The 115,343-nt window shown below is 39.2% G+C and carries 109 protein-coding genes and 1 tRNA gene (2 of these 110 running past the window's edge); 49 read left to right on the top strand and 61 right to left on the bottom strand.

The annotated features are described in order from the left end of the window. Positions 1 to 184, bottom strand: partial view of a 50S ribosomal protein L28 gene (rpmB, locus tag I6E80_RS10680; protein WP_004335549.1) — the 5' portion only. The gene continues 53 nt to the left of window position 1, outside the view; only the first 184 of its 237 coding nucleotides appear in the window; the start codon lies at positions 182 to 184; the stop codon falls past the left edge of the window. 274 nt (positions 185 to 458) lie between these two features. After that, the gene (gene radC / locus I6E80_RS10685; RefSeq protein ID WP_024598926.1) at positions 459 to 1,133 is read right to left on the bottom strand and encodes a DNA repair protein RadC; all 675 of its coding nucleotides are present in this window, start codon (positions 1,131 to 1,133) and stop codon (positions 459 to 461) included. A gap of 143 nt (positions 1,134 to 1,276) precedes the next feature. Between radC and coaBC the strand changes: the two genes are divergently transcribed. The 3 genes from coaBC to I6E80_RS10700 all read left to right on the top strand — a co-directional run bounded on the left by coaBC (position 1,277) and on the right by I6E80_RS10700 (position 6,078). Beyond that, a complete protein-coding gene (gene coaBC / locus I6E80_RS10690) occupies positions 1,277 to 2,470 on the top strand; it encodes a bifunctional phosphopantothenoylcysteine decarboxylase/phosphopantothenate--cysteine ligase CoaBC (protein WP_197185523.1) in 1,194 nt (397 codons plus the stop codon). Positions 2,471 to 2,580: 110 nt separating this feature from the next. Further along, positions 2,581 to 3,168 (top strand): nucleoid occlusion factor SlmA, encoded by a 588-nt coding sequence (slmA, locus tag I6E80_RS10695; protein ID WP_004335558.1) that lies wholly within the window; start codon positions 2,581 to 2,583, stop codon positions 3,166 to 3,168. Between the two features lie 141 nt (positions 3,169 to 3,309). Beyond that, positions 3,310 to 6,078, top strand: a complete 2,769-nt coding sequence (locus tag I6E80_RS10700) for a prolyl oligopeptidase family serine peptidase (protein WP_197185524.1) — start codon at positions 3,310 to 3,312, stop codon at positions 6,076 to 6,078. A gap of 253 nt (positions 6,079 to 6,331) precedes the next feature. Here I6E80_RS10700 and I6E80_RS10705 read toward each other — a convergent pair whose 3' ends face one another. The 4 genes from I6E80_RS10705 to I6E80_RS20615 all read right to left on the bottom strand — a co-directional run bounded on the left by I6E80_RS10705 (position 6,332) and on the right by I6E80_RS20615 (position 13,034). Beyond that, a complete protein-coding gene (locus I6E80_RS10705; protein WP_024597710.1) occupies positions 6,332 to 7,489 on the bottom strand; it encodes an ROK family transcriptional regulator in 1,158 nt (385 codons plus the stop codon). Between the two features lie 74 nt (positions 7,490 to 7,563). Beyond that, positions 7,564 to 8,805, bottom strand: a complete 1,242-nt coding sequence (locus I6E80_RS10710) for a glycerate kinase (protein ID WP_197185525.1) — start codon at positions 8,803 to 8,805, stop codon at positions 7,564 to 7,566. Between the two features lie 10 nt (positions 8,806 to 8,815). Then, on the bottom strand, positions 8,816 to 10,396 hold the full coding sequence (locus I6E80_RS10715; RefSeq protein WP_197185526.1) for a sodium:solute symporter: 1,581 nt from the start codon (positions 10,394 to 10,396) through the stop codon (positions 8,816 to 8,818). Positions 10,397 to 10,592: 196 nt separating this feature from the next. Further along, positions 10,593 to 13,034, bottom strand: coding sequence for a TonB-dependent siderophore receptor (locus I6E80_RS20615; protein WP_197185527.1), 2,442 nt, complete (start codon positions 13,032 to 13,034; stop codon positions 10,593 to 10,595). A gap of 196 nt (positions 13,035 to 13,230) precedes the next feature. On the opposite strand from I6E80_RS20615, the gene I6E80_RS10725 reads away from it, so the two are divergent. The 5 genes from I6E80_RS10725 (at position 13,231) to I6E80_RS10745 (ending at position 18,238) form a co-directional block, all read left to right on the top strand. Continuing rightward, a complete protein-coding gene (locus tag I6E80_RS10725; RefSeq protein ID WP_197185528.1) occupies positions 13,231 to 14,532 on the top strand; it encodes a trehalase family glycosidase in 1,302 nt (433 codons plus the stop codon). A 16-nt stretch (positions 14,533 to 14,548) separates the two neighbouring features. Next, positions 14,549 to 15,526 (top strand): carbohydrate kinase, encoded by a 978-nt coding sequence (locus I6E80_RS10730; protein WP_197185529.1) that lies wholly within the window; start codon positions 14,549 to 14,551, stop codon positions 15,524 to 15,526. Beyond that, positions 15,523 to 16,722, top strand: a complete 1,200-nt coding sequence (locus tag I6E80_RS10735) for an AGE family epimerase/isomerase (protein ID WP_197185530.1) — start codon at positions 15,523 to 15,525, stop codon at positions 16,720 to 16,722. The genes I6E80_RS10730 and I6E80_RS10735 overlap by 4 nt, the downstream gene beginning before the upstream one ends. A gap of 109 nt (positions 16,723 to 16,831) precedes the next feature. After that, entirely contained in the window at positions 16,832 to 17,113 is a 282-nt protein-coding gene (locus tag I6E80_RS10740; protein WP_133120271.1) for a hypothetical protein, read from the top strand. Positions 17,114 to 17,158: 45 nt separating this feature from the next. Continuing rightward, on the top strand, positions 17,159 to 18,238 hold the full coding sequence (locus I6E80_RS10745) for a DUF4238 domain-containing protein (protein ID WP_197185531.1): 1,080 nt from the start codon (positions 17,159 to 17,161) through the stop codon (positions 18,236 to 18,238). Positions 18,239 to 18,435: 197 nt separating this feature from the next. Here I6E80_RS10745 and I6E80_RS10750 read toward each other — a convergent pair whose 3' ends face one another. Then, positions 18,436 to 19,620, bottom strand: a complete 1,185-nt coding sequence (locus tag I6E80_RS10750) for an NAD(P)/FAD-dependent oxidoreductase (protein WP_197185532.1) — start codon at positions 19,618 to 19,620, stop codon at positions 18,436 to 18,438. A gap of 329 nt (positions 19,621 to 19,949) precedes the next feature. On the opposite strand from I6E80_RS10750, the gene I6E80_RS10755 reads away from it, so the two are divergent. Further along, positions 19,950 to 22,076 (top strand): S8 family peptidase, encoded by a 2,127-nt coding sequence (locus tag I6E80_RS10755; protein WP_197185533.1) that lies wholly within the window; start codon positions 19,950 to 19,952, stop codon positions 22,074 to 22,076. 105 nt (positions 22,077 to 22,181) lie between these two features. On the opposite strand, the gene I6E80_RS10760 is transcribed toward I6E80_RS10755, so the two are convergent. From I6E80_RS10760 to rplU, 7 genes are all read right to left on the bottom strand, one after another. Next, positions 22,182 to 22,655 carry a peroxiredoxin gene (locus tag I6E80_RS10760; RefSeq protein ID WP_076925047.1) on the bottom strand — a complete coding sequence of 158 codons (474 nt, stop codon included), beginning with the start codon at positions 22,653 to 22,655 and terminating at the stop codon, positions 22,182 to 22,184. Positions 22,656 to 22,843: 188 nt separating this feature from the next. After that, entirely contained in the window at positions 22,844 to 23,728 is an 885-nt protein-coding gene (galU, locus tag I6E80_RS10765) for a UTP--glucose-1-phosphate uridylyltransferase GalU (RefSeq protein ID WP_197185534.1), read from the bottom strand. 294 nt (positions 23,729 to 24,022) lie between these two features. After that, positions 24,023 to 24,400 carry a DUF3718 domain-containing protein gene (locus I6E80_RS10770; RefSeq protein WP_024608314.1) on the bottom strand — a complete coding sequence of 126 codons (378 nt, stop codon included), beginning with the start codon at positions 24,398 to 24,400 and terminating at the stop codon, positions 24,023 to 24,025. Between the two features lie 78 nt (positions 24,401 to 24,478). Further along, on the bottom strand, positions 24,479 to 24,970 hold the full coding sequence (gene folA, locus I6E80_RS10775; RefSeq protein WP_076925045.1) for a type 3 dihydrofolate reductase: 492 nt from the start codon (positions 24,968 to 24,970) through the stop codon (positions 24,479 to 24,481). A gap of 73 nt (positions 24,971 to 25,043) precedes the next feature. After that, entirely contained in the window at positions 25,044 to 26,201 is a 1,158-nt protein-coding gene (cgtA, locus tag I6E80_RS10780) for an Obg family GTPase CgtA (RefSeq protein ID WP_024604542.1), read from the bottom strand. 140 nt (positions 26,202 to 26,341) lie between these two features. After that, positions 26,342 to 26,599 carry a 50S ribosomal protein L27 gene (gene rpmA / locus I6E80_RS10785; protein WP_002957747.1) on the bottom strand — a complete coding sequence of 86 codons (258 nt, stop codon included), beginning with the start codon at positions 26,597 to 26,599 and terminating at the stop codon, positions 26,342 to 26,344. Between the two features lie 16 nt (positions 26,600 to 26,615). Continuing rightward, positions 26,616 to 26,927 carry a 50S ribosomal protein L21 gene (gene rplU / locus I6E80_RS10790; protein ID WP_002957748.1) on the bottom strand — a complete coding sequence of 104 codons (312 nt, stop codon included), beginning with the start codon at positions 26,925 to 26,927 and terminating at the stop codon, positions 26,616 to 26,618. A gap of 422 nt (positions 26,928 to 27,349) precedes the next feature. Here rplU and ispB point away from each other — a divergent pair, with 422 nt between their 5' ends. Further along, positions 27,350 to 28,321, top strand: a complete 972-nt coding sequence (gene ispB, locus I6E80_RS10795) for an octaprenyl diphosphate synthase (protein ID WP_076925044.1) — start codon at positions 27,350 to 27,352, stop codon at positions 28,319 to 28,321. 85 nt (positions 28,322 to 28,406) lie between these two features. On the opposite strand, the gene mdh is transcribed toward ispB, so the two are convergent. After that, complete coding sequence (gene mdh, locus I6E80_RS10800) at positions 28,407 to 29,339, bottom strand: malate dehydrogenase (protein ID WP_007586102.1); 933 nt, start codon at positions 29,337 to 29,339, stop codon at positions 28,407 to 28,409. A 225-nt stretch (positions 29,340 to 29,564) separates the two neighbouring features. Here mdh and argR point away from each other — a divergent pair, with 225 nt between their 5' ends. Beyond that, complete coding sequence (argR, locus tag I6E80_RS10805) at positions 29,565 to 30,032, top strand: transcriptional regulator ArgR (protein WP_002957753.1); 468 nt, start codon at positions 29,565 to 29,567, stop codon at positions 30,030 to 30,032. A 7-nt stretch (positions 30,033 to 30,039) separates the two neighbouring features. On the opposite strand, the gene I6E80_RS10810 is transcribed toward argR, so the two are convergent. Genes I6E80_RS10810 through I6E80_RS10825 form a run of 4 tightly spaced genes read right to left on the bottom strand, consistent with a single transcriptional unit; the run spans position 30,040 to position 34,673 of the window. After that, positions 30,040 to 30,939, bottom strand: coding sequence for a Dyp-type peroxidase (locus I6E80_RS10810; protein ID WP_010553339.1), 900 nt, complete (start codon positions 30,937 to 30,939; stop codon positions 30,040 to 30,042). 48 nt (positions 30,940 to 30,987) lie between these two features. Beyond that, positions 30,988 to 32,037 (bottom strand): ABC transporter ATP-binding protein, encoded by a 1,050-nt coding sequence (locus I6E80_RS10815; RefSeq protein WP_197185535.1) that lies wholly within the window; start codon positions 32,035 to 32,037, stop codon positions 30,988 to 30,990. Then, positions 32,038 to 33,669, bottom strand: a complete 1,632-nt coding sequence (locus tag I6E80_RS10820; RefSeq protein ID WP_197185536.1) for an iron ABC transporter permease — start codon at positions 33,667 to 33,669, stop codon at positions 32,038 to 32,040. Then, positions 33,669 to 34,673 carry a Fe(3+) ABC transporter substrate-binding protein gene (locus tag I6E80_RS10825; RefSeq protein WP_197185537.1) on the bottom strand — a complete coding sequence of 335 codons (1,005 nt, stop codon included), beginning with the start codon at positions 34,671 to 34,673 and terminating at the stop codon, positions 33,669 to 33,671. The genes I6E80_RS10820 and I6E80_RS10825 overlap by 1 nt, the downstream gene beginning before the upstream one ends. Before the next feature lie 937 nt (positions 34,674 to 35,610). On the opposite strand from I6E80_RS10825, the gene I6E80_RS10830 reads away from it, so the two are divergent. Further along, complete coding sequence (locus I6E80_RS10830; protein ID WP_076925039.1) at positions 35,611 to 36,126, top strand: hypothetical protein; 516 nt, start codon at positions 35,611 to 35,613, stop codon at positions 36,124 to 36,126. 12 nt (positions 36,127 to 36,138) lie between these two features. Here the strand turns inward: I6E80_RS10830 and I6E80_RS10835 are convergent, their stop codons facing one another. The 7 genes from I6E80_RS10835 to ampD form a co-directional block, all read right to left on the bottom strand. Further along, positions 36,139 to 36,819, bottom strand: a complete 681-nt coding sequence (locus I6E80_RS10835; protein ID WP_197185538.1) for a tRNA-uridine aminocarboxypropyltransferase — start codon at positions 36,817 to 36,819, stop codon at positions 36,139 to 36,141. A gap of 130 nt (positions 36,820 to 36,949) precedes the next feature. Continuing rightward, positions 36,950 to 38,374, bottom strand: a complete 1,425-nt coding sequence (gene lpdA, locus I6E80_RS10840) for a dihydrolipoyl dehydrogenase (protein WP_076925037.1) — start codon at positions 38,372 to 38,374, stop codon at positions 36,950 to 36,952. A 205-nt stretch (positions 38,375 to 38,579) separates the two neighbouring features. Further along, positions 38,580 to 40,499, bottom strand: coding sequence for a pyruvate dehydrogenase complex dihydrolipoyllysine-residue acetyltransferase (gene aceF, locus I6E80_RS10845; RefSeq protein WP_197185539.1), 1,920 nt, complete (start codon positions 40,497 to 40,499; stop codon positions 38,580 to 38,582). 10 nt (positions 40,500 to 40,509) lie between these two features. Continuing rightward, positions 40,510 to 43,176, bottom strand: a complete 2,667-nt coding sequence (gene aceE, locus I6E80_RS10850) for a pyruvate dehydrogenase (acetyl-transferring), homodimeric type (protein WP_024600130.1) — start codon at positions 43,174 to 43,176, stop codon at positions 40,510 to 40,512. A gap of 90 nt (positions 43,177 to 43,266) precedes the next feature. Beyond that, entirely contained in the window at positions 43,267 to 44,016 is a 750-nt protein-coding gene (gene pdhR, locus I6E80_RS10855; protein WP_008170672.1) for a pyruvate dehydrogenase complex transcriptional repressor PdhR, read from the bottom strand. Positions 44,017 to 44,368: 352 nt separating this feature from the next. Then, positions 44,369 to 45,220, bottom strand: coding sequence for a beta-lactamase regulator AmpE (ampE, locus tag I6E80_RS10860; protein ID WP_197185540.1), 852 nt, complete (start codon positions 45,218 to 45,220; stop codon positions 44,369 to 44,371). Positions 45,221 to 45,233: 13 nt separating this feature from the next. Then, positions 45,234 to 45,788, bottom strand: a complete 555-nt coding sequence (ampD, locus tag I6E80_RS10865; RefSeq protein ID WP_197185541.1) for a 1,6-anhydro-N-acetylmuramyl-L-alanine amidase AmpD — start codon at positions 45,786 to 45,788, stop codon at positions 45,234 to 45,236. Positions 45,789 to 46,115: 327 nt separating this feature from the next. On the opposite strand from ampD, the gene nadC reads away from it, so the two are divergent. The 8 genes from nadC (at position 46,116) to yacG (ending at position 54,812) form a co-directional block, all read left to right on the top strand. Then, a complete protein-coding gene (nadC, locus tag I6E80_RS10870; protein ID WP_197185542.1) occupies positions 46,116 to 46,967 on the top strand; it encodes a carboxylating nicotinate-nucleotide diphosphorylase in 852 nt (283 codons plus the stop codon). A 483-nt stretch (positions 46,968 to 47,450) separates the two neighbouring features. Beyond that, a complete protein-coding gene (locus I6E80_RS20575) occupies positions 47,451 to 47,888 on the top strand; it encodes a pilin (protein ID WP_269435583.1) in 438 nt (145 codons plus the stop codon). 45 nt (positions 47,889 to 47,933) lie between these two features. After that, the gene (locus I6E80_RS10880; RefSeq protein ID WP_197185543.1) at positions 47,934 to 49,859 is read left to right on the top strand and encodes a sulfatase-like hydrolase/transferase; all 1,926 of its coding nucleotides are present in this window, start codon (positions 47,934 to 47,936) and stop codon (positions 49,857 to 49,859) included. Continuing rightward, positions 49,859 to 51,088 (top strand): type II secretion system F family protein, encoded by a 1,230-nt coding sequence (locus I6E80_RS10885; RefSeq protein ID WP_197185544.1) that lies wholly within the window; start codon positions 49,859 to 49,861, stop codon positions 51,086 to 51,088. Before I6E80_RS10880 ends, I6E80_RS10885 begins: the two co-directional genes overlap by 1 nt. A gap of 39 nt (positions 51,089 to 51,127) precedes the next feature. After that, entirely contained in the window at positions 51,128 to 52,021 is an 894-nt protein-coding gene (locus I6E80_RS10890) for an A24 family peptidase (RefSeq protein ID WP_197185545.1), read from the top strand. Between the two features lies 1 nt (position 52,022). Further along, positions 52,023 to 52,664, top strand: a complete 642-nt coding sequence (coaE, locus tag I6E80_RS10895) for a dephospho-CoA kinase (RefSeq protein WP_197185546.1) — start codon at positions 52,023 to 52,025, stop codon at positions 52,662 to 52,664. Between the two features lie 126 nt (positions 52,665 to 52,790). Further along, a complete protein-coding gene (gene pilB, locus I6E80_RS10900) occupies positions 52,791 to 54,467 on the top strand; it encodes a type IV-A pilus assembly ATPase PilB (RefSeq protein WP_076925029.1) in 1,677 nt (558 codons plus the stop codon). Positions 54,468 to 54,581: 114 nt separating this feature from the next. Next, on the top strand, positions 54,582 to 54,812 hold the full coding sequence (gene yacG / locus I6E80_RS10905) for a DNA gyrase inhibitor YacG (protein ID WP_076925028.1): 231 nt from the start codon (positions 54,582 to 54,584) through the stop codon (positions 54,810 to 54,812). 74 nt (positions 54,813 to 54,886) lie between these two features. On the opposite strand, the gene I6E80_RS10910 is transcribed toward yacG, so the two are convergent. Next, positions 54,887 to 55,375, bottom strand: a complete 489-nt coding sequence (locus I6E80_RS10910) for a Spy/CpxP family protein refolding chaperone (protein WP_076925027.1) — start codon at positions 55,373 to 55,375, stop codon at positions 54,887 to 54,889. A gap of 177 nt (positions 55,376 to 55,552) precedes the next feature. Here I6E80_RS10910 and I6E80_RS10915 point away from each other — a divergent pair, with 177 nt between their 5' ends. From I6E80_RS10915 to I6E80_RS10925, 3 genes are read left to right on the top strand one after another with little or no spacing between them, the layout of a single operon-like run. Beyond that, positions 55,553 to 56,242 (top strand): response regulator, encoded by a 690-nt coding sequence (locus I6E80_RS10915; RefSeq protein WP_024600142.1) that lies wholly within the window; start codon positions 55,553 to 55,555, stop codon positions 56,240 to 56,242. Then, a complete protein-coding gene (locus tag I6E80_RS10920; protein ID WP_197185547.1) occupies positions 56,220 to 57,635 on the top strand; it encodes an ATP-binding protein in 1,416 nt (471 codons plus the stop codon). Before I6E80_RS10915 ends, I6E80_RS10920 begins: the two co-directional genes overlap by 23 nt. A 3-nt stretch (positions 57,636 to 57,638) precedes the next feature. Continuing rightward, positions 57,639 to 58,586 (top strand): alpha/beta fold hydrolase, encoded by a 948-nt coding sequence (locus I6E80_RS10925; protein WP_197185548.1) that lies wholly within the window; start codon positions 57,639 to 57,641, stop codon positions 58,584 to 58,586. Here I6E80_RS10925 and I6E80_RS10930 read toward each other — a convergent pair. Beyond that, positions 58,546 to 59,412: a cation diffusion facilitator family transporter gene (locus I6E80_RS10930; RefSeq protein WP_197185603.1), complete on the bottom strand. Its 867-nt coding sequence runs from the start codon at positions 59,410 to 59,412 to the stop codon at positions 58,546 to 58,548. The two genes, I6E80_RS10925 and I6E80_RS10930, sit on opposite strands and share 41 nt — an antisense overlap. Before the next feature lie 159 nt (positions 59,413 to 59,571). On the opposite strand from I6E80_RS10930, the gene trmL reads away from it, so the two are divergent. Next, positions 59,572 to 60,036, top strand: coding sequence for a tRNA (uridine(34)/cytosine(34)/5-carboxymethylaminomethyluridine(34)-2'-O)-methyltransferase TrmL (trmL, locus tag I6E80_RS10935; protein ID WP_024600144.1), 465 nt, complete (start codon positions 59,572 to 59,574; stop codon positions 60,034 to 60,036). Positions 60,037 to 60,104: 68 nt separating this feature from the next. Here trmL and gpsA read toward each other — a convergent pair whose 3' ends face one another. From gpsA to I6E80_RS10955, 4 genes are read right to left on the bottom strand one after another with little or no spacing between them, the layout of a single operon-like run. Continuing rightward, positions 60,105 to 61,112, bottom strand: a complete 1,008-nt coding sequence (gpsA, locus tag I6E80_RS10940) for an NAD(P)H-dependent glycerol-3-phosphate dehydrogenase (RefSeq protein ID WP_024600145.1) — start codon at positions 61,110 to 61,112, stop codon at positions 60,105 to 60,107. Positions 61,113 to 61,115: 3 nt separating this feature from the next. Then, positions 61,116 to 61,601 carry a protein-export chaperone SecB gene (gene secB, locus I6E80_RS10945; protein ID WP_024600146.1) on the bottom strand — a complete coding sequence of 162 codons (486 nt, stop codon included), beginning with the start codon at positions 61,599 to 61,601 and terminating at the stop codon, positions 61,116 to 61,118. Between the two features lie 34 nt (positions 61,602 to 61,635). Then, on the bottom strand, positions 61,636 to 61,893 hold the full coding sequence (gene grxC, locus I6E80_RS10950; RefSeq protein WP_024600147.1) for a glutaredoxin 3: 258 nt from the start codon (positions 61,891 to 61,893) through the stop codon (positions 61,636 to 61,638). Positions 61,894 to 61,924: 31 nt separating this feature from the next. Beyond that, on the bottom strand, positions 61,925 to 62,356 hold the full coding sequence (locus I6E80_RS10955) for a rhodanese-like domain-containing protein (protein WP_002957784.1): 432 nt from the start codon (positions 62,354 to 62,356) through the stop codon (positions 61,925 to 61,927). A gap of 547 nt (positions 62,357 to 62,903) precedes the next feature. Here I6E80_RS10955 and gpmM point away from each other — a divergent pair. From gpmM to I6E80_RS10975, 4 genes are read left to right on the top strand one after another with little or no spacing between them, the layout of a single operon-like run. Next, positions 62,904 to 64,448, top strand: a complete 1,545-nt coding sequence (gpmM, locus tag I6E80_RS10960; RefSeq protein WP_197185549.1) for a 2,3-bisphosphoglycerate-independent phosphoglycerate mutase — start codon at positions 62,904 to 62,906, stop codon at positions 64,446 to 64,448. Positions 64,449 to 64,451: 3 nt separating this feature from the next. Next, entirely contained in the window at positions 64,452 to 65,591 is a 1,140-nt protein-coding gene (locus I6E80_RS10965) for a murein hydrolase activator EnvC (protein WP_024600149.1), read from the top strand. Positions 65,592 to 65,625: 34 nt separating this feature from the next. Then, the gene (locus I6E80_RS10970; RefSeq protein WP_197185550.1) at positions 65,626 to 66,891 is read left to right on the top strand and encodes a S41 family peptidase; all 1,266 of its coding nucleotides are present in this window, start codon (positions 65,626 to 65,628) and stop codon (positions 66,889 to 66,891) included. Between the two features lie 50 nt (positions 66,892 to 66,941). Beyond that, positions 66,942 to 67,703 carry a divergent polysaccharide deacetylase family protein gene (locus tag I6E80_RS10975; protein WP_170072341.1) on the top strand — a complete coding sequence of 254 codons (762 nt, stop codon included), beginning with the start codon at positions 66,942 to 66,944 and terminating at the stop codon, positions 67,701 to 67,703. Positions 67,704 to 67,865: 162 nt separating this feature from the next. Here I6E80_RS10975 and rpoH read toward each other — a convergent pair whose 3' ends face one another. From rpoH to ftsY, 4 genes are all read right to left on the bottom strand, one after another. Further along, the gene (gene rpoH / locus I6E80_RS10980) at positions 67,866 to 68,729 is read right to left on the bottom strand and encodes an RNA polymerase sigma factor RpoH (protein WP_024600152.1); all 864 of its coding nucleotides are present in this window, start codon (positions 68,727 to 68,729) and stop codon (positions 67,866 to 67,868) included. A gap of 296 nt (positions 68,730 to 69,025) precedes the next feature. Next, positions 69,026 to 70,012 (bottom strand): permease-like cell division protein FtsX, encoded by a 987-nt coding sequence (gene ftsX, locus I6E80_RS10985; RefSeq protein ID WP_197185551.1) that lies wholly within the window; start codon positions 70,010 to 70,012, stop codon positions 69,026 to 69,028. Next, positions 70,009 to 70,686, bottom strand: coding sequence for a cell division ATP-binding protein FtsE (gene ftsE, locus I6E80_RS10990; protein ID WP_007582842.1), 678 nt, complete (start codon positions 70,684 to 70,686; stop codon positions 70,009 to 70,011). The genes ftsX and ftsE overlap by 4 nt, the downstream gene beginning before the upstream one ends. 87 nt (positions 70,687 to 70,773) lie before the next feature. After that, on the bottom strand, positions 70,774 to 72,963 hold the full coding sequence (gene ftsY / locus I6E80_RS10995) for a signal recognition particle-docking protein FtsY (RefSeq protein ID WP_076915779.1): 2,190 nt from the start codon (positions 72,961 to 72,963) through the stop codon (positions 70,774 to 70,776). A 207-nt stretch (positions 72,964 to 73,170) separates the two neighbouring features. Between ftsY and rsmD the strand changes: the two genes are divergently transcribed. The 14 genes from rsmD (at position 73,171) to I6E80_RS11065 (ending at position 89,140) form a co-directional block, all read left to right on the top strand. Further along, on the top strand, positions 73,171 to 73,776 hold the full coding sequence (gene rsmD, locus I6E80_RS11000; protein WP_024600154.1) for a 16S rRNA (guanine(966)-N(2))-methyltransferase RsmD: 606 nt from the start codon (positions 73,171 to 73,173) through the stop codon (positions 73,774 to 73,776). 145 nt (positions 73,777 to 73,921) lie between these two features. Continuing rightward, positions 73,922 to 74,137, top strand: a complete 216-nt coding sequence (gene rpsU, locus I6E80_RS11005) for a 30S ribosomal protein S21 (protein WP_002957797.1) — start codon at positions 73,922 to 73,924, stop codon at positions 74,135 to 74,137. A gap of 19 nt (positions 74,138 to 74,156) precedes the next feature. Continuing rightward, a complete protein-coding gene (locus tag I6E80_RS11010) occupies positions 74,157 to 74,603 on the top strand; it encodes a GatB/YqeY domain-containing protein (RefSeq protein WP_007586535.1) in 447 nt (148 codons plus the stop codon). Positions 74,604 to 74,847: 244 nt separating this feature from the next. Then, positions 74,848 to 76,599 carry a DNA primase gene (gene dnaG, locus I6E80_RS11015; protein WP_197185552.1) on the top strand — a complete coding sequence of 584 codons (1,752 nt, stop codon included), beginning with the start codon at positions 74,848 to 74,850 and terminating at the stop codon, positions 76,597 to 76,599. A 390-nt stretch (positions 76,600 to 76,989) separates the two neighbouring features. Next, positions 76,990 to 78,837 (top strand): RNA polymerase sigma factor RpoD, encoded by a 1,848-nt coding sequence (gene rpoD / locus I6E80_RS11020; RefSeq protein ID WP_007586533.1) that lies wholly within the window; start codon positions 76,990 to 76,992, stop codon positions 78,835 to 78,837. A 67-nt stretch (positions 78,838 to 78,904) separates the two neighbouring features. Then, complete coding sequence (gene prmA, locus I6E80_RS11025; RefSeq protein WP_024600157.1) at positions 78,905 to 79,786, top strand: 50S ribosomal protein L11 methyltransferase; 882 nt, start codon at positions 78,905 to 78,907, stop codon at positions 79,784 to 79,786. A gap of 282 nt (positions 79,787 to 80,068) precedes the next feature. Continuing rightward, entirely contained in the window at positions 80,069 to 81,040 is a 972-nt protein-coding gene (gene dusB / locus I6E80_RS11030; protein WP_010553368.1) for a tRNA dihydrouridine synthase DusB, read from the top strand. 19 nt (positions 81,041 to 81,059) lie between these two features. After that, positions 81,060 to 81,350: a DNA-binding transcriptional regulator Fis gene (gene fis, locus I6E80_RS11035; RefSeq protein ID WP_002957804.1), complete on the top strand. Its 291-nt coding sequence runs from the start codon at positions 81,060 to 81,062 to the stop codon at positions 81,348 to 81,350. 191 nt (positions 81,351 to 81,541) lie between these two features. Continuing rightward, on the top strand, positions 81,542 to 83,128 hold the full coding sequence (purH, locus tag I6E80_RS11040; protein WP_076925017.1) for a bifunctional phosphoribosylaminoimidazolecarboxamide formyltransferase/IMP cyclohydrolase: 1,587 nt from the start codon (positions 81,542 to 81,544) through the stop codon (positions 83,126 to 83,128). Positions 83,129 to 83,234: 106 nt separating this feature from the next. After that, positions 83,235 to 84,056, top strand: a complete 822-nt coding sequence (locus tag I6E80_RS11045) for a class I SAM-dependent methyltransferase (protein WP_197185553.1) — start codon at positions 83,235 to 83,237, stop codon at positions 84,054 to 84,056. 15 nt (positions 84,057 to 84,071) lie between these two features. Then, a complete protein-coding gene (gene purD / locus I6E80_RS11050) occupies positions 84,072 to 85,355 on the top strand; it encodes a phosphoribosylamine--glycine ligase (protein WP_170072328.1) in 1,284 nt (427 codons plus the stop codon). A gap of 112 nt (positions 85,356 to 85,467) precedes the next feature. Continuing rightward, the gene (locus I6E80_RS11055; protein WP_170072326.1) at positions 85,468 to 88,008 is read left to right on the top strand and encodes an EAL domain-containing protein; all 2,541 of its coding nucleotides are present in this window, start codon (positions 85,468 to 85,470) and stop codon (positions 88,006 to 88,008) included. 22 nt (positions 88,009 to 88,030) lie between these two features. Beyond that, entirely contained in the window at positions 88,031 to 88,840 is an 810-nt protein-coding gene (locus tag I6E80_RS11060) for a DUF2797 domain-containing protein (protein WP_197185554.1), read from the top strand. A gap of 6 nt (positions 88,841 to 88,846) precedes the next feature. Beyond that, entirely contained in the window at positions 88,847 to 89,140 is a 294-nt protein-coding gene (locus I6E80_RS11065) for a hypothetical protein (protein ID WP_197185555.1), read from the top strand. 13 nt (positions 89,141 to 89,153) lie between these two features. Here the strand turns inward: I6E80_RS11065 and I6E80_RS11070 are convergent, their stop codons facing one another. From I6E80_RS11070 to I6E80_RS11095, 6 genes are all read right to left on the bottom strand, one after another. Continuing rightward, on the bottom strand, positions 89,154 to 90,071 hold the full coding sequence (locus I6E80_RS11070; RefSeq protein WP_197185556.1) for a histone deacetylase family protein: 918 nt from the start codon (positions 90,069 to 90,071) through the stop codon (positions 89,154 to 89,156). A 103-nt stretch (positions 90,072 to 90,174) separates the two neighbouring features. Next, positions 90,175 to 91,716 carry a serine hydrolase gene (locus I6E80_RS11075; protein WP_197185557.1) on the bottom strand — a complete coding sequence of 514 codons (1,542 nt, stop codon included), beginning with the start codon at positions 91,714 to 91,716 and terminating at the stop codon, positions 90,175 to 90,177. Positions 91,717 to 91,723: 7 nt separating this feature from the next. Next, positions 91,724 to 92,227 (bottom strand): gamma-glutamylcyclotransferase family protein, encoded by a 504-nt coding sequence (locus tag I6E80_RS11080; RefSeq protein ID WP_121953767.1) that lies wholly within the window; start codon positions 92,225 to 92,227, stop codon positions 91,724 to 91,726. A 26-nt stretch (positions 92,228 to 92,253) separates the two neighbouring features. Next, positions 92,254 to 92,880, bottom strand: coding sequence for a LysE family translocator (locus I6E80_RS11085; RefSeq protein ID WP_197185558.1), 627 nt, complete (start codon positions 92,878 to 92,880; stop codon positions 92,254 to 92,256). 11 nt (positions 92,881 to 92,891) lie between these two features. Beyond that, complete coding sequence (locus I6E80_RS11090; RefSeq protein WP_170072317.1) at positions 92,892 to 93,665, bottom strand: hypothetical protein; 774 nt, start codon at positions 93,663 to 93,665, stop codon at positions 92,892 to 92,894. Between the two features lie 35 nt (positions 93,666 to 93,700). Further along, on the bottom strand, positions 93,701 to 94,186 hold the full coding sequence (locus I6E80_RS11095) for a CreA family protein (RefSeq protein WP_076925008.1): 486 nt from the start codon (positions 94,184 to 94,186) through the stop codon (positions 93,701 to 93,703). A 207-nt stretch (positions 94,187 to 94,393) separates the two neighbouring features. Here I6E80_RS11095 and I6E80_RS11100 point away from each other — a divergent pair, with 207 nt between their 5' ends. Together I6E80_RS11100 and I6E80_RS11105 are read left to right on the top strand one after the other, a co-directional pair. Further along, on the top strand, positions 94,394 to 94,723 hold the full coding sequence (locus tag I6E80_RS11100) for a 5-carboxymethyl-2-hydroxymuconate Delta-isomerase (RefSeq protein ID WP_024590599.1): 330 nt from the start codon (positions 94,394 to 94,396) through the stop codon (positions 94,721 to 94,723). 529 nt (positions 94,724 to 95,252) lie between these two features. Continuing rightward, a complete protein-coding gene (locus tag I6E80_RS11105; protein ID WP_197185559.1) occupies positions 95,253 to 96,569 on the top strand; it encodes a tyrosine-type recombinase/integrase in 1,317 nt (438 codons plus the stop codon). 62 nt (positions 96,570 to 96,631) lie between these two features. Here the strand turns inward: I6E80_RS11105 and I6E80_RS11110 are convergent, their stop codons facing one another. From I6E80_RS11110 to I6E80_RS11135, 6 genes are all read right to left on the bottom strand, one after another. After that, positions 96,632 to 96,799 carry a hypothetical protein gene (locus tag I6E80_RS11110; protein WP_008136936.1) on the bottom strand — a complete coding sequence of 56 codons (168 nt, stop codon included), beginning with the start codon at positions 96,797 to 96,799 and terminating at the stop codon, positions 96,632 to 96,634. Positions 96,800 to 96,807: 8 nt separating this feature from the next. Further along, positions 96,808 to 97,533, bottom strand: coding sequence for a zeta toxin family protein (locus I6E80_RS11115; RefSeq protein ID WP_197185560.1), 726 nt, complete (start codon positions 97,531 to 97,533; stop codon positions 96,808 to 96,810). A gap of 387 nt (positions 97,534 to 97,920) precedes the next feature. Further along, positions 97,921 to 98,796, bottom strand: coding sequence for a replication protein RepA (locus tag I6E80_RS11120; protein WP_197185561.1), 876 nt, complete (start codon positions 98,794 to 98,796; stop codon positions 97,921 to 97,923). Continuing rightward, positions 98,793 to 99,020 (bottom strand): AlpA family transcriptional regulator, encoded by a 228-nt coding sequence (locus I6E80_RS11125; protein ID WP_008138913.1) that lies wholly within the window; start codon positions 99,018 to 99,020, stop codon positions 98,793 to 98,795. The genes I6E80_RS11120 and I6E80_RS11125 overlap by 4 nt, the downstream gene beginning before the upstream one ends. Positions 99,021 to 99,278: 258 nt before the next feature. Further along, entirely contained in the window at positions 99,279 to 99,647 is a 369-nt protein-coding gene (locus tag I6E80_RS11130) for a hypothetical protein (protein WP_197185562.1), read from the bottom strand. A gap of 8 nt (positions 99,648 to 99,655) precedes the next feature. After that, entirely contained in the window at positions 99,656 to 99,847 is a 192-nt protein-coding gene (locus I6E80_RS11135; RefSeq protein ID WP_008138910.1) for a hypothetical protein, read from the bottom strand. An 88-nt stretch (positions 99,848 to 99,935) separates the two neighbouring features. On the opposite strand from I6E80_RS11135, the gene I6E80_RS11140 reads away from it, so the two are divergent. From I6E80_RS11140 to I6E80_RS11150, 3 genes are all read left to right on the top strand, one after another. Next, on the top strand, positions 99,936 to 100,202 hold the full coding sequence (locus I6E80_RS11140; protein WP_101162788.1) for a helix-turn-helix domain-containing protein: 267 nt from the start codon (positions 99,936 to 99,938) through the stop codon (positions 100,200 to 100,202). 461 nt (positions 100,203 to 100,663) lie between these two features. After that, positions 100,664 to 100,885 carry a hypothetical protein gene (locus I6E80_RS11145; protein WP_197185563.1) on the top strand — a complete coding sequence of 74 codons (222 nt, stop codon included), beginning with the start codon at positions 100,664 to 100,666 and terminating at the stop codon, positions 100,883 to 100,885. Next, entirely contained in the window at positions 100,878 to 101,759 is an 882-nt protein-coding gene (locus I6E80_RS11150) for a site-specific integrase (RefSeq protein ID WP_197185564.1), read from the top strand. Before I6E80_RS11145 ends, I6E80_RS11150 begins: the two co-directional genes overlap by 8 nt. 51 nt (positions 101,760 to 101,810) lie before the next feature. Here I6E80_RS11150 and I6E80_RS11155 read toward each other — a convergent pair whose 3' ends face one another. The 7 genes from I6E80_RS11155 to I6E80_RS11185 form a co-directional block, all read right to left on the bottom strand. After that, positions 101,811 to 103,388: a non-canonical purine NTP pyrophosphatase gene (locus tag I6E80_RS11155; RefSeq protein ID WP_197185565.1), complete on the bottom strand. Its 1,578-nt coding sequence runs from the start codon at positions 103,386 to 103,388 to the stop codon at positions 101,811 to 101,813. Further along, positions 103,381 to 104,346, bottom strand: coding sequence for a beta-ribofuranosylaminobenzene 5'-phosphate synthase family protein (locus tag I6E80_RS11160; protein WP_197185566.1), 966 nt, complete (start codon positions 104,344 to 104,346; stop codon positions 103,381 to 103,383). Before I6E80_RS11160 ends, I6E80_RS11155 begins: the two co-directional genes overlap by 8 nt. Further along, complete coding sequence (locus I6E80_RS11165; protein ID WP_197185567.1) at positions 104,327 to 105,031, bottom strand: hypothetical protein; 705 nt, start codon at positions 105,029 to 105,031, stop codon at positions 104,327 to 104,329. The genes I6E80_RS11160 and I6E80_RS11165 overlap by 20 nt, the downstream gene beginning before the upstream one ends. 134 nt (positions 105,032 to 105,165) lie before the next feature. Next, positions 105,166 to 105,242 (bottom strand) — tRNA-Ile (locus tag I6E80_RS11170). Positions 105,243 to 105,489: 247 nt separating this feature from the next. Continuing rightward, positions 105,490 to 105,996 carry a hypothetical protein gene (locus tag I6E80_RS11175; protein WP_197185568.1) on the bottom strand — a complete coding sequence of 169 codons (507 nt, stop codon included), beginning with the start codon at positions 105,994 to 105,996 and terminating at the stop codon, positions 105,490 to 105,492. Positions 105,997 to 106,375: 379 nt separating this feature from the next. Beyond that, positions 106,376 to 106,534, bottom strand: a complete 159-nt coding sequence (locus tag I6E80_RS11180; protein WP_002957822.1) for a YqaE/Pmp3 family membrane protein — start codon at positions 106,532 to 106,534, stop codon at positions 106,376 to 106,378. A gap of 72 nt (positions 106,535 to 106,606) precedes the next feature. Beyond that, positions 106,607 to 107,173, bottom strand: coding sequence for a BON domain-containing protein (locus tag I6E80_RS11185; RefSeq protein ID WP_197185569.1), 567 nt, complete (start codon positions 107,171 to 107,173; stop codon positions 106,607 to 106,609). A gap of 328 nt (positions 107,174 to 107,501) precedes the next feature. On the opposite strand from I6E80_RS11185, the gene I6E80_RS11190 reads away from it, so the two are divergent. Beyond that, the gene (locus I6E80_RS11190) at positions 107,502 to 108,164 is read left to right on the top strand and encodes a LiaF domain-containing protein (RefSeq protein ID WP_076924056.1); all 663 of its coding nucleotides are present in this window, start codon (positions 107,502 to 107,504) and stop codon (positions 108,162 to 108,164) included. A gap of 38 nt (positions 108,165 to 108,202) precedes the next feature. Here I6E80_RS11190 and I6E80_RS11195 read toward each other — a convergent pair whose 3' ends face one another. Next, on the bottom strand, positions 108,203 to 108,619 hold the full coding sequence (locus tag I6E80_RS11195) for a VOC family protein (RefSeq protein ID WP_197185570.1): 417 nt from the start codon (positions 108,617 to 108,619) through the stop codon (positions 108,203 to 108,205). Positions 108,620 to 108,895: 276 nt separating this feature from the next. On the opposite strand from I6E80_RS11195, the gene suhB reads away from it, so the two are divergent. Continuing rightward, positions 108,896 to 109,699, top strand: coding sequence for an inositol-1-monophosphatase (gene suhB, locus I6E80_RS11200; RefSeq protein WP_007375998.1), 804 nt, complete (start codon positions 108,896 to 108,898; stop codon positions 109,697 to 109,699). Positions 109,700 to 109,752: 53 nt separating this feature from the next. Here the strand turns inward: suhB and I6E80_RS11205 are convergent, their stop codons facing one another. From I6E80_RS11205 to yajC, 5 genes are all read right to left on the bottom strand, one after another. Continuing rightward, the gene (locus I6E80_RS11205; RefSeq protein ID WP_076924055.1) at positions 109,753 to 110,562 is read right to left on the bottom strand and encodes an ABC transporter substrate-binding protein; all 810 of its coding nucleotides are present in this window, start codon (positions 110,560 to 110,562) and stop codon (positions 109,753 to 109,755) included. 18 nt (positions 110,563 to 110,580) lie between these two features. Then, on the bottom strand, positions 110,581 to 112,368 hold the full coding sequence (locus I6E80_RS11210) for a bifunctional diguanylate cyclase/phosphodiesterase (RefSeq protein WP_197185571.1): 1,788 nt from the start codon (positions 112,366 to 112,368) through the stop codon (positions 110,581 to 110,583). Between the two features lie 128 nt (positions 112,369 to 112,496). Continuing rightward, positions 112,497 to 113,444 carry a protein translocase subunit SecF gene (secF, locus tag I6E80_RS11215; RefSeq protein ID WP_024600186.1) on the bottom strand — a complete coding sequence of 316 codons (948 nt, stop codon included), beginning with the start codon at positions 113,442 to 113,444 and terminating at the stop codon, positions 112,497 to 112,499. Positions 113,445 to 113,453: 9 nt separating this feature from the next. Next, entirely contained in the window at positions 113,454 to 115,313 is a 1,860-nt protein-coding gene (gene secD / locus I6E80_RS11220; protein WP_010554381.1) for a protein translocase subunit SecD, read from the bottom strand. Positions 115,314 to 115,332: 19 nt separating this feature from the next. Then, on the bottom strand, positions 115,333 to 115,343 hold the 3' portion of the coding sequence (gene yajC / locus I6E80_RS11225) for a preprotein translocase subunit YajC (RefSeq protein ID WP_002957830.1). The gene runs 325 nt beyond the window's last position; the window shows 11 of its 336 coding nt (coding positions 326-336); the start codon falls outside the window, past its right edge; the stop codon is at positions 115,333 to 115,335.

Raw genomic sequence — 115,343 nt, forward strand, 5'->3', positions numbered from 1 at the left:
TTTTATCGATAATACGCATACCTTTAGTAGTAGTGCGTAATGTTACAAAACGTTTTTCACTTTCAACCCAAAAACGGTGTGTTTGTAGGTTAGGTAGGAAACGACGTCTAGTCGCGTTTCTCGCGTGTGAACGGTGATTACCAACCGCAGGACGCTTACCTGTAACTTGACATACTTTAGACATGTCTATATATCTCCAATAACTTCGCTCGAGCTTAATTTAATCTAAGGCCGTGTATTTCCGCCCTAGAGATAAATCGAAGGGCGCTCTTTATACAGCTTTTACAGGCAAAGATCAAACACTGATCTATCCAATCAGCTCATATATGTAAATTTGATAGCGGCTAATTATAAAGATCGAATGCCCTTAGGGAAAGTAAAAACTGCATTTAAATTAAACTAATTTGCCAAAACACGTTAAACAGCTCATTTTTAACACACTTCTGTATCTAACAAAGCTAAATCAGGCCTCGCTCGGCAAACGAAACACACGTTTCTCCACCAACAATGATGTGATCGAGCACACTTATGTCGACCAATTGCAGTGCTTGCTGCAATTTATTAGTAATAAGTTTGTCTGCTTGGCTCGGTTCTGCAATACCACTTGGGTGATTATGCGCAAAAATAACAGCTGCTGCATTATTTTTAAGGGCAGCCTTTACCACTTCACGCGGATAAACACTGGCAGAATTAATTGTGCCATAAAAAAGTATTTCGTCTTTTACTAATCTATTTTGACTATCTAGGTATAACACCATAAATACTTCTTGCTGCAAGCCTCGCATTTGAATGGTCAGGTAATCGTAAACTGAGTTTGGCGAATTAAACACCGCATCTCGTTGGCAACGCTCCTGCATATAGCGTTGGCTTAGCTCTAATACAGCTTGTAGTTGTACATATTTAGCAGTTCCTAACCCCTTTTGAGAGCAAAACTCCTCAATACTGGCATTAAACAAATTATGCAGTGTTTTATTCTCGTTTAATAAATGCTGAGCCAACTCAATTACATTCATTCCTGGCAACCCTGTTCGTAAAAATATAGCAAGAAGCTCTGCGTCACTGAGCGCTTTAGCCCCTTTCGCGATGAGCTTTTCACGAGGTCGAAGTGAGTTTGGTAGTGAAGTAAGTTGCATTATTCATCCTTGAGAGGCGAAAGTGTCTTATAAATGTAATGCAAATTTAAAATTTAGCCTGTTATTTCGAATTAAAAAACTTCGCTGTACGGGTAAAGATTTGTTATTTTAAGCGCAATATTTAATAAGACTGATGAACAACCATGACTAACTTAACAAACAAAAAAATTGTACTAGGTATTACCGGCGGCATTGCAGCTTATAAATGTGCAGAGCTCGTTAGGCGATTAAAAGACGCTGGTTGTGAAGTAAAAGTAGTTATGACTGAATCAGCTAAGCACTTTATTACCCCTTTAACTATGCAAGCCGTTAGTGGCGAAACTGTCTCAGACTCGTTACTTGACCCTTCTGCTGAAGCTTCAATGGGACATATTGAATTTGCAAAATGGGCTGACTTAATTTTAGTCGCCCCAGCTACCTGTAATATTATTGCTAAAATGGCAGCCGGCATTGCTGACGACCTACTAACAACGTTACTGCTAGCAACGCCTGCAAAAGTCGCAGTTGCACCTGCCATGAACCAGCAAATGTATGCACACTCAGCGACACAAGCCAATTTGGCCACATTAAAAGCACGCAACGTACTTATTTGGGGCCCAGGTAAAGGTGAGCAAGCATGTGGCGATGTAGGCGCTGGACGTATGCTAGAGCCACATGACCTAGTTGCGCTATGTACAGCAAAAGAGCAACCGCAATTACTTGCAGGAAAGACAATTACAATAACAGCAGGCCCAACGCGTGAGCCTCTCGATCCGGTACGTTTTATATCAAATCACAGTTCAGGAAAAATGGGTTATGCACTGGCAGAGGCCGCTTTGCAACTCGGTGCTACGGTTAATTTAATTTCGGGTCCTGTTACGATTAAAGCGCCTCTTGGCGTAAATTTAATAAATATTGAAAGCGCTGAGCAGTTACTAAATGAATCATTAATTTATGCACCACAGTCAGATGCATTTATTGGCTGCGCCGCTGTAGCAGATTATCGAGCAGCAGAAATTGCGACTCAAAAAATGAAAAAGCAAGGCGACGAACTCACTCTTACTTTAACTAAAAACCCTGACGTAATTGCAGCTATTGCCAACCTTAAACAAAACCGTCCTTATACTGTGGGGTTTGCCGCCGAAACTCAAAATGTAGAAAGCTATGCGAAAGGTAAACTAAAAAATAAAAATCTAGATATGATTTGTGCTAATGACGTATCAAAAAGTGGCTTAGGGTTTAATTCCGATCATAATGCTTTAACACTATACTGGCATAACGAACAACTTGAATTACCAACAACAAGTAAAATAGAAATAGCTCGCAAGGTGATCGAACAGCTGGCCAAACATCTATAAAAGGCTGGAAACAAACTGAATAAAACATTAACATACGCCATTCATTTGAACAAAAAATGACTAGGGTTCTTAACTGCGCCACTAAGAATAACTAATAAAAAGGAATGTTCATGCCTGCGACAAAAAGAAGTAATCGCAAAGAGCAAATACTGCAAGCACTCGCACAAATGTTAGAAACTAATTTAGGCCAACGCATCACTACAGCAAAACTAGCTGCTGAGGTGGGTGTGTCTGAAGCCGCGCTATACCGTCACTTTCCGAGCAAAGCGCGTATGTTTGAGGGCTTAATTGAGTTTATTGAAGATACCCTTTTATCTCGTATAAATATTATTATTGAAAACGAAAAAGAAAGCCAAACGCGCATTTATAACATTCTATTATTACTTCTAACCTTTGCTGAAAAAAACCCAGGTATTACTCGTATTTTAACGGGTGATGCTCTGCAAGGTGAGCAAGAACGTTTGCGAGAACGTGTACAAACCTTGTTTGAAAAACTAGAAACTCAGTTTAAACAAGTACTTCGTGAGCGTAAATTACGTGAAGGTAAAAACTTTCAAAGTGATGAGCTTACACTTGCAAACTTTTTACTCGCCTACGTTGAAGGCAAAATGAATCAGTTTGTACGTAGCGACTTTAAAGCAAAACCAAGTGTTCAATTTGAAAAACAGTGGCTTGAGCTACAAAAAATTTGGCTGTAATTTTTTGCTAAATTAATAAATTGAATACTAAAAAACGACCTACGGGTCGTTTTGTCGTATGTAGCTGCCATTTATCTGATCCGCTCGAATTATGAACCAAACTCGTTACAATGAAACAATGTCATAATACGAGAATCAATAATGAAAACAAAACTCACCTTATTAAGCACGGCACTCATTGCCAGCTTAACTAGCACCGGCATACACGCCAAAGAATCGCTACAATTTAAAGACGTATTTAGTTTTAAATCAGCTAAAAGCACACAACTATCTGACAATGGTCAAGTACTCACTTTTAGTGCAACGCCGTATCGTGGAAATGCAACTGGTCAAGTTTACTCACTACAAAGCAATACACTCATCGCAGAAGTAGAGCGCGGCATTAAGCCTCATATTAACAAAGCCGCTAACTGGGTCGCTTTTACACAAGTACCTACCTTACTTGAAAAAGAAACAACTAAGAAAAAAGACACCCTTAAAAATAACTTGGTACTCGTAAACACACAATCAGGTGCCCAACAAAGCTTTGCTGATGTAAAAGATTACACATTATCTGATGACGGTATGTGGCTAGCTTATCGTTTAAATAAAAAAGACGATGACGTAAAAGTAGAAGATAAAACTGATAGCACTAAAAACGAAGAAGATAACGCTATCACGCCCGATAAAAAAGATAAGAGCTATGCGCTTGTTATCGTAAATTTATCTGATAAACGCACCCATACAATAGAAAACGTATTTAGCTACGCTATTAACTCAGCTAACAGCCAACTATTAGTGAGCCAAAGTTACAGCGATGGTAATAACAACCAAATAGCGTTAATTGAGCTAAGTGACTTTAATAGCAGTGTATTAATTGATGAACCAGGCGTAATCGCAAATAAAATAGCGTGGCACCCAACTGACAATATTGCAGCGTTTACATTGGGTAACTATGTAAATGATGACACGCGCCGTCGTAGCTACACTTTACAGCTATATAAAAACGAGAAGCTTGTAACTATAGATTCACCGAATAAAGCATGGACGTTAGGGAAAACAGCCACCCTTGAATGGTCAGAAAATGGCGAGCGTTTATATTTTGAAAACCATCCAAAGCTTGCTGCTAAAGTTAAGGCTAAAGAATATACTGATGAAGCCTCATTGTACGACTTTGATACCATACGTGAACATAAAGGTTTAGATGTATGGCACAACAACGATGCGCAAATAAAACCGCGTGAAGAGCAGCAATGGAACGAAGTTAATAAAAATCGCCATTACAGTGCGGTGTATCACGTTAACTCGCAAAAAGTGGTACAGCTAAGTACCACTAATATGCCTGAGGTTGCACTAAACCCTCAGCGAGATGTATCTTTACTTGGTTCATCTAACATCCCTTACCTAGAAAAAATAATGTACGGCGGTTTTTTTGCTGATTACTTTGCAATAAATATAAACACCGGTAAACAAACTCCAATTATTAGTAACTACCCGTTTAGACCGAGCCTTGCCCCTAATGGTGAGTTTGCGGCTTATTTTAGCGATAGCCAAATACAGCTAAAAGATTTAAAAAATAATAAAGTAACACCGCTTACAAAAGCGATTCAGGCAACCTTTGCTGATGATAAACACGACTACCCATCTACTCAACCGGGTTATGGTTTTGCTGGTTGGATGACCGACAGCAGCCAAGTGCTTGCTTATAGTAAATACGATATTTGGGCATTTGACGTAAAAACGCAGCAAGCAAAACGCTTAACTAATGGTAAGCAAAGCAATACGCAGTACCGTGTTATTAAGCTTGATAAAACCCAAGTGGGCTTTAAAAAAGGCGATACATTACTTGTCTCTGCTATTAACTTGCAAACTAAACAAAGCGAAGTTGCAAAGCTCGACTTAACCACTAACACAATAACTAACGTGCTTAGCGGTAATAAACGCTTTGATGTAGTTAAAAAAGCCAAAAAGGCTGACAAGTACTTGTTCACCTCGCAAACTTATAGCCAATTTCCTGATTACTACCAAACAGATTTTAGCTTTAGCGCACCAAAAAAAGTGACCACGCTAAACCCACAAATTAGTAATTTTGCATGGGGAGAAAAGCCAGAACTAATAAGCTATAAAGGCTTTGACGGCGAAGATTTACAAGGCGTACTAATAAAACCAGCGGGCTATAAAAAAGGCGATAAAGTACCTGTAGTTGTGTATTTTTATCGTTATATGAGTCAACGCATGTTTGATTTTCCAAAAATGGAATTAAACCATCGCCCTAATTTCCCTATGTTTACCTCAAACGGCTATGCGGTATTTTTACCTGATATTCGCTTTGAAATAGGTCACCCTGGTAAATCCTCAACGCAAACCATGATAAACGCTACCCAAAAATTAATAGATTTAGGCATAGCTGACCCAGATAAAATAGGCTTACAAGGTCACTCTTGGGCAGGTTATCAAAGTGCGTTTATGATAACCCAAACAGATATGTTTAAAGCGGTTGTATCGGGCGCGCCAGTATCAAACATGACAAGTGCTTACAGTGGCATACGTTTAAAATCGGGTCTTGCTCGTCAGTTTCAATACGAAACAGGGCAAAGCCGTATTGGCAAAAACTTATTTGAAGCACCAGAGCTTTACATAGAAAACTCACCAGTATTTTTTGCAGACAAAGTTAATACGCCTATCTTAATAATGTCTGGCGACAAAGATGATGCAGTACCTTGGCATGAAAGCGTACAGTATTATTTAGCGCTACGCCGTGCAGGAAAAGACGCTACATTTTTACAATACGAAGGTGAACCACACCACTTGAAAAAGTTTCCTAATCAGGTCGATTTTTCAGTGCGTATGATGCAGTACTTTGATCATTACTTAAAAGGCAAACCAGCTGCAAAGTGGATGACACAAGGCGAGGCATTTCTAAAGGAATGATACTAATGTAATTGGTATAAACAACACTAAAAAAGCCGATATTGCATAAACAATATCGGCTTTTTTATTTTAAAGTTTCTATTACTTATACCAATTCGCTTAATTAAGTGAGCTATTTTGAGGCTGGAAAAACGTGTTGATAGCTAGGCAAAAAACTCGCTATTTAGTTGTTCTAAATGAGATTTTTTTAACGCAGGTAGCGACACGTTTAGCCCCGCAAAATGATTAAGTATTATTGCGGATTGGTATTAAGCTACAAACACAACTCTCTAAATGGCAATGTGGCTGCGCCAATTGATACCGGAAAATTATCAATATTAGAAACCACCAGCTTTGGCATAGGGCGTTTAGCGCCACGTCTAAATTGTGCATAAACCTCAGTTCGTGCAATAACTTTTTCAGCCAACTCTTTTGGAATATGGCCACCAATAATAATCGCTTCAGCATCTAATAATGCAGAGCAACAGGTTGCCACTAAATCAAATGAGTCTTGAACTTTAAACAGCCACTCTTCAACGCCAGGCCAATCGGGGTCAAAGTTGTCATGCAGGTCGTAAATAGAAGTAACCGCTACGCCATTTTTTTTCAAAATACGTTTTAGTAATTCAAGATTAGGGTGCGCATATAATTTAGGCGGTAGCATGTCGCCAAGCTCACCTGCGTTTCCGTATGTACCGCGCAGTACGTCGCCATTATTTACAATACCGCCACCAAATGCGGCCGATACAAACATATAAACAAAGTTTTTGTACTCACGACCAATACCTGCAACGCCCTCGCCTGCAGCTGCGCCTGTAGCATCGTTAACAACCCAAGTAGGGAGCTGAAAATGCTGCGACACAATATCGATAATATCAACCTGCGACCACTCTTCTAGCATATGGTGGGTATTCATTTTCCCATCCATTGAGCTAAAAAAGCCAGAGATACCCACGCCCATTCCTAGTACTTTTTCACTTGGAATGTCACGCTCAGCGCTTATTTCTTCCACCAGCTTTTGTGCACACTTAAGCACATTATTAATGCTCATATCCGACATTAGCTGCATATGGGTGTACACAACCTTTCCCGTAAAATCCATTACAGCAATCGAAATGGCATCAAGCAAAATAGCTAAGCCAAAGGTAAATCCGTAATCGGGGTTAAGGGCAATGCCAAACCCCGGCTTACCTTTTTTATTCGGAATAAGCGTATCGCTTTGTACAATTACACCGTGCTGGGTTAACGACTTAAGTAAACGCGACACAGTTTGCTGTGGAATACGAGTTGCGCTCACAATATGACTTTGAGTTACGCACTTTTCCCAAAACACCACTTTTATAATATCGCGCTCAATATCTTGAAAAAGCTTTTCGCCTTTTCCAAGCTCAAAACCAGAGCGTAATAAGTTACTGTTGTTTAACGAAAACATAGGTATTAACCCTAACAAAATTGGAGCACAAGATTACGTGAAACCATTATAAAGAACAAGTGGGCAAACTGCGCCTACTCAATCACTATCACTCTAAAATCATTCACATTTGTGTTAGTTGGCCCAGTAATAATTAAATCATCAATTGCTTTAAAAAACTGATGGCTATTATGTCCTTCTAATTGCGCTTGAAGGCTCTCTCCTGCGCTTTGTGCCCGTGTAACCGTTGTGCTATTTATGTAAGCACCCGCTACATCTTTACTACCATCTACACCATCGGTATCACAAGCAAGTGCGTAAATACCCGCTTCGCCATTAAGCGCCTCAGCCAACGCCATTAAGTATTCTTGATTGGGCCCGCCATCGCCATAAACATCAGCAACGGTTACTGTAAGCTCGCCGCCTGAGAACAACATAACGCGCTTGCCTTGGCCTTTTTGCTCAAGAGCGATAGCCGCATGTTGCTTTGCAACTTCTTTAGCCTCGCCTTGAATATCATACCCTAGTACCTGAGTTTCCCAGCCTTCATGCTGTGCAACACTTATAGCGCTATCAATAGCATGCTGCGCGTTTGCAACAATAAAGTGCTCACCTATGGTATCGGCAGCTCGTTCTTGCTCAGGTTTTAATAAATGTGCTTCAACCTCTGCAATTACCGGCCAATTGTACTTTTGTAAAATAGCCAGTGCATCAGCTTTAGTACTGCCATCGCTAATAGTAGGACCAGACGCTATATCACTTGGTTTATCCCCTACTACATCTGAAATAATAAGCGTAACGTAATCCGACTTAGCAGCCTGCGCTAGCTTACCGCCTTTAACAAGTGACAACTGCTTACGTACTACATTTATTTCATCAACGCTTGCACCACTTCTAAGTAAAAACTGATTAAGCTTTTGCTTTTGTGAAAAAGGCACATCGTCAACAGGAAGGCACATCAACGACGAACCGCCCCCCGAAATAATAAACAAAATAGGAATATCAGCCGGATTATTTTTTACAAGCTCCAATAACTCTTTGCCAGCAGCTAAGCTGTTATCGTCTGGTGTTGGGTGGTTCGCACTAAGCACTTTAATTCGCCCAGTATCGCCGCTACTTTCGTAGCCATAACGCGTTACCACTGCGCCAAAGCATTTATCACCATAAAAGCGATTAACTTCGGCGGCCATTTCAGCGGCGGCTTTACCCGCCCCTACTACACACAATCCTTTGCTTGCATCTATGTTTTCTAAATACTTACTCATGCAAGCGCTGGGTTTACAGGCATTTACCGCAGTGGTAAATAAATCAATTAAAAACGATTTTTTAGAATCCATTAGTCACAGCTCACGAAAAAATTGAAGGAATAGCTAAACAAATTAATATCATCACAATAAACATGCTAAGTAGCATAACGATATCTTTGCCAGTTAAAATTGAGTTTGATATTGTCTCGGCATTTTGTACTTTTGTGACTTCGTTCACTTCTCGTGGAATTAAACGACTCGTGACATAAATAATCACAGCGGCGCTGACAAAGCCTATAAAATTCCACCAAAACCAGAAAATATCAGGCGCAAATACCGACACCAACAAGTTAATTAATACACCACTAATTAAGCCAATATTGGCATGTAGTGCAGCACTGCGTTTACTTAGTACAGCAACTAAAAATACCGCCAGTATTGGGCCATAAAATAACGAGCCGACTTTGTTAATAGCTTCAATAATAGTTGGGGCTATGTCACCGGCAAAAAGTGATAACACTAAGGTAATTGCGCCCCATGCTAAGCCTAAGTATTTAGCCAGTTTTAAATACGTTGGTTGGTCTAACTCTTTATTAGAAATACGGCTGTAGTCTTCAATACTTACGGCCGAAAGTGAATTAATTGCAGAGCTAAGTGACGACATCGCTGCCGACAAAATAGCGACAACTAACAAACCAATTAAGCCGTGCGGCAAGTAATCTAAAATAAATATAGGCATCATCCAATCAGGGTTATCGGCTGGAATTTTTGCTAAGAATTCAGGGTTACTCATTGCCAGTGTGCCAACAATTAAACCCGACACACAATATAAAATAGTAATAGGAAAGCGCACTACACCATTTGCTAAAATCATGTAGCGTAGATTTTTAGGATTCTTTGCACTGAGCGCACGTTGCGCTTGCGTTTGGTCACACCCGTAGTAAGAGGCGTAAAGTACCACACCACCAAAAATCATCGGTAAAAAGCCAAAGCCATCACCGCTAAAACCAAATGAATCAAACTTAATCGCTTCTAATCGGCTCGAATCAACATTGGCAATAAAGGTATCAACGCCACCTAAGTGATAAAGCCCAAATCCGATACAAGCAATAGTACCTAGTACAATGATGATCATTTGAATCGCATCACCGTACACTACCGCTTTCATCCCACCTTGTAGTGAATATAAAACGGTTATAACACCCGTTAGTACAATGGCCTGCCATGCTTCTATTCCCATGGTGCCTTGTAGAATAAGCGATACCGCGTAAATCATAATGCCGGTGGCAAACGCACGGCTAAATTGAAACACCACACTAATAAGTACACGGGTCGAGCGCCCAAAGCGCATTTCTAAATAATCGTAAATACTGACAATGCCGCTCTTATAAAGCTTGGGTAAAATAGTCGCTAAAATTAAAATCATCGCCAGCGGAACACCCAGCTCATACGAGAGCCATTGCATACCACCACCTTCACGTAAACCAACAAATGCAGGAGCCGAAATAAAGCTAATAGCCGAAAGTTGAGTGGCCATTACCGACAAAGCTAAAGGCTTCCAACCTAAGCTTTTACCCCCTAAAAAGTAATCATTTTTATTGGTTTGTTCGCGTAGCATAAATCCCATTACCAGTAAGGCACCAAGATAAAGAGCAACTATTGAAAAATCTAATATATTCATAATTAATTCGCGTATTCACAATATGAAAACACTGCGCCTTTTCAAAATTAAAATACTAAACGGCTACCTGCCCTTACCTTTTTAATAAACGAGCCTAGTCAAAAAGGTAAACCTGTAACTAACTTAGCTGAAAAATGCATCACAATGCAAAAAGCCTATTAACCCAAAAGTGAGTTAATAGGCATAAAGCATTTATTTAAAAGTCGTATTTAACTCTTAAAGTAACGCGTCGTGGGAGAATCGGGCGACCTACAAAGTATGGATTATCTGCCGTTTGGCTATTACCTAAACGTGGCGAACCTTCAGTAACACCGTCAGAATCAAACAGGTTAAATACCCCAACGCTTAAGCGTACTGTTTGCTCTGGTGCAACTTGCCAGTTATAACCTGCATCAAATCTAAATAAGTGGAATGAATCGAGCTCTACCGAGTTTGCATCGTTAGCAAAGTTTTTACCTGTAAAGTTATGATAAATAGAAGCATCCCAGTCATCTGTGGTATAGCTTATAGATGTATTGAATAGTATTTTTGGTTTACGACGTAACTCGTTACCAATAATAGAGGGGTCTGAATCAAATTCTGTAAATTCGTGATCGGTATAGGTCATGTTGGCATCAACAGCCCACTCATCGGTAATATCGTAACGACCTGTAAGCTCAACACCCGTTGCTTTAGTTGACTGCATTACTGGCAGCTCTAGTACGCCACCGTTACCATCGTTTACAAAGTCTACGCTGCGTCTATCTTTTAAGTCTGTTCTAAATAAAGCAACACTACCGCTAAAGTCGTTATCAAAAAACTTAACACCTAATTCGCCCTGCTCTACAATTTCAGCCTCGTAACTAGCTGGTTCGCCTAAATCATTAAACTGAATCCCCCTAATTTCAGGGAAGAAAAACCCGCGAGATGCATTAGCATATACATTTAAATTATCTGTTAAGCGATATAACGCCGCCCCTGATACAGCAAATTCAGACGTGTCGACTTCGCCGTAAGTCATTACACCACTGCCCGTAGTGTTTACTTGTAAGTTAGATGCAAGTGATGGGTCGTTATTTATTTGTACAACTTGGCTGCCTTCGCGGCTAATTTTGCCTTCAATTTCTTCGTAGCGAACACCAAAGTCAAAAATCCAATCGTCACTTTCCATTTGATCCGCTACGTACAATGCTCGGCGGGTAGCGCTAATGGTTTGGTTAGTATAAGAAATACCAGGGCCACTAATACCATTTTGTGTGTACTGAACCTCGTCGCCATTAACATCGGTATACGTTAAGTCGATTAAGCGAGGGTTGTTATTAAACTCACCTAAGTAAGTTGTAATAACGTTGTCATCGTCGGCTTCACTGTGAGAGAAAAATGTACCGACTGTAATATCATGGCTAAAATCACCTACAAAAATACTTTTGATGATATTAAATTCTGCAGAAAAGTCTTCAGCCGGGCGGTCGCGGTCTAAAATTCGGTTAGCAAATAGTAAGTCATCACTTGCAAGTGCTACACCTGAATTAACATAAGAAAACTCAGCACCGCTTGCATCACCTAGCCCCCGGTTAGCTAAAAAATCGTCTTGGCTTTCAGGTACATTAATAATACCGTCGCCGTCTAAAAATAGATTAAATTCGTGTTGGTACTTAGCGTATTTACTGCGCATATTAATGGCAAAATCGTTAGCGAGTTCTTTTTCAAACACCACTGAAATAGAGCCACCTTTAGTAACGACACCATCGCTGATTGGCGATTCGTAACGACCATTTGCTGTATCGTATGTTAAGTTAGATACTTGCGCCGTTTGCAGTGACTCAACTTCACGACCATCGTTACCAATTAAGCGCTCGCGGCTGTCGCCATCAAGTGGAATAGGTAAGTAAAACTGCGCTTGGTCGTCAATGTACTGTCCGTAAACAGTAAATGAGCCAGAGCCATCATCAAATTCTTTACGAATATTACCACGCCACTGTGTACCTTTAGTCTCAAGGCCTGTATCTAAAGGACCCTCGTCGTAGCGGTAAAAACCAGAAAGCGCGTAATATAAGCCATCTTCGTTAAGTGGACCGCTCGTTGCAAAATCTAAGCGAGTACGTCCTTGGTCAGAAAGCTCCATTTGTACGGTACTTTGCGGATCGTCACTGCCCGTTTTAGAAATATAGCTAATAATGCCGGCCACAGAACCTTGACCAAATAAATTAGATACCCCACCACGCACAAACTCTACGCGCTCAATACCCAAATCATTACGGTAATACACATCAAACGCTGATGAGTTCAAACCAAAAACACTCAAACTAGGTGAACCATCATAAGACAGCGGCGTAAACTGAAACTGACCCGATGAAGGTAGTCCTCTAACTTGTAGGTTAGTAGCGACTTCACCGCCACCGCCCTCTACTTTAATACCCGGAATATAGCGAAGCACATCCGCTTGGCTACTTGAAGACAGCTTTACCAGCTCGTCTTCGCTAATAGATGTTACTGATTGAGGAGTGTCTGAAATAACACGCCCTTTACTGGTACCAGAGACGATAATACGCTCAACGTTGTTAGCTTTTTTTGCTGTATCTGGTGCAGCTTCTTCTGCTGCATAAGCGCCCTGTGCAAGGCATAAAGATACAATAGAGGCGATCGTTGTTTTATTCACGGGTATTCTCCAATTGTGCTAGTTGTCTGTGTGTATTTACTTAGAGTGTGGCTAAGCAAAGCCGAAATAATCAAGTAAACATGTTAGTTTTTTGTTACTTCGAACAGGATTTAAGCACAGAAAAAAAACATTTACAACCCATAATGAGTGCTTTAATATTATCCAAATCAGAAATAACACACAAAGAGCACCCAATATGACTACTATAAACAGCGGTAAAATTGACTCAGCAACGGCTTCATCGCTTGCAGACCTTGCTACTAAAACACTTATAGCAAACGACTTAGGTGGCTATACAGTACCAACACATGGCCTATACCCGTTTCAGTGGAACTGGGATTCAGCCATTACAGCGCTAGGCTGGATGAAATCAGACGAAAGCCGCGCATGGCAAGAAATTGATGTGTTATTTTCAGGCCAATGGGATGATGGCATGGTGCCGCACATCTTGTTTCATAAAGATTCTGATACTTATTTTCCTGGCCCTGACGTATGGGGTTCGGATAAAAAAATTAAAAGTACGTCTATTTCACAGCCGCCAGTAGTCGCCACCATAATGAAAGAAATGCTTGCCAGCGCTAAAGATAAAGCACTTGCAGAACAAAAAGTTAAAGCGTTATTTTCACAAGTAGTTGATTATCATTTATGGTGGTACAACGACCGAGATCCTGAAAAAACAGGCTTAGTAGTAACCTACCACCCGTGGGAGTCGGGCATGGATAACAGCCCATCATGGGATGACGCTCTTCATGCTGTGCCGTGTGTGGATTGGGAATATACGCGCCGTGATACAAGTCATGTAGATTCTTCTCAGCGTCCACATAAAAGTGAATACGATCGCTTTTTATACCTTGTAGACTTTTTTAAACGTAACAACTTTGACAGCAAAGTAATTTACGAAACCTGCCCATACAAAATGAATGACCTAGGTATTATTGCTATTTTACACCGTGCAACCAAAGATTTACTCAAAATGGGTGAACAACTTGGCTTAAACGATGCTCGCACTGATTACTTAGCACAGCGTTTACAAATAACAGAGCAAGCCATAAACACTTTATGGTGTGAACAAAGCCAGTACTTTTATTGCAGAGATGTACTAACTAACAGCTTAGCTAAAGTTAAAACATCAGCTGCGCTATTAACTGTATATGCAGGTTTAACAAGCGATGAGCAAACTAAAATAATTAATACAGCCACTGAAGATTTTATTGAGTCGAGTCAATTTAGTGTGGCATCTACTCACCCTAAAGAAGAAAAATACGAGCCACAACGCTACTGGCGTGGTCCTATTTGGCTACACATAAACTGGATGATAGCCACAGGCCTTAAAGAAGCAGGTTTTGTAACAACGGCTGAAAAAATTCAAGATGACACTCGCAACCTCGTTGTTAAGTCAGGCTACTACGAATACTTTAACCCAGAAACAGGCGCAGGCTGCGGTGGTAAAGATTTCTCGTGGACAGCGGCAATAGCACTGCATTGGCTACTTGACTAACAACTAAGGCAACATCATGAAACACACAATATGCTTTGGTGAAGTACTGGTTGATTTACTTTCAAATAAATTGAGCCAAAACAGCAACGAACACGAAGCGTTTACAAAGTTTGCAGGCGGTGCGCCTGCAAACGTAAGCGTTGCCATTGCAAAGCTAGGCGGTAATGCCTACTTTGCAGGAATGCTAAGCACTGATAGCTTTGGCGACTTTTTACATAACGCATTAAAAGAGCAAGGTGTAAAAACCGACTTTATGCGTTTTACCAACCAAGCAAAAACAGCTCTCGCGTTTGTATCACTTGATAACGACGGCGATCGCACATTTGAGTTTTACCGTGATAACACCGCCGATCTGCACTTTAGTAATAATGACTTTAGTCGCGAATGGTTTGAGCAATGCGATATTTTTCATATTTGCTCAAACACATTAACCGACAAAAACATCAGAAACACCACCGCTTACGGTGTTAAATTTGCAAAACAAAATAACTCAATTGTGAGCTTTGATATTAACTTGCGCCTCAATTTATGGCCAAGTGATGCCAACCCTCGCGAGCATATTTTACCGTTATTAAAAGACTGCTCAATTATTAAAGCCTCAAAAGAAGAGCTTGAATACTTAGCGGGTGAGCAATCGAGCGATGAGTTTATTGCCCAAACACTGAGTAACGGCTGTGAGCTATTTGTAGTTACCGATGCAGGCAACCCTATGCATTGGTATACAAAAAATGCCAAGCAAACGCTTCACCCTAAGAAGGTTACTATGGTTGATGCCACCGCTGCAGGAGATGCGTTTGTAGGTGGACTGCTGTATCAACTAGGCTTACAAAACCTGACACCCAGCTCTTTTAGTGAGCTTTGCAACACGCCCGAAACACTAAATACTATTTTTGAATTTGCTTCATTATGTGGTGCTCATGCCGCATCTTATAAAGGAGCGTTTACCTCCTTACCTAACGAAAAATCGCTTAACGATTTTAGGAGCGCACTATGAAAAGTACACCTGATAACTTTAAAAGCCGCGAATTTTTAACGCAACATATTGCCGATACGCTAGCGTTTTATGAGCCAAATATTGACGACGAACACGGCGGTTTTTACCAAAACTTTTCTGATAATGGTGAGGTATTTGATAAACACACTCGCCACTTAGTAAGCTCTACTCGTTTTGTATTTAACTATGCACGCGCGTATCAAACCTTTAATGACGAAAAGTACCTAAACCGTGTTAAATCAGGGATTGAGTTTATTCGTAAGCATCACCTTGTTGAGCAAACAGGCGGCTACAACTGGTTATTAAAAGTTGAAAACGGTCAAGCTACCGTGCTTGATAACACCAATCATTGCTATGGCTTTGCATTTGTTATTTTAGCGTACAGCTGGGCATATCGCGCAGGTGTTACTGAAGCGCGCGAATACCTAAATGATACATTTCAAACAATGGAAACACATTTTTGGGATGCAAAAGCCGGATTATATAAAGATCAGCACAACAGCGACTTCACAAAATGTGATTCATACCGCGGCCAAAATGCCAATATGCATACGTGTGAAGCACTTATTGCCGCCTATGAAGCCACAAATGATGAAATATTTTTAAACCGTGCGCTCACACTTGCCGACAATATGGTTAACCGCCAAGCTAGTTTAATGGGCGGATTAATCTGGGAGCATTACGATATAAATTGGCAGGTCGATTTAGAGTACAACAAAGACGATCCTAAAAATTTATTTCGTCCGTGGGGCTTTCAACCTGGCCATCAAACAGAGTGGTCAAAACTGCTTATGTTTTTAAATAAGCATAAGCCACAAAAATGGCTTATTGAACGCGCTCAAGCCTTATTTGATAACTCAATAAATGTAGCATGGGATAAAAAGCACGGCGGTATTTGCTACGGTTTTGCCCCAGATAAAACAATTTGCGATGACGATAAATACTTTTGGGTTCAAGCCGAAACTCTGTGTTGTGCAGCGTATCTTTATCAAGCAACAGGGGATAAAAAATATCAGCAATGGTATGACAAAATTTGGCAGTATTCGTGGCAGCATTTAGTTGATCATAAATACGGAGCCTGGTTTAGAATTTTAACCGCTGACAATAAAAAAATAGACACGATGAAAAGCCCAATAGGTAAAACTGATTACCATACAATGGGTGCCTGTTTTGATGTGCTCGAACTATTAAAGTAACTATGTAGTCATAACTTTTACAGTGTTGTGTAGACCTTTTAACCGCCAGTTTGGCGGTTTTTTTCTTAATGGGTGGCCAAAATCACTGTACCACTTGTATCTTGAGGTTTTGGATGCAATCTCATCAGAGAAACAAACTCAGGCTAAAAAAACTGGTAAGGCTCGTAAACGCTCTGTTAGCACTGACTTGGAGAGAATTAAAGAAGATAAATCAAAAGAAAAAAGGCTAAAAGATAAATACCGACATGAGTTAGATGTTGCTAATCAAAGGCTAGATGAAGCATATGCAGAGCAAACAATGCTGTTAACTGCGATGATGAATTTTCTAGATATAGAAGATAGAATTAGATTATTACGAGAATCAAAACCTAAGATCGTTAGCATTAAATAGCTAGAGGTTATTAATAATTGCCGCTACATTGTAGGGAAAATATAAATGAAAAAGATAACAAGGAAGCAGCACTTCGTACCCAGGTGTTTACTTAAAAACTTTAGCTATAACGATGGTGCTATTAATATATTCGATTCAACTAGGAATAAGTTACGGCCATCTAATGTTGGAGCTGAACTATTCGAGAATAACTTCTATGATAAAGACAACACGATCGAAAATTTTTTGCGTGATTATATTGAAGGGCCAGGCGCTCAGGCTTTAAAAATAATTACAAGGGAAGTTGATGGACAATTGGATTTTGAAGGGCGAGTAGACCTTCTTCGGTTTATTTTAGTTCAATTAAGCCGTACACCAAATGCATATTCTTCCTCGCTAAATAATATTGACAATTATTTTAATGAATTAATAAATCAATTAGGTCAATTAAATGGTTTTGATAAAGAAGCTCTAGACGGTATAAAAGTTTCTTTTGATAACCCAAAATATTTTCTTCAACTGCAAACACTGGAAGCTGCGCTCAAAGTGCCTCTTCTCTTAGATTTAGAGTGGCACATACTAATTAATGAAACAGCCACTGAGTTTGTGATATCAGATCATCCTGTGGTTCATTACAACTGGTATCTTCGTAACTTACACTCAATAGATATCAGTGGTTTGTCTAAATGTGGATTGCAAGTTTTCTTACCAATATCAAGCACTATTACCTTATGTTTATATGATAGTAAGATCTATAAAATGGGAGCTAAAAATAGTTCCTGTACCATAATTGAAAACTTACCAGATATACATCTGCTAAATGAACTTCAATTTAGGAGTCGAGGCTCATTTATTGTTTTTAGGTCTACAGATGACTCAAACTATGTTAAAAAAATGAGCGATAAGCTTCCAGCGAATAGCATTTATAGTAATACAGTAAAAGCCATAGCTCCCACAATTATTGGAAGGGAAGCTAAAAGTAAAATCACCCTCTGGCGTAAATCTTATATTTTTGATAGATGGTTGTCATTTTGCAAAGTTAAAAACAAGAAAAAAAGTCAGGATATAACCTGTTATGATCGAATACCTGAAGAATTAGCTAAACATGAACAATTCATTAAAGAAATGAGGTCAAAAAAAGAATAAAAATATGACTTATTTGCTTGTTTTTCAATCGCTATTTTATTGCTTTTATGACTTAAATTATGACTTTATTTTTAAGGAATAAAATACATTAAATTCAAGTGGTTAACTTTTAATCATATTTTAAATAATATTTTTTACCAAGGTTAAGGGGTGAAGCGATCACCCCAAGGTTACAAACTTTATTGTCTCTACACAACCTAAGCATACTGCCCACAAGCAAATCCACAGCTCCACGCATATTGGAAGTTGTAGCCTCCAAGCCACCCTGTTACGTCAGTTACTTCGCCTATAAAGTATAGGCCTTTAGCTTTTTTAGCTTCAAAGGTTTTTGAGCTCAACTCGTCGGTATCTACACCGCCCAATGTTACTTCTGCTGTTCTATAACCCTCTGTGCCATTGGGTTTAATTTGCCACGCATGAATATAATTTACTAACTCATCTATTTGAGCATGGGTAAGCTGATTAACATTACAATCTGGTATCGCTTTGCTTTCGTGCAGTATTTCTATAAAGCGTTTAGGTAAAATAGTTGCAAGGCTATTTTTTAAGGACTTTTGGGCTTGCGTTTCTCGCCAATCAGCAAGTTGCTGCCTTAAATCAATTTCAGGTAATAAGTTTATAGTTACAGCCTGCCCTGCTCGCCAAAATGAGCTTATTTGCAATATTGCTGGGCCCGATAACCCTCGGTGAGTAAAGAGGATATTTTCTTTAAATACAGTGCCGTCTTCGCTTGAAACTTCACAAGGAATACTAATTCCCGAGAGCCCTTCAAAACGCTCTTTATCGTGCTGATGCAAAGTAAACGGTACAAGTGCAGCCATAGTTGGTAATACACTTAGTCCAAACTGCTCTGCAATTTTATAACCTATTGGTGTTGCACCTAGTTTTGGCATGGTTAAGCCACCTGATGCAATGACTAACGACTCACAGCTTAATGTTTCTTGCTCTGTGGTAACGCTATAGCCGATTTCGGTTTTTGATACGCTGATCACTTCGTTGCGTAGCTTTATATTTACCCCGGCCCACTCACATTCGGTCAGTAAAATATCAACAATGTCTTGTGCATTGTTATCGCAAAAAAGCTGACCTAGTGTTTTATGGTGATACGCCAAGCCATGCCTGTCCACCAGCTCAATAAAGTCATGCTGTGTATAACGACTTAAGCATGATTTAACAAAATGAGAGTTTGTGCATAAGTAGTTATCCGGGGTTGCATTTTCATTTGTAAAATTGCAACGCCCACCACCACTTATTAAAATTTTACGACCTGGTTTTTTCCCCATATCAAGTACTGTAACGCTTCGGCCACGGTATCCAGCTTGCGCTGCACACATTAATCCTGCTGCTCCCGCACCTATTACAATTACATCTACTTGGGTCATTTATTTATCTCATTAAAAAATTTGCTCGATTATAGCAAAATTTAATAGCTAACAGCGCAGCATTTGAATTATTAGTAATAACACAACAAAAACGCATCAGTAATAAGAGAGGAATAATTACCCGCACAAAAAAAACAACCCTTTATACTTATTTTCAATTTATATGACAAATACTAAACAACGAGTAAACCGCTAAAAACCTGAGTTATAACTAAATGAAAGAGGTACATACTAAATTGATATTTTAACCTAATTAACAGATCGTTTACTTTTGTTCCCGCATCGTGATCTTAAATCACGAAATAATAAATAAAAATCTAGGGATAATTATGACAACAAGTAAAACTTTTAAAAGATGCGCAATTGCAATTACAGTTAGTACGCTTTTTGCAGCAACATCTGGCATGGCTCAATCGGTTTCAAGTTCAATGGCTGAAACATCAGCTAAGCTACAAAGCCAAGGCGGCTTTGAAACTCAGTTTATTATTAAATATAAAAATAATAACGAAATGGCGAGCCTCTCAACTGCTGACGCAAGCCCATCTAGCATGAAAAAGCGCGCACAGAGCTTTGTTAAAAACTTCGCTTCTAAAAAAGGCAAAGTAAAAGCAAAATATATTCGTGCAATGGCACTTAATAACCACCACGTAATGCGTGCTGATAAAAAATTAAGTACAGCAGAAGCGCAAGAGTTTATGCAAGAAATGGTTGATTCTGGCAATGTTGAATACATTGAAGTGGATCAAATGTTAAAGCCGTTTTCAACTCCTAACGACCCTCGCTTTGATGACCAATGGCATTACTACGAGCAAGCCGGTGGTTTAAATTTACCGACCGCTTGGGATACCGCAACGGGTAGCGGTGTAGTTGTAGCTGTACTAGATACGGGTTACCGCCCACATGCCGATTTAAATGCTAACATTTTACCGGGTTACGATATGATCTCTAACCTATCGGTAGCAAACGATGGCGGTGGTCGCGATAGCGATGCACGTGATCCGGGTGATGCTGTTGCAGCAAACGAGTGTGGTACTAACGGTGCACAAAATTCTAGCTGGCATGGTACACATGTAGCCGGCACTGTTGCTGCGGTAACCAATAACGGCGAAGGTGTAGCCGGTGTTGCTTACGACGCAAAAGTTGTTCCGGTACGAGTACTGGGTAAATGTGGTGGTTTAACATCAGACATTGCTGATGGCATTATTTGGGCTTCTGGTGGAAGTGTGTCTGGCATTCCGGCAAACTCAAACCCTGCAGATGTAATTAATATGAGTTTAGGTGGCAGCGGTTCATGTAGCTCTACAACTCAAAATGCAATTAATACCGCGCGTAGTAACGGCACTGTTGTAGTTATTGCTGCAGGTAACGATAACGATAACTCGGCAAACTACAACCCAGGTAACTGTAATGGTGTAGTAAACGTAGCATCAGTAGGCCGTAATGGCGGCCGAGCTTATTACTCAAACTACGGTAGCAATATTGATGTTGCAGCACCAGGCGGCGCGCAAAGCTTTGCAAACGACTCAGAAGGTGTTTTATCAACTTACAATTCAGGTTCGTCTACACCTTCAAGCGACAGTTACGGTTATTCGCAAGGTACATCAATGGCTGCGCCTCACGTAGCAGGTGTTGCGGCACTTATTAAGCAAGCAAAGCCAGATGCAACGCCTGATGAAATAGAAAGTATTTTAAAGTCGACAACCCGTTCGTTCCCTGCGACATGTACTAGCTGTGGTACGGGTATTGTTGATGCAGCCGCAGCTGTTGCAGCAGCAAGTGGCGGCACTACCCCGCCTACAGGTGGCGATAGCGAGCTTATTAATGGTGAAGCTAAAACAGGTTTAAGTGGGGCTGCGAACGCACAAGCATTTTACACGATGACAGTGCCAAGCGGTGCTACTAACGTAACATTCACTATGAGTGGTGGTACTGGTGATGCTGATTTATACGTACGTGCGGGCAGCAAACCTACAACAACTACCTATGACTGTCGCCCTTATAAAGGCGGTAATAGCGAAGAGTGTTCTATTGATAACCCTACAGCAGGAACTTACCACGTAATGCTTAACGGCTACTCTGCGTATTCAGCTGTGAGCTTGGTGGGTAATATTACTGGTGGTTCATCATCTGGTGGCGGTTCAGGTACTCCACAAGCTGGCGGCGGCACTATAAGCGATGTGACAGCCAATACTGGTCAGTGGAAACATTACACGTTAGATGTACCTGCAGGAATGAGTACGTTTACAGTAACAACGTCAGGTGGAAGTGGCGATGCAGACTTATTTGTAAAATATGGCAGCCAACCAACAACCACTACGTACGATTGTCGCCCTTATAAAAATGGCAACGCAGAAACATGTACATTTACCAATCCACAAGCAGGTACTTGGCACTTAAGCGTGAATGCTTATAGCACTTTCTCTGGTTTAACACTTAGCGGGCAGTACCAGCCGTAATTTAAAGTTTAAACCGTAAATAAAAAAACCGATGTTGTTTCCAACATCGGTTTTTAAATAGTAAGTAGCTGATTAATTAAAGCTAAAACCTACACTTTATTACTGTTATAACTTCTCTAGTACTGATTCTGCACGGCTTACAACAAACTCTTTGTCTTGCTCTACAAATAAACCAGTTACGACTGCATTTTCAATAATCATAGCGTAACGCGTTGAGCGTACACCACCAAAACTAGCGGTATCCTTATCAAGCCCTAACGATTTAGTGAAACTTCCATCGCCATCAGCAAGCATTGCTATTTCTTGCGCGTTTTGCGAGTCGCCCCATGCTTTCATAACAAATGCGTCATTAACAGATACACAGTAAATAGCATCAACACCTTTTGCTTTAATTTTATCAGCAAGAGTAATAAATTCAGGTAAATGTGCATTTGAACACGTTGGTGTAAATGCACCTGGCACTGCAAATAACACGACTTTTTTACCTTCAAATAACTCTTTATTTGTAAGAGATTGCATTCCGTCGTCAGTTAATTGCGTTAACGTAACCGATGGTAATTCTTGGCCTTGCTCAATCATGGTGGTTCCTTTAAAAGATCAATACAGAATAAGTAACAATCATACTACGTAACCTATTACAGTGTAGGTAAAGTGTAACTAACTTAGTAACTCAGGGTAGTCTAGCAAAGGTTTATAGACTGAGTTCACTACATTTTATGAAAACTATTTTAGCTTCTATAGTTTTCATAAAATTTATTGCTCTGTAGTTAAGGTAAATTCAAATCGTTTATAAAGCGAGAAAAGTCATTACCTAACTTTTTATCCCGTATGCTGTACTCTACAATTGCTTTTAAATAACCCAACTTATCTCCGCAATCGTGAGAGCGACCACTCATATGAAATGCTTCAACGGTTTCTTGCGCCATTAATGCGTCAATAGAGTCTGTAAGTTGTATTTCACCGCCAGCACCTACAGTCGTTTTTGCGAGTAGAGGCCAAATATTCTTACTCAGTACATATCGCCCTACAACAGCAAGGTTTGAAGGTGCTAAGTCTGCATCAGGTTTCTCAACCATCGCTTTAATTGCAGCACTTTTACCTGGCATTAACTCAACACCGTTTATATCAGCAATACCATATTTACTAACGTCTTCTTTAGCTACTGGCTCAAGCATTATTTGACTTGCTTGAGTTTCTTTAAAGCGTTTAATCATGGCCGCTAAGTTTTCAGTTTCTTGATCGGCAGTATAAGCATCAAGTATCACATCTGGCAGGAGCACTACAAAGTTGTCGTCACCTACTATTGGCTTAGCACACAAAATAGCATGCCCTAGCCCTTTAGCTTCACCTTGGCGAACACTCATAATAGTTACGTCAGGCGGACAAATAGAGCGAATCTCATCTAATAAAGCACGTTTAACACGCTTTTCAAGAGTAGCTTCTAGCTCATAACTTGTATCAAAATGGTTTTCGATTGCGTTTTTAGAGCTATGCGTCACTAATACAATATCTTTAATACCAGCAGACACACATTCGCTGACAATATATTGGATAAGTGGTTTATCGACTATAGGGAGCATTTCTTTTGGAATAGCTTTTGTCATAGGGAGCATTCTTGTCCCTAAGCCAGCCACTGGAATTACAGCTTTCATATCTATCCTTAGTGATTAAGTTTGTAAATAAACTAGCAGATACAAAATAGATACCAGCTGAATAAAGTTACCTCTTTTGAAGAAGTAAATTTGAAGCTGCTTTTAAAGTGAAGACTCTACACTTTGGGAATATAAAATAGATAGGTAAATAGTGAACTTATTAATAATTTTGTTAGGAAGTGAGATTAGATTAGCTAAGAGAAATAAGTCTAGGTTTGTTATTAATAATAAACCTAGACCAATCAATTTTTCAACAATACTTATTGGAAGTAGAGCTGTAAAATCTATTTATGATTAAAGACCAGCGCGATCTTTAATTACTGCAATAAGTGGTGAGCTGGCAAAGTTGCCTTCAGCCCAAGCAATGTCGGCACCATCTGTTAAAGCACTTTTTGATAAGTTTTTAACTATATACTCACCTGTATCTACTGCATTACTCGCAACGGCATGACGTAGTAAGTTATTACCATTACATTGTACTGCATCGTAGATATTACGAATTTTTACGCGAGAGCTTTTAAGCTTACTACGTAATCGGTTTTTATCATCAGCAGCAATGTACTCACAAATAGATACCGCTAATTGATCTTCAGCATTTGCTGGTGCTGTATACGACAACGAACTTACAGCGACAACAGCAGTAAGTGCAACTAGCTTTGGTAATTTAAACATGACAAACCCTTTATAATACTTTGTTCTTACATAGACTATCGAATATTATATCAATCTATCAAAAATTACGCAATAATGTTAATGTTCTTTATATAAAGTTACGAATTTATAACTAGATTTGTTCTTATCATCTGGAAGGTTTTCTTGCTCTTCTTTTATATTCCAATTTGCGATTTTGTTGTAATCAGGAAACTGCGTATCGCCATTAACATCTAAATCAATAAAAGTTAAATACAAGCGATCTGCTTTCGGTAAAAATTGCTCATAAATATTACCACCACCAATAATCATCACTTCTTCTACATCACAAACTAGATTTAATGCATCCTCTGGGGTGGTTACAGTTTCAATACCCTCTGCAGAATATTCGCTGTTTCGAGTAATAATAATATTACGACGCCCAGGTAAAGGACGGCCTATTGACTCAAAAGTTTTACGACCCATGATCACAGGTTTACCCGTAGTTACTTTTTTAAAATGCTGAAGATCTGCTGGTAAATGCCATGGCATTTTATTATCTAGGCCAATTACACGGTTATTTGCCATTGCTGCAATCATTGAAATTATCATAATAAACACCTAGTACTTTATTCTTAAACAAAGAAAAAGGAGCATAAGCTCCTTTTTAATAAATTCTATTTAATTAACGCTCGTAGACTACTTCTACGTCGTAATCATCTTCATCCCAGTCGTCCCAATCATCATCATTGCCCTTACCTTTAGTGGCTTTTTCATGATAGGTATCCCACTTGAATTCAACTTCTTCATCTTCAACTTGTACAAACTTCTCTTTAGGCATGCTATCGAGAAGCGTCATTATGTTGTGGATTAAAGGTTGAGTATTAAGTTTATTAATTGCTGAGATGTGATAAATATTTTCAGTTTCGCCCAGTTCTTCTGCAATCGCTTCGCATAGCGCTTTTGCTTCGTCTTCTGGTAATAAATCTATTTTATTAAACACTAACCAGCGTGGCTTTTCAGCTAATTTAGGGCTGTATTGGTGTAGCTCGTTAATAATCGAGAATGCATTATCAACAGGGTTTGAACCATCTACCGGCATTACATCAATAATGTGTAATAACACACGACAACGCTCTAAATGCTTCAAGAAGCGAATACCAAGGCCTGCACCATCAGATGCACCTTCAATTAGACCTGGAATATCGGCTATAACAAACGATTTATTTGCTTCAGGACGTACCACACCTAAATTAGGAATAAGCGTCGTGAATGGGTAATCAGCTACTTTTGGTCTCGCTGCAGATACACTGCGGATAAACGTAGATTTACCTGCATTTGGTAATCCGAGTAAGCCTACATCAGCTAATAATAGTAACTCTAATTTTAAGTTACGTACTTCACCAGGTGTGCCCAATGTTTTTTGACGAGGTGCACGGTTAGTACTTGATTTAAAACGTGCATTCCCCAAGCCGTGGAAACCACCTTTTGCAACCAAAATTCGTTGACCATGTTGAGTTAAGTCGCCAAGTCCCTCTTGGGTATCAACATCCATGATGCGTGTGCCTACAGGCACCATAACAAATAAGTCGTCGGCTTTTCGGCCTGTACAGTTACGGCTACGACCGTTAGTGCCACGTTCAGCCCTATGGAAACGCTCAAACTGATAATCAATTAGGGTATTTAAGTTTTCATCAGCTTGTAGATAAACACTACCACCGTCTCCACCGTCACCGCCGTCTGGTCCACCATCTGGAACATATTTTTCACGACGGAAAGACACGATGCCGCTGCCACCGTCTCCAGCTTCTGCGCGAATTTCTACTTCATCTACAAACTTCATGATTACTCACTTTAGGGATTGGCTTGTTTAATAACTCTATTATATACCCAAGCCAACACAAATGCAGGCTTGGGTATATATTTTGACTGACTACAAAACAAAAAACCCCGCAAAGGCGGGGTTTTTAACTACCTTACTGATTACTCAGTTACGATAGTTACGTATTTACGGTTTAAAGGACCTTTTTGTTCAAACTGAACTTTACCATCTGCTTTTGCGAAGATAGTGTGGTCTTTACCGATACCTACGTTAGTACCAGGGTGGAAACGAGTTCCACGCTGACGAACAATGATGCTACCCGCTAGAACTGATTCGCCACCAAAACGCTTAACACCTAGGCGTTTGCTTTCTGAATCGCGACCGTTACGAGTACTACCAGCTGCTTTTTTATGTGCCATTTCTAAGTACCTCTAATTAAGCGCTAATGCTAGTGATTTTAACTTCAGTGAACCATTGACGATGGCCCATTTGCTTACGAGAATGCTTACGGCGTCTAAATTTAACAACCTTAATCTTCTCACCGCGACCATGTGAAACAACCTCAGCTGTTATCTTGCCACCGTTTACGAACGGTACACCGATCTCGATTTTCTCACCATCAGCAACTAAAAGTACTGAATCAAATTCTACTGCCGCACCAGTTTCAACGTCTAATTTTTCAAGACGAATCGTTTGACCTTCAGTCACACGATGCTGTTTACCACCACTTTGGAAAACCGCGTACATAATTAACTCCGTCTGTGCACCCTCAAATCGGCGCAACTAAAATATTCTTCGATAGGGCGCGAAGTTTACGCTAACGCGAAATAACTAGCAAGCCTATTTTGTAATTAAAATGAATAAAAAGTAGCTGCTTTGAGAGCAATTCAATATTTACCCCATTTTATATTAATTAGCCCTTTTGCCAAGCGCTTTTTAACTCTTAGTCGAAATAAATTAATGTACTCAAATATGACCCTCACAGCTTAATATCTAAGCACACCACAAACTGTATATTGATTATCAATTAATCAGTTATCTTGGCCAATTCAGTCTAAATTAAGTACTTTAATAGTGTTTTTTCAATCAATCGTCACAAAATATCGAGCTAGTGCATTTTTTGTTGTACAATCTGCGCCGTTCACACATAAAAATTGGCTCGGAGATCAATGGATATAAAAGCTATCCAGGCGTTAATCGAAAGCGATATGAATGACGTCAATCAACTTATACATGCGCAAATGCGCTCAGATGTGGCGTTAGTTAATCAGCTTGGTTTATATATAGTTAGCAGTGGCGGCAAACGCGTTCGTCCAATGCTGGCGATTTTAGCAGCCAAAGCGCTCGGTTATCAGGGTAAAGATCACATAACACTTGCAACAATTGTTGAGTTTATTCATACAGCAACGCTATTGCATGATGATGTTGTAGATGAATCAAACTTACGACGTGGCACGCCTACAGCAAATGCTGAATTTGGTAATGCTGCTAGCGTATTGGTTGGTGACTTTATTTACACTCGTTCATTTCAGCTTATGGTTGGCCTTGGCAAAATGCAGGTTATGCAAGTACTTGCCGATGCAACAAACATTATTGCTGAAGGTGAAGTATTGCAGTTAATGAACTGCAACGACCCAGACACTACCGAAGCCAGTTATATGCAGGTTATTTACTCTAAAACAGCTAAGTTGTTTGAAGCAGCGACAGGGCTTGCTGCCATTATTACTGAGCAAGACCAAGCGACACTTGATGCACTAAACCTGTACGGTATGCATTTAGGTACTGCATTTCAGTTAGTGGATGACGTACTTGATTACAATGCAGATGCTGAGCAGTTGGGTAAAAACATTGGTGATGATTTAGCTGAAGGCAAACCAACCCTTCCGCTTATTTATGCCATGCAACATGGTAGCGAGCAGCAAACACAGCTTATTCGTGATGCAATAGAGCACAGTAATGGTATGGAGCATTTAGAAGAAATTTTATCGGCACTAAAGCAAACTAATGCGCTTGAATTTACAATGCAAAAAGCAGAACTTGAAGCTGACAAAGCTATTGCGTGTTTAGACTTTTTAGCTGAGTCTGACTATAAGCAAGCACTTATAAGCCTTGCACGTATTGCGGTTGACCGCGACCACTAGTTTTAACTAGTTACACAGTGTGAAATTAATTCTGAGCAATAAAAAAGCCTGCAAATGCAGGCTTTTTTGTTGCTTAAATTGGCTATTACGCCATGAAATCAACACCTTCTTTGATGTCTTTTTTCAGTGTTTCAAGCATGTCATTTTTTGCTTTTGTTTCAAATGCGCTTAGTTCGCCGTAAGAAAGAATTTCTTCTACGCCGTTTTTACCTAAACGTACTGGATGAGCAAAGTACTCTGCATCGCCATTTTCAACAGCAACATAAGCGTAATCTACCACTTCTTCACCCTGTAGGCCTTTAACTAAAGACATACAAAAACGAGCAGCAGCTGCGCCCATAGATAGCGTAGCTGAACCGCCACCGGCTTTAGCATTTACAACTTCAGTACCCGCATTTTGGATACGTGGAGTAAGTGCAGCAACTTCTTCATCAGTGAAAGAAACACCTTCAACTTGAGAAAGTAGAGGAAGAATAGTTGTGCCTGAGTGACCGCCAATTACTGGTACTTTAACAGTTGCTACGTCTACGCCTTTAAGTTCAGCAACAAATGCTTCTGAACGAATAACGTCAAGCGTAGTAATACCGAATACGCGTTTAGCGTCGTAAGTACCTGCTTTTTTGAATACTTCAGCAACAATTGGAACTGTGCCATTTACTGGGTTAGTAATAATACCTACTAACGCTTTAGGACAGCTAGCAACAATGCCTTCTGCTAAAGTTTTGATGATGCCAGCATTTACATTAAATAAATCAGCACGATCCATACCTGGTTTACGTGGCATACCCGCTGGGATAAGAACGATATCAGAGCCTTCAAGCGCTTTGTTTAATTCGTCTGCGCCAAAGCCTGCTACTTTAACATCTGTTGGGATGTGAGAAAGGTCAACCGCAACACCTGGTACTACTGGTGCAACATCATAAAGTGATAATTCAGAGCCAGCTGGTAAGCCTGTTTTTAATAATAAAGATAACGCTTGGCCGATACCGCCTGCAGCACCTAATACAGCAACTTTCATTGGAATTCTCCGTAATTTGAGGTAGGAAACATTTGTGGCTCTTAAGATAATGAAATTAGCGACTAAAAACAAATTTATCCTGTCTATTTCAAGTATATTTTCGACCATAGTCGTAAACTTTTGTGATTTAACGCATCAAACTGGCAAGTTAACTAAACAACTGCTGCATAATTATTCATTTTTGTGTAGAATTTGCAGCATAAATAACAAAAACGAATAAAGACTATGCAACCACAAGATAAACAAGAAGCACTGGTAAAAGCATTTAAATCACTATTAAAAGAAGAAAATTTTGGCTCTCAAGGCGAAATAGTTGATGCGTTAAAAGATCAAGGCTTTGACAATATAAGCCAAAGTAAAGTATCACGCATGTTAAGTAAATTTGGCGCTGTACGCACACGTAATGCCAAGCAAGAAATGGTTTACTGCTTACCTGCTGAAATGGGTGTACCTACGGCTAAAAGCCCATTACGCCAATTAGTAATCGACATTATGCACAACGAAATGATGATCATCATTCGTACCAGCCCAGGTGCTGCTCAGCTTATTGCGCGTTTGTTAGATTCATTAGGTAAAGCAGATGGCGTACTAGGAACAATTGCAGGCGACGATACTATTTTTATCGCTCCTGCTAAAATATCTGAAATAGATGTAACACTTGAACGTGTTCGCATTTTATTTGATACGGTTTAATAGCAAACTAAATTTGTTTTAAAAACCCGACTGAAGGCGCAAAGAAAGCAGAACCCATATCGGCTTGAGTAAAATCAAGCCAGTGGTCGTAACAATCCCCTTCCCCTAAACGACTATTAAGTACTTTTTCAAATGCGGTACCCGTACAAGCGCATGTAATTGATAACATTCCCTGCTCATACACATCGCCATAAGGCATGCTCTGATTTAATAGTAGCGGTTGTCCGTCTTCGTCTTTTAGCTCACTTCGCGAAGCATGGCTGGTTTCAATTGCGGGGGTAATTAGTGTGTTATCAAGGCGCGTACGCCCCATTATTTGTTCTTGCTCGCTCAATGATAAGTGCTGCCACATCGTTAAGTCATGCTTATAACGCTGTACATGAATATAACTTCCCTGATCTTCAAAATTACCAGGGTTACTAATTAAAGCCGTAGCGCGCTTTTTTCTTCCATGAGCTGTATCGCCACCATAAATAAAACCATTAAAATCACGACCATCTAAAAAGCGAAAATTACGAATTTGCTCCACCAGCTCAACATCGGGGGCAAATAATTTTAAAATTTGCAGCGCAAATAAATGGTTAACGTCTTCACGGTCAGAGCGAATTTGCACAAATAAATCGCACGGTTGTACGCTCATTTGATGATCGCTATGGTTTATATTAGGAAAGCTCTGTAATTCGCTTGGGATGTATTCAGGGAGGATATGCGGCCAATATTGCGCACCGATAGCAACCATACAAGAGAGCATTGATTCTGAAAATTGATCGCTAAACTCTTCTTCAATGGCGCTTACTTGTTTTAACTTTGCGCGAAGTGATTCATCTTGACCATCAAACACATTAAAAAATAAGTGCAAACCGTGTAAGTTTGCTTCAGCACAAATCCCTGATTGCGCTTGCGCCATTGTTATTCCTTAGTTTTACAGATAAAAACACAGCGAATAACAAATTAATTACGATTCGAAAAAATTCACCGTGTGAGGTTTTATTTTTATTATAACCTGCTCATTATTTTCAAATGACTGGCCATATTGTGCAGCAACTTCAATTTCTTGTTCATCAATAACAACCGAATAAACATACGCCGAACCAATAAAGCGACGACTTATGATTGTAGCTCGCTTGCTGAATTTGTCACTTTGGTTATCTGCCACTAATTCTATTTGATGGGGGCGTACATATATGAGCCCGACGCTTACGTTATGTTTACTCTCAACATAAGATTCGACTAAACCAAATGGTGTTTTATATTCAGTTGCTGTTAATGCTTCTGCACTCAAGTATATGCCTTGACCCAGAAACTCTGCAACCTCCTTTGAACATGGAGCTGCAAAAAGCTGCTCAGGCGTGCCTTGTTGCTCAATTTTGCCGCGATGCATAATGGCCAGTGTATCTGAAAAGGCAAATGCCTCTTCTTTTGAATGTGTAACAAATACAGCAGATACTTGAGTTGCCTTAATAATTCGACGTATATCAGCAATTAATTCAAAGCGTACTTGTGTGTCGATATTTGAAAAGGGCTCATCAAGTAGCAATAAACTAGGCTTATAAGCTAATGCACGAGCAATAGCTACACGCTGCTGTTGACCACCCGATAACTGATGCGGGAACCTGTCGGCACAGCCAATTAAATGTACCAGCTTAAGCATTTCATCAACGCGTTGCTGCTTTTGAGCTTTACTCATTTTACTAAGCCCAAATGCGATATTATTTGCCACCGTTAAATGCGGAAACAGCGCATAATCTTGAAACATCATGCCGATGTTACGGTGCTCAGGCGAGACAAACGATTGATCATCACTCACTAATTTACCGTCTATAAAAATAGACCCTTGCTTAGCTTCAATTAAACCTGCAATCGCTTTTAACGTGGTCGTTTTGCCACACCCACTCGCTCCAAGTAGACAAACAATTTCATCTTTACCCACCGTTAAATCTAAATCGTGAATAACCTTTGTGCCGTTATAGTGATAGCTCACGCCTTGTAAAATTAAACTACTCATTTAACTACGCTGCTCCATAGAACGATTAATAAAATACAAAGGAATAAACCCAACAATAACAATAAATAAAGCCGATATTGAAGCAAGCTCTAATTGCTCGTCACTTACATACTGAAATACATGAGTAGCTAAGCTTTCAAAATTAAACGGTCTGAGCAATAGCGCAGCCGGCAGTTCTTTCATGCACTCAATAAATACCAATAACGCAGCAGTAAGCAATCCTCTTCGCAGTAAAGGTAAGTGCACTAAACGCAGCGTTTGCCCTTGGCTTTTACCCATTGATTGGCTTGCCATATCAAGTGATGGGCTAATACGTAAAAAACTCGACTCAATTGCTCCGTGTGCAATGGCGTAAAACCTAACAATGTAAGCAATAATAATAGTAAGAATGCTACCTGTAAGCAGTAAGCCAATATCTAAATTATACGGCTCGAGCGCTGTGTTAATGGTGTTCTCTAATAATGTAAGGGGTAACAAAACCGCAATAGCGAGTACCGTGCCAGGCAACGCATAGCCTGTGCTTGCTAAACGCCCAGGAACAAGCGGATACGTTTGCTTTGCCACACGCTGATAAAAAACAACAAAAATACTCAACGTAATCGTTATTAGGCTCACAACCCCTGCCACTTTTAAACTTTGCCAAGCGTAACTAAAAAACTCTACATTCCATGCTTTATCAAAGTAGGTAATGGCATAATTTATAAGTACTGCAATAGGAATTACAAACGCGATAAGTAAAATAAAACTGCAAAAGGCCGTTGCTAGCCAAGCTGACTTTCCTTTTAATACATAGAGAGATTCACTATTTACGCTTGATTGGCGCTCAAATACCGCTTGGTTACGACGGCTAAAGCGCTCTGCCATTAATGCTAAAAATAACAGTAGTAACATCACACCCGATATTTTAGCGGCCGCTGTAAGTGAGTAATAACCAAACCACGTATCGTATACGGCGGTTGTTAATGTACTTACGGCAAAATAACTCACTGTTGCAAAGTCAGCCATGGTTTCCATACTAATAAGCGCAAGAGCCGCCACAATAGCCCCACGAGAGAGCACTAAACTTACTTTAAAAAAGCTTTGCCAAGGAGATAACCCCATTAACTGGCTAGCTTGCACTAATTTGAATGACTGCTCGCGAAGGGCCGTTTTAAAAATTAAAAATAAATACGGGTAAAGCACCAAGGCAATCATAACGATAGCGCCGGGTAATGTACGTATATCAAAAAACCAATAGTCATTAGGCGATTGCCAGCCAAACCAGTCTCTCAGTGCTATTTGTACAGGGCCCGCATAATCTAATAAATCAGTATATACATAAGCAATAATATAGGTGGGCATAGCAAGGGGCAGCATAAGTGCCCATTCAAACTGTTTTTTACCCGGAAAACTACAGTAAGCCGTTAGCCACCCAAGTGGCAAAGCTATGGCGCAGCTAAGGACGCAAACACCTAAAACAAGCAATACGGTATTGTTTATGTAATCCCAAAGCACGGTATCCCACAGGTGAGAAAACACCTCAGAGCTACCTTGTAGAGATTCAAAAAGAAGAAAAAACAACGGAGCCGATAGAATTAAGCCTGTCGACCACGCAAAGAGCTGCCATTTAGACAGCTTAAATTTATTAGTCATTAAAGATCGAACTTCACCTCATCAATTAGCTTAAGCGCTAACGGACGATATTTACTAATCTCATCAAGTGGCAAGCTGTCTTCTTGAAAACTACCCCAAGACGCAACCAAACTTGATAATTCAACACCCGACTTAACTGGATACTCCATATTTAACGAGGCATACATGTTTTGTGCTTTGCTGTCGGTCATATACTCGATGAGCTTTAATGCATTTTCAGGGTTTTTAGCATATTTGGTAATAACCGCACCCGAAACATTTATGTGTGAGCCACGATTAGTTTGATTCGGAAAGTTAATATTTACGGCCTCAGCCCAACCTTTTTGCTCTTTATCTTCTAGCATTTTGCCAAGATAGTAACTATTGCCTAATGCTAAGTTACATAAACCTTCTTTAACGGCTTTAACTTGAGCACGATCGTTACCTTGAGGTTTGCGTGCTAAATTAGCCTTAACACCTTCAAGCCACTCTTTGGTTTGCGCTTCACCGTGGTGTGCAATCATAGAAGCCACTAAACCTAAATTATATGGATGTTTGCCAGATCGCGTACAAATTTGTCCTTTGTATTTAGGATCTGCTAAATCTTCATAAGTGAGTTCAGGTAACGCACCAACTCGCTCTTTTGATGAATAGACATTACGCACTCGCTTAGTAAGCGCGACCCATTGGCCATCACCGTCACGAAAAGCTACAGGCACGTTACTATTTACACTGTCACTTTTTATAGTTTGTGTTAATTTTAAATCTTCTAATTGAATAAGCGCACTAAAATTAGAGGTTAATACTAAATCGGCTTTACTGTGTTTACCTTCACGTTTAACACGCTCAATTAACCCTTTTTTAGCAAAAACAACATTGGTTTTTATTCCCGTTTGTTTTGTAAAATCTTCTAAAATTGGCTGAATCAAAAACGGCTGACGAAAAGAATAGATATTAACAACGTCACTTGCAAAGGCTGGTGCCGATGCTGCTAATCCCAAAACAAGTGTAAATACTGTCTTCATTATTTCACCTAAATAATTGTTATTATCATCGAATTCTACCGCGCTCATTCAAAAAGTGCACACTTTAAATAAATGTAAATATGTAAATAACGCCCAAAAAGGAAATGCCGTGTAAGAGATGTCTCACGGATGTGACAGCTAATGAGTAAAAATCAAGATAAAAACATACAAAAACACACTTAACCACCTGTATTAAAAGAGCTTTTACATTATTACTATTGCATAAATACTAATTAAATGTAGTTTTATCCCTATTTTGGTTGCTCTATTGCACTATAATTTATGCATCAACCAAGCAATGATGCTTATTGAGTAAAAGGAAATGGATTGCTTACTCAACCAACCAATGATTAGGTTACCAGGACAACACGGATTTTAGGACAGGCTCAGGATGAGTATCACAACGCAATGTTGTAAAAAGGATAGCGTCAGGAAGATGCGAAAAGGATAACAACGCGGCTAAGTTGTTTAACAGGATGTTGAAGGAATAAATGGACAGGCCTTCAAGGCAACACAATGGATTGGTTAAAATAGGGATACACTAGGAAGTGTAATTTAGGATTTGGTAATAGTATTTACCCTACAGGATGTTCAGGAATTTAAGGATACAGGCCCGGATGGTCTACATTACATAGAACTAAAAAGTAATATAGTAATAAACATGGATTAGTGAAAATTGGAGTTGATTAAGTTCAATTGCAGGATGCAGAAAATTAGAAGATTCCGCAAGCGCGCCTAGAAATAGAGCGCGCTTTTCTTTGCCTAAAATTTAGGTTTAGTAAAGTTCCAAGCAACTATCACTAATTTTTACTGGGTAATACCGCATTCCAGCCATTCAATATTAATACCACCAAATACTTCATTAATATTTTAAATTTCGCTAAGTTATTTATTAATTGCGCCGATAACTAAATAACGCATAAATTAAAAATACTCAATGGATATGAATTTTAAAACACCTCAAAGCAATACCTTTTTATATAAAGTATCAGACACAAGTACAGCAAAACCAATTGGTATTTTTACTGCCCAAACTCCCAGCGTAAATCCATATAAAGCTTTATTTAACCCCAAAGGTTATAACTTTTTTAATATGCCAATGAGTGAGTTTAAAAACATACTTAACGTAATTATCCAGTTAGAAAGCGATATTTCTATTAGTAAATGGGGGGAAGGTGCTCGTCCTGATGAATTTAGTTATCAGCTTAATAGAATATCGAACGCTATAGCAACTACTCAATTTAATGGCAGAATAGACATTAGTGGTTACTTTTTAAAACGAGTTGAGGAAGCAAAGGATATGATTGGTGAAGACTGCATCTCATTTATTCAGGTGCACAACAATATAAGCCAACTATATAACACTGTTTTACAATTAACATCTGAAGAAGGCTTTAGAGCAATTCAAAATAAAGCACTAACTCACTTAAAAGAGCAGCAAGCTTTCGCTTAGCTGCATAAAAAATTAGTCTTCTAATGGCCTGCCTTTATTACGTTTACCCAATAAATACGCATCACGAAACTTAATAAAGTGCTGCTCCAACTTTATTGAGGCATCCATTTCGCCCGCAAGTGCTAGCACCATAATACCTACTTCAGCTGTACCTAGCTGGTGCGCGTGAGGCGCAACACGTAAGCGGTAATCAGAGAGCTTATCAGCAGTAACAGAAAGCACAGGTAAATTATCTAGGTAGGGGCTTTTGCGAATCATTTTTTTAGCTTCACGCCATGTACCATCTAAAAATATAAATAGTAACTTTTTACCTTCTTCAATATTCACTTCGGTAATGGCTCTGCCCTCTTCTACGTCTTCAGCAGGGAATACTACCATTGGTTGATATTGAGGATCGTTTATTAAAGCTAAAAAATCAGGATCTGGGTCTGTTCTGTCCCATCTAAATGCGTAGTTATTTGGGACTATTTCAGCAATTAAACGCCCAGTATTAGAAGGCTTAAAGCTTTCATTATGGTACATCAGTAAACATACAGCAGCGTTGCACTGAGCGTGCTCAACACCTTTACAAATACAGTAATGCTTGGCTATTAAGCATTGCTCACAGCGATCTAATTTACCGCCTCGCGCGTTAAATTCACGACGAGATTCACTTATTTGCTGAGCGCGTAATGCTAAAACTGCGTTTTTCACTGTATTTACCTTCAATTAATTAGGCGCGCATTGTAACGGCTTATGGCAATTTAATCTTATATTTAATGAAAAGCAGGCATAAAAAAACCCAGCCAAAGCTGGGTTTTCAAGCAAATGTTAAAAAGTTAAATTACTTCTTTTTAACTGCTTTTTTGTTTGGTAAGTCAGTGATTGAACCTTCAAAAATTTCAGCAGCTAGGCCAATTGATTCGTTCAATGTAGGGTGAGCATGAATAGTAAGCGCTAAGTCTTCACCATCTGCACCCATTTCAATACCTAAACCGATTTCGCCAAGCATTTCGCCCGCGTTAATACCGATCATAGCACCACCGATTATACGGCCACTTTCTTTATCAAAGATAAGTTTTGTAGAACCTTCAGTACGAGCAGATGCGATAGCACGGCCAGATGCTGCCCACGGGAATACCGCAGTTTCAATTTTTAAGCCTTGCTCTTTTGCTTCTTTCTCAGTAACACCTACCCAAGCGATTTCAGGGTCAGTGTACGCTATTGAAGGAATACATTTAGGGTCAAAGAAATGCTTCTGACCAGAAATAACTTCTGCAGCAACATGACCTTCATGAACCGCTTTATGCGCAAGCATAGGCTGGCCAACTAAGTCACCGATTGCAAAAATATGGCTTACGTTAGTACGTAATTGCTTATCAACATTAATAAAGCCACGCTCATCAACGTTTACGCCCGCTTTATCAGCATCAAGTAGGTTACCGTTTGGTGTACGGCCCACAGCAACAAGTACTTTATCGTAACGTACTGGTTCTGCTGGTGCGTTTTTACCTTCAAATGTTACGTATAAGCCATCTTTTTTAGCTTCAACGCCAACAACTTTAGTTGAAAGCATTACGTTGAATTTTTTGCTTACGTATTTTTGATAAATTTTGATAATGTCTTTATCAGCTGCTGGAACTAATTGGTCAGCAAATTCTACAACGTCAATTGCAGAACCAAGAGCACGATAAACCGTACCCATTTCAAGACCGATAATACCACCACCTAGTACAAGTAGTTTTTCTGGTACGTCTTTAAGCTCTAGCGCGCCAGTTGAATCAATTACACGGTCATCTTCTGGGATGAAAGGTAAGTTAACTGGTTTAGAACCTGCTGCAATAATCGCGTTATCAAACGTGATAGTTGTAGCGTCTTTCTCGCCTTCAACTACTAAAGTATTGCTGCCAGTAAATTTGCCGTAACCATACACAACTTTTACTTTACGCATTTTAGCCATTCCGTCTAGTCCGCCAGTTAACTGGCCAACGACAGAATCTTTCCAAGAACGTACTTGGTCAAGATCGATCTTTGGTGCGCCAAAAGTAACACCGTGAGATGACATTTCAGCTGCGTCATCAATCACTTTAGCTACGTGTAAAAGTGCTTTTGAAGGGATACAACCAACATTAAGACATACGCCGCCTAATGTTCCACGAGATTCTACTAATGTAACTTCTAAGCCCAAGTCAGCAGCACGGAAAGCCGCAGAATAACCACCAGGACCACCGCCTAGTATAACAACTTGAGTTTTTAATTCGTTGCTCATGCTTTTACCTTAATTGTTTGAACGGGACACTGCCCTAAAATTTAACTGCCGTGTTTCTGCAAGGCAGAAATTCAGAGCAGCGCATAAAGTGATGCAATATGTACAAAGATTGTATCATTGCAAATGCTAAAAATCCCAGCTAAAAACAACTGGCTGGGATTTGATTCAATTTATTTAATTACGTACACCAATTTCATTAAATTGGTTACATCACTAACTGACGAATATCGCTCATGTAGCTCGCTAACGTCACAGTAAAGCGTGCAGCTAATGCTCCGTCAATTACCCTATGATCGTATGACATAGAAAGCGGAACCATTAACTTCGGTTCAAATTCTTTACCATTCCATTTAGGTTTCATTTCAGATTTAGACACACCTAAAATAGCCACTTCTGGTGCATTAACAATCGGCGTAAATGCCGTACCGCCAATACCGCCAAGGCTAGAAATAGTAAAACAACCACCTTGCATATCAGACGATGTAAGCTTGCCGTCACGTGCTTTAACAGATACTTCCATTAATTCGCGTGATAGTTCAATAATGCCTTTTTTATCAACATCTTTAAACACTGGTACAACTAAACCGTTTGGCGTATCAACTGCAACACCAATGTTAATGTACTTTTTAAGGATTAAGCTTTCGCCGTCTGCAGAAAGCGATGAGTTGAATTTTGGAAATTCAGCAAGTGCTTTTGCAGCTGCTTTCATTACAAACACAAGTGGCGTAATTTTAACACCCAGCTTTTTCTTCTCGCTAAGCACATTTTGCTCTTTACGGAATACTTCAAGGCTTGTGATATCAGCTTCATCAAACTGCGTAACATGCGGGATTTGTACCCAGTTACGGTGTAAATTTTTGCCTGATAGCTTTTGAATACGAGACAGCTTTTGCTCTTCAATTTCGCCAAATTTAGCAAAATCAACTTTAGGCCATGGAATAAGACCAAGCTCACTACCACCAGCACTACTACCTGCTGATAATTGACCAGACTCAACTTGCTTAACTAGGTTTTTAACATAGTTTTGCACGTCTTCTTTAACTATACGGGCTTTACGACCAGTGCCTTTAACGTTAGCTAGGTTAATACCAAACTCACGCGCTAAACGGCGAACAACAGGTGATGCATGAGCATACGCGCTGTTTTCTGTGAAGCTTTCATTACTTGCTTTTACAGGTGCTACTTGAGCCGGTGCCGACTCAGTTTTAGCCGCGGCTGCAGGTGCTGATTTTTCAGCTGGTGCTGATGCTGCTGCCGGCGCGCTGCCTGCAACTTCAAATACAAAAATTAATGAGCCTGTCGATACTTTATCGCCAGCAGCTACTTTAATTTCTTTAACTGTACCTGCAAATGGAGCTGGTACTTCCATTGCCGCTTTGTCGCCTTCAACGTTTAAGATTGATTGATCTTCTTCAACCGTATCGCCAACTGCAACCATAATTTCAGTTACTTCAACTTCATCACCACCAATATCTGGCACATTAACTTCTTTAGTGCTTGGTGCTGAACTTGCTGTTGAACTCTCAGCTGGCGCTTCTACAGGAGCAGACTCTTTAGCCGGTGCTGCAGATTCACTTCCTGCTACTTCAAAAACAAACACTAATGAGCCAGTTTTAACTGTATCGCCAGCGGCTACTTTAATTTCTTTAACTGTACCGGCAAATGGAGCAGGTACTTCCATTGCAGCTTTGTCGCCTTCAACGTTTAAGATAGATTGCTCTTCTTCAACGGTGTCGCCAACAGCAACCATGATTTCAGTTACTTCAACTTCATCATCGCCAATATCTGGTACGGTTACTTCTTTAGTTGAAGAACCTGTAGAAGCAGCAGGTGCTGCCTCTTCAGATTTAGCTGGAGCAGCGGCTGATGTATCTTCTTCATCAGTGCTTTCACTCTCGCCTTCAAACAAAAATACTAAAGAGCCTGTTGTAACGGTGTCGCCAACGTTTACTTTAATCTCTTTCACTGTACCCGCTTGCGAAGCAGGTATTTCCATTGATGCTTTGTCGCCTTCAACATTTAATAATGATTGGTCAACATCTACTTTGTCGCCAACGCTTACTAATATTTCGGTTACTTCTACTTCATCGTCACCAATATCTGGTACTTTAATTTCAATACTCATTGCAAACCTCTTATGCGTACAGTGGGTTAAGTTTGTTAGTGTCGATGTTGAACTTTTTAAGTGCTTCAACAACTACTGACTTCTCAACTTCACCGCGTTTAGCAAGTTCAGATAACGTAGCAACAACAACATAGCCCGCGTTAACTTCAAAGTGACGACGTAGGTTTTCACGGCTATCAGAACGGCCGTAACCATCTGTGCCTAACACTTTGTAGTTGCTGCTTGGAATGAATGAACGCGCTTGTTCTGCGTAGTTTTTCATGTAATCCGTTGCTGCAACAGTCACAGAGTCGTTTAACACGCTTGTGATGAATGCTGTTTTTTGCTCGCCTTCAGGGTTAAGCATGTTGAAACGTTCAACATCTTGACCTTCACGCGTTAATTCGTTGAAAGACGTTACAGAGAACACGTCAGACGCAATGCCATACTCTTCACTTAGAATCGCAGCTGCTTTACGTACTTCAGTCATAATAGTACCTGAGCTTAATAGCTGTACGTTGGCTTTTTTACCTTCGTAACTTTCAAGCTTGTAAATACCTTTACGAATACCTTCTTCAGCGCCTTCTGGCATAGCTGGCTGATGGTAGTTCTCGTTCATAAGCGTTAGGTAGTAGTAAATATTTTCTTGGTCATCACCGTACATACGACGAATACCGTCTTGTACAATAACCGCTACTTCAAACGCGTAAGTTGGGTCATATGAAATACAGTTAGGAACGGTATTAGCAAGAATATGACTGTGACCATCTTCGTGTTGTAAGCCTTCACCATTTAGTGTTGTACGACCCGCTGTAGCACCTAATAAGAAACCACGTGCTTGTTGATCGCCCGCCATCCATGCCATGTCACCAACGCGTTGGAAACCAAACATAGAGTAGTAAATGTAGAATGGGATCATTGGTAAATCGTTAGTGCTGTATGAAGTTGCAGCAGCAACCCATGACGACATTGCACCTAACTCATTAATACCTTCTTGGAGCACTTGCCCTGATACAGTTTCTTTATAGTAAGAAACAATATCACGATCCTGTGGCGTATAGTTTTGGCCATGCGGATTGTAAATACCGATTTGACGGAATAAACCTTCCATACCAAATGTACGCGCTTCATCGGCAATAATTGGTACGATGTTTTTACCAATGCCTTTATCTTTTAATAAGATATTAAGTGCACGAACAAAGCCCATAGTGGTAGAAATATCACGTTTTTGCTCTTCAAGTAGCGGCTTAAATGCTTCTACTTCTGGCAACGCTAATTTTTCACTAAAACGTGGTATACGCTTAGGTGTATAACCTTTAAGTTCATCACGGCGTGCATGTAGGTATTTATACTCAGGAGAACCTTCTTCAAGCTCTAGGTAAGGAAGTTCTTTTAACTGTTCTTCAGATACTAAATCGTCAAGACCAAGGCGTGAACGTAAATGTGCAACATGCGACATGTCCATTTTTTTCACTTGGTGCGCAATGTTTTTACCTTCAGCTGCTTCACCCATGCCGTAACCTTTTACAGTTTTAGCAAGAATTACAGTTGGACGGCCTTTAGTGTCTTCTGCTTTTTTAAATGCAGCAAATAATTTTGATGACTCATGACCACCACGCTTAAGCGCGAAAATTTCATCATCTGTCATGTCAGCAACAAGTGCTGCTGTTTCTGGGTAACGACCAAAGAAGTTTTCACGTACGTACGCGCCATCTTTAGCTTTATATGTTTGGTAATCGCCATCAACAGTTTCGTTCATTAACTGTAGTAATTTACCCGTTGTATCTTTAGCTAGAAGAATATCCCAGCCGCTGCCCCACACTAGTTTAATTACGTTCCAGCCAGCGCCTTTAAACAAGCCTTCTAGCTCTTGAATAATTTTACCGTTACCCATAACTGGGCCGTCTAAACGCTGTAAGTTACAGTTAACTAAGTAACACAGGTTATCTAGTTTTTCACGTGCAGCAAAAGAAATAGCACCGCGTGATTCTGGCTCATCCATTTCACCATCACCTAAAAACGCGTATACACGTTGGTTTTTAGTGTCTTTTAAGCCACGACCATCTAAGTATTTTAAGAAGCGAGCTTGGTAAATTGATGAAATAGGACCTAAGCCCATTGATACCGTAGGGAACTGCCAAAATTCAGGCATTAACTTAGGATGTGGGTACGATGGTAAGCCTTCACCATCAACTTCTTGGCGGAAGTTATCTAGCTGTGCAGCCGATAAACGACCTTCAACAAACGCACGTGCATAAATACCAGGAGAAATATGACCTTGGTAATAAACTAAGTCACCACCGTCTACATCATTTGGCGCTTTAAAGAAGTGGTTAAAACACACTTCATAAAATGCAGCAGATGATTGGTAAGACGCCATATGGCCGCCTAAGTCGAGATCTTTTTTAGATGCACGTAGAACGATCATAATCGCGTTCCAACGTATAATTGAACGAATACGACGCTCAAGATTTACATCACCCGGGTAAGCAGGTTCTTGATCTACAGGAATAGTATTAACGTAGTTCGTGGTAATACCCGTTGGCATATCAACGCCATCTAAACGGGCTTGCTCTAATACTTGCTCAAGTAAAAACTGAGCTCGTTCAACACCTTCTTCGCGCACAACTGATTCAAGAGCTTGTAACCACTCTTGTGTTTCTAGCGCGTCTACGTCAATTTTATTGACTTCAGACATATGGAGGTTTCCTTATGTTTAAAATACGAATATTGTTAATTTAATATCACAGCTACTTAATTTGTGTGTTCAAAGTAGTTATGTACTAACTTAATTTTGTTTAGTGCGTCTTAAACTACGTTCAATTCGCGAATGTTCTTTGCCTGCTTCAAGTAGTGCTTCTTCAATAAACGCTAAGTGCGCATTACTTGCTAAACGGGCTTGTTCTGGATTACCGTCAATAACGGCATCCATTAATAAACGCCTGTGCTCGGCTAACTGACTGCTAATATCTGACTTTTTTAATAAAACAGTTAAATTTTGCAATACATTTTGCTCAAGCAGCGCTTTCATGCCTCTTACTAAATGCAGTAAAACCACATTATGCGAGGCTTCTGCCACGCTAAAGTGAAATGCATTAATTGCTTTTGCTTTTTGCTGTAAATCATCATTAACGAGGGCAATTTTATCAAAGCTTTCTTTCACTTTACTAAAATCGTTGCTGGTTCCGCGCAGTGCCGCGTAGTAAGCAGCAATCCCTTCTAATGCATGACGAAATTCAAGTAAATCAAACTGCGACTCAGGGTGTTTACTAATCAAATCAAAAAGTGGATCAGTAAGCCCTTCTTCGAGCTGATTTTTTACAAACGTGCCGCCACCTTGGCGACGCGTAACTAAACCTTTCGCTTCTAATTTTTGAATTGCCTCACGCAGTGACGGGCGAGACACTTCAAATTGCTTTGCTAGTTCACGCTCTGGTGGCAACTTTTCACCTGGTGCTAACGAGCCTTCAAGAATCATATTCTCGAGTTGCTGTAAAATAACATCAGATAACTTTGCTGCTTTGATCTTTAAAGACATGAATCAACGTCCGCGTTGTATAAATACCAAGAGCCCATAAAGCGGGGCTTTGAGTAGTATGATTTACCCAAAAGGTAAATTGGTCATACCAAAAATTTTCAATACGGTATCAAAAACCTTATTAGCTGTCAATTTACAGGTAATTTGAGCAATTAAAGTAGCGTAACGCATTTTGAACGAAGATTAAACAATGCGCAATTTACAAAAATTGTTATAACGTTAATAGGATGAAAACAATTGGTCTGACCAGAAGGAATTAGAATATTAGCTCTATTTTATTGTGTTCAAAAATTGCAGGAAGAGATTAAAGCACCTTACCTTGCATAAGGTACTTTATTAAAAAGGTATTAACCTAAGACAGTCCACCAAATAATGTAAGTAGCGCTATAAGTACTAAGTAAAATAATACATTGCGCTTAACAAGCTTAATCATACAAGTGGCTTCGTAGGTACAGCCGTAATAACGCTTTTCAACTTGCTCTGCAGCAAGTGCAGTACATGTTACTACTTCGCGATTTGGGGATTTAAAGTTAAGCACGTAACGTAGCCAACAACTGGTGCCTTTATTAAAGTTACCTATTACTAAATAACCAAAGCTGGTGATGCGTGCAGGCAACCAGTCAAGCCAGAACAGTAATTTATGTATAAGCTTAAAACGCTTAGCAAATATTACTTTATGATCTTCTCGTACTAAATCAGCTAAAGTGCGTACCAGTGCATATAAAACTGCGCCTGGCGCACCTAAAACAACAAACCAAAAAATCACCGCACAGTAAAATCTAAAGTTTACCCATGCCAATGTTTGCCCAAAGGTTTCGCCACCATCTTGATCATCAGTACGCTTTTGACCTATTTGCAACGCATATAGAGATGCAGCAGTACCATCATCTCGCGTTAACGCATTTAAGTACGACTTATATAAAGCACGCTGCTTAGCACAACCAAAGCAAACCAAAAGCACCGCGATATTAATGCCCAACTGCCACAAAACAAAATCTGACAAACAATAAATTAGTGCCACCGCAATCACTGGAAGTAAAAGCCAAATTAAAAAGCCCGGTGCTGAGCTAAATAAGCCCTTATCACCAAGTAATTTATTAGAGCGATTTAAATAACCATTTGCGTAATAACTTATCTGCCAGTAGTTAGACCGAGCGCCTAAGCGCTCTAGTATTAATGCAATTATTATAGAAACTAAAATCATGGGAATAACTCTCTTAACTTAGCTGTTCAAGCATATTAAAAAACAATGGCCAATTAAAGCTACTACCAGGATCGGTTTTACGCCCTGGAGCAATATCGCAATGTCCAACAATACGCGAAGGGGTAATTTTTGGATAGCGTTGCATTATAGATTTACCAATAATAGTTAATGTTTTGTACTGTTCTAAAGAATATGGTGCGATGTCGGTACCTTCAAGTTCAATACCAATACTAAAGTTATTACACGCAGGCGCGTCCTCAAACTCAGATTGGCCTGCATGCCAAGCACGCCTTTCAAAGGGCACATATTGTATAGCCTCACCGGTGCGCTTTATAAAACAATGGGCCGATACACGTAAATTCTTTAAGTCACTAAAACTTGAATGAGCATTACAGTCAATGCTACCCATAAATAAGTCATCAACGAAAGGTGTACCAAACTGCCCTGCTGGCAATGATATATTGTGAATCACCAATAAAGAAATATCAGCCTCATCAGGGCGCTCATCAAAATGCGAACAAGGCCGCTGCGCTACCGTACTTAAAACACCGTTTAAATCTATTTTCATGATACGTTTATTATATAAATATCAAGAGATACATAGTACTGATGCTAAAGGATTTATTAGAAAAATGATAGTAACAAGCGAGGTATAAAACCTCACATACAAATAATTCAAACCCACCCGTAGGTACGAATTTACGTCCGCCAATGTAACGTAACTTTCGAAATTAAAAGCGAGGTATAAAACCTCACCTACAGATAATACAAACCCACACGTAGATACTAATTTACTATACGCGCTTATCTTTATATTGGTGAAAAGGCAATCGCTTCTCTTTCTTTTATAAACATAGTAAAATTTGCTTAATTTATTAACGCTTATGAGCATCCTATGTCTATTTCGCACTCCCTCATTACTCAACTAGTCACTCTTGCACTTGACGAAGATTTAAATTATCAAACCGCGCAAGAAGGCGATATTACCGCGCAGCTTATCCCTCAGAGCGAGCAAGCCAACGCAAAAGTAATCACTCGCGAAGACTGCATTTTTTGCGGAAAAGACATCATCCTTGAAGTATTCAAACAGGTAGACCCAAGCGTTAAGGTTAATGTACTTATTAATGATGGCGACGCAGTTAAAGCAAACAGCATATTATTTACCGCTATTGGTTCAGCTCGTTCAATATTAACTGCCGAACGTACTGCACTTAACTTTGTACAAACGTTATCAGGCACTGCAACTACTACAGCGCGTTACGTAAAAGAGCTAAGCGGCACAACTACGCAACTACTCGACACACGCAAAACCATACCTGGTTTGCGAGCACTTCAAAAATACGCGGTAAAATGTGGTGGGGGTGCAAACCATCGCATTGGCTTATTTGATGCTTTTTTAATTAAAGAAAATCATATAGCGGCTTGTGGCACAATAAACAAAGCCGTAGCTCAAGCTAAACAAAATCACCCAAACAAACCTGTCGAAGTAGAAGTAGAATCACTCCCAGAACTTAAACAAGCAATTGAAGCTGGCGCCGACATAATTATGCTCGACAATTTTAGCGTAGAGCAAATTAAGCAAGCAGTAATTTTAACCAACAAACGCGCCAAACTAGAGGTTTCAGGCAATATGACCCTAGAAACGCTCAAAACTTATTCACAAGCGGGCGTTGATTTTATATCAAGCGGGGCGTTAACAAAAAACTTACAATCAATCGATTTATCGATGCGTTTTGAACAATTTTAAAGCAATAACTGCCAATTAATACCGCTAATCGATTGACAAGTTAAGTAAAAAAGCATTAAATAACCCGAAAGGCTTACTTTGTAACATTTTGTTAAATAAAATCGCTTTTTTATAAGAAGATACGTGCTAAACACTAAAATAAAATGGTAGACTAATTCTGTTGTACTATTTTATTTAAAAAGGTAGTCATAAATAACTAGTGCCTTCAGTTTTTAAAGACATAATTAAAAACTAAAGCAACTAAACTATTTACTTTATGCCTATACTATTTGTTGCTACAACATGTAGTGCTCTTAGTAAACTTTTATAGTTAGTACTAAACATAATGAATTCACATACGGCTTTTGTGTTTCATACTCTAAAGCTAAAGTGTAATAAAATTAATTTTAAGTAAAACTGTAAAGTAAATCAGTTAAATTAAGTGAGGCATTTTGCCACTTAAGTGATTTAAGTTACAAAAATCTATCCTTTAGGAGAGGAAACATGAAAACAATGACTCAAAAACAACAGGGTTTCACCCTAATTGAATTAATGATTGTAGTAGCAATCATCGGTATTCTTGCTGCAGTAGCATTACCTGCATACCAAGACTACACAAAGCGAGCTCACGTGAGTGAAGGTATAACTTTAGCAGCATCAGCAAAAGCTGCAGTTACTGAATACTATGTATCACAGGCTGCTTGGCCTACAAACAATACAACTGCTGGCCTACCTGATGCAACTGCAATCACTGGTAACGCAGTTAAAAGCGTAGCTGTAGGAAATGCTAATGGTCATATTACCGTTACTTACAATGACAAGGTTACTGAAGATGCTACTATAATTTTCGAGCCATCTATTGCTTCTGGCGGTGGTTCAATAACTTGGACATGTAATACTGGTACTGTAGACGGTAAATTTAAACCAGCTAATTGCCGTTAATATAATTATCAAGCGTAGCTTTAAGCTACGCTTGAAATACATCCTATGCTTATTAATCTACTAATTTCCTTCTTATTTTTCTTTTTTACGTTATTTAATTGGTATATTCATTTAGGTTCACAAAACCTAGGAATTAAATCTGTAGAAAAAAAGCTTTCTAATGCACTATCTAATGGCCCTTTTTTATATGAGGTGTTTACATTCGCTTTTGGGGTCTTAATTTCTATAATTTTTATGAGTTTAATCGCGAATGTTGTATCAGGTAATTTAAGAAAAATATCGAAAGATAGGTTATCTATTTTATTTTGTTTAATTTTAACATGGCTATTTTTACCAACAGCTATACTAAGTTTATCCAGTTACTTATATCCTGATTTATTCTTCAGCCATACGAGTTTGGCAGATAAAACTCTGTTAACAATTGTGGTATTGTTTTTTTCCATATTACTATTGTCATCTTTCTTTATTTCTAAAAACATAAAAATAACTTTATTTATATTTTTAATTTTACTTCTCCCAGATATTAATTTCTTTAACGTAACGAGTGTTCAAAAGACTAATAAACCAAACATATTTATTATCGGTATCGACTCTTTAAATCAAGATGAAATAAATATAGAACAAACACCTTTCTTACAAGACTTCTTAGATGAATCCAACTTCCTACCAAATACTTATACACATGTTGCAAGAACATTTCCTTCGTGGGTAGGTATTTTAACTGGCGACTACCCATTAACAAATAAGGCTCGTTTAAATCTAACTAATTTCAATCAAATAGATTTAACTAAAACATTACCTTATTATTTAAAAAATGTTGGTTATACTAATTATTATATTCAAGATGAAAGACGTTTTAATAATATTGATGAAAGGTTTTTTTTCGATAAAGTAATAGGCCCTCCAGCCACGGCTGCAGAGTTCATCTTATCTAAATTTGTAGACCTGCCTCTACTTGCTCTAACATCAAGACTGAATTTTTTTAACTACTTTATGCCGCACTTACAAAATAATAGAGCGGTATGGGTTACTTACGATCCAAAAAGGTTTAACGAAGAAATAGACTTGAGCTTACCACCTTCTAATAATCCAGTATTTGCTGCTAGCCACTTCACTTTACCTCACTGGCCTTACAAAACAAATAATAAAGCTAATCACTTAAAAAATAGCTATCAAAAATATCTAGAATCAATAAGAATGGTTGATGACCAAGTTTCTAAATATATATCCAATTTAAAAAATAAAGGGTTGCTAGAACACGCTTTAATTTTTATAGTTTCAGACCATGGTGAAAGTTTTTCTAGGAATATAGATACACCTAGCCACGATGGATATTCAGAAATAATAAATTTAACTGGGCATGGGACATCAATAGTTTCAGGCTCTCAATATAAAACCTTACTCGCCTTTAAATATTTAAAAGACCATAACCTTTATGACTTGGGACCAGTTAATACTAATCTCAATTATGCATTGTCCGACATTACGCCAACAATTATTGATATCTTAAAGTTAGATGTAGGAAAAGAGTTTGATGGAAAAAGCATCTTTAAAGTTAAAGGTCAAAGAATAATACCATTAGAAAGCTCCTTACAACCAATGTTCAATAGCAAAGGAACAGTTGATGTAAATGGAACTATTGAACAAAATTCTAATTTATTTAAAATAGATACTTTAGGAAAGGTAATTATTAAGAAAAGCCTATATCAAGAAGCAGTAAACTCGAAACAAAGAGGAATTATTTTTGATAAATGGCAATTATCTATTTATCCCGAACATGCTAATCAGATTTATATCACTGACTTAGAAAGAAATATTTTATATAAAGACATTGACTTTCCAAACGCAAAGTTAAAGGAAGAATTATTAGATAAACTGTGTACCCTTTATCTTGATGAAGTGATTATTGCACAGATAGAACCATGTAGTAATTTAGGCTATGTGTATAATCAATCCATAAAGGCACTATAATGGCTAAGCAAGCGAATAAAAAAAGTTTAGATACTTTCCAGTGGATCGGGGTTAGTGCTAGAGGAAAACGTCTTGAAGGGGAGCTCGCAGGGAATAGCATTGCATTAGTAAAAGCACAGCTTCGAAAGCAAGGCATTACGCCTTCAAAAGTAAAGCGTAAAGCAAAACCGTTATTTGGTATTCAAAATGTTCAAAAGATAACTCCAAAAGATATTGCTCTCGTTACTCGCCAAATAGCAACTATGTTGATGGCTGGTGTACCTCTTATTCAATCAATCGAAATGATTGGCTCAGGCTCTACTAACAAAAGTGTTGCCAAATTAATGATGACCATTGGTGATGAAGTAAAAGCGGGGCAACCACTATCTACAGCACTTAGAAAACACCCACGTTACTTTGATGATTTATACTGCGATTTAGTTGCATCGGGCGAGCAATCCGGTGCGCTTGATAAAATATTTGACCGTGTCGCTATTTATAAAGAAAAATCTGAAGCATTAAAATCAAAAATTAAAAAGGCGATGTTCTACCCTATAGCTGTTTTAGTTGTAGCTGTCATTGTTACCTCCATATTACTTATTTTTGTTGTTCCGCAGTTCCAAGATATATTTAATGGCTTTGGCGCTGAGCTCCCTGCTTTTACCTTATTCGTAATTGGTATATCTGAGTTTATGCAGGAATATTGGTGGGTGGCATTAATCACTGTAGTTGCTAGCGGTTGGGCTTTTAAAGAAGCACAGCTCAGGAGCCTAAAGCTTAGGGATGCAACTGACAGAGCTGTATTAAAAATGCCTGTTGTAGGTATGATTCTAAATAAAGCGGCTGTTGCTCGCTATGCACGAACTCTTTCGACTACGTTTGCTGCAGGTGTGCCGCTGGTTGATGCACTTGATTCTGCAGCAGGAGCCTCTGGTAACGCTGTTTATCGTTACGCAATTTTAGATATAAAACTCGAGGTTAGCTCTGGTAATCAGATGAACTGGGCAATGCGTAACTCAAAAATATTCCCTGATATGGTAATACAAATGGTCGCGATTGGTGAGGAGTCTGGCTCACTAGACGGCATGCTTGAAAAGGTAGCTAACATTTACGAGCAAGAAGTGGATGATGCTGTAGATGCCTTATCCAGCTTACTAGAGCCACTAATAATGGCTGTTTTAGGTGTGCTAGTAGGTGGTTTAATTATTGCTATGTACTTACCTATTTTCGAATTAGGCTCTGTTGTTTAATTTTTATTTAAATGCACTAATTAATTATTTGGTCGTTGTATGCAAAGTATTGTAGAAGTAATGCAAAGCCAGCTGTGGTTTTATTTAACCACCGTTGGCTTAATTAGTTTATGTATTGGTAGTTTTCTAAATGTGGTTATTTACCGCTTACCGCTGATGATGCAACGTGAGTGGCAAAGCGAATGCAGACTACTGTTGGAAGATGAACTTACAGCTAATAAATCTAAACAAGCCAATATCAATAAGCCTTTTAACTTAGTAAAACCCAACTCTACCTGCCCTAAATGCAAAACTGCCATTAAGCCTTGGCAGAATATTCCTATTATTAGTTGGTTAATACTTAAAGGTAAATGTGCAAGTTGCAGTAATCCTATTTCGGCCCGATACCCTGCTGTAGAGCTAATTACTGCCCTATTAAGTTTAATTGTTGCCTACAGCTTTGGTACGACCGAGCAAGCCCTTTTATATATTTTTGTTACGTGGATTTTAGTTGCACTAACCTTTATTGATATTGACCACATGCTGCTGCCAGATCAACTTACACTTCCGCTAGTATGGCTTGCACTTATTGCCTCTGTAATGGGCTACACAATTACACCAACCGATGCCATTATTGGCGCGGCTTGTGGCTATTTAAGCTTGTGGAGCGTGTTTTGGTTATTTAAGTTACTAACCGGTAAAGAAGGCATGGGCTATGGCGATTTTAAATTGCTTGCTGTATTTGGTGCGTTACTTGGCTGGCAGTCATTGCTTACTATTATTCTGCTTTCGAGCGTAGTAGGTGCCATTATAGGTATTGCATTATTGAGCATACAAGGTAAAGACAAAGCAACGCCTATCCCTTTTGGGCCTTATTTAGCGATAGCTGGCTGGATCACTATGCTTTGGGGCAACCAAATTCAAGGCGCTTATTTTAATTTAATAGGTTATTAAAATGAGTGGGCAAATTACTAAAGTAAACAGCTGGGTATTAGGTTTAACAGGCGGTATTGGCTGTGGTAAAACAGCCGTAAGCAATATGTTTGAAGAGCTTGGCATTACAATTGTTGATGCCGATATAATTGCGCGTGAAGTAGTACTCCCAAATAGCAAAGGGCTAAAAGCGATTACCCAACACTTTGGTGAGGATATTTTATTGCCTGATGGCACATTAAATAGATCAGAGCTGCGTGCAAAAATATTTACTAACAACAATGAAAAAGAATGGCTTAATGCGTTACTGCACCCTCTTATACGGATAAAAATACTTAAAGATTTAAATAATGCAACTAGCCCTTATGTTGTTTTAGTAGCGCCTTTATTGTTTGAAAACAACCTTGATAAATATTGCGACCATACCTTACTTATTGATGTACCAACCTCAGTACAGATAGCGCGTACAGCAAAACGCGACAGCACAAGTATTAAGCAAGTTGAAAGTATTATTGCCTCGCAAATGTCACGTGCCGATAAACAGCAAAAAGCGGATGATATTTTAAATAACGACCGTAGTTTAAACCTAGTGCATATAGAACTTGTTGATCTTCATAAAAAGTACCTACAATATGCATTACACAACAAAACTAACTCACATTAACGCTGTCCTAACTCACACAAACTCGTATTTTAGTTAGTAAAATCACAACAAAGAATGAAAGGTGATGTAATCACCTTCTTTTTTCTGATAAATTGCTAACTATTGAAGGAATAAAACAGGTGCGCAATGAATATTAACTCACCGTTATTGAGAAAATTTATAACCCTTGGCCGCATTGATGCCGACACGGTTAAAAACAAACAAAATGAATTTGCCTCAACAGCTGAGCTTATTTCTAAATGTGGAAAAATCGATAGTAAAGATTTAGCTGAACAATGTATTGATTTGTTTCGCGTACCTTATTTTGATTTAAAAGATTTTGATCCCACAAGAATCCCAGCAGATCTCGTAAAAGAAAAACTCATACGTAAACATCACATTTTGCCGCTTGTTCAAAAAGATCGAAAAGTTTATATAGCAGCATCAGACCCAACAGATTACGGCGCATTCGAAAACTTTGAGTTTAGTACCGGTCTTTCATGCGAAATTGTTGTTGTTGATTATATTCAACTCGATAACAAAATTGAGCAGTTACTAGATGCCACTGGTAGCTTAAATCTAACTGATGACGAGTTTCAGGAATTTGCTGATTTAGATTCAGAAAGCCAAAGAGATACAGCACCACAAGATGACGATAAAGATGATGCGCCTATCATCGTTTACATCAACAAAATTTTAATGGATGCCATTAAAAAAGGCGCCTCTGATTTACACTTTGAACCGTATGAGCACAAGTACCGTATTCGTTTTCGTATTGACGGCATTTTGCATGAAGTGGCAAGCCCACCTAATACATTAGCAACCAAGCTTTCTGCGCGTATTAAGGTTATGTCGCGACTCGATATTGCCGAAAAACGCAAACCACAAGATGGTCGTATAAAACTAAAAATTACTGAACGCAAAAGTATCGACTTTCGTGTAAGTACCATGCCTACCTTGTGGGGTGAAAAAATAGTAATGCGTATCCTTGATTCATCAAGCGCTATGTTAGGCATTGATGTATTAGGCTATGAGCCTGAGCAGAAAAAGCTCTACATGGATGCACTTGCTCAGCCTCAAGGGATGATATTGGTAACAGGGCCAACGGGTTCTGGTAAAACAGTATCGCTATACACAGGTTTAAATATATTAAATCAGCCAGAGCGCAATATTAGTACTGCGGAAGATCCGGTTGAGATTAACCTTGAAGGTGTAAACCAAGTACAAATTAATATTAAAGCCGATATGACTTTTGCCAACGCATTGCGTGCATTTTTACGTCAAGATCCTGATGTAGTTATGGTAGGTGAAATACGTGACCTAGAAACCGCAGAAATATCAATAAAAGCGGCGCAAACAGGTCACTTGGTTTTATCAACATTGCATACAAACTCAGCACCAGAAACAATCACCCGTTTATTAAATATGGGTGTGCCGGCTTATAACGTAGCAAGTTCGATTAGCTTAATAATAGCCCAACGTTTAGCACGTCGTTTGTGCCCCAAGTGTAAAACGCCGGAACAACTTCCGAGTGAAGAACTGACTCGCCAGGGGTTTAGTTCCGAGCAAATTGAAGAAATGACATTATATACACCTAAAGGGTGTGATAGCTGTACCGATGGTTATAAAGGCCGAGTGGGTATTTACGAAGTAATGCAAATTACCCCTGAAATTGCCCAAATTATTATGCGCGGTGGTAACTCGCTTGAAATAGCAGACGTATCACTTAAAGCCGGTTTTAATAATTTACGTTTATCAGGTTTACGCAAAGCAGCCGATGGTCTTACATCCCTTGCTGAAATTAATCGCGTGACTAATTTTTAAAGGTCCATAGTAAAAGTGACAAGGTTCTGAACACTAAACTCAGAGCCTTACTTATACCTAGAGACTCATATCTAAGTAATGTAAAATGCAGAAAAAGATTGTAAAGAGTAAATTATGCCTACTGTTGTAAACTGCCCGACCTGCAAAACTAAAGTTGAATGGTCAGAGCAAAGCCCATTTCGCCCTTTTTGCTCCAAGCGCTGTCAGCTAATTGATTTGGGTGAATGGTCGTTTGAAAATAATAAAATTTCTGCGCCAATCACCTCAGCAGAAGAGTTTAGCCAAGACATGATTGAAGATATTGAAGCTATGCTGGCTAAAAATGAAGATGACTTTTTTAAATAAACGCTGAACTTTTCATTTAAAAGCACAAAAGCCAGCGCGATGCTGGCTTTTTAGTGTTCAATATAATTGAACGATTAGTCTTTTTGCTTACGATGCTTTTTATTCATACGCTTTTGCATTTTAGCAAACTTCTCTTTTTGCTCAGCGTTAAGAACTTGCATTACTTGGTGCTGCGTTTTTAGTTTAATTAAACCAAATTGCTCACCTTTTTCGCGGCGTTCGTTTAACAGCTCTTTAGCTGCATTTTCGTCAAATGTTGCCGCCGAAAGTAATGCATCCATTTTTGCTTTGTGCGCTTCACGCATTGCTTTACGGGCTTCTTTATCGTCGCCGCGTAATGCTTTCATTTGTGTTTTTTGTGCTTCAAAAATAGCTTTTAGCTTAGTTTGCTGTTCATCTGTTAGGCTTAATTTTTCAACGCCGCGATCAGAAAGTAAAAAACGAGCTTGAGAATGGCCTTGCTTATGCCCGTCGCCTTTAGCTAATACGCTACCAGCGCCAAGAGTTGCTGTTGCTAAGCCACAAATAAGTACTAATTTTGATAGTGTGTTTACTTTAGTCATAATCATTACCTTAATATTGAATTGGTTGGTTGAGCGATTGTGGCTGCTAAGCCAGTGAGTTAACTATACCTAACTCAACGCAAAGTAACGCAAAGCAGTGTAAAGGTTGTGTAAAGATTCACCTTTGCACTATTTAGCGGGTAAAATAACGCTATAAACAACTCTAAGGGTTTGTAAATGAAACTATTAATGATTGATGACGATACGGGCCTTTGTGAGCTATTAAGTGAATATTTAACTGCTCAAGGCTTTGAAATACAAAGCGTACACGACGGTGAGCAGGGCCTTAAACTAGCACAAGCAAACGACTACGCACTTATACTGCTTGATGTAATGCTACCAACGCTTGATGGCTTTGAAGTGCTTAAACAACTTAGGCAAACAAAGCTCACCCCTGTAATAATGCTTACTGCAAAAGGTGAAGACTTTGACCGTATTTTTGGTTTAGAGCTAGGCGCTGACGATTATATTCCAAAGCCTTTTAATCATCGTGAATTACTAGCCCGCGTAAAAGCGATAACACGCCGTATAGAGCACATTAATAGCTTAAATGCAGCTACAACGAGTAAGTTACTCGTTAATGGTATTACTGTTAACCTTGCAGCGCGAGAGGCCTCAATAGACAGCTCTACACTAACCCTTACCGGTACAGAGTACGAAATACTCACGCTATTGTGTAAAAATGCAGGCGAAGTTGTTAGTAAAGAGCAAATTAGCGAAGAAGTGCTAGGCAGGCGTTTAGCTTCTTTTGATCGCTCTATCGATATGCATGTAAGTAATATCCGTAAAAAAATTGCGGAGCATATTCCAGGCGAGCGAATTAAAACAATGCGAGGTACAGGTTATGTCTTTATCCAAGGCGAATAAAAGCACTTACTTTGCTTGGTTAAAGCACCCTGGGCACTACCTATTTTTTAAAATATTTATTTGGTTTTGGTTAACTATAATCGGCACCGTAGCAGCGCTCATATTTTTAAGTAATATTACCGCTATTAATGCGGTATCTAACGAGCCACTTTATGGGCCGATGAAAAAAAACCTGATATATACCGCTAAAAGCATTGAGCGTTCTGCTGTTAAACATAAGCGCACCCTAAGCGAAGTATTAGTTCACCCTCGCCTATCAAAGCGTAAACTTTTATATTTAAGCGCAGCACAATCCGATGACTCACTTAGTAATAAAGAAGTGCCAGAGAGCATCGACTTAAGTTTATTAAACTTTACTCAAAACATGTCACCGCAAATTATTTTCACTGAAAAATACCAAGCCTTCGGCCCTGTTAATATAAAAGTGCCTGAAGGAAGTTTTTATCTTTATGAAATAGATATTAACCATCAACCGCCGCTAATAATGCGCTTTAAGCTAATGCCTAACTGGATGAAAATAGTCATCGCAATTGTTGCATCTCTCATTTTAAGTTTTGTATTTAGCCGTAATTTAATAGCCCCTATAAATAGCCTTAAAAAAGCAGCTATTAAATTATCTGCGGGTAACTTAAGTGCAAGGGCCGATATTTCTGTAAACCGTAAAGATGAGCTAGGAATACTAGGGCGAGATTTTAACAGCATGGCTAATCAGTTAGAGCTTTTAATTAGCTCACAAAAACGCTTGTTAGCCGACATATCACATGAGTTACGATCGCCCCTTACACGTTTAAAAATGGCTACCGGACTTGCACAAATGCAAGCTAACGATGCTAGCCAATCGTATTTATTACGCATAGAAAAAGAAGCAAACCAGCTCGATAAAATGATTGCAGACGTGCTGCAAGTTTCTCGCTTAGAAGCAAAAAGCCAAGCGCTTTCACTGCAAAAACAATCATTACAAATAATTGTAGATCACGTTATTAACGATGCGCAGTTTGAAGCAAAACAAAATAATAAGCAGCTAAATATAGTGGGCGCTGTAGACGTAAATATTAATTGCGACGAAAGCCTTATTGCCAGCGCACTTGAAAACCTATTACGCAACGCTATTAAATACGCAAATAATACTATTAGCATTACTCTAAAGCATGCTGATGCCATTTATATAGAAATATGTGATGATGGCTCTGGTGTGCCAAATGAGCAACTGGGCAAGCTTTGCGAGCCCTTTTTTAGGCAATCAGATGCGCGCGACCGCGTAAGTGGTGGCACGGGTTTAGGTCTAGCGATTGCTAAAAATGCTATTACTGCGCATGGCGGCAGTTTAGTATTATCAAATAAAGAACAAGGTGGCTTGTGTGCTAATATAACCTTGCCATTAATAAAAGAGTAAAGCATGTTTTATAGTAGTGAGCGTGAGCTTAAAAGTAATCAAATAACAATTAATAACTTTTATAAAAACACGCTAATTAAAGCTTATTTAGATACGCCTAACGGGCAATTATTTTATGCTTATGCCATACCTGATAAAGCTAAAACTGCCATTGTAATAAGCTCGGGACGCCTTGAAGGGTTAGATAAATATAAAGAGCTGTTATGGGAGCTTTATAATAATAATTTTGCCATATTCATAGTCGACCACCAAGGACAAGGCCGCTCTTATCGCCATCTACTAAATAAGCATAAAGGCCATGTTAATGAATTTAAAGATTACAGTGCCGATCTAAACTTATTTAATACACAAATTGTCGATACTTATTGGCCGGGCAAAAAAATATTAGTGAGTCATTCAATGGGCGGCGCTATTGCTTTTGATTACCTTGCGCATTTTGAACACAATTTTAGTGGCGCGTTTTTATCAGCGCCTATGCTTGATATTTACACAAAAAACACACCAAAACCTTTAGCTAAATTGATAGCAAGTACCGCGACCCTTTTGGGTCAAAAAGACAACTACGCACTAGGGCAAACCGATTACATACCCGATGAGTTTGCTACAAATGTATTAACCAGCAGTCCAGTGCGTTACGAGCTATTTAGGCAAACATATCAAGAAGAGCCATTACTACAGCTCGGCGGTGTTACTTACGGCTGGCTAAATGCGACGTTTGTATTTATAACTTCGGTTGATAACTTGAGCGTGACTATTCCACTTTATATTGCCAGTGCGCAAAACGACGAAGTGGTTGATAACAATGCCCAATACAAATTAGCAAACAGACATGCAAATACAGTACTTAAAAGCTTTGAAGGCGCTAAACACGAGCTGTTTTTTGAACGTGATGAAATACGCCAGCCATTGCTTAAGAGCTTGTATCAGTTTTGTGAGTCGGTGACGGCTTAACAAGTACCGACAAAGGGTCGAGGTGGATCAGTATATCTACCTCAGACTCAAAGCGCTCGCTAAGCATTGATTCTACTTCATCAGCCACATTGTGCGCGCGAATCAAACTTAAATGATCATCAAGCTCTAAGTGCATTTGGATAAACTTAACTTTTCCGCCTTGGCGCGTACGAATATCATGCACGCCATGCACATCAGCATGGGCTCTGGCTATATCAAATATGCTTTGCTTTTCATCGTCCGGCAGCTCTTTATCCATTAGATGATCGGCACTATCGCGAGCAATATCCCAGCTGTTATAAAGTAAGTAACCGGCAACACCTATCGCAAAAACAGGATCGGCATACAACACACCATAATAAGCTAACAAAATAGCTAATAGCACAGCGGCATTTAATATTAAATCACCTTTGTAATGTACTGAGTCGGCTTTTATAGCAATTGAATCGGTATACTTAACCACCTTGTTTTGTACAAATACAATGACGAGCGTACACGCAATAGCAAAAATACTTACCCACACACCTAATAAAGAATGGCTTAACTGTATAGGGTTAAATAATCGCTCAATACCATGAAAAGCAAGTAGGCAACCTGAGCCCGCAATAAACGCGGCTTGCCCAAGTCCAGCAAGTGCTTCAGCTTTACCGTGCCCAAACCTATGGTCATCATCTGCTGGGCGCAGTGCGTAGCCTAACACCAAAAAACTCATGGCGGTGGCTGTTATATCCATTAACGAATCAGTTAACGAGCCAAGCATTGAGGCCGAACCCGAAGCAAGCCACGCCCAAGTTTTTGCGCCAATCATTAAACTAACCATTACCATGGTAACAATGCTGGAAGTTTTAACCCAAAATTCGTAGCTACGGTTATGCACGTTTTAATCCGATAATTAGGAGTACTCAATAGTGTGAGTATATCATTTTTTTGAAGGGTTTCGTGTATACTGAAAATCGTTAAACTACAGATTATTTAAAGGTTCACTATGCTGGATATTGTTTTATACCAACCTGAAATACCGCCAAACACTGGTAATATTATTCGCCTATGTGCCAATACCGGCTATGCACTACATTTAATTGAGCCGTTAGGTTTTGAATGGGACGACAAACGAGTAAAGCGTGCGGGCCTTGATTACCACGAATTTAGCCATGTTCAACGCCATGCTTCTTTTGAAGATTATCTTGAGAAGTGCAAGCCTAAAAAAGTATATGCATGTACAACCAAAGGTAGCCAATTCCATCATGAAGCTAACTACGAAGCCGGCGACTGCTTAGTATTTGGACCTGAAACCCGCGGCTTACCTGATGATATGATCCAAGCATTACCAAAAGAGCAGCGTGTGCGTATTCCTATGCAAGCCAATAGCCGCAGCATGAACTTATCAAACGCAGTAGCCGTGTTTGTTTACGAGTCGTGGCGCCAGTTGGGTTTTCCTAACGCGCAATAAACACCTTGTACCAAACAACAAAAAACCGACGTAACGTCGGTTTTTTAGTTTTATAAACGCTTATAAAGTTATTCAGAACGTTGCTCTCGACCTAACAGCGCCATTGCAGCTTCTTTCATATCTTTATTTTCATAAAGCACTTTATAAATTTGCTCGGTAATCGGCATTTCTACACCGCTACGTTGTGCTAATAAATACACTTCTTTGGTATTTCTAAAGCCTTCAACTACTTGACCAATTGACTCAATAGCAGCATCGACGCTTTCGCCTTTACCCAGCGCTAAACCAAATCGACGATTACGTGATTGGTTATCTGTACACGTTAGTATTAAATCGCCAAGGCCTGCCATTCCCATAAAGGTTTCTGGCTTAGCACCAAGAGCGCAACCTAAACGAGTAAGCTCTGCAAGGCCTCGGGTTATAAGCGCGGTACGCGCATTAGCGCCAAAACCAACACCGTCCGAAATACCGGCACCAATGGCAATTACATTCTTAACCGCACCACCGAGCTGTATACCAATAAAATCATCATTGTTATACACACGGAATGAGCGACCACAATGAAGTAAATCAGCGAGTTGCTGAGCAAATTCAGGTGACGTAGAAGACACAGAAATAGCTGTAGGTGAACCCATCGCCATTTCTTTTGCAAACGTAGGACCCGACAGTACCGCAAGTGGAATATCATCACCTAATTCTTGCAAAGCAACTTCTTGTAATAAACGGCCTGTATTAGGCTCAAGGCCTTTTGTGGCCCAAGCAACTTTAGCGCCTTCTTGCAGTGCAGGTTTTATCTGGGCAAGTGTGTCGCCAAAAGCATGACTTGGCACAACAACAAGTACAATAGCGCTGCTAGCAACGGCATGTTGTAAGTTAGCGTCAAGAGTCAGAGTGTCTGGGAAAGGAGCATCAGGTAAGTAACGTTGATTTTTCCGCTCAGCTGCAAGCGTGGCAACGTCGTCGCTATTTCGTCCCCAAAGTGTCACGTTGTGACCATTTCGGGCTAAACAAATAGCAAGGGCGGTGCCGTAAGACCCCGCCCCTAATACAGTAACAGCTGTAGTTGCTGTACTCATAGGTTATGCGTCTGCTGTAACCTGGTCAGCTTGCGCAGTACGTTGTTGCATGTATTGTGCAAACAATGCGTCAAAATTAACTGGCGCAAGGTTAAGCTGTGGGAAAGTACCACGGTTAACAAGGTTTGAAACAGCTTCGCGTGCATATGGGAACAACACGTTAGGACAAAATGCACCAAGCATATGTGCAAGCTGCACTTCTTCAACTTCAGCAATAGTAAAAATACCCGCTTGTTGAATTTCACATAAGAACGCAGTTTCTTCACCAATAGACGCAGTTACAGTTAGCGCTAAAACAACTTCAAATACACCTTCGTCCAGCTTGTTTGAACGTGTATCTAGGTCCAGCTTAACTTCTGGCGTCCACTCTTTTTGAAAAATGGCCGGAGAATTTGGCGTTTCAAACGATACATCTTTAGTGTAAATACGTTGAATAGTAAATTGTGCGCCGTCTTGTGCAGCGGCTGCGTTTTGATTTTCTTCGTTCATTGTTATTCCTAACTTGTTCGTTATTATAATTAAATTAAGCGTTTAACTTAGCGTCAAGTTTACCTTGCGCTTCAATAGCCATCATGTCGTCGCAGCCACCGATATGTTCATCATTAATAAAAATTTGCGGTACTGTGCTTGCGCCACCGGCTTTAGCAATCATTTCAGCGCGTAGTTCAGGCTGTACACCAATATCATAATTAGTGTATTCAACGCCTTTGCTATTTAAAAGCGAAAGAGCACGCTGACAAAATGGACAATACGCCTTGGTGTATAAAACAACATTACTCATAATAAATCCTCTATCGGCCTAGCTAAACTGATTAGCGACCTGTTGTAGTTGGTAAGCTGGCAGATTGCCACGCACCCATGCCACCTGCTAATAAGTAAACTCGTTCAAAACCAGCTTTACTCATAGCGGCTGCAGTACCTTGGGCAGTCATACCTGTAGTACATACAACTATAATGGGTTTAGTCTTGTACTTTTCAAGGCTTGAAAAGTCAGATTTTTTCGCATTCTCTGGGCTCAAATGCTCAGCACCAGAAATACGCCCTGCATTAAACTCTTTTTGCGCACGTATATCGATTACTTGACCGTCATCACGGTTAATAAGTAACGTAAGCTGCTGAGGATTTATTTGACGAACAGCTGAAAGCTTACTCTTTATCCAGCCACTAACAATAAGGAAAACAATACCAACCCAAGCAAGGCTTAAAATGGGATGATTTGTAATAAATTCAATATATTGATCCATTCTACTTCCACTATGAAATTATGTTTTAAACCTAGGGCATGTTGGCCTTTGTGGATTGAAATTTGTTCAATCTAGGGGCGATTAAATCGCGGCGCGAGATTTGTAACCTAGTGGGCTAAGTAAAAACCGAGCAACAAAGAGGTAATAGTCCCTAGAAAGAACCCAACGGGCAGCGTATGTTTGGTATTTATGCTACGTTATCGCCTATTTATGGGGAGTAACCACACTTCATAGGCTCTGCCTTGCCTAAAAACCAAACATACTGCTGCAAATTCAACCACCAAAGTGCAACACGCCCTAATATTTTAAGGATTTTGTACTTTAGCCACGCAAGTATACCCAAACCAACCTGAAATGCGAGTTTAGGAGCACTTAGAGGCGTTTAAAAATGATAAAGCCCCCCCCATATATAGTAGTAAGTGAAAAAATTTAATATCTTGTTTTCAATGCTGATCCTAGCTTAAAAACACGGTATGCTAAAACCACGCTAATAAACCTTTTTAGGTGCACAGTATTCATCAACAGATACTAATTTTCAGGAGCTATTATGACAGAGCATAAAAAACCACTGGTATTAATGATTTTAGACGGTTGGGGGCACCGCGAAGATACGCAAAGTAACGCCATTCTTGCAGCTAACACACCGGTATTAGACAATTTATGGGCCACTCGCCCACACACATTAATATCAGCTTCGGGTTTAGATGTAGGTCTTCCTGATGGTCAAATGGGTAACTCAGAAGTTGGCCATGTAAATTTAGGTGCTGGTCGCATTGTTTATCAAGATTTCACCCGTATCACAAAAGCTATTAACGATGGCGAATTTGATTCAACACCAGCCTTAGTTGAAAATATAGATAAAGCCGTAAAAGCAGGTAAAGCAGTCCACATAATGGGTCTTTTAAGCCCAGGTGGCGTACATAGCCATGAAGACCATATAGTTGCTAGCATAAAACTTGCTGCAAAACGTGGCGCTAAAGAAGTTTACTTTCACGGCTTTTTAGATGGCCGCGATACACCTCCACGTAGTGCTAAAGCGTCAATCGAACGTATTGAAAAGTTATTTAGCGAACTTAAATGTGGTCGTTTAGCGTCACTTGTTGGCCGTTACTACGCAATGGACAGAGACAATCGTTGGAACCGCGTAGAAAAAGCTTACAACGTAATTGCATTAGCTGAAGGTGACTTTAATTTTGATAACGGCGTAGAGGCACTTAACGCAGCTTACGAGCGAGACGAAAACGACGAGTTTGTTGCCGCTACAACTATTACACCAGCAGGCGCCGCTCCTGCTTCAATAAACGATGGCGACACGCTAATTTTTGCCAACTTTAGAGCAGACAGAGCCCGCGAAATTACTCGCGCTTTTGTTGAGCCTGATTTTGATGGATTCCCAAGAAAAAGATCCCCAAATCTTACCGCATTTGTGATGATGACAGAATACGCAGCTGATATAGATGCACCTATTGCCTTTGGTTCAACACCGTTAGTAAACGTACTTGGTGAGTGGTTTGAAAAAAATAACAAAACACAGCTTCGCATTTCAGAAACCGAAAAGTACGCACACGTTACATTTTTCTTTAGTGGTGGACGTGAAAGTGAATTTGAAGGCGAAACACGCGAGCTAATTCCTTCGCCGCAGGTAGCAACCTACGACCTACAGCCTGAAATGAACTCAGAAATGCTAACCGACAAGCTAGTAGCAGCAATTAAAAGCGGTAAATACGATGCTATTATTTGTAACTACCCTAATGGCGATATGGTTGGTCACTCAGGTGTATTTGAAGCTGCTGTTAAAGCTTGTGAAGCTGTAGATAGCTGTATCGGACGTGTTGTTGATGCACTTGAAGAGTTTGGTGGTGAAGCACTAATAACAGCTGATCATGGTAATGCTGAGCAAATGGCTGATCTTAAAACAGGCCAAGCGCATACAGCTCACACTAGTGAACCTGTACATTTTATTTATGTTGGTCGCGATGCAGAGCCTATGCAAGGTAAGGCATTAAGCGATGTAGCCCCTACAATGCTTCACTTAATGGGCATGGAGCAACCAAGCGAAATGACTGGTACGCCTATCATGATGTTGAAATAACACATGAATAGACGTATTAACCGGTTAATTAAGTGCGGTTTAATACTAACTTCATTAGTGACTGCATCTGCAGTTGCTAATGAAGATCGTACTAAAAAAGACTTATCAGAAGTTCAAAATGCACTTGAGCAAAGCCAGGCTGAATATAACGCGCAAAGAAAAAAAATAGCGTCACTACAAAAAAACCTCAAAAGCCATGAACTCGATATAGCTAAAAATGCTAAAGCACTTAACATGGCTGAGCAATCAGTAAAAGAAACTAAAACACAGCAAAAAGAGTTACAAAATAAAGCCGATGAGCTCGATAAAAAGCATGCACAATTTCAGAAAGTTTTAGCCGCGCAGCTCAAAAGCGCCTATATGGCCGGTGGCGACGACTATTCTAAAATGCTGTTAAACCAAGAAGACACTGCTAAATTTGAGCGCACACTTAGTTATTACAACTACTTAAATAAAGCTCGTATTGAACAAATCGAAGATCTAAAAGACCTTCAACAGCAAATAGTACAAAACCAAAAAGAGCTTGTTAAAACACAAGAAAAACTAGAACTTTTATTTGATGAGCAAAAAAGACGCCAAACCGCTTTAGTTAATGCACAAAGTGAACGCCAAGCAAATCTTAAAAACTTACAAGCTCAGCTCAACAGCACTAAAAGCTCAATAAATTATTTAAAAGAAAACCAACAAACTTTGGTAGCAACGATAGAAGAGCTCGAAAAAGAAAAAACACAAAAAATTGAATTACTGGGCCTAAATAAAAATAAAGGTAAATTAGACTGGCCGAGCAAAGGCAAGTTAGAGCACACTTTTGGCCAACGTAAACATGGTGGTATTGATTGGAAAGGCGTATTAATTGGTGCAAAAGAAGGCACTAATATTAATAGCGTACATAATGGTCAAGTTGTATTTGCCGATTGGCTAAAAGGCTATGGTTGGGTAATTGTTGTAGATCATGGTGAGGGCTTTATGAGCCTATATGGCCACGCTCAAACATTGCTAAGAGATGTAGGCGACATGGTACGCGAAGGCGAAACACTTGCTTTAGTTGGCCAAAGCGGCGGACAAGCTAGTTCTGGTCTATACTTTGAAATACGCCACAAAGGACGCGCAGTAAATCCTATCAAATGGTGCAAACGCATTTAATTAAATTAATCGCTGCACCGCTCTGGAGCAGCTGATGACAACTAAAAAAACTGTAGTAACTACCATTGTTCAAAAAAATACAGGCTTTTATATAAGTCTGTATTTACTCGTATTACTAACCTTAATTGCCTTTACTAGTGACACACTAGCAAGCTCGATTAAAGATCTTAAAAGACAACAAATAGACGAAATACTCTTTAACATTCATGCCTACTACGTTGAAGATCTCACCTTACAAAATAGCCACCACATTAAATATAATAACCAGCAATTTGAGCGTTTATATTCAAAGCTCGACTCTTACTCTAAGTACTTAAATGAGCACGAACTAACCTCATTATTTGATAACACAAATGGCCGCTACACAGGTATTGGTATTGAGGTTAAAAATATCGACGAGAATATGACTATTGTTAATGTGGTTAATAACTCTCCCGCAAAAGCGGCGGGGATTTTACCAGACGATATTATTGTAAGTGTAAACAACCACGCAGTCCAAAATCGTACAATCGATGAAGTAGCAACACTAATAAGAGACAGTAAATTTTCAAATATAGACCTAATTATAAATCGTGATAACAATAAAAGCCCTATCACGTTTCATGTTGCACGCCGCCAAATAAACCTCGAAAGCGTAACAAGCGAACTTCTAGATTTTGGAACTGGTTATATAGCTATCAATAATTTTTCTAACCACACATTGCATGAGGTTGCTCTGCAAGTTGCTGCCCTGCAAAGCCACTTTGGCTATCCACTTAAAGGCTTAGTGATTGATTTACGCGATAACCCTGGGGGTACATTACAAAGCGCTGTGGCAGTATCAGACCTATTTTTACAAAGTGGCACTATAGTGACAACTAAAGGACGTTTTTACGATGCCAACCAAGCATTTTATGCAAAGCGTGGAGACATTCTAAAAAATGCCCCCATTGTTGTGCTTATAAACGAAAATTCAGCCTCTGCAGCCGAAATACTTGCAGCAGCACTCAAAGATAATAAACGAGCAACTGTTGTAGGCAGTCAATCTTTTGGGAAGGGTTCTGTACAATCGCTCATTCCGCTAGGTGATGGCAACACTGCATTAAAGCTCACCACAGCCAAATATTTTACGCCATTAGGTAAATCGATTGATGGAATAGGAATAACCCCAGATGTGGCTGTTAATCAAACAAACCTTTCACAAAGTAATAAAGCCGTTATAATAAAAAATGAACACACTAACATTAGCGCGCAATTACTTACTGGTAACTTAGCAGATTTACAATTAGTTAAAGCAAAACAATTACTCAGCATGCAATAGCTTGTACAAGCTGTATAAACAAAGCTAAAAAGATAATAAAAACTATAAACGTGAAAATAATAAAATGGCTAATATTAGCTATTTGTTTTAGCTCAGCAACAATTAGCGCCAAACAAATAGCGATAGTGATAGACGATATAGGCTATCATCAACGGGACTTAGAGTTCCTTTCCTTACCAGGGCAATTGTCGTATTCAATTTTGCCTCATACCCCTTATTCGCAAATTTTTGCAACGCTTGCCAGTCAATCAAATAAAGAGTTATTACTCCATGTGCCTATGCAGGCACTTAACGGTAAAGAACTCGGACCTGGCGCGCTTACTTTAAATATGAATAAAGAGCAGCTTCAGCAAACTCTTGGAACAGCTCTCGCTAGTTTACCGCAAGTAAAGGGCGTTAATAACCACATGGGGTCAGCGCTTACACAAAAAAGCCAAGCTATGAAGTGGACAATGGAAGTGCTTAAAAAGCGCCATTTATATTTTTTAGATAGCCGTACAACCGACTTAAGCCAAGCACAAAATGCTGCTAACTTTTTAGGTGTTGCTAATATTAGCCGCCAAGTGTTCTTAGACAATATAACTACATCAGAACAACTCCAGCTGAGGCTTGAAGAATTAAAACAACTCGCCACAACCCAGAGTTTTGCGATTGCAATTGCACACCCCTACCCTGAAACCATTGATTTCTTACGTGAAGCGTTGCCACAGTTAACAGAGCAAGGCTTTGAACTCGTGCCGGTTTCGCAGCTCGTTGAGCGTAAATACATTCAGTTGGCGCAGGCTGAGGGAAAAGAGATTAGTGCTAGGTAATATAGCTTTCATACAAGAATTACAAACTAACCGTTCAATATGCATATTGCTTGAAAAGATATTTTATCGTTGGGTTTCGCTTCGCTCAAACCAACCTACGCGAAAGCAAAAAGCCCCGCATTTTCACGCAGGGCTTTTTAAATTTTGCAGCTTGAACTGTGTTTAGCTCATAGCGCTTTGTAATTTTTTCATCGCTGTTTTTTCAAGCTGGCGAACACGTTCAGCAGATACACTGTACTTTTGTGCAAGCTCTTGAAGAGTCGCTTTATCATCCGACAACCAACGTGCGCTAACAATATCTTGTGAACGCTCGTCTAGTGTTTTAAGTGCACTAAATAAACGAGTATGCGCTTGCTCTTTCCACTGTTGTTGTTCAACGTCGTCAGCTAAGTCAGCTGCACCATCTGTTAAATACTGTACTGGAGAGTAAGTGCTAGTTGGTGCGTCGTCGTTATCATCGCCAGTTAGGTCAAAGCCCATGTCTTGGCCGCTCATGCGCGATTCCATTTCACGTACTTCTTTTTCACTCACACCTAGCTCGCTAGCAACGGTGCTTACCTCAGCTTGATTAAACCAACCTAAACGCTTTTTGTTTTTACGAAGATTGAAAAACAATTTACGTTGCGCTTTAGTGGTTGCAACTTTAACTATGCGCCAGTTTTTAAGCACAAACTCGTGAATCTCGGCTTTAATCCAATGCACTGCAAACGATACTAAACGTACACCCACTGTAGGATCGAAACGTTTAACCGCTTTCATCAGGCCTATATTACCTTCTTGAATAAGGTCAGCTTGTGGCAAGCCGTATCCCGAGTAGCTTTTAGCAATATGTGCTACAAAGCGTAAATGCGACATAATGAGTTGCTTGGCAGCACTAAGATCGCCTTCATCCTGAAGCCTTTTAGCAAGTTCTTGCTCTTGTTCAACTTTAAGCATAGGGATAGTGCTTACCGCTTGAAGGTAACCGTCCATGCTTGCGCTTTGTTGTCCGACTGTAAGTGCCATTGCGTATAAATCTTTACTCATTTTTCACCTCGGTGATAAACATTTGAAACTATCTTAGCACTCTTTCTTTAAGAGTGCTAACCCCAATTTAAAACTTTTTAAAAGTATAAATCAAGCAGTTTTTTAGTATGGGTTTAGTCTACTACAAGCGACTGAATAAGTGATGAATTGAGGGATTGCAGCGGGTTAACCTCGCTGTATCACCTTATTTACAACTCATTACTTTATGGGAGAATAGTACACAAATATGACAGTTTTAATAACAGGAGGTACAACCCAGTCCGATACCATACGCACATCGAACTGAGTTGGTTCACTTATACTTTATCGGGTTCTATTTCTTTAATATATCGATTTACAGAAAGGTAAGAGCCTACAAATCCTAAACTTGTTGCAAGTAACACTAAAAAGCCAAGCTCATTAAGCGATAATCCAATTAACGAAAAGCTTGTTTGGTATACCCCTGCTACACTGCTCACAGCGCTTGAAAGCCACCACATCATTAGTCCTACGCATATAAAGGCAAACAAACCACCTATTACACCATACCAAATGCCCGTCCATAAAAATGGGGCATGTATAAAGGTGTTAGTTGCGCCAACTAGCTTCATGACTTGTATTTCTTCTTTTTTATCCATGATCGACAAACGAATAGTGTTACCAATAATAAGCGTCACTGAGGTAAGCAGTAATAATGCGATGGTTATTACGCTTTCTTTCAGTAAATCTAGTAATGCATTTAAACGCTCTAACCACGCTATATCGAGCTTACCAAAATCAACTTCACGTTCACTTTCTAATTTAGTTAACAGTACTTTAGCAGCATTTGGGTGTCTGTGACGTTTTGTTGGCGTAACCAGTACCACATCTGGTAATGGGTTCTTATCTAAATATTCTAAGGCCTGTCCAAATCCAGATACGTCTTTAAACTCAGTAAGTGCTTTTTGTTTTGAAATAAACTCAACACTTTCAACCTCTGGATATAACGCTAAGCGCTTTACTAATGTTTGCGTTTCTTGCTCGTTCATACTTTCTTTTACAAACAACGATATTTCACTCGCTTCCTCAAAACCACTACTTACTTGCTGTACGTTTTTAACGACAAGATAAAGTGTTGCAGGTAACGTTAGGCTCAAACCTAGTACAGCAATAGTCATCATAGACGCAAGCGGCGTACGCCACATTTCACCTAAGCTATGAACACCTTGGCGAAAAATATTAATAATGAAAAAATAACCGCCAGCGAATACTGATTTTTTTTGCTTGTCGTTACTATTTTGACGACTTTTAAAAAGTAAACTCATAGTGCTCCCTCAGCGAGCGGATCTTGAAGCATACGACCATCTTTTAAGGTTAGACTGCGGTACTTCATACGTGCAACCAAACCTAAGTCATGCGTAGCTATAAGAACAGTGGTGCCGTGTTTATTGAAGTCTTCAAACAGCTTTAGTATTTCCATTGAAAGCTCAGGATCAAGGTTACCTGTAGGTTCATCGGCTAACAAAATTGGCGGGGAGTTCACTATTGCTCTGGCAATACCAACACGTTGCTGCTCGCCTCCAGAGAGCATCGACGGATGACATTTTATTTTGTCTATCAGGCCTACTTTATCAAGCGCACCATGAACACGTTTAGCTATTTGCTTATGGTGAGTACCCTCAATAATAAGAGGCAGCGCCACGTTATCAAAAATAGTATAGCGCTCTAGTAAACGGTGGTTTTGAAAAATAATACCAATATCACGGCGAGCATAAGGAATTTGACGCGAGTTTACTTTATTTAAATCAACACCGTTGATAAATACACTGCCTGCCGATGGACGTTCCATTAAGCTAATTAACTTAAGCAACGTACTTTTACCCGCACCACTGTGACCGGTTAAAAAGGCAAGTTCACCCGGTTTAACATGAAAATTAACTTTTTCGAGGGCGCGGTGCCCTCCAGGATAAGTCTTACTTACTTGCTGAAAATTTATCATCTTTTTATTATGCCAATTCAATTAATTTACTAATAAAATTGGTATTCCTCGCAATTAAAAAGGGAGCAAGCTCCCTTTTTTGGTAAATTAAACGTCGTCCTCATCTTGGCTAAATAACGCATCAATAAAGTCATCGCTTTTAAAAGCGCGTAAATCATCAATACCTTCACCAACACCAATGTAACGAATTGGAATATTAAACTTATCTGCAACCGCAAAAATAACACCACCTTTTGCAGTTCCATCTAGTTTTGAAAGCGTAATACCAGTTAGACCAACGCATTGATTAAATAAGTTCACTTGGCTAATTGCATTTTGACCTGTACCAGCATCAATGGTTAGCATGACTTCGTGCGGCGCATCGGGATCAATCTTTTTCATTACGCGAGCTATTTTTTCAAGCTCTTGCATTAAGTTATCTTTATTTTGCAGGCGCCCTGCTGTATCAGCAATTAACACATCTATATTACGGGCTTTTGCAGCTTGGAATGCATCAAAGACAACCGACGCACTATCTGCACCTGTATGTTGGGCAATAACAGGAATGCTGTTACGTTCGCCCCAAACCTGAAGTTGCTCAACTGCAGCCGCTCTAAACGTATCACCAGCGGCCAGCATAACCGACTTACCTTCGTTTTGAAATTGCTTAGCCATCTTACCTATAGTCGTTGTTTTACCAACGCCATTTACACCCACCATTAAAATAACAAACGGCTTTTTATCTTCGGTAATTACTAAAGGCTGTTCAGCTGTTTTTAGCATCGCAGCCATTTCTTGTTTCATTAACTCATAAAGCGCATCACCATCTTTTAACTGCTTACGGTTCGCAGCATCAGTCAGGCTATCAATCAACTTCATGGTAGTGTCAACGCCTAAATCGGCGGTGAGCAGCTGCGTTTCAAGATCTTCAAATAATTCGTCATCTATTTTTTTACCACTAAAAATAGACGCAAAACCAGAACCTATATTAACGCGAGTTTTTAACAAGCCCTTTTTAAGACGAGAGAAAAACCCTTCTTTTTTCGGCTTTTCTGCTTTTTTAGCTTCTTCAATTGCAAGTTCTGCTGTAATACGTTCTTGTTCTAAACGCTCATTTTCTGCTTCTTCTGCAGTAATACGCTCTTGCTCTAAGCGTTCGTTTTCTGCTTGTTCAGCAGCAATACGCTCTTGCTCTAAACGTTCATTCTCTGCTTTTTCCGCAGCCAATCGCTCTTGCTCTAAACGCTCATTCTCTGCTTTTTCCGCAGCCAATCGCTCTTGCTCTAAACGCTCATTCTCTGCTTTTTCTAAAGCAATGCGCTCTTGCTCTAAACGTTCATTTTCTGCTTTTTCAGCAGCAATTCGTTCTTGTTCTAAACGTTCATTTTCTGCTTTTTCTAAAGCAATGCGCTCTTGCTCTAAACGCTCATTCTCTGCTTTTTCTAAAGCAATGCGCTCTTGCTCTAAACGCTCGTTTTCTGCTTTTTCTAAAGCAATGCGCTCTTGCTCTAAACGTTCATTTTCTGCTTTTTCAGCAGTAATGCGTTCTTGTTCCAAACGTTCATTTTCAACTTTTTCAGCAGCAATGCGCTCTTGCTCTAAACGCATTTGCGCTTCTTGTTCTGCTAAACGTTTTGCTTGTTCTTGTCTTTGTGCTTCAGCATCCGCTTGTTCTTTTGCTAGTAACTCAGCATTCGCTTGCTCTATTGCAAGCTTTTCAGCCTTTACAGCTTCATCCTTTTTTTCAAGGCGTATTTGCTCTAGTCGCTCAGCCTCTACTTTTTCTGCAGCCAATCGCTCTTGCTCTAACAGCATCTGCGTTTCTTGATCGGCTAAACGTTGTGCATGTTCTTGTCTTTGCGCTTCTGCATCAGCTTGTTGTTTTGCAAGTAATTCAGCATTGGCCTGCTCAATTGCAACCTTTTCTGCGTTTTCAGCACGCTCTTGCTCTAAACGTTTTGCTTCAATTTGTTCAGAAGCAATACGCTCCTGCTCTAAGCGCTCTGTTTCGGCCTCTGCTTTTAAACGTTCAGCTTGCTCCTGTGCTAGCTTTTCTTGCTCTAGACGTTTCGCTTCAATTTGTTCAGCAGCAATACGCTCCTGCTCTAAGCGCTCTGTTTCGGCTTCTGCTTGTAAACGTTCAGTTTCAGCCTGCTGTGCAAGCTTTTCTTGCTCTAGCTTCTGCGCTTCTTCTTGCGCTAATGCTTGTTGTTTATCAGCGGCTGCTTTTTGCTCTGCTTCTTTTTTATCTGACTTGCCAAAACCGAGCCACGACATGAATTTACTTTTTTTTGTCATACTTGCTAATAACCACTTATAAAAATCTGATAAACTAAAATTTGAAATAGCTTGGCAATGCCCAGCAATAGTTGCTAATAAATACAACCATTCAAAACGTAAGTGTTCAATAGTAACACTTTTAATACGGTTGAAAAATGAAGCTACGCGTAATCACGCATAATATTATCTGAGCTAGATACCATATACCATTTTTTAGTGAGCTAAATGAGAAAAAAAACAACGCAAAATAAAGCTACTAACAAGCCCAGTGATGGCTTTATTAGAGTGATTAGTGGCCAATTTCGAGGCCGAAAACTCCCTGTTAAAAATGTAGAAGGCTTAAGACCTACTACCGATCGAATTAAAGAAACTGTATTTAATTGGCTAATGCAAGATACGCGTGACACAAATGTACTTGATTGTTTTGCAGGTTCTGGTGGGTTAGGATTTGAAGCGCTATCTCGATTTGCCAAAAACGCCACATTTATCGAGCTCGACTCGTCAGCTGCCAAGCAATTAGAACTAAACATTAGCACTTTAAAGCTCGACAACGCATACGTTAAACATACTAATTCACTCTCCTTTTTAGAGCAAAAAAACACAAACGAAGCGTTTAATCTTGTATTTGTTGACCCACCATTTCGTAAAGATTTAGCGCAAACGACCTGTGATTTATTAGAAAAAAACCAATGGTTAAGCGATGATGCATTAATTTATGTTGAAGTCGAAACAGAGTTAACCACCTTTAACAACCCAAGCAACTGGTTGTTAATTAAAGAAAAAAAGGCAGGCCAAGTGTTTTGCAAACTCTACCAGCGCCAAGTAAATTAATACTGTTTTACATGATGCGTTTCTGTTAATATTGTCCTTTACATGTGGTGTTGCTTCGGATTACAATACCGCACCATTTTTGAACCACTTGATCAATGTTTGATCAACTTGAGCAACGCTCATAATTTAGGTAGGTGAATTTTTAATGCCAGTAATTAAAGTAAGAGAGAACGAACCGTTTGACGTAGCACTTCGTCGCTTCAAGCGTTCATGTGAAAAAGCAGGAATCCTTTCAGAAGTTCGTCGTCGCGAGCACTATGAAAAACCAACAGCTGAGCGTAAGCGTAAAAAAGCTGCTGCAGTAAAACGTCACATGAAAAAACTTTCTCGTGATAACGCACGTCGCGTTAAATTATACTAATATATTAGGTCTTGTATAAATGAGCCTTTTAATAACGCTAAAAGATGCGCAAAAAGATGCGATGAGAGCTAAAGACAAACAACGTCTTAACCCTATTCGTATGGTACTTGCTGCAATCAAGCAACGTGAAATTGACGAGCGCATAGAACTAGACGACGCAGGTATTACCTCCGTTATAGTGAAGCTTGTTAAACAACGTCGTGACTCTTACACTCAGTACAAAGATGCTGGGCGTGATGATTTAGCTGATATTGAAGCCAATGAAATAGTAGCACTTGAAACTTTCTTACCTCAAAAATTGAGTGAAGAAGAAATCATTGCTCTCATTGATGCGGCTATTGCTGATACTAACGCAGCAGGTATGCAAGACATGGGTAAAGTAATGGGTATAATCAAAAGCAAAGCCGAAGGTCGTGCCGATATGGGCAAAATCTCTGGTTTAATTAAGCAACGATTAACTGCCTAATACTCCCACATACATTAAAGTATGATTGAAGTGAACCGAGCCTTGCGCTCGGTTTCTTTGTTTTTAACTTTAATAAAAAGTACACCTATTAGGTTACTTTAAAATGAAATTTTTTATAGCTTCCCTATTTATTTTGCTATCATTTTGGTAAGTTAAAGCACGCTATATTTTGCATCAAGCAAGTATAAAAAAGTAAATTTCATATTCGTTATTCTTCTTATTATTTCAGGACTGTATTTTACTAATGGCTGGAAAGATCCCACGTAACTTTATAGACGATTTACTTGCCAGAACCGATATTGTCGACCTGATAGACTCAAAAGTAGGTCTAAAAAAAGCAGGTAAGGATTATCAAGCTTGCTGCCCATTTCATAACGAAAAATCGCCCTCATTTACCGTATCGCAAGACAAACAGTTTTATCATTGCTTTGGTTGTGGTGCTAATGGTAATGCAATTTCGTTTGTAATGGAGTATGAAAAGCTTGAGTTTGTAGATGCTATTGAAGAAATAGCAAGCATGCTTAACTTAGAAGTACCTCGAGAACAAGGCACAAACTCAGCACCAGAACGTACTGCTGCACAAAAGCGCTCTGATTACGATTTAATGCTTCATACTGCGCGCTTTTATCAACACCAATTAAAACACCACAGTAATTCTGCTGCCGTTATTGAATATGTAAAAGGCCGTGGTTTAAGTGGTGAAACAGTTAAAAAGTTCATGATTGGCTACGCTCCCAGCGAGTGGGATGGATTATGCCTTCAACTTGGCCGTAATAAAGAACAAAAAGAGCAGTTGGTTGAATTAAAACTAGCTTCAGAAAAAACACCAGGCAGACAATTTGATTTTTTCCGCGACCGATTAATGTTTCCTATTCGCGATAAACGCGGACGCGTTATTGCATTTGGTGGGCGTGTAATGCAAGCTGACCAAGGGCCCAAATATTTAAACTCGCCAGAGACCCGAATTTTTCATAAAGGCTTTGAGCTTTATGGGCTTTATGAAGCAAAGCAAGCCCATAAAAAACTTGAGCATGTAATGGTTGTTGAAGGTTATATGGATGTTGTTGCCCTAGCCGAACAAGGAATTGAATACGCTGTAGCATCTTTGGGCACAGCAACAACAAGCGAGCACATGCATACTCTGTTTAGAACAACAGATAAAGTAATCTGTTGTTACGATGGTGACAGAGCTGGCCGTGATGCAGCCTGGAGAGCGCTTGAAAACGCACTTCCTTATTTAAATGATGGTAAAGCACTGCAATTTGCGTTTTTACCTGATGGCGAAGACCCTGACTCTCTTGTACAAAAAGTGGGGAAGGAGCAATTCGAATTACGCCTAAGCCAAGCGGATGACTTTACTAAAGTATTGTTTAATAAATTAAGCCAAGAAGTAGATTTAACACTCGACTCAGGGAAAGCTAAATTACTCAGTGCAGCACTTCCATTAATTGAAAAAATCCCAAGTGAATTTTATCAAGAAAACATTCTTGAACAATTAGGGCGTTTAATCGGAAGAACACGTGAGCAATTAAATAACCGTTTAAAAACGCCAAAGCAACAGCATTCTATTGAACGTAAATTTAAAATAACACCGATGCGACAAGCGATAGGTATTTTAATTCAACATCCTAATTTAGCTAAAAATGTGCCGTACTTACCTGAACTCGCACAAATGAATATTGCTGGTATAGGGCTGTTGTTACGTTTACAAGAACAAGCTTTAGAGAAAGAAAATGTTACCACTGCACAATTGCTCGAATTTTTTAGAGGAACTGAAGATTATGAGCCATTAATCAAGCTTGCAACGTGGCAACACGACATAAATGAAGAACGTTTAGAAACGGTTTTTAAAAATACTTTCAAGTTTATTGAAGATCAGTGTTTAAATTATCGACTCGAGACCCTATTAATAAAGGACAAGACTCAAGGCCTTAGTAGCGATGAAAGACTTGAGTGTCATTTGTTAATGACAGCGTTAAAAGCGACTAACAGTTAGGGTCTGTTTATCTTTCGAGGTTAAGTTTACAGCAGTGTGTTTGGTATTTAGACAAGACAGAGCCTATGTAGTGTGGTTATTCCACATAAATAGGCGATAACGCAGCATAAATGCCAAACACGCGCTGCCCTTTGGGTTCGACCCAAGGGAGGTTTACTCGTTGTTGCTCGGTTTTTACTTAGCCCACTAGGTTACAAACCTCGCGCCGCGATTAAACCACCCTTGGATAGAATAAACTTTAATCCTGAAAGACCAACAGACCCTAGTCAAAATTGATTTAAACTGTTATACTGTGCTATTCACTGCGTCACATTATTCTAGTTGGCTTTAATGCAAACTACATGATGGCGCCTGTTGTATCAACTTATCAGAGTGGAAGAAAAAATCTCTATGGATCCAACTCCTCAGTCACAATTAAAACTTCTGATTCAAAAAGGTAAAGAGCAAGGCTACTTAACTTTTGCAGAAGTAAATGATCACCTTCCACAAGACATTATAGACTCAGATCAAGTAGAAGATATCATAAGCATGATTAATGATATGGGTATTAAGGTTAGCGAAAATGCGCCTGATGCTGATGAATTAATGATGCAAGAAACAACGACAGACGAAGACGCAGCTGAAGCTGCCGCTGCAGCCCTTGCGACTGTAGAAAAAGAAATCGGCCGTACAACGGATCCGGTTCGCATGTACATGCGTGAAATGGGTACTGTTGAACTTCTTACACGTGAAGGCGAAATTGTAATCGCTAAACGTATCGAAGAAGGCATTAACCAAGTACAGATTTCTGTTGCAGAGTACCCTGAAGCAATCACTTACCTGCTAGAGCAGTGGGATAAGTTTGAAGCTGAAGAAATGCGTTTAAGCGATATCATCGTTGGATTTATCGATCCTAATGAAGATACAGCGCCAATTTCAGCAACTAACATCGGTTCAGAATTAAGTGCTAAGCAACTTGATGACGATAAAGATGACAAAGATGATGCTGATAGCGATGACGAAGATGAAGAAGAAGTAGACACAGGGCCAGATCCTGAAGAAGCGCGCATTCATTTTGAAAATTTACGTGATTTATACAATAAAGCACGTGATACGTTTGAAGCTAAAGGTCGTTCGCATCCTGAATCACAAGCCGCCATTTTTGAAATTGGTGAGCTTTTCAGAACCTTTAAATTAATACCTAAACAGTTTGACCGCATGGTAAATAACATGCGTGAAATGATGGATCGTGTTCGCGTTCAAGAACGTCTAATCATGAAACAAGCTGTACAAATTGCTAAATTACCGAAGAAAACATTCGTTAAGCATTTTGCTAACAACGAAACTGACGCTTCATGGGTAGATTTAGAAATTTCAGGTAACGAAAAGTATTCAGCTAAACTTGAAGAAGTTAAGCCAGAAATCATTCGTAGCATTAATAAATTATCTGTTATTGAACAAACAACAGGTTTAAGCATTGAGCGTATTAAAGACATTAACCGTCGAATGAGCATTGGTGAAGCGAAAGCACGCCGTGCGAAAAAAGAAATGGTTGAAGCTAACTTACGTCTTGTAATCTCAATTGCTAAAAAATACACAAACCGTGGCTTACAATTCTTGGATTTAATTCAAGAAGGTAACATTGGTCTGATGAAAGCGGTTGATAAATTTGAATATCGCCGTGGTTATAAGTTCTCTACTTATGCTACATGGTGGATACGTCAAGCAATCACTCGCTCTATTGCTGACCAAGCAAGAACAATCCGTATTCCAGTACATATGATTGAAACGATTAATAAACTTAACCGTATTTCTCGTCAAATGTTACAAGAAATGGGTCGTGAGCCAAATCCAGAAGAATTAGCAGAACGCATGATGATGCCTGAGGATAAAATCCGTAAGGTACTTAAGATTGCTAAAGAGCCAATTTCAATGGAAACACCAATCGGTGATGATGAAGATTCTCACTTAGGTGACTTTATCGAAGATACAACTATTGATTCGCCAATTGATTCGGCAACAATGGAGTCTCTTCGTGGCGCAACTAACGATGTACTTGCAGGCCTAACAGCCCGAGAAGCTAAAGTACTGCGTATGCGTTTTGGTATTGATATGAATACCGACCACACCTTAGAAGAAGTAGGTAAACAGTTTGACGTAACACGTGAACGTATTCGTCAAATAGAAGCGAAAGCGCTGCGTAAATTACGCCACCCTTCTCGCTCAGATTTACTGAAAAGCTTTTTAGACGCTAAATAATTTAGCGCTACTGTATAAACTAAAAAGGCCGCTATAGCGGCCTTTTTTCTATTTGAAGGAAATAATCATGGCTTGGATCCAAATTCGTATTAACGCCAATGCTGCAACAGCAGATGCAGTAAGTGACCTATTAATGGAAGCGGGTAGTGCTTCAGTAACCTTTATTGACGCAAAAGACACCCCTATTTACGAACCCAAAATTGGCACCGTTGTATTCTGGGCTGATACAACAGTAATTGGCTTGTTTGAAGCTAATCACGATATGAATGCAGTTGTTGCGTTATTGAAACGCCATGATGAGCTAAAAGACAATTTAGTATACAAAATAGAGCAACTTGAGGATAAGGACTGGGAACGTGAATGGATGGATAACTTCCACCCGATTCAATTTGGTGAAAGACTATGGATTTGCCCAAGCTGGCGCGATATTCCAGACCCTACTGCGGTAAATGTACTACTTGACCCTGGCCTTGCTTTTGGCACCGGCACACATGCAACAACGGCCTTATGTCTTAAGTGGTTAGAAAGCCAAGACCTAACAGGTAAAACGGTTGTTGATTTTGGTTGTGGCTCAGGCATTTTAGGTATCGCAGCTATAAAACTAGGCGCTGAGCGCATGATTGGGATTGATATTGACCCTCAAGCACTCGAAGCAAGCTTAGATAACGCTAACCGAAATGGTGTTGCAGACAAACTTGAAGTGTACCTGCCAGAAAACCAACCTGAATTTACTGCCGATATAGTAGTTGCTAATATTTTAGCCCAGCCACTTCGCGAATTGCACAGTGTAATTTTAGGCTTATTAAAGCCAGGTGGTAAAATTGCCATGTCGGGCATTTTAGAAGAGCAAGCGCAATCAGTTGCTGACATTTATGCACCGTTTATTGAACTAGATGACATTGCCGTTGAAGGTGATTGGACTCGAGTTAGTGGCACTAAAAAAGCGTAATAAACTGCACAATCAAATTTAGAGCATTAACTCAAAACATCTACGTAAAGCCTGTATTTAACAGGCTTTACTATTTTTTTACATATCAAAATATTTTCTGATTATTGTATAAAAAATAAAGACTGTACGAATTTCAAACAAATAAACCCAATTGTCATATGGTTATCAAATGTCAATACGAAAAGGGCAAAAAAAAGTTACTTTTGTTCAATTTATAGCCTTTGATTTTTGCTAAAAAAACCGTAAACTTAGCGCCCCTTGAAAAGAGGCCTATTGAATATAGTGCGTATCGGTAAATACCAACTTGAGAATAATGTAATTGTCGCGCCAATGGCTGGCATTACAGACAGACCATTTAGACAACTTTGCCGTCGTTTAGGCGCAGGGCTAGCTGTTTCTGAAATGCTATCGTCTAATCCTAAGGTTTGGAAAACGGAAAAGTCGATGAATCGTATGGATCACAGCGGTGAATCGGGTATACGCGCGGTGCAAATTGCAGGAGCAGATCCTGAGCTTATGGCGCAGGCCGCACAATTCAATGTTGCTAACGGTGCACAGATCATAGATATCAATATGGGGTGCCCAGCAAAAAAAGTGAACAAGAAACTCGCAGGCTCTGCCTTATTACAGTTTCCTGAACTTGTGGAAGAGATTATTGATGCAGTCGTTAATGCTGTTGATATACCTGTGACACTTAAAATCCGTACAGGATGGGATCCGGATAACCGTAATGGTGTAGAGATTGCGAGAATAGCTGAACGTTATGGCATTGCATCACTTGCTGTACATGGGCGTACGCGCGCATGTATGTACAAAGGTGATGCTGAGTACGCCACGATTAGGGATATAAAACGTTCAGTGTCGATTCCTGTTGTTGCCAATGGTGATATTACATCACCAGAAAAAGCAAAACAGGTTTTAGACTATACGGGTGCAGATGCCATTATGATTGGCCGAGCCGCCCAAGGTCGCCCTTGGATATTTAGGGAGATAGACCACTATTTGCGAACTGGGGAACATTTACAGCCGCCTGCTATTGCAGAGGTGCGCAGTATTTTAATGGAGCATTTAACAAACCTCCATCTGTTTTACGGTGAGCCAATGGGAGCGCGAATTGCTCGCAAACATGTATCTTGGTATTTGCAAACCCATGACAGTGATGGTCAGTTTAGGCGAGTATTTAATGCGCTCGACAACCCACAGGCACAGGTCGTCGCATTAGAGCAATACTTTAAAACACTAGCAGCTAACTAAGAAAGAAAGAGACTTAATAATGTTCGAACAAAACGTGACTTCTCCATTTATCACTAACCCTCATGTTCAGTCACACGAGAAACCGCAGCCATTGCGTGATGCAGTAAAAAAAGCTGTTCACCACTATTTAAAGCAGCTTAACGGTCAAGATGTGCAAGACGTTTACGACCTTGTTCTTTCAGAGCTAGAAGCGCCATTACTTGAAGAAGTGATGACATATACACGTGGTAACCAAACTCGTGCAGCTATTTTACTAGGTATCAACCGTGGTACTTTACGTAAAAAGCTTAAAAAATACGGCATGAACTAATATGCTGGCTGTGATTTACCACAGCTAATTATTAAAAAAGCACCCTAGGGTGCTTTTTTTATGCCCGTAATTTAATAGCCGAGTTGCAAAATGCTCACCCTCATTAACGCTTTATAAGTCGTTTTTTGAGTTGTAATCAGTTAAAATGCCCGCTTCTAAGCTAGCTCATTAACTGAGGAAATCAAACTACAATGGATACTCATCGTCCCATTCGTCGCGCACTATTAAGTGTGTCTGATAAAACCGGTATTGTTGAATTTGCCCGCGCACTAGAAGCGCAAGACGTTGATATATTATCAACTGGCGGCACATGTAAACTACTTGCTGATAATGGCATAAAAGTGACTGAAGTATCAGATCACACAGGCCACCCTGAAATCATGGATGGTCGTGTAAAAACACTTCACCCAAAAATTCACGGCGGCATATTAGCCCGTCGCGGACAAGATGAAAGCGTAATGGCAGATAACAACATTTCTGCTATCGACATAGTTGTAGTTAACTTATACCCCTTTGCGAATACAGTCGCTCAAGAAAACTGCAGCCTTGAAGATGCCATTGAAAATATTGATATTGGCGGCCCTACAATGGTTCGTGCAGCCGCTAAAAACCACAAAGACGTAACAATCGTGGTAAACGCGAGCGATTACGACCGTGTTATTAGCGAAATGCAAAACAACAATGGTTCAACAACGTACAAAACACGTTTTGATTTAGCGATTGCCGCTTACGAGCATACTGCACAATACGATGGCATGATTGCTAACTACTTCGGTAAAATGGTTCCTGATTACACCGAGGAAGCTGCTGTAGAGACTAAATTCCCACGTACTATCAATATGCAGTTCACTAAAAAGCAAGATATGCGCTACGGTGAAAACTCACATCAAGATGCAGCTTTTTATGTTGAAAGTGACATTGCTGAAGCATCAGTTGCAACAGCAACTCAATTGCAAGGTAAGGCCCTTTCGTTTAACAACATTGCAGATACTGATGCAGCACTTGAATGTGTTAAAGAATTTGACGTACCTGCGTGCGTAATTGTAAAGCACGCTAACCCGTGTGGTGTTTCAATTGGGGACAACATCCTCGAAGCATACGAGCGCGCTTTTAAAACAGACCCTACATCAGCATTTGGTGGCATTATTGCCTTTAACCGAGAGCTAGATGCAGCAACTGCACAAGCAATTGTTGACCGTCAGTTTGTTGAAGTAATTATTGCACCTAGTATTTCGGGCGACGCTGCAAAAATTGTTGAAGCTAAAAAGAACGTTCGTTTATTAGAATGTGGACAGTGGACAGGTAAAGCCGCTGGCCAAGATATTAAACGCGTTAATGGCGGTATTTTAGTTCAAGACCGCGATTTAGGCATGGTAACGCAAGGCGACTTAAAAGTTGTTTCTAAACGTCAACCTACAGAGCAAGAACTTAAAGATTTACTATTTTGCTGGAAAGTAGCTAAGTTTGTTAAATCAAACGCGATTGTTTATGCCCGTGACGGTATGACCATTGGTGTAGGCGCAGGCCAAATGAGCCGCGTATACTCAGCTAAAATTGCAGGCATAAAAGCAGCAGATGAAAACCTTGAAGTTAAAGGTTCAGTTATGGCGTCTGATGCGTTCTTCCCATTCCGTGATGGAATTGACGCTGCAGCAGCCGCTGGCATTACTGCGGTAATTCAGCCTGGTGGCTCAATGCGTGATGAAGAAGTGATTGCAGCTGCTGATGAAGCTGGCATGGCAATGGTGCTTACTGGTATGCGCCATTTCCGCCACTAATCACACAAAGGGTTAAACGTTGGTTTAACCCTTTTTGTTTGCTATAAATTCACGTATTCTGATTATTCAATAACCTATTTAAAATTATAATGTGAAGGAACAAACAATGAAATTTGCGCTAAAATCGCTACTTGTAGCCACACTAACGATGACATCGACTATGGCGCTTAGCCATAACTACGAATCGAGCCTAGAGCATGCACTTCAATCAAGCGAACGTAGCGCTAAAAACAGCGTTCGTGACGAATATCGTCACCCGGCTCAAACACTGGCATTTTTTGGCTTTAAACCAACTATGACAGTTGTTGAAATTGCGCCAGGCGGTGGTTGGTATAGTGAAATTTTAGCGCCAGCACTAAAAGAGCAAGGCACTTATTATGCCGCGCATTTTCCTGCTGATTCATCAGTTGGCTACTACCAACGCTCTCTTGCAGGCTTTGAACAAAAAGTAGCTGAAGATAAGCGCTTTAGTAGCGTTAAAATTACTGAGTTTGCACCTGTAACACATTTAGATATTGCGCCAGCTGGCAGTGCCGATATGGTTTTAACATTCCGTAATGTGCATAACTGGTACATGGGTAAAGATAAAAGCGGTGCATTAAGTGCATTCCAAGCTTTTTACAAAGCCCTTAAACCAGGTGGTACATTAGGTTTAGTTGAACATCGTTTAGCTGAAGAACGTGCTGACGAAGATCAAAAAACATCAGGTTATATGAAGCAGAGCTACGTAGTAGACCTTGCTAAACAAGCTGGGTTTGAATTAGTGGCAAGCAGTGAAATAAATGCAAATCCAAAAGATACAGCCGATCACCCTAAAGGTGTATGGACGCTACCACCAAGCTTAAGACTCGGCGAACAAGATGCTGACAAATACAAAGCCATTGGTGAAAGCGACCGCATGACGCTGAAATTTAAGAAACCGCTTTAAATAGGAATTTTCGCCATGAATGTTTTAGTCATTGGCAGCGGCGGCCGCGAACACGCACTTGCGTTTAAAGCCGCTCAAAACACCAAAGTAAATACTGTATTTGTAGCCCCTGGTAATGCGGGTACTGCACTTGAACCAAAACTTGAAAACGTAGCAATAAACGTTGACGACTTAGAGGGTTTACTTAGTTTTGCACAGCAAAATAAGGTAGAGCTTACTATTGTAGGTCCAGAAATACCGTTAGTACTGGGTGTTGTTGATAAGTTTCGTGAACATAACATGGCTATTTTTGGCCCAACGGCAGGCGCAGCCCAGCTTGAAGGCTCTAAATCGTTTACTAAAGATTTTTTAGCACGCCACAATATTCCATCAGGCGATTATCAAACGTTTGAACAGATTGACCCAGCCCTTGCTTATTTAAAAGAAAAAGGCGCGCCAATTGTTGTAAAAGCAGATGGTTTAGCTGCAGGTAAAGGCGTAATTGTAGCAATGACGGAAGCCGATGCCGAAGATGCTATTCGCGATATGCTTGCGGGTAATGCTTTTGGCGATGCGGGAAGTCGTGTTGTTATCGAAGAGTTTTTAGACGGTGAAGAAGCGTCTTTCATTGTAATGGTTGATGGCAAAAACGTATTACCATTTGCTACCAGTCAGGACCATAAACGCGCTTACAATGGCGATGCCGGTCCTAATACGGGTGGCATGGGTGCATACTCACCTGCGCCAGTTGTTACTGATGAAATCCACCAGCGCATTATGAACGAAGTGATCACCCCTACGGTAGAAGGCATGGCAAGCGAAGGCCATCCGTACACCGGCTTTTTATACGCAGGTTTGATGATTGACGAAACAGGTACCCCTAAAGTAATTGAGTACAACTGTCGCTTTGGCGACCCTGAGACTCAACCAATGATGCTACGTTTACAATCAGACCTAGTTGAATTGATTGAAGCTGCTAACCGTGTAGAACTTGATAAAACAACGATTAAGTTTGACCCACGCGCAGCCGTTGGTGTTGTACTTGCAGCTAAAGGTTACCCTGGTGATTACCCTAAAGGTGATGCAATTTCGGGGCTACAAGTTGATTATCCTGCGGGTGAAAAAGTGTTTCATGCGGGTACTAAGCAAAGTGGCAATGACGTTGTAACCGCAGGCGGTCGCGTATTATGCGCAACAGCACTTGGTAATACCGTTACGCAAGCGCAGCAGCGCGCCTATGAGCTTGTTAAACAAATTAGCTGGGATGGTATGGAATATCGTACTGATATTGCTTACCGTGCTATTGCACGCGAGCAATAGCTTGTAATACCTATTCATTGGTATAACCAATTAATTTAACTAAAAAAGCGCAGTTTCCCTGCGCTTTTTTAGTGCTACACTAATTAAAAGGTTTTTTAAAAGTACACAAACGTTGGAACTAAGAACTTTACGTTATCATGCAATTGCTGTTGCCATACTGATCTTTATATTTTTTATAATCAGTACATTGGCATCAAACCTTGTCGTGCCTACACGATATACAATTGATAAGACGGCTCCAATGTACCTCGATTACGCCTACTATATTGACGAAACTAAAACTAAAACATTCGATACCATTATTAACCAACCTGAATTACTTACTCATCAACCATTTTCAGATGTTCCATGGAGTTTTAGCCAGCAAAACTATTGGTTGTTTCTTGATTTAGAAAATAAAAGCCTTAATAAGCAAAATGTTGTGGCACATTTTGACAACCCTATGGTCGATCACCTTACGGTTTACCGCCTCGATAAAAACAACAAACTAATTGAAACATACAAACTCGGCGATAAAGAAGAAGCCCTCTCTTTGTTTGAATACAGCGTACCGCATATTCGTTTTTTAGTAGAAAGAAAGTCGTCACAGCGCCTAGTAATGAAAATAGACACAATCGGCATAAGTAAAACACCTGTAAACTTATATCGTGATAAAGAGTTTATTGACTTAGTGCGCTCTCAAACTGGGATCTGGGGTATTTTTGTAGGCGTGCTATTGATGGCTGCGCTTTATAACTTGGTGCTTTATTTTGGCATAAAAGACCGTGTTTATTTAATTTATATTGGCTACATCGTCAGCGCTATTACGCTAATGGGGGCTGTATTAGGTTTTGGTTTTTATATATGGCCTAATCACTGGCAGCTCCTTATAAACGAACAAGTCGTATTTAGTAATTATGGTGTCGCTTTTTTCACCCTTTCTTTTTGCATCATGTTTTTGCGCTACCATAAGGATAAATGCTGGCGCTACAAAATGAGCATCGCCCTACTTTGGCTTATGTTTATTCTTGCAGTATGTAGCTTGTTTATTCCCGAGAACATAGCGGCTCCTATATTTTTTGGTGTGATGGCACTACTTTATATTACCTGTATTATTTTAATATATAACAAGTTACGTAGTGGTTTTAGGTGGGCTAAGTTTTATGTTTTTTCATGGATACCACTAATAATTGGTGCGGTAATTCAACCTATGGAACTTACTGGAGTTTTACCGTATACCTTTACAACTCGCCATGCCTTTTTAGTTGCGATTCTGTGTGAAGTTATTTTAATGGCAATGGCATTAGCAGACCGAGTAAGGTATCAGCGAGAGCGTGCGCTTTATCATGCCACGCACACACAACAAACAAGGTTACTTAATAGCTCTAAGCTAAAACAAGCATTTATGGCACTACAAAGTCAAAACCGCTCAACAACTTTATGCCTAATAAAAATACGTCACTTTAATTCGCTCAATACTATTATTACCTCTTCTCAGGGCTACACACTCATAAAGCATGTAGCCAAAGAGCTTGAGTTAGAACTAAGCCATGAACGCGAATTTACAAACCTCGAAACAGATTTAAACACCAGCCCACGCTTAGCCGATTTGAGTAGTGGCGTATTTGCCTGTATTTCTACTAAAACACAAAACCAAGAAATGCTAGAAACATTATTAACAAAAATAATTAGTAGCCTGCCAAAACAATATGAAATTAAAGGACTAAACCTGCAGCTTAGCTACAGCATAGGTATTAGTAGTGCAGGTAAAAGTAACGATTTTGAATATTGGTTAAAACGTGGTTATTTAGCGCTTAAAAAAGCAAAAAGTAGCGCTAATCAAGTTGGGTCATCGTCAAACACAAATAACCTGATGATGGATGTTGCTTTAGCTGCTAAGTTACAAAAAGCCATCCAAACCAATCAACTAGCGCTTTACTATCAACCTCAAATTAATTTATTCAGTAACCAAGTAAGTGGCGCAGAAGCTTTATTACGTTGGCCCGATCCAACTTACAGCAACTTATCAATTGAAGAATTAATAATACTTGCTGAGCACACAGGTATTATTAACGAGCTAACACTGTGGGTAATAGAGCAAGCCTGTAAAGACATAGTCAAGCTTATAAAAAATGGTTATAACGAGCACACAATTAGCGTAAATTTAAGTGCTAAAAATCTAACTATAAATAACTTAGCCGAAAAAGTAGAAAACATTTTAATTAAATACCAAGTGCCGGCACAGTTACTTAAATTTGAACTTACCGAATCCGCATTCGTAGATAGCCAAGATGCGCTTATAAAGCTAGTTGATGAGTTAACAGCATTAGGCATTAAAGTGGTACTGGATGACTTTGGAACCGGCTACGCGTCACTTAGCTACTTAGTTAATTATCACTTTAGTGAACTTAAAATAGATAAGTCATTTGTTTTTGATTTACCTAATAACCCAACTCACCAAGTTATTGTACAAACAGCCATTGATATGGCGCATAACCTCAATTTATCAATAACAATTGAGGGGGTAGAAACCCAAGAAATTCATCACTTACTCAAAGATATGAACGCTGACTACGCCCAAGGTTATTTATATGCAAAAGCACTGCCTTACACCGACTATTTACACTTCTTAAAAAGCCAATATAGCTTAAAAATGTTAGACTCCTCTTTTTAACATCTTTAGGGGCCAAGTAAAGATGCAAGGCACACTGCGTAAACTAAAATCGAGCTTAACCGAACCAGTACAATATCACTTACCTGTAGGTGAGCACTTAGTAGACTTAAATGCATTTATAGGTAAGGAGCTTACGCTTACCTTTAGTGGCACTATTTTATGTTCTAACTGCGGTAAAAAAACCAAAAAAAGCTATTCTCAAGGTCACTGCTTTGTATGTATGCGCAAGCTTGCTAGTTGCGATATGTGTATTATGAAACCAGAAACCTGCCACTATGACCAAGGTACTTGCCGAGAGCCAGAATGGGGCGAAGCAAACTGCATGATCCCACACTATGTATATCTCGCTAACACCTCTGGGTTAAAAGTAGGTATTACCCGCCACACACAAATACCGACTCGTTGGGTTGATCAAGGCGCGACTCAAGCATTGCCTATTTTTAAAGTGCAAACTCGCCTGCAATCAGGTTTAGTGGAAGTTGCATTGGCTGAATTTATTGCCGACAAAACTAATTGGCGCAATATGTTAAAAGGTCAAAACGAAGCAATTGACTTAAAAGCAGCTGCAGCCGAACTGATCCCACGAATTAGTGAGAAGCTAAATGAGCTAAGTGAATTATTTGGTGCAACAGCAATAGAACAACTTGATGAAGATGTGGTTGATTTAGACTTCCCAGTAACCGAGTATCCTACAAAAATCAGCTCATTTAACTTTGACAAAGACCCTGTAGTAAGTGGTATTTTACAAGGTATTAAAGGCCAATACTTAATTTTTGAAAAAGGCGTTATTAATATTCGTAAATTTACGTCTTATGAAGTAACCGTAGGCTAACGAGCTATGTTAAACAGCTACCCACAGTTATTGGTTATTTATAATGAGCTTGAAATAGCCCATAACCAAAAAGAGCAACAAGAATGCTTACACAGCGTTACGCAAAGTGAGCTAAGCGATGTGCGAGTACTTAATAAGCAAGGTGACTTCCTTAATTTACAAGGCATTGCTTGCCCTAAATTGAATGGCGAGCAGCTAGCACAGCTTGTTACAGCTTATTTATTAAATGAAGGGCAATGCTGCCTTGGTAAAATCAAAACCCTAAGTGCAGCGCAGGCGTTTGATTTACTAGGGTTATAAACTCCCTTCTTATTTAAAGTTCAGTAAGTACTTTTATATGCGCTACAGCACTGCGACCTAAAGCTGATAGCGCATAGCCACCCTCTAAATACGAAATAACCCCTTTGCAACCGCCCTCTTTAGCAACACCACATAGTTGCTCGGTAAGCCAAATGTAGTCATCCTCAACAAACTTTAAGCTTGCCATATCATCTTCTAGGTGAGCATCAAACCCTGCGCTTATAAAAAGTAATTCAGGCTTAAACGCTTTTAATTTTGGTAACCATTGCCCAGTAAATACCTCTTTTAGGTCGTCGCCATTACTGGCAATTGGCAGAGGTGAATTAACTATATGGCTATTATTTTTGACCGCTGTATTAGGATAAAACGGATACTGAAATAACGAACAAAGCAGTACGTTTTCGTCATCAATAAAAATGTCTTGTGTGCCATTACCGTGGTGTACATCAAAGTCAGCAATCGCAATGCGTTTAACCCCTTTGCTTTGGGCGTACTTAACAGCAATGGCTAAGTTATTAAATACACAAAATCCGGATGACGAATCTTTATTAGCATGATGCCCTGGCGGGCGCACAGAACAAAAAGCGGCATCGAGTTTATCAGCAAGTATTTCATCAACAGCTAATAACCCCGCACCTACTGCACGCTCAATCGCTTTAAATGAATCTGGGCATAGCCAAGTATCGCCATCTAAATTAGCAAGCCCTTCGGTTGGTATTGTGGCTTCTACGTGTTTAACTAAGGATTCATCGTGAGCAAGTAAATAATGCTCACGCTCGGCTTTCGGCGCTTGAAGGTGGATTAAGCCAACATCTACACCGCTGGCTAATAATCTGTCGGTAATTGCATCTAAGCGCTCTGGACACTCAGGATGCTCGTCTATCATTTTATGCTTACGGCAATGAGGATGAGAAATAACAGCGGTACGCATAAAAAGTCCCTTACAAGGTGTAAAAACTTAATATAACAAAGCCACCGACGGGTGGCTTTGCGACTTTGGTTTATATCAACATTTAAAATATCAAAGCTATTAGCTACTTTGCTTTTAAATGCAGGTTTCTAAAATCAAAGCTAAAGTCGGTAACCGCTGTTGATACTGCACGCATTTTAGCGCTATTTACACGGTTTTGTGAGCTCATTTCAAAACGAATAAACGCATCCGCTTCAAGTAGCTTTTCATCCCACTTAACAATAAATGTATTACCAGTGTAATGCTCAAGTGTGCCTTTTAAGCGCTTGGTATGCGTAAAATCAATATGCAATTTACTATCAAGTTGCTCAATAATCACATCGCCATACCAATCATCATGTAATGTACCGGTGTAATTAATGTTTGGTAATTGCGGTTGGTAGTCAGCCGGTGCTTCTGGTTTTGCATTAGCGTACGCGCGTTGTTTGCCTTCAAAATGACTTTTAGCTAAATCCTCTACCCAGTCTTTATCTTCAAGCTCAAGCGCATCTTCAAGAACTTCATGGGTTACCGCCGAAAGCGCACCAAAAGCTTGTTGATTAGATAAAATTACAATACCAAGCTTTTTCTCAGGCAATAAAGTAACTTGCGATACCATTCCTAAAATACCACCACCGTGACCTAGCTTTTTAAAGCCGTGATAGTCTTCAATGCTCCAACCTAACCCATAACCTCTAAATTGCTGATGATACGATTCAAACGCGCTTTTAGACGCCATAGACGTAATATGTGGGTGCCACATTTGCGCTTGTTGCTTTTCGCTAAATAGCTGCTTGCCGTTTGGCATTTTACCGCCTGCTAATTGCGTACGAAGCCACTGGCTCATGTCGCTTACACTTGAAGCAATTGCACCTGCACCTCTAAAATCTTCTAGGTAGTTCACAAAAAATGGATGAAGCGTGCCATCCATAGGAATATGACCGGTTGCCCAGTTTTTATTACTTTTTGGAATACGCGAAAATCCCGCACGCGAGTTGTCCATGTGTAGCGGCTGCAATATGTTTTTTTCGATATAATCGTTCCAGCTGATACCCGACACACGTGCAACCACCTCACCAGCGGTAAAAAACATCAAGTTGTTATAAGCATACTTACTACGAAAACTGCTCGCTGGTTTTAAATACTGTAATCCCGCTAAAATTTCATCAACTGACTTATCGGTACTTGGCCAAATCATTAAATCGCCCTGCCCAAGCCCTAGCCCACTGCGGTGGCTTAATAAATCACGAATACGCATTTCGCGTGTTACGTATGAGTCGTATAATCTAAATTCTGGTAAATGATCAATGACGCGGTCATCCCAGCTTAATTTACCTTCATCAACCAACTTTGCCAGTGCCGCAGTAGTGAATGCTTTGGTGTTTGAAGCAATACCAAATAAAGTGTCTTTGTTTACTTTTTTGTTGGTATCGAGATTAGTTACACCAAAGCCTTTAGCAAATATCACTTTATCGTTTTCAACAATGGCGACTGCCATACCGGGTACGTCAAAACGTGCCATTGAGGCTTTAATAACATCGTCAATTTTGTTGGTATCAACTTGTGCCCAGCTACTAAACGTAGTGCCCGCTAATAGTGCAATTGCGGCAAGTTTGGTTAATTTCATATCAATCCTATTTTATTATTTTTTGATGAACTGCAAATTCAATTGCTGCGCGCTCTTGATTGGTATCGCTTTTTTGTGCGCGATTTAATATCGCATCACTGTATTCTTTTGGTACGCCCGCTTCAAGTGATCCGCGATGAACGTGTTTTATGTACCAATCGTATGGTAGTACGTCGCTGTCGTGGGTATTAGCTATATAACAATGTGCAGTTACAGTCTCACCCGTTAAAAGCGTTGGGGCTATATCTACGCAGTCGTAACCTACGCCCTCAATACTATCTAAAATAACTTTTTCATCTTCATTAAGCTCATAAATAACGCCGTAAACCAGCGCGTCTTCTTTATCGCTTGGGCAAATACTGCACTTGCCTGAGCCATCTTTAAATAGCATATCAAAAGTTAGCTCATAACCTTTAAGTACCGCTGTTCCTACACGCTTTACATTCGGTAAGCGCGCTAGCAAACGATTAGATGACATATTAGAGCCAAACGAAAAATTATATAACGGCATTTTATCTCCTACACTTTTTAAATAAGTTAAATAACAACACGTACTGCAAGGGCAATTAAAATAACGCCAATTCCACGGTCAAACCAATAACCGCGTTGTTGGAAAAAACCCCTTACATTATTTCTAGAAAGTATCATTGAAAGCATTGAAAACCACGCCCACGTAGCCAATGCCATGTATACGCCGTAGCCTACCTGTATACTAGTAGGTGTTGTTGGGCTAATCACGAGTGTAAATAACGACATAAAAAATAACGTGGCTTTTGGGTTTAATGCATTTGTGAAAAAGCCTCGCCTAAAAGCAAGCCAAACAGGTTCTTCGACTACCGTTTTTATTTCTACATTGTCTTGATTATTTGTTGGTGGTTTTGCCGCTCTAAGCGCCTGCACACCTAAATAAGCTAAATAGGCACCAGCCACATATTTAAGCGCCATAAATAAGCTAGGTGACTGCGTTAAAATAAGCGCAACACCTAAAACACAATAGGCAACGTGTAATAAAATAGCAGCGCCAACACCGGCACTTGTCCAGAGTGCATTGCCCCTTCCTTGTTGCACACTTTGCTTAAGTACTACGGCAAAGTCAGGCCCTGGGCTTGCTACTGCAAAAAAATGAGCAATAACAATCAGTAAAAATTCATCTAAGTATTCCACGCAGATCCTTGCTAGTTTGGCGAATAAGCTAATAACAGCGGGTTAGCCGAGTTATTTACCAATGCTTTAATTTCTTTTTGCGCTTTTTTAAACTGACCACGTAAATGCGGCTTTAAGTGTTTTTTAGACACTTTATCGTTTTTAAAGTAACTAATCAGAGCATGCATAAATACCGTATGTGTTTCACTTAACTTAGCTTCACGGTTAGCGTATGGATTATAACAAGAGCCACAACCGCCTTTAAACTGATACACCGTGTTGCTCATCATCACACCAAACCCTAAAAAACAGGCAAGTGCATCTGCAGCTTGTGGTAAATACTCCCTACCACCTGGCGGTAGCACCCCAACGTGATGAATAAGTATGGTGGCCAATGTACCCGCATAACTTGCCACTAAATCTTGTGGCTGATTAATCTGATTAGGATTAAAAGAGATACTGACCTTATGGCTTGGCGGCACAATTAAATGACTGCCTTTGCCACGTATTTCATCACTAAATTCAAAGTGCGGAAAAACTTGCGGTTGTAACTGCTGCGGTGCAACTAGTTGGATAGGCCATGCGTTCATACCCGCGTAATTAGTAACGCGGGTAAAAACATTACTCGCCATCTCTTCAATGCTCGATACCGAATCGGGGAAAAAAGTGGCCGTTGGCAGTATTATTTGAGTGTGCTTTGTAAAAAATTCAGCATCAAAGTTTTCTACAGCCCAAATAAATGTATCAATAAGCCATTGCTGTTCTTGCTGTTCTAATAATGGCTTTGATTTAAATAAAGCTAACATAGTGTGCTCTTTTAGATTTTAGTTTAGGTACCAGTTTAGTTTTTCTGTGTAAGTGCCCAATCCCACGCTTGAGTATTGTATAGCGGCACTGTTGATAGTGCATGGTGGTGGCTACCACTGGATTCTTTAGTTGAATACGATAAATACAATAAGGTACGGTTTTCAGCATCGTAAATACGGCGCACTTTTAGTGATTTAAATAATATACTTTTAGATGATTTAAATATCACCTCACCTGATTTACTGCGGTCTATTTTTTGTAGTTGCTGCGCTGTAATAGGCCCTGTTTGACGACACGCTATAGACATATCTGACGGGTCAGAAAAGTCCAAATTAGCCTCTATATGACTAATATGACAAGTAACGCCTTCGAGGATTGGATCTTGCTGCGAATTAACTACAACATCTTTAGTTGTAAATAACCCAAGACTTACCGACGCAACATCATCAGAGCAAGCACTTAATGTAACAACAGCACCTGCAAGTAAAACTAAACGTTTAAATTTTTGTGGTAATTTCATACTTATCCTTAATTAATATATAAGTAACTTAGCACCTACGTTACTAAGCGAAGGTTCACCTGTATGTTTTTATACTAACATCAAAAATAAATACGACTAAATTAGTTTAAAGTAAAGATTTTAGATAGCTCAGGGTTTAGCGAACCCTGTTGTATTTGATACAATTAACTCTCGCTCATGCAGTAACTCATAATAGGAAACGCCTAAATGCCGCACATTATTATTGAACACTCAGAAGACCTCCCTGTATTACCACAAGTTCTCGTAGAAAAAATTCACAATACCGCCTTTGAAAGCGATTTATTTGAGTTAGAAACCATAAAAACGCGCGCTATTGCTTATCAGCAATATCAACTAGGCGCAGGAAAATCAGGGTTTATACATATTGCGGTACATATATTGGCTGGGCGCTCAATTGAACAAAAGCAAATGCTAAGCGAACTGCTACTTTCGTGCTTAAAAACATATTGCAGAGCATCAGACAGCCTAAGTGTAAATATTTACGATATTGAGCATGAAATATACCGTAAAAATTAGTTAACTCTTGTAGTTTTGAGCAATAAAAGTAATCGCTAATAAGTAAAAAGCCCCAACAGGGGCTTTTTTTGTATCCTGAAATCAGATGCAGCTCACTGTCATTTACAAAACAGAGCATGAATAGCGTCCGATCTAACGCTGGAACTTAATAGTGCATTCGCACTATTTCAAATTTAAGAGAGCTTAGCTTAATCTATGGATTATCTTTATTTAAATTATATTTATTATTAGGGGTAAAAAAAGAGTAATAAATTACACGATATTAAATTTATGTAGCTTTAAATAATTTGAGTAGGTATTTTTGGAAAGCTTTGAAAAGTGGTGGCCCCTCCCAGACTCGAACTGGGGACCTAACGATTATGAGTTGCAAAACAAGGACTTACTACGAGTTACTTTTTGATATAACTATTTACTAATTTTCATAGCTATATCATAGGGTTATTGAATAAAACTCACCTCTGATGCATAAATCATTATGTATTTCAAAACGTTAAATTTTACGTTCAAAGTAGCACAGAGGTAGCACCATATGTCAGACACAAAATTTCGCTTCACAGAATTGTCGCTTGAAAAGATAGAATCAAACGGTAAACGCACTCGCTATTATGACAATCTATTGTCAGGACTCATTTTAGATGTGAGCGTAGCAGGTAAGAAGTCATTTAGAGTTTATAAAAAGATACCAGGAAGAGAAACCCCTATTAATGTCACCCTTGGGTACTTTCCATCAATTACACTTGATGATGCAAGGCGAATGGCTAAAAAAGTAATGGCAGATATTGCTGAGGGTATAAACCCAAACGATCTTAAGCGCCAATTTAGAGCCGCTTCTATTACTCTGAAAGAAGCCTTTGAGTCATATATTGAATCTAGAGATCTTAAGCCTATAACTGTAAGAGGTTATCAACAAAAAATAGATTGCTACCTACCTGATTGGCATAACAAGCGCCTAGCCGATATAAATCAAACAATGATTTTAAAGCGCCAGCGAGAAATAACCTCAAGAAGCCCTGCTCAAGCAAATTATACCATGCGCCTAATGCGTGCTTTATTTAACTTTGCTAAAGCTGAATATAAGTCTTCAGAAGGCCGAACATTATTTCCAGAAAACCCTGTAAGTGTACTTTCTGAAAAACGAAACTGGAATAATATAAAGCGTAAAACAACACGTCTGCGCCGATCACAACTAAAACCATTTATAGATGCATTATATGAAGTCAGAAATGAAGCTGCTAAATATCGTAAAAATAGCCGTGTAGGTTTTTGTGACTACCTAGAATTTTTGACCTTTTCAGGCTTGAGAAGATCTGAGTTACTGCAACTCAAGTGGTCACAGGTACACCTTGAAGATAGGATATTCATCCTCAAGGATACAAAAAATGGCTTAGACGTCGAGTTTCCTATTACAGATCGATTAACTGAGATATTTAATCGACGAAAAGAATATAAGATATCTGACTATGTTTTTGGGACAAACAGTAAAAAGGGCTACCTAACTGATCCTAAAAAAACGTTGAAACATGTATGCCAAATTGCAGGAGTAAAAATTACTTCGCATGATTTACGCAGAACATTTACATCTATGGCTGAGAGTAGCGGAGTGTCAGGTTACCTCCTGAAACGCCTTCTAAACCATATTACAGATAAAAGCGACGTAACTGCTGGCTATTTAATTTTAACTGCTGAGGAGCTTAAAGAGCCAGCGGAAAAGGTAACCGAAACAATCGCAAAATATGCAGGCTTGATTGAGCAAGAGCCAGAAAATAAAATGACCGAAATGAAAAGTTTATTAGCAAACTTAACTAAGGTACAAAAGATTGAGTTGATGAGTGCTTTGCTAAGTTAAAATTTATGCTGAATCAGTTTACTTTAAATCTAAAAAAGTCCCTTAGTGGGACTTTTCATTAATTATCTTTGAGTTGCAGACGCTTTATTGACAAGCTGCACTTGAGAGGTAATAGCGCGCTCAATAACTTGACTATAAACTCGCTTCTTCTCGCTTGAACTAGAATCTAACACAAAATCTGAAAGCTTAGAGTTTTGCGTTGGCTTTGGCTTAATTAAATTTGAAAACATAAACACTCCTAAAGCTCGTTTTTTGAGCTGGATGGTGATTCTATCAGGCTCTCCAGATCTTCTCTAGTGAATTTTTCATCTAAATGATGCTCTATTGCCTGAACGTTATCGTGATAAAAACGTGTTTTGCCCTTATAATTTTTAACTAATAAATCCACTTGAATTTGACTACCAAACTTGAGCTTAAGTTCCCTTATAGCCTCCTGAGAAGCAAAGAACTGATCAATAAAGGTCTCAGGTAGAATTCTACGTCCTTCTAGCTTTTCTCTTGCCTCAACGAACTCCCAAGCGAGGTCTGGTTTTTGATATACAAACAGAATTAGTACTTGCCTTTCCTTACGGATAGAGCGTTCAATATTCTTTTTTGCAACATCGTAACTTGCCAAAGTCCCATCTAACAAAAAAGATTGCTTGTTTTTAAACGCATGGTCAAGTGTTCGCTCTACAATAAAAGAAACTGCGCGATGAAATAAATACGAGTTATCACCTGTATAACCAGGTATAAGCTCTCTCAGTTCATCAGGATCAAGCCTAAGTACATTATCAGCTCCAATTTCTTCCAAAAAGGCTTTTGAAGCTTCAGTTTTACCTGCACCAGGCGAACCAGCCATAAAAACAGAAACTGGTCTTGCTTCGGGAGGAAACTGGTTTTTGTCTGTTAACTCGCGAGCTATACGAGTCCTATTACTTTTAGCGTAGCTTATCGCCTGCCGCTCTAGTTCTTCTGGTGTCATATAAAACCTTAATTATCTCTATTCATTATGTCACTTAAGTAGTTATTCGCAAGTGATCAAACTCAGAGTAAGTCTATAGAAGATGAAACGTCTTTTATGTAAGGCGGCTCTTTTCATACACATAATTTTTATTCACAATTCGTGCCTATTAAATTAAGTTTTTTTGTTTTTTAGTTATTAAAGCTATTAAGTAGCACGCTGCATCCACTGATAATAAAGGGCTACAAAGGTGTTACTATTCGCAAGTGACAAACATCTGTACGTCAGTAACAAACTTTTAGTCGTCAGTAACATAAAGCGGTTCACCAGTGACAAACTTTTTTTCATGAGTGACGTTACTAATTATTACTTATACATAATTTATTCAATATACAATGAGACTGTTCATTACTCATGATATGTATAATTTTTTCCACGAAGAAAATTATTGCTGGGAGCTATTAGAATACCTAGATCTGAACTGTCAATTGAAACCCCCGCATTTGGATGGCATGTAAGAATAAGATCTAAAGCACGTATAAACCGTCGTTTGAATCGGCTAAGTTCAAGCCTTCTGAGATATGGAAATATATCTTTATGAAGAGTGGACCACGGCACGAAACTAACTCCACTTTTTTCATAACCTCGGCGAACTAAGTAGATGTATAAATCATGAGCAAGCACAATGTCTTTACTCCTAGCAAACTTAAGAAAACGTAAGTCGATTGAAATAATACCCTTTTTATAGGCTACAAGTGCTTTAAAGCTATTGGAGGGGATATAGAGAACTTCCTTGTATTTTGCGTTGTAAATGCCTAGATGCTGATCACCCAGTAAGTTATCAGCTTCTGCAAAAAAGCCTCTTCTTCTCAATTTATCTTTAGACTTTTCAGTTGGTTCAATTGTAAAGGTAATATCAAATACTCTCTTAAGAGCAAGCATAAAGTTTGCGTATGTACCGCCCGAGATTACCTTTTGCCCAGTAACTCGTTTAAACAGATCACTTACCGAGTTAGCAATTACATAAGATGGGAGTTCTGGTCTTCTGACAATTTCAGTTGTTAGGTAAGCAATAATCAATCTCGCATAGTGCCCATGCGGCAAAGGCTTCGAACTTTTCAATATGACTGTTGCGTATTTTCCGAAGCTCTTAACCTCAGATAAATCTGTTTCTTTAAGAGGTAAAGCACACGGGTCAATTAAAAATGCAGGATAAAAACCAACTGTTTTCATCTTATAAGGACAATATTTTACAATCTCTTCAATCTGATCATCAGTACTCATTGGTGCATCACCGATTCACTTTTTATCAGTGGTTGCTCTTTTATCCAGTTATGAAACTCACTTATTGGGAATAAAGTTTTCCCACCTTGTTTAATATATGGTGGTAGCAGGTGCTCTGATTTACCTTTTCGATTATCGCAAAGCTTATTGTATAAAGTCTGTTTTGAAATACGCATTGCATCAGCGACTTCTTCTAGCGTATAAAATTGTTGTTTGATCTTCATTATTATTCCTATTAGTTATTGGAATAACCTATTCTCCACATATTTCTTAACCTGACTCTCAAAAAGGGGGGGGTCAATTTTTCGATGCTTTTTTTTAAAATAGTAAAAGATGGTAATACAAAGTAAGTCTGATGATCTAAAGTTAGATATAAGTAAGGGTCTTAGAAGGAAATTAGCACTTTATCGAAAAAAAAAAGGCTAAATTTTTGCTCAAAACAGAGTGCTTAAAGTTTGGCATGCCAAACTCAAGCTAAAAATTTAATGAAAACTGTAGGTGATTGGCAAGTTTAAATCATGATCCCAATTGGAAAGCATAACAATCCATTGAAAAAAATGCTGAACGTCTTTTTCAGAATAACCACTATTCACAATCTTTAAAGACTCCGAGCGATTACAAAACATTTGATAACTTTCTTTTTGAATCTCCCAAATCTCACCTTCATCATTTATATAATGATGAAGCATAAAATCTAAGGTAAGCAATGAACTAATTAACTGAGATTCCGATATGTTATTTAATTGGCTACTTAATAGCGCTAATTGTTGATAGCTTTTCTCGCAACCATAAAGCTGTACTGATAATACTGCAAGCACAGGCTGATATGGTTTATTTTCAGGCTTAATCATATTACTTTTCACTTATAGAGCTCTCCACGGGCATGTGCATCTCTGGCCTCCTGTTCAGCATAGTCGTCCCCACAATGATTTACGCTTCCCATGCCATCACTGTACTCATCAATAAAGCGATCCTCCTCTGACTTATCGTCAACGTCTAAGATAACAGCCACGGCTACCGAACCAATAACCTTTAGTGTTTTCCAAATCATATATCACCTCAAAAGCTAAGTATTACTTAGTATCTAAAACACATTAAAGCTAAGAAACTCTTAGTTTTCAAGTTAAGAATAGATATAAATGAAAACTAATGATGACTCACCTTTTCCAAAACGATTAAAAGAAGCAAGAAAAGCAAAAGGACTATCCCAAAAAAAACTAGGGATCTTAGCTGGTATGGATGAGTTCGCAGCATCGGCTAGAATGAATCAATATGAAAAAGGTGTTCATGCTCCTGACTTCAAAACAGTTAAAGCATTAGCTCATATTTTAGAAGTGCCTACTGCATTTTTGTATTGCATAGAAGATGAACTCGCAGAAAAAATTTTATATTTCTGTAGCAAGTAGGTATTAAGTTTGGCATGCCAAACTTCCCTCCCCTGTAATTCAAACCATTTCAAAATGAGGCATCATGAGCAATTCGCCTCCTTTTTACTGGGCTTTGCCCAGACCCCGCTATGTAGAAGCCTAAAATCGGCTTACACATAGCGGGGTCTGGGGATATAAGGCGTTATACGCATACTTTTATTTGCAGATTGAAATGGTTTGAAAAAGTGCTAATCTAGAAGCTAGTTAGCTCTTAACGAGCAAAGAAAAATACAGGCGCTGTTCAGCTGCCTTCAAAACGTAGTAACGAGGTTTACAAGTTTCACTTCACTGTGAAAATCATATTGATGCTTTTACGTATCAAAAATAATTAATGGCGAGATCAGTCCGAGCCAAACGCTATGCGTTGAACGGGGGCGAATAGGCGTTAGCCGCTGAGCTTTAATAGCCAGTCTATCTTACAAATCCCTTGGAGAGTTACTATGTCCTTTAATGCTAAAGCTGAAGCATTGCGCCTGAAAAACGAAAAAAAGCTAATCAGTAAAAAACGATTCAAGCCATCAAAGCTTGATATTCATAAACACAAACTACTAGCGCTTCATAAAGAAGCAACAAGCATTGCTTGTTTACAACGGTGGCTTTTGCGTAAAGGAGTAAAAACGCATTGGAGTACTGTAAAACGATGGATTGATAAAAATGCCTAAGTTCGCAAAGCCTGAAGCGCAAGCCCAGAAGCTAGCTAAAAACTTATACAAGCACAAAATTATTAAATCTCTTGGCACTGCTCGTAATTATAAAACTGCACTTATAAAAATAGCTAGATGGTCAAAGGATATTGGCATTAATGGTGTGCAAGGGATGAGCATTCAGGATGCTTATAAATACCTAGATTACCGCAGTGAGTTTGCAGGCCAAAAAACGCTGGATATGGAACGACAAGCAATTCAAGCTATGTTTAAACTCAACGGCAAACTTGGCCCTAAAGAAACGCTGACTGTCATAAAATCCGAGAAAGAGATAATCGAAAAGTCTCGCGCCTACACTCCAGCCCAAGCTCTCACAATCAGTGAACATCAAACTAGAAATTATAATTTATCTACACAAATAGCCTACGCAGCAGGATTAAGAGCCCATGAACTTTTAACTATAGCCAGAGTATCAGAGCGTAAAGCTGATAGCCGTCCAGCGCTAGACAGCAAATGGCTAGGTCGAGAAGGTAGTATTTATACAGTGAAAGGCAAAGGCGGCCTAATCCGAGATGTATTAATACCTAACGCATTAGCTACACAGTTAGAACAAAGGCGCTTAGCACAGCCTATAACCGTTCGTGACAGGGAAATTAACTATTTGCAACGCTATGAGATTGGTGGTGGTCATAAATGGTCATGCTCATTCTCAAAAGCATCTAGTCGTACACTCTTTTTTTCTAATGGCGGACATGGTCTTAGACATAGCTACGCGCAAGAGAGAATGGATGAACTTAAAGGTTTGGGGCTTAGTAGGCAAATAGCTCTTGAAACAGTGTCGCAAGAGCTGGGTCACTTCAGAGCTGAGATTACAGAGGTTTATTTAAAGTAAGGAGCAGGACGAAAGGGATTTAATTATTAAAGCTGCTAGTTAATATTCAGGCTAATGAGGGAATTCAAACTTTCTAAGTATCAGTTTCGCAAAACCGACTCCAGTATTAGACAAGCGATATTTTCTAATTTTATTAATAACAGCAATTTCAAATAACTCACTCCTATTCATTTTAAAAAACCTGCCAACATTAGTCACATGCTTCGGCTTAGAAATCCCGTTATTATTAATCATCTCTGTGACCTGAGTGGTTGTAAAGAATTCAGATTTCTCAGCATCTCCTCTAGCAACATATAAGACTAATATAATTAACTCTTTTAGAGAAAGCTTCTCAAAATTAGAATGTTTTTGCCTTGTTTGCAAGCCCTGTCCTGCTAAAACGAGCTTCGATTCATAGTTAGTATATAAATCGTTCAACGAGCTCTCATTAGATATTTCCACCGCTTTTGCTTTTTCATGTATTAGTTTCGCAACCCCCATTTCCAATTCCCTTTCATCTCTTTCCTGGAGACCTTCTTCATTAATACTGTCGATGGGCCTGTTGCGCTGATTCTTTCGGTTAAGTCTAAGCTGACTATTGGCTGTCACTAAGACTCTCCTACTTTTATATTTACCAGAAAGATTTTGCTCTATAAACTCTACCTCTTCAACTAAGCGGAAACCAGTAATCACAATATTTTCATCTCCAAAAGAAGATATATATTCAAGAACTTTCTCTGCAACTAGAAATGGAGAAGTCTTCAATATTTCTCTAGCAAAAGCCCCTATCGCAATATCACTTCCCAATCCATGATGTTGCCAATAAATAACATGCATAAAGTCAGAAGCTTCTATGTGTAGGAAATCAAACTTATTTATTAAGTATGTCGCAATTGTGGTTTTACCTGAACAACTTAATCCATAGATAATATGACAATTAATATTATCAACTAAGCTACCTGTTTTGCTTAATGAATTTGTAATTTTACTTTTCTCTTTAAGCAATTTGTAGCGATCTAAAACTTTAAACATTTCCTCAAATGCTTTTTTTCTAAAATCATACAGATCTGCTTTTTCAATAGGTAACATGCTCAATACGGTTGAAACATTAACAGGTACAAACCATTTATTAAAAGTTTTATTATCAAGCCACGGGTATATGATATTTGATTCAAAATCGTATTCTTTAATCGTAAAGCTGCCTTCTGTCTTACCTACAAAATAAAAAGGCTCTTCTCTAACCTCTGGCAAATATAAAACTAAATCCGATCTAACCGTAACTGAGCGATCATTTCCTAGTAAATCTAGTTCTAAATCAATATCTATAAAATTTGCATTTTCCATCCAATACTTAACATCAAGGCCTGGGTATTCATAGTTGTATTTTCTAGAAAGCGCATGAATATCTACAGAGGTATCTTCGATTAAAAATGACTTAACTGCACCAAGCTTAGATTTTTTAAGTTGAGATAAAGCACTTTGGAAGCTCATTTCAAGGAGTTTGCGTCTATTGTATAATCTTGGTTCTTTGTAGTTTGCTAAGCTAGTAATTTCATTGAAATTTCTTATCGTGATATCATAATTTCTACATATATGACGAGCATTTTGCATCTTTATTCGACTTGAAGTAAAAAAGATAAGCTCAAACATACTCTAACTTCCGTCCAGTGTTATTTGGCCTTAGTAATATCTCATTTAAATCATATTTTTCTTTCACATCGCGAATAACCTTTTTATTTTTTCGAGAAAATATGAATACCCCTGGCCCCATACTACTCATTCCAATACCCTTAACATCTTCATTTTCAAGCATAGAAAAAATATTTTTAACATTAGAACCACTGTATTGAACCTCAGCCAATTTCCATGCTGTGTTTCTTATTAAATCGATTGCTTCAATAAATGTTTCATAATTTTTGTCTGCTAATGATGCTGAAACCATAAATATTGCGTTATAGCATGCTTCAAAAGAGTCTATTTTAGCGATAGGAGTAATGGCATTAAAAAAGTCAGCCTCTTGCTGCCCGAAGTTATTAAACATACCTTTTGGATAAAGAAATACTATATCGCCAAAAGGATAGCTTTTTTGAAAAAGTAAAGTTGGAATTTTATTGGGTTCAACCAAGGCCGAAGGTAAATGCGGTTTATTTTCAGATTGTATTCCTGTATCAAATACGAATCCCCCAGTAAAATATGAATGAAGACCAACCCCAGAAGTTCCACCTCTACCCGATAGTACTTGCAAAAATTGAGACGTATAGTCATACCTATTGATAATCAAAAGCGCTTCTATGGCAGCTAGAGTTATAGCAGTACCACTCCCTAAACCAATATGTGGCAGAGGGGCATTATATAAACATGCTTCTAAACCATGAGGAAGCTTTAGGTCTATTCTTATTTGCTCGAGCCTTATGACTATTTTATCTAATGTGGGTTTGAGCTCTTTAGGAGTGTCTTTAAATTGAATAAGACTAGATTTTTTACCAATTAATTTAAAACCTGAGTCAACAGCCATTCCAAATCCACCATTACTCCTAAATGAGCACTGGTGCATTGCAATTAGGTTAAAATGAAGCCTTAATGGAACTTTAATCGAAACTTTCTGCATTATTCCACTCAGTATCAAAAAATTTCTTGTAAGGGGCTACAAAACTAGCGTTTGAACGGAAATGAATTGAAGGTAAGTACTTCCCTCTTTCGTTTTTGAAATACGGCCCTATTACTGCATCTTTATCTGTAATGAATAGATTATGATTAGGTTCGTGCTTATAAAATTTCACTTGAAAGCGCTCACTATATTTATCAGTAAGACGTTTAATCGCTCGTTCACTGATGTCATATGAGGGCTGTTCTTCTGATTCTAGATAATCCCGATGAGTAAGTAACATTCTGACTATTAATTTTGGGTTATTATCTAACTTTTTTATGAGCAAATTATCTTCTGGCTGTTCTTCGCAAAAATCTTCAAAGAAACGTTTTGAAGTGTGAAATAGCAGATCAAATTGAGCATCGGCTTTATTTATTAATTGAGAGTAATATCTCCTATCTCCTCTGGTACTTAAAAACTCTAAGACACCGCTATCCTCAAGTTTTTCATTATTCCGGTAATTTTTATAACTGATCAAATACTGAACTAAAGAAACTAAAGATGATATTGCCATGCCTCCTACGATTGGAGCCCACTTTTGTTCGAAAACTTCTTTGGCATATAAAACAAGTAGAATAGCAGTTGTTAAAAATAATAAAATAAGAACAATTAATGATAAAGAAATTTTAACCTTCTGTGCGTGCATCTATAATCCATTATGTATTTGATAATTTGTTAAAACTATACTGTATTAATTCAGCATGGTAAATTCAAAAGTAGCACAGAGGTAGCACAGGGTAGTTTAGGTTAGTAGGTATTTACTTGGAAAGCTTTGAAAAGTGGTGGCCCCTCCCAGACTCGAACTGGGGACCTAACGATTATGAGTCGTGTGCTCTAACCAACTGAGCTAAGGGGCCAACTTTTATATAACTGCAAGACAGTTAATTTTTGAAGCGTTTAGCCACAGAGCGACTAAAGCGGACTGCAGTATAAAAACTTTTTAGGTGCTTGTCACTACCAAAAACCTTTATTTTAATAATCAGTAAGCTAACTGCTTAAATAGTAATCTTTTAGGCGGGTATAAACATAAAATGTAAGATATTTCCCACTATATTCTCTGCATTAAATTATAAAAACCTTCCTTCAACATGTAGTCTTTTGTATTTAACGCTCTAATTTTTTAAGTAAAGCTAACATATATGCGTAGGCATACAAGGCTGTAAAAAATATGCTTGGGGCTACTGTAAGTGCCAAATTAGGTGTCTCATTAATTACATTCACAATAACCACTAAGCTCGATTGAACTGTAATTGGAATAATAGGCGCGAAAAGTACGCCTGCTATTTTTTTGTTATTTAGATGTGAGGCGCTAGAGTTAATTGCATTATTGAAGCTTTGTCGTATTGCTACGTTTTGTGGTGTTTTAGAATGAAACATACAAATAATTGGAGTTACAAACGCAAGCGTTACATAACTAGACTTATACTTGTTGACGACCTTTTCTAAAATAAAAGTAAAAAACAGTGTTACAAATCCACTATACAAACCTTGCACTAATGCAGCTTGAAGCGTGACCGATTTAGCAATATCTGCCGAACTGTTTGCCCAGTAGGCCCAACTAAAATAAAAAACGAATGACACAACGCCTGACAGTATAAGTCGAATATTCAATTAGCTACCTCAATATGCGTAAAAACTTGGTTTAATGATAACACTAGAAGTGATGGTAATATTGCCACTTAATAATAGAGTAATTAATCGCGTATTGTAGATATATAAACAAACTAATGTTAAAGATTTCCTAAATGGCATCAATACAGAATCAGTACGCTACTGTTAGTTAGAAAGCTTAATTGAAGTAAACGATAGGTGTGGCTGAGGGAATGTTGGGAGTGAGTTACAAGAAATAAATCACTTAGTTTGAGTAAATTAAAAATTAGATTTTGATAATAAATATTTACTTTAAAAACTAATATTGTGAGCCGATCAGTACTGAAGCTTTTATTTAGCTAAACCTCAGTAGTCGGCTTACACAATATATAATCTGTCATTATTTTTTCGCAATAATGTAGATTGCATGTATTAACCCTGGGAAGTAACCTAACAGTGTTAATAAAATATTTAGCCAAAAATGCATACCTAAGCCAACTTGCAAAAATACACCTAATGGCGGCAATAAAACTGAAAGTATTATACGAATAATATCCATGATTAAACTCCATTTAAATTAAGCATTAAAAAGGCGTAAAGCCCAGTGTTAGTGGGCCTTAACTATACTGTGTTATTCAGCAGTAATAGATAGTTTATCAACTACGTCACGAACATCTTCAGCATTTTTAGCAATTTTAACTGCTAGTTGTTTTTCAGCTTCAGACTCTACTGAGCCATTCAGAGTTACTATACCGTTGTCGGTATCAACATCGATGTCTGTACCACCAACTTCTGAGTCAAACAGGAAGCGAGTTGTGATTACAGTGGTGATTTTAGCGTCCGTTAGGTCGTTATCATCATCGTCCGTCATGTCTTTGTTTCTATCTTTTGTGTCCATGCTTTTAACAACGGTAAGGCTGTTTTCAACATCAGATACGCCATCTAGGCTAAGTACAAGTTCTTCTGCTAGCTCTTTATCAAGCTCGCTATTAACTTTACCTGTAAGTACTACCTTGCCATTTTTTACATCAGTGTTAATGTCAAAGTTGTTTAGATTAGTGTTCATAAGTAGAACTGTTTCTGCCTTACCATCAATCCAAGCATCTTTACTTTCGTTTTCCCAGCTGTTTGCTTGGGCACCCATAGCCGTAGTACCAAGAACTAGAGCTGCGATAATAGATTTGTTAAATGTTTTCATAATCTTTCTCCTTTTGATTAAAGACACTTTAACTAATGCGAGCTTTAGGCCAACTTTATTTCTATATATATTTCAATAGCTTGATGTAATTCTGGGATAAGGCACTATCTATAGCTGTGTAACTATTTACAGGCTACTCGGTAAAACTTTCTCAAATAGTGAAAATAACTAGATAATTGCATTTTTGGTTAATCTATCGTTAATATAACAAAACATAAAACATCATTGAAAATTAAACTATTGATAATTAAGATTATTATATTTGGTGCGTGCTTTGCATATAAACATCAGAAGCAGTATTAATAGCAAATATAATAAGGAATGCCCCATGTCTGTAAAAGTCGAAGACCGCCCAATAGAGCAAGTACGCGAACAAGTAATTGATCAATTAATTTATAATTACAGTCATGGGGTGATTTCTGTTGATGCATTTGAGAGACGCTTAGATAACGCGATGGATGCACCTAATAACGAAGCTCTTTTAGCCTTAGTAGAAGATTTAACACTTAATACTGATCAGCAATATAAAGCAGAAAAACAATCGCAATTTACACCACATTATAGTGCACAACAAAACAGTGATGATGATTTTACATTACGCAGCATTTTAGGCTCTAACGAGCGAAGCGGTCAGTGGGTCGTGCCAAAGAATATATATTTGAGTAACTTTATGGGATCGGTGGTGCTAGATTTTACCGATGCCATTTTTGCGCATCAAAATGTAACTATTCACGTTAACTGTATTTTTGGTAGTGATGAGATTTACGTACCAGAGCATGTAAATGTAGTGTCTAAAATGTTTTGTATTTTAAGTAGTCTTGAAAATAAATCTGTGTCGCTTAACAAACGCCAAGGTCCTACTATTCACATTGAAGGAAAGGCAGTTATGGGATCGGTTGAAGTAAAAATAAAGCGCACAATCAAAGAAAAATTTATGAGCTTTGCTAATGAGCTAAAAACACAACTTGGCGCTGGAAATAATCGTTCATAAAGCCTCGTTAAGCACCGCACTTTGCGGTGCTTAACCTATTATAAATCGTTATTTCGCTCACTTGGTATATCACTTAAATATTCTACAAATTCTACTTCAAACCCTGCGGGATCAATAAAGTAAACATTCTTTCTAAAAGGGTTCTCACTACCTTGCTTACTTATCCCAAAACCCGTTTTATTTAAGCGTGCTACTACTTCATTTAAGTTACTAGTTACATAAGCAAAGTGTGCAAAACCAACTTGATGGCCCGATAAGTTTCTGTTTTCACCCTCACCATGATCGCTTATCGCAATATAATGCGTGTCATCCCCAAAGTGTACCCAGCGTCTTGGTTTTCCATGCCAATCGCCTCTGCCCTCACTTCTAATCGACCAATGTGGAAATACAGCTCGGTAAAATTTAAGCATACTATCTATATCACGCGCGACTAAGTTTACGTGCTCTAAATACATAATGTTGTCCTATCAATTAAGTTAGGAGCACGATAAAACCTCAAGCTAACTTTAGGTAAAGCGTTATTTAAAATTAATTCGATTTAATAAACACATAAAGGAACATAATGACTTATTAATTGCTCATTATTATTTTTTAAAAATATATAAACATTTCAATCTTGTATAAAAAACAAGCACAAGTATTTGGGGTTTATTGTTTACTTTATGTCAAAAGTCGCTAAAATACGCCGGCTGAAATATATAAACGTTCTTTTACAACCCAAAGGTAATACCATGCATCCAATGTTAAACATTGCGGTTCGCGCTGCGCGCAACGCAGGCAAAATTTTACTTCGCGCAAGTGAAGATTTATCAAAAGTTGAAGTGCAACAAAAAGGCGCTAACGACTTAGTAACCAACATTGATAAAGAAGCCGAAGCCGTAATTCGTGACACTATTTTACAGTCTTACCCTACTCACTCTATTGTTGGTGAGGAATTAGGTGAGCATAAAGGCAAGGATGATGATTACCAATGGATTGTAGATCCTATCGATGGAACAACTAACTTCATCAAGGGTATCCCTCATTACGCGGTTTCTATCGCACTTAAAGTTAAAGGTCGTTTAGATCAAGCTGTTATTTATGATCCAATTCGTGGCGAGCTTTTCACTGCGTCTCGCGGACAAGGCACTCAGTTAAACAGCAAACGTCTACGTGTTAGCAAAACAACGGTCCTTGCAGGCACTGTACTTGCTACTGGCTTCCCTTTCAAAAACAAAAACCACATGGACGCATACACTGAAGCGTTTAAAGCATTGTTTGTACACACTGCAGACATTCGCCGCGCAGGTTGTTCTGCTTTAGATATGGCATACGTTGCAGCTGGCCGTGTTGATGGTTTTTTTGAAATTGGTTTAAAACCTTGGAACTCTGCTGCGGGCGAACTAATGGTTAAAGAAGCCGGCGGTATGGTTGTAGATTTCGCTGGTGGTAATAACTATAGCCACAGCGGCAATATCATCTGTGGTTCACCAAAACTGACCCAAGCAATTATTCGTGAAATTCGTCCAGTATTAACTGAGTCGTTACTTCGCTAATTTAATGCTATTAATAGCATGCTAAAAAGGAGCTCAGGCTCCTTTTTTTGTGCCTAAAAATAAGGGTTATCGAGTTTAATCTCAACCGTTTTGCCTTTTGTATACGGTAAAGTATTTAAATCCTTTGCGAAGTATTCATCAAATAATGCATCAAACTCGCCGTTTTTCTGCATCACAATTAACCCCTCTTCAATAGCCTTTGCCAATTCAGGTTTACTTTTAGTCACAAAATAATAAATACCCGTTGGGTAGCTTATGTACAAGTTTGGCACCACAACAAGGTTACTTTGCTTGTTTTCGATAAGTTCGGAATTAACCTCAATAAACGAGCGAGGAAAGTAATCTATTCGCCCACGGCTTGTTAGAGTAAACATGGCTTGGTAGTTAGTAAGCGGCCTTACATGTAGCCCGTTGTACGACATGATTCTTGTATCTGGCCAGTTGTGACCTTGCACTGCTGAAAACTCTCCTAGCTGCTCAAGAGTTTTTACGTTTTTAAAACGTGCTACATTTTGTTTATTAGTTAATAAAGCTCGCTTACCTATATAGCCTTTAAATAGTGGAATTTTTATTGCCAAAGCGAGCGTCTCTCGCTCTGGACTACTCATACTCCAATACATATCTAATTCGTTATCATCTAGGTTTATTAACTTACGCTTTTGCAGATCTGATATAGGGGTCATTCGGATAACACTGGGATAGTTAACACTCTCAAGTGCACGTACCAATAGCTCATTAAGGTACTCTTCACGAGCATTTTGAACATCTTGCTTTTGAGCTACATTAATTATTTGCTCTTGCGCCACAAGTGCAAAACTTACAAACAGAGTTAATACACTAATTGAAATTTTTATTGGCAACATAACAATTACCTACTTTATTTAAATCACCTGCTTATTGCTTGCTAAGCGCACCACAGCGGGTGCTGGCCCTTTACGTTTGCAAATAAACAAATAACTATGGCGATAACGTTTGGCCTCTTTTTTAGCATCAGTTGCAAGTGCTGCAACCTGATGGCTGTTTTTACATTGCTGTAAATCAGGCACAACTAAGCCAATCGATAACGTTAGTAAAGGCACAAATTGCTTTTCTCCTTCACGATTTGTGGCCCAATACCCTTTGCTCTTTATGTGCTCAGGTGTAAAAAATATACGAGACTGGTGTTCAAATTGCTCAATAATGGTATTACATATATCAACAGCGTCGTGCTGATCAAACACCACCATAAAGTCATCGCCACCTATATGCCCTACAAAGTTAGCACTATTTTTACACGCTTGCACTGTTACATCAGCTAATAGTTTAATTACACTGTCGCCGCTAGCGTAGCCATATAAGTCATTAAATTGCTTAAAATGATTAAGGTCTATATACGCGAGTGAAAACGAATTACTACCTCTTAATCGCTGCTCTATAGCCTCATTAATTGCTACATTACCAGGGAGCATGGTAAGCGGATTAGCATGTTGTGCATGACGTATTTTTTCTTCGGTTATGTGTTTTAAAATATCGCGAAGCGGCGCTAATCCTAAATAAGCTTTTTCTCTAGTTATCACTATATGGCGGCGTATATCAAAGTCTTGCTCAGTTATTTGCTTACTTACGGTATCGAGTAATTGGTTTTCATCAACGACTAAGGGCTGCTTATCCATAAGTGCAGTAACTGGGCGTTTATCGTAAAGGGCATGTCCATAGGGCGCTGCAAAAACTTCTGTTAATTGATCTCTGTGAAGTAGCCCTATTGGCTGGTTTTCAGTACTTAACACTGCAATACTTATAAGTAATTTATCTTGCTCAAAGAGCTTATGTGCATATTTACAACGAGTATCACTATTTATTGCAGGTTGCGTAATCGATAGGCGACCTATGGCCATTGATTGATCTAATAATGCGTTTGTTTGCACAAATGAAAGTGCCTGCAGCTGTTCTGAGCTGAAGTCCTCACTTGGCTTTATGCTTGGCTTTTCGAGTAAAAACCCTTGTACATTACTAATACCTAAATTCTCTACCAATGTAAGCTCTTCTGCGCGCTCTATGCCTTCGGCAATAACCTGAGTATTAGTAGCTCTAGCCAGAACGGTAATAGATTTCAAAAACTCTTTTTTAACTTCGCTTTCATCACAATGATCAATAAAATAGCGGTCAATCTTTACAAAGTCGGGGCATAGTTCAGACCATTGCTTTAATCCTGAATACCCAGCGCCTAAATCATCTATTGCTATAGTAAAACCGAGCTCTCGATAATGGGCAATCGTTTTTAATAACAAGAAGCCATCATCTACTTTTTCTTGCTCAGTAACCTCTATAACTACACGGTTAGCAGCTAAGCCAAATTGCTCTATTAGGTGCAGTGTTTCCCCTTTAGGGTGGCAAGGGTCTAATAGTGTTTTAGGGCTTACATTTAAAAATAATTTACCTTGTAGATTAAGCCTTACAAAGTTTTCAATCGCTTTTGAGCGACATAGTAATTCAAGCTCCGAAATTAAACCTTCCTCATGGGCAACTTTAAATAACGTATTAGCCATTTCTAACGGGCTATTTTTAGGTCCTCGACTAAGTGCTTCGTAACCTAAAATAACTTGATTACTAATATCAAAGATAGGCTGAAACAGCGTAGTTATTTCACCGCTTTTTAAAATGCACTCTAATACTTTGCGCTGAATCGTCACGTATTTGCCTAATAACTATTTTGATTGGAGCAATAAAGTACCAAGTGTGTATGACATTTTTATTGCGCAAAAAATGCGCTCATAAAAAAACCGCTCATAAGAGCGGTTTTTATTAAGTACAAACCTAGTTACGGCATAGCGTCTTGGTCTGCACCTTCTTTTTCAATTACTTCTGGTATTAAGTCTTCTTTGCTTACGCCCATTGCTATAGCAACAGAGCTCGCAACATAAATCGAAGAATAAGTACCAATAAACACACCAAACAGCAATGCAGTTGCAAAGCCATGAATGGTTTGTCCGCCCCATGCAAACAAAGCAATCAATACTAAAATAGTCGTGATTGAAGTTACAAGTGTACGGTTAAGTGTTTGTGTAAGTGAAATATCAATAATTTCTACAGTATCGTCAATGCGCACTTTGCGGAAGTTTTCACGTATACGGTCAGATACAACAATCGTATCGTTAAGTGAATAACCTATTACCGCAAGAATTGCCGCTAATATAGTTAAATCAAACTCTAAACCTAATACCGAAAATAAACCCACAGTAATAATAACATCGTGTAGTAGTGCACCTACCGCACCCACAGCAAAGCGCCATTCAAAACGAAATGCAACGTAGATTAAGATACAAATAAGCGCAGTTAGCATGGCAAGGCCACCCTGCTCTTTTAAGTCTTCACCTACACTTGGGCCTACAAACTCAATACGGCGCATTACTACGCTGTCGTCTGCTTTTTTAAGTGCGTCGATTACTTGGTTACCAATCACTTCAGCTTTTACATCGCTACCGCGTGGTGCTAAGCGAACTAAAATCTCTTGGCTTGAACCAAATAGCTGCACTGATGCATCAGCAAAACCATTATCAGCTAGTGCATCACGTACTTTTTTAAGGTCAGCCGGTTGTGAAAAACCCACTTCTACCGCTGTACCGCCGGTAAAATCTAAACCAAAGTTTAGGCCCTTAACAAAAATTGATGCAAACGACGCTAAAATTAATAACGTCGAAAAACCCATAGCCACTTTACGAAGAGACATGAAACGAAGGGTTCTACTACCCAAACTTAAAATTTGCATGTCAGCTCCTTAAATCGAAAGTTTATCAATACGTTTACCACCAACAAACAAGTTGATTACCGCACGGGTACCAACGATGGCTGTAAACATTGAAGTTAAAATACCAATCGCAAGTGTTACTGCAAAGCCAGCTATTGGGCCGGTACCTACTGCAAACAGTATAATGGCAGCAATTAGCGTGGTGATGTTGGCATCGAATATAGTGCTAAATGCGCTATCGTAACCAAAATGAATCGCTTGTTGAGGGCTACGGCCATCGGCCAGCTCTTCACGAATACGTTCAAAAATAAGTACGTTAGCATCAACTGCCATACCTACCGTTAATACAATACCGGCAATACCAGGTAGCGTAAGTGTAGCGCCTGGAATTAAAGACATAACACCAACAATTAGTACTAAGTTAGCCGCAAGCGCAAGGTTTGCAACCATACCAAAGCCTTTGTAGTACACAAGCATAAACACAAGTACAAACGCAAAGCCAAGTGCAACCGCAGTCATACCCGCTTCAATATTCTCTTGTCCTAAGCTTGGACCTACTGTGCGCTCTTCAACAATTTGAATTGGTGCAACAAGCGCACCTGCACGAAGTAGCAAACTTAAGTTATGTGCTTCTGCTGGGTTATCAATGCCTGTGATACGGAACGAGCGATCAAGACGAGCTTGAATTGTTGCTACGTTAATAACTTCTTCTACCTTAATAGGCGGAAGCGCTTTACCGTCTGCATCTTTTTTACCTGATGGCTTATATTCAATAAATACCGTTGCCATACGCTTACCAATAGCACGTTTGGTAAAGGCATTCATTTTTGCCCCACCTTTGCTATCGAGCGTAATACTAACTTGTGGGCGTTGGTATTCATCAGCGCCAGATTGCGCGCCAGTAATATGACTGCCTTCTAGAATAATACGCTTTTTAAGTACAACAGGGTAACCGTCGCGGCTCATGATCATTTCAGTACCCGCTGGGATACGACCTTGGGCAGCAGCGCTAATATCAGCGTTTTCGTCTACTTCACGAAATTCAAGTGTTGCTGTTGCGCCTAAAATTTCTTTAGCGCGTGCTGTGTCTTGAATACCTGGTAGTTGAACAATAATACGCTCAGCGCCTTGGCGTTGTACGTTAGGCTCTGCAACACCAATTTGGTTGATACGGTTACGAATAATCGTTTCATTTTGCTTGATAGCGTAGTCACGAATCTCTTTGAGTTTTTGCTCACTCATTGTCGCAAAGAATGCTTTATCGTTACTGCTGTCATCAATGTAGACATTTAGCGGGTAGCGAGTTTCTAAGAAGCTCTCTGCTGCGTCTTTATCTGCTTCGGTACGCATTTCTACACGCATACGATCGGAGCCTGCTACGCGGCGAACACTACGGTAACGTAGTTTTTCTTCGCGCAGGTCGCTACGAAAATCTTGTTCCATTTGCTCAAGCTGGTTATCAACCGCTGTTGCCATGTCGATTTCCATGGTGAAATGTACGCCACCACTTAAATCAAGCCCTAGCTTCATAGGGTTACCACCAACCGCTTTTAACCAAGCTGGTTGAGCAGGTGCCATATTAATGGCAGAAATGTAATCGTCGCTCAGTGAATCGCGCAGTAAGTCATGCGCTTTAAGCTGTTCTTCAACATTTTTTAAACGAACTAAAATTTGTCCATCTTCAAGTATTGTCGATTTAGCGGTTACATTATTTTTTTCAAGGATTGCGTTTACTTTGTCTACAACACTGAGATCTACATCAGCGCCTTTAGCACCTGAAACTTGTATAGCCGGATCGCGACCATACAAGTTTGGAGAGGCATATAAAAGGCCAATGGCTACCACAGCTAAAACAAGTAAATACTTCCAAACTGGAAACTTGTTTAACACGGGGTCGTCCTTATTATTTTTATAGCGACT

The sequence above is a fragment of the Pseudoalteromonas sp. NSLLW218 genome (genome assembly GCF_015864775.1).
GTDB lineage: Bacteria > Pseudomonadota > Gammaproteobacteria > Enterobacterales > Alteromonadaceae > Pseudoalteromonas.

Bases quoted from the DNA above. Each gene is read 5' to 3' on its own strand.
- ampD (WP_197185541.1), bottom strand. From the start codon at position 45,788: ATGAAAATAGATTTAAACGGTGTTTTAAGTACGGTAGCGCAGCGGCCT.
- trmL (WP_024600144.1), top strand. From the start codon at position 59,572: ATGCTGGATATTGTTTTATACCAACCTGAAATACCGCCAAACACTGGT.
- gpsA (WP_024600145.1), bottom strand. From the start codon at position 61,112: ATGAGTACAGCAACTACAGCTGTTACTGTATTAGGGGCGGGGTCTTAC.
- folA (WP_076925045.1), bottom strand. From the start codon at position 24,970: ATGATAATTTCAATGATTGCAGCAATGGCAAATAACCGTGTAATTGGC.
- I6E80_RS10750 (WP_197185532.1), bottom strand. From the start codon at position 19,620: ATGACCCAAGTAGATGTAATTGTAATAGGTGCGGGAGCAGCAGGATTA.
- I6E80_RS11090 (WP_170072317.1), bottom strand. From the start codon at position 93,665: ATGTTAGCTTTATTTAAATCAAAGCCATTATTAGAACAGCAAGAACAG.
- yacG (WP_076925028.1), top strand. From the start codon at position 54,582: ATGCCTACTGTTGTAAACTGCCCGACCTGCAAAACTAAAGTTGAATGG.
- cgtA (WP_024604542.1), bottom strand. From the start codon at position 26,201: ATGAAGTTTGTAGATGAAGTAGAAATTCGCGCAGAAGCTGGAGACGGT.
- I6E80_RS10705 (WP_024597710.1), bottom strand. From the start codon at position 7,489: ATGTTTTCGTTAAACAACAGTAACTTATTACGCTCTGGTTTTGAGCTT.
- I6E80_RS11155 (WP_197185565.1), bottom strand. From the start codon at position 103,388: ATGTTTGAGCTTATCTTTTTTACTTCAAGTCGAATAAAGATGCAAAAT.
- I6E80_RS10920 (WP_197185547.1), top strand. From the start codon at position 56,220: ATGTCTTTATCCAAGGCGAATAAAAGCACTTACTTTGCTTGGTTAAAG.
- ampE (WP_197185540.1), bottom strand. From the start codon at position 45,220: ATGATTTTAGTTTCTATAATAATTGCATTAATACTAGAGCGCTTAGGC.
- ftsX (WP_197185551.1), bottom strand. From the start codon at position 70,012: ATGAGTTTACTTTTTAAAAGTCGTCAAAATAGTAACGACAAGCAAAAA.
- I6E80_RS10970 (WP_197185550.1), top strand. From the start codon at position 65,626: ATGACAACTAAAAAAACTGTAGTAACTACCATTGTTCAAAAAAATACA.
- I6E80_RS11205 (WP_076924055.1), bottom strand. From the start codon at position 110,562: ATGTTGCCAATAAAAATTTCAATTAGTGTATTAACTCTGTTTGTAAGT.
- I6E80_RS11160 (WP_197185566.1), bottom strand. From the start codon at position 104,346: ATGCAGAAAGTTTCGATTAAAGTTCCATTAAGGCTTCATTTTAACCTA.
- mdh (WP_007586102.1), bottom strand. From the start codon at position 29,339: ATGAAAGTTGCTGTATTAGGTGCTGCAGGCGGTATCGGCCAAGCGTTA.
- ispB (WP_076925044.1), top strand. From the start codon at position 27,350: ATGGATATAAAAGCTATCCAGGCGTTAATCGAAAGCGATATGAATGAC.
- I6E80_RS10730 (WP_197185529.1), top strand. From the start codon at position 14,549: ATGAAACACACAATATGCTTTGGTGAAGTACTGGTTGATTTACTTTCA.
- I6E80_RS11045 (WP_197185553.1), top strand. From the start codon at position 83,235: ATGAAATTTGCGCTAAAATCGCTACTTGTAGCCACACTAACGATGACA.
- I6E80_RS10815 (WP_197185535.1), bottom strand. From the start codon at position 32,037: ATGAGTAGTTTAATTTTACAAGGCGTGAGCTATCACTATAACGGCACA.
- I6E80_RS10715 (WP_197185526.1), bottom strand. From the start codon at position 10,396: ATGAATATATTAGATTTTTCAATAGTTGCTCTTTATCTTGGTGCCTTA.
- I6E80_RS11010 (WP_007586535.1), top strand. From the start codon at position 74,157: ATGAGCCTTTTAATAACGCTAAAAGATGCGCAAAAAGATGCGATGAGA.
- I6E80_RS11105 (WP_197185559.1), top strand. From the start codon at position 95,253: ATGTCAGACACAAAATTTCGCTTCACAGAATTGTCGCTTGAAAAGATA.
- I6E80_RS10965 (WP_024600149.1), top strand. From the start codon at position 64,452: ATGAATAGACGTATTAACCGGTTAATTAAGTGCGGTTTAATACTAACT.
- I6E80_RS10910 (WP_076925027.1), bottom strand. From the start codon at position 55,375: ATGACTAAAGTAAACACACTATCAAAATTAGTACTTATTTGTGGCTTA.
- I6E80_RS10820 (WP_197185536.1), bottom strand. From the start codon at position 33,669: ATGACTAATAAATTTAAGCTGTCTAAATGGCAGCTCTTTGCGTGGTCG.
- I6E80_RS10810 (WP_010553339.1), bottom strand. From the start codon at position 30,939: ATGGCGCAAGCGCAATCAGGGATTTGTGCTGAAGCAAACTTACACGGT.
- coaBC (WP_197185523.1), top strand. From the start codon at position 1,277: ATGACTAACTTAACAAACAAAAAAATTGTACTAGGTATTACCGGCGGC.
- I6E80_RS11110 (WP_008136936.1), bottom strand. From the start codon at position 96,799: ATGTTTTCAAATTTAATTAAGCCAAAGCCAACGCAAAACTCTAAGCTT.
- pilB (WP_076925029.1), top strand. From the start codon at position 52,791: ATGAATATTAACTCACCGTTATTGAGAAAATTTATAACCCTTGGCCGC.
- rpoD (WP_007586533.1), top strand. From the start codon at position 76,990: ATGGATCCAACTCCTCAGTCACAATTAAAACTTCTGATTCAAAAAGGT.
- pdhR (WP_008170672.1), bottom strand. From the start codon at position 44,016: ATGTCTTTAAAGATCAAAGCAGCAAAGTTATCTGATGTTATTTTACAG.
- rpmA (WP_002957747.1), bottom strand. From the start codon at position 26,599: ATGGCACATAAAAAAGCAGCTGGTAGTACTCGTAACGGTCGCGATTCA.
- rpsU (WP_002957797.1), top strand. From the start codon at position 73,922: ATGCCAGTAATTAAAGTAAGAGAGAACGAACCGTTTGACGTAGCACTT.
- I6E80_RS10700 (WP_197185524.1), top strand. From the start codon at position 3,310: ATGAAAACAAAACTCACCTTATTAAGCACGGCACTCATTGCCAGCTTA.
- aceE (WP_024600130.1), bottom strand. From the start codon at position 43,176: ATGTCTGAAGTCAATAAAATTGACGTAGACGCGCTAGAAACACAAGAG.
- secB (WP_024600146.1), bottom strand. From the start codon at position 61,601: ATGAACGAAGAAAATCAAAACGCAGCCGCTGCACAAGACGGCGCACAA.
- I6E80_RS11125 (WP_008138913.1), bottom strand. From the start codon at position 99,020: ATGAAGATCAAACAACAATTTTATACGCTAGAAGAAGTCGCTGATGCA.
- rsmD (WP_024600154.1), top strand. From the start codon at position 73,171: ATGAGAAAAAAAACAACGCAAAATAAAGCTACTAACAAGCCCAGTGAT.
- I6E80_RS10760 (WP_076925047.1), bottom strand. From the start codon at position 22,655: ATGATTGAGCAAGGCCAAGAATTACCATCGGTTACGTTAACGCAATTA.
- coaE (WP_197185546.1), top strand. From the start codon at position 52,023: ATGAGTGGGCAAATTACTAAAGTAAACAGCTGGGTATTAGGTTTAACA.
- I6E80_RS10885 (WP_197185544.1), top strand. From the start codon at position 49,859: ATGGCTAAGCAAGCGAATAAAAAAAGTTTAGATACTTTCCAGTGGATC.
- I6E80_RS10955 (WP_002957784.1), bottom strand. From the start codon at position 62,356: ATGGATCAATATATTGAATTTATTACAAATCATCCCATTTTAAGCCTT.
- I6E80_RS10735 (WP_197185530.1), top strand. From the start codon at position 15,523: ATGAAAAGTACACCTGATAACTTTAAAAGCCGCGAATTTTTAACGCAA.
- rpoH (WP_024600152.1), bottom strand. From the start codon at position 68,729: ATGAGTAAAGATTTATACGCAATGGCACTTACAGTCGGACAACAAAGC.
- nadC (WP_197185542.1), top strand. From the start codon at position 46,116: ATGTCTATTTCGCACTCCCTCATTACTCAACTAGTCACTCTTGCACTT.
- I6E80_RS11115 (WP_197185560.1), bottom strand. From the start codon at position 97,533: ATGACACCAGAAGAACTAGAGCGGCAGGCGATAAGCTACGCTAAAAGT.
- I6E80_RS11185 (WP_197185569.1), bottom strand. From the start codon at position 107,173: ATGAAAACATTTAACAAATCTATTATCGCAGCTCTAGTTCTTGGTACT.
- ftsE (WP_007582842.1), bottom strand. From the start codon at position 70,686: ATGATAAATTTTCAGCAAGTAAGTAAGACTTATCCTGGAGGGCACCGC.
- I6E80_RS10755 (WP_197185533.1), top strand. From the start codon at position 19,950: ATGACAACAAGTAAAACTTTTAAAAGATGCGCAATTGCAATTACAGTT.
- grxC (WP_024600147.1), bottom strand. From the start codon at position 61,893: ATGAGTAATGTTGTTTTATACACCAAGGCGTATTGTCCATTTTGTCAG.
- I6E80_RS11080 (WP_121953767.1), bottom strand. From the start codon at position 92,227: ATGCCGTTATATAATTTTTCGTTTGGCTCTAATATGTCATCTAATCGT.
- I6E80_RS10930 (WP_197185603.1), bottom strand. From the start codon at position 59,412: ATGGTAATGGTTAGTTTAATGATTGGCGCAAAAACTTGGGCGTGGCTT.
- I6E80_RS10915 (WP_024600142.1), top strand. From the start codon at position 55,553: ATGAAACTATTAATGATTGATGACGATACGGGCCTTTGTGAGCTATTA.
- I6E80_RS11070 (WP_197185556.1), bottom strand. From the start codon at position 90,071: ATGCGTACCGCTGTTATTTCTCATCCTCATTGCCGTAAGCATAAAATG.
- galU (WP_197185534.1), bottom strand. From the start codon at position 23,728: ATGAAAGCTGTAATTCCAGTGGCTGGCTTAGGGACAAGAATGCTCCCT.
- I6E80_RS20575 (WP_269435583.1), top strand. From the start codon at position 47,451: ATGAAAACAATGACTCAAAAACAACAGGGTTTCACCCTAATTGAATTA.
- I6E80_RS10925 (WP_197185548.1), top strand. From the start codon at position 57,639: ATGTTTTATAGTAGTGAGCGTGAGCTTAAAAGTAATCAAATAACAATT.
- I6E80_RS10710 (WP_197185525.1), bottom strand. From the start codon at position 8,805: ATGGATTCTAAAAAATCGTTTTTAATTGATTTATTTACCACTGCGGTA.
- argR (WP_002957753.1), top strand. From the start codon at position 29,565: ATGCAACCACAAGATAAACAAGAAGCACTGGTAAAAGCATTTAAATCA.
- I6E80_RS11135 (WP_008138910.1), bottom strand. From the start codon at position 99,847: ATGATTTGGAAAACACTAAAGGTTATTGGTTCGGTAGCCGTGGCTGTT.
- I6E80_RS11150 (WP_197185564.1), top strand. From the start codon at position 100,878: ATGCCTAAGTTCGCAAAGCCTGAAGCGCAAGCCCAGAAGCTAGCTAAA.
- purH (WP_076925017.1), top strand. From the start codon at position 81,542: ATGGATACTCATCGTCCCATTCGTCGCGCACTATTAAGTGTGTCTGAT.
- I6E80_RS10825 (WP_197185537.1), bottom strand. From the start codon at position 34,673: ATGAAGACAGTATTTACACTTGTTTTGGGATTAGCAGCATCGGCACCA.
- I6E80_RS11165 (WP_197185567.1), bottom strand. From the start codon at position 105,031: ATGCACGCACAGAAGGTTAAAATTTCTTTATCATTAATTGTTCTTATT.
- I6E80_RS11145 (WP_197185563.1), top strand. From the start codon at position 100,664: ATGTCCTTTAATGCTAAAGCTGAAGCATTGCGCCTGAAAAACGAAAAA.
- I6E80_RS11100 (WP_024590599.1), top strand. From the start codon at position 94,394: ATGCCGCACATTATTATTGAACACTCAGAAGACCTCCCTGTATTACCA.
- I6E80_RS10830 (WP_076925039.1), top strand. From the start codon at position 35,611: ATGGATATGAATTTTAAAACACCTCAAAGCAATACCTTTTTATATAAA.
- radC (WP_024598926.1), bottom strand. From the start codon at position 1,133: ATGCAACTTACTTCACTACCAAACTCACTTCGACCTCGTGAAAAGCTC.
- prmA (WP_024600157.1), top strand. From the start codon at position 78,905: ATGGCTTGGATCCAAATTCGTATTAACGCCAATGCTGCAACAGCAGAT.
- I6E80_RS10770 (WP_024608314.1), bottom strand. From the start codon at position 24,400: ATGTTTAAATTACCAAAGCTAGTTGCACTTACTGCTGTTGTCGCTGTA.
- I6E80_RS10745 (WP_197185531.1), top strand. From the start codon at position 17,159: ATGAAAAAGATAACAAGGAAGCAGCACTTCGTACCCAGGTGTTTACTT.
- I6E80_RS10890 (WP_197185545.1), top strand. From the start codon at position 51,128: ATGCAAAGTATTGTAGAAGTAATGCAAAGCCAGCTGTGGTTTTATTTA.
- ftsY (WP_076915779.1), bottom strand. From the start codon at position 72,963: ATGACAAAAAAAAGTAAATTCATGTCGTGGCTCGGTTTTGGCAAGTCA.
- purD (WP_170072328.1), top strand. From the start codon at position 84,072: ATGAATGTTTTAGTCATTGGCAGCGGCGGCCGCGAACACGCACTTGCG.
- suhB (WP_007375998.1), top strand. From the start codon at position 108,896: ATGCATCCAATGTTAAACATTGCGGTTCGCGCTGCGCGCAACGCAGGC.
- fis (WP_002957804.1), top strand. From the start codon at position 81,060: ATGTTCGAACAAAACGTGACTTCTCCATTTATCACTAACCCTCATGTT.
- gpmM (WP_197185549.1), top strand. From the start codon at position 62,904: ATGACAGAGCATAAAAAACCACTGGTATTAATGATTTTAGACGGTTGG.
- I6E80_RS11065 (WP_197185555.1), top strand. From the start codon at position 88,847: ATGTTAAACAGCTACCCACAGTTATTGGTTATTTATAATGAGCTTGAA.
- I6E80_RS11120 (WP_197185561.1), bottom strand. From the start codon at position 98,796: ATGAGTACTGATGATCAGATTGAAGAGATTGTAAAATATTGTCCTTAT.
- I6E80_RS11060 (WP_197185554.1), top strand. From the start codon at position 88,031: ATGCAAGGCACACTGCGTAAACTAAAATCGAGCTTAACCGAACCAGTA.
- I6E80_RS11095 (WP_076925008.1), bottom strand. From the start codon at position 94,186: ATGAAATTACCACAAAAATTTAAACGTTTAGTTTTACTTGCAGGTGCT.
- I6E80_RS11075 (WP_197185557.1), bottom strand. From the start codon at position 91,716: ATGAAATTAACCAAACTTGCCGCAATTGCACTATTAGCGGGCACTACG.
- slmA (WP_004335558.1), top strand. From the start codon at position 2,581: ATGCCTGCGACAAAAAGAAGTAATCGCAAAGAGCAAATACTGCAAGCA.
- secF (WP_024600186.1), bottom strand. From the start codon at position 113,444: ATGCAAATTTTAAGTTTGGGTAGTAGAACCCTTCGTTTCATGTCTCTT.
- dnaG (WP_197185552.1), top strand. From the start codon at position 74,848: ATGGCTGGAAAGATCCCACGTAACTTTATAGACGATTTACTTGCCAGA.
- rplU (WP_002957748.1), bottom strand. From the start codon at position 26,927: ATGTACGCGGTTTTCCAAAGTGGTGGTAAACAGCATCGTGTGACTGAA.
- I6E80_RS10725 (WP_197185528.1), top strand. From the start codon at position 13,231: ATGACTACTATAAACAGCGGTAAAATTGACTCAGCAACGGCTTCATCG.
- I6E80_RS11180 (WP_002957822.1), bottom strand. From the start codon at position 106,534: ATGGATATTATTCGTATAATACTTTCAGTTTTATTGCCGCCATTAGGT.
- I6E80_RS11195 (WP_197185570.1), bottom strand. From the start codon at position 108,619: ATGTATTTAGAGCACGTAAACTTAGTCGCGCGTGATATAGATAGTATG.
- aceF (WP_197185539.1), bottom strand. From the start codon at position 40,499: ATGAGTATTGAAATTAAAGTACCAGATATTGGTGACGATGAAGTAGAA.
- lpdA (WP_076925037.1), bottom strand. From the start codon at position 38,374: ATGAGCAACGAATTAAAAACTCAAGTTGTTATACTAGGCGGTGGTCCT.
- I6E80_RS11140 (WP_101162788.1), top strand. From the start codon at position 99,936: ATGAAAACTAATGATGACTCACCTTTTCCAAAACGATTAAAAGAAGCA.
- I6E80_RS11130 (WP_197185562.1), bottom strand. From the start codon at position 99,647: ATGATTAAGCCTGAAAATAAACCATATCAGCCTGTGCTTGCAGTATTA.
- I6E80_RS10880 (WP_197185543.1), top strand. From the start codon at position 47,934: ATGCTTATTAATCTACTAATTTCCTTCTTATTTTTCTTTTTTACGTTA.
- I6E80_RS11190 (WP_076924056.1), top strand. From the start codon at position 107,502: ATGTCTGTAAAAGTCGAAGACCGCCCAATAGAGCAAGTACGCGAACAA.